At 67.8% G+C, this 111,788-nt stretch carries 105 protein-coding genes (2 of these 105 only partly in view); 61 read left to right on the top strand and 44 right to left on the bottom strand.

Annotated elements, in window-relative coordinates:
• The 10 genes from mexQ to VQ065_RS23635 all read left to right on the top strand — a co-directional run.
• Positions 1–863: the 3' end of a multidrug efflux RND transporter permease subunit MexQ gene (gene mexQ, locus VQ065_RS23680; protein WP_003092062.1), read on the top strand. The gene continues 2,299 nt to the left of window position 1, outside the view; 863 of the gene's 3,162 nt are visible here — the last part of the coding sequence; its start codon lies beyond the left edge, outside the window; its stop codon occupies positions 861–863.
• Positions 860–2,335 carry a multidrug efflux transporter outer membrane subunit OpmE gene (gene opmE / locus VQ065_RS23675; RefSeq protein ID WP_003092061.1) on the top strand — a complete coding sequence of 492 codons (1,476 nt, stop codon included), beginning with the start codon at positions 860–862 and terminating at the stop codon, positions 2,333–2,335. Before mexQ ends, opmE begins: the two co-directional genes overlap by 4 nt.
• 200 nt (positions 2,336–2,535) lie before the next feature.
• Positions 2,536–2,802: a hypothetical protein gene (locus VQ065_RS23670; RefSeq protein WP_031640078.1), complete on the top strand. Its 267-nt coding sequence runs from the start codon at positions 2,536–2,538 to the stop codon at positions 2,800–2,802.
• Between the two features lie 119 nt (positions 2,803–2,921).
• Entirely contained in the window at positions 2,922–3,116 is a 195-nt protein-coding gene (locus tag VQ065_RS23665) for a heavy-metal-associated domain-containing protein (protein ID WP_003092060.1), read from the top strand.
• Positions 3,117–3,344: 228 nt separating this feature from the next.
• Positions 3,345–3,626, top strand: coding sequence for a hypothetical protein (locus VQ065_RS23660; protein ID WP_162140467.1), 282 nt, complete (start codon positions 3,345–3,347; stop codon positions 3,624–3,626).
• A complete protein-coding gene (locus VQ065_RS23655) occupies positions 3,517–4,554 on the top strand; it encodes an HOASN domain-containing protein (protein ID WP_003138125.1) in 1,038 nt (345 codons plus the stop codon). The genes VQ065_RS23660 and VQ065_RS23655 overlap by 110 nt, the downstream gene beginning before the upstream one ends.
• A 32-nt stretch (positions 4,555–4,586) precedes the next feature.
• Entirely contained in the window at positions 4,587–5,573 is a 987-nt protein-coding gene (locus VQ065_RS23650; protein ID WP_003110004.1) for an HOASN domain-containing protein, read from the top strand.
• A 30-nt stretch (positions 5,574–5,603) separates the two neighbouring features.
• The gene (gene purB, locus VQ065_RS23645; protein WP_014603964.1) at positions 5,604–7,037 is read left to right on the top strand and encodes an adenylosuccinate lyase; all 1,434 of its coding nucleotides are present in this window, start codon (positions 5,604–5,606) and stop codon (positions 7,035–7,037) included.
• A complete protein-coding gene (locus VQ065_RS23640; protein ID WP_003092055.1) occupies positions 7,037–8,488 on the top strand; it encodes a class-II fumarase/aspartase family protein in 1,452 nt (483 codons plus the stop codon). Before purB ends, VQ065_RS23640 begins: the two co-directional genes overlap by 1 nt.
• Positions 8,489–8,537: 49 nt before the next feature.
• Complete coding sequence (locus VQ065_RS23635) at positions 8,538–9,611, top strand: class I SAM-dependent methyltransferase (RefSeq protein ID WP_003092054.1); 1,074 nt, start codon at positions 8,538–8,540, stop codon at positions 9,609–9,611.
• A 199-nt stretch (positions 9,612–9,810) separates the two neighbouring features.
• On the opposite strand, the gene VQ065_RS23630 is transcribed toward VQ065_RS23635, so the two are convergent.
• From VQ065_RS23630 to metG, 15 genes are all read right to left on the bottom strand, one after another.
• On the bottom strand, positions 9,811–9,990 hold the full coding sequence (locus VQ065_RS23630) for a PA3496 family putative envelope integrity protein (RefSeq protein WP_003092052.1): 180 nt from the start codon (positions 9,988–9,990) through the stop codon (positions 9,811–9,813).
• 108 nt (positions 9,991–10,098) lie between these two features.
• Positions 10,099–10,737 carry an endonuclease III gene (gene nth, locus VQ065_RS23625; protein ID WP_003092050.1) on the bottom strand — a complete coding sequence of 213 codons (639 nt, stop codon included), beginning with the start codon at positions 10,735–10,737 and terminating at the stop codon, positions 10,099–10,101.
• Positions 10,734–11,450 carry an electron transport complex subunit E gene (locus VQ065_RS23620; RefSeq protein WP_003092049.1) on the bottom strand — a complete coding sequence of 239 codons (717 nt, stop codon included), beginning with the start codon at positions 11,448–11,450 and terminating at the stop codon, positions 10,734–10,736. The genes nth and VQ065_RS23620 overlap by 4 nt, the downstream gene beginning before the upstream one ends.
• Entirely contained in the window at positions 11,443–12,087 is a 645-nt protein-coding gene (gene rsxG, locus VQ065_RS23615; RefSeq protein WP_003092047.1) for an electron transport complex subunit RsxG, read from the bottom strand. The genes VQ065_RS23620 and rsxG overlap by 8 nt, the downstream gene beginning before the upstream one ends.
• Positions 12,087–13,121 (bottom strand): RnfABCDGE type electron transport complex subunit D, encoded by a 1,035-nt coding sequence (locus VQ065_RS23610; protein WP_003092045.1) that lies wholly within the window; start codon positions 13,119–13,121, stop codon positions 12,087–12,089. Before VQ065_RS23610 ends, rsxG begins: the two co-directional genes overlap by 1 nt.
• Before the next feature lie 2 nt (positions 13,122–13,123).
• Positions 13,124–15,448: an electron transport complex subunit RsxC gene (rsxC, locus tag VQ065_RS23605; RefSeq protein WP_014603961.1), complete on the bottom strand. Its 2,325-nt coding sequence runs from the start codon at positions 15,446–15,448 to the stop codon at positions 13,124–13,126.
• Positions 15,445–16,011, bottom strand: coding sequence for an electron transport complex subunit RsxB (gene rsxB, locus VQ065_RS23600; RefSeq protein ID WP_003092043.1), 567 nt, complete (start codon positions 16,009–16,011; stop codon positions 15,445–15,447). Before rsxB ends, rsxC begins: the two co-directional genes overlap by 4 nt.
• The gene (gene rsxA, locus VQ065_RS23595; protein WP_003092041.1) at positions 16,008–16,592 is read right to left on the bottom strand and encodes an electron transport complex subunit RsxA; all 585 of its coding nucleotides are present in this window, start codon (positions 16,590–16,592) and stop codon (positions 16,008–16,010) included. The genes rsxB and rsxA overlap by 4 nt, the downstream gene beginning before the upstream one ends.
• A gap of 177 nt (positions 16,593–16,769) precedes the next feature.
• A complete protein-coding gene (locus tag VQ065_RS23590; protein ID WP_003109999.1) occupies positions 16,770–17,468 on the bottom strand; it encodes a T6SS immunity protein Tli4 family protein in 699 nt (232 codons plus the stop codon).
• 428 nt (positions 17,469–17,896) lie between these two features.
• On the bottom strand, positions 17,897–21,196 hold the full coding sequence (gene pldA, locus VQ065_RS23585) for a phospholipase D (protein WP_003092035.1): 3,300 nt from the start codon (positions 21,194–21,196) through the stop codon (positions 17,897–17,899).
• Between the two features lie 3 nt (positions 21,197–21,199).
• The gene (gene tssI / locus VQ065_RS23580) at positions 21,200–23,626 is read right to left on the bottom strand and encodes a type VI secretion system Vgr family protein (protein WP_023127283.1); all 2,427 of its coding nucleotides are present in this window, start codon (positions 23,624–23,626) and stop codon (positions 21,200–21,202) included.
• Between the two features lie 294 nt (positions 23,627–23,920).
• Positions 23,921–24,358 (bottom strand): T6SS effector muramidase immunity protein Tsi3, encoded by a 438-nt coding sequence (gene tsi3 / locus VQ065_RS23575; protein WP_003092029.1) that lies wholly within the window; start codon positions 24,356–24,358, stop codon positions 23,921–23,923.
• Positions 24,355–25,581, bottom strand: a complete 1,227-nt coding sequence (gene tse3 / locus VQ065_RS23570; RefSeq protein WP_003092026.1) for a type VI secretion system effector muramidase Tse3 — start codon at positions 25,579–25,581, stop codon at positions 24,355–24,357. Before tse3 ends, tsi3 begins: the two co-directional genes overlap by 4 nt.
• An 86-nt stretch (positions 25,582–25,667) precedes the next feature.
• Complete coding sequence (locus VQ065_RS23565; RefSeq protein WP_003092024.1) at positions 25,668–26,468, bottom strand: DUF4349 domain-containing protein; 801 nt, start codon at positions 26,466–26,468, stop codon at positions 25,668–25,670.
• A 33-nt stretch (positions 26,469–26,501) separates the two neighbouring features.
• Positions 26,502–28,538 (bottom strand): methionine--tRNA ligase, encoded by a 2,037-nt coding sequence (gene metG / locus VQ065_RS23560; protein ID WP_003092021.1) that lies wholly within the window; start codon positions 28,536–28,538, stop codon positions 26,502–26,504.
• 130 nt (positions 28,539–28,668) lie between these two features.
• On the opposite strand from metG, the gene apbC reads away from it, so the two are divergent.
• The 9 genes from apbC (at position 28,669) to rarD (ending at position 37,533) form a co-directional block, all read left to right on the top strand.
• A complete protein-coding gene (gene apbC, locus VQ065_RS23555; RefSeq protein ID WP_003092020.1) occupies positions 28,669–29,763 on the top strand; it encodes an iron-sulfur cluster carrier protein ApbC in 1,095 nt (364 codons plus the stop codon).
• Positions 29,764–29,863: 100 nt separating this feature from the next.
• Positions 29,864–30,430: a dCTP deaminase gene (gene dcd, locus VQ065_RS23550; RefSeq protein WP_003092017.1), complete on the top strand. Its 567-nt coding sequence runs from the start codon at positions 29,864–29,866 to the stop codon at positions 30,428–30,430.
• 423 nt (positions 30,431–30,853) lie between these two features.
• The gene (rhlA, locus tag VQ065_RS23545; RefSeq protein WP_003092013.1) at positions 30,854–31,741 is read left to right on the top strand and encodes a 3-(3-hydroxydecanoyloxy)decanoate synthase; all 888 of its coding nucleotides are present in this window, start codon (positions 30,854–30,856) and stop codon (positions 31,739–31,741) included.
• A gap of 65 nt (positions 31,742–31,806) precedes the next feature.
• On the top strand, positions 31,807–33,087 hold the full coding sequence (locus VQ065_RS23540) for a glycosyltransferase (RefSeq protein WP_003092007.1): 1,281 nt from the start codon (positions 31,807–31,809) through the stop codon (positions 33,085–33,087).
• Between the two features lie 124 nt (positions 33,088–33,211).
• Positions 33,212–33,937: a quorum sensing system transcriptional regulator RhlR gene (gene rhlR / locus VQ065_RS23535; RefSeq protein WP_003119559.1), complete on the top strand. Its 726-nt coding sequence runs from the start codon at positions 33,212–33,214 to the stop codon at positions 33,935–33,937.
• A gap of 179 nt (positions 33,938–34,116) precedes the next feature.
• Positions 34,117–34,722: an acyl-homoserine-lactone synthase RhlI gene (rhlI, locus tag VQ065_RS23530; RefSeq protein WP_003092004.1), complete on the top strand. Its 606-nt coding sequence runs from the start codon at positions 34,117–34,119 to the stop codon at positions 34,720–34,722.
• Between the two features lie 154 nt (positions 34,723–34,876).
• Entirely contained in the window at positions 34,877–35,683 is an 807-nt protein-coding gene (pheC, locus tag VQ065_RS23525; RefSeq protein WP_003092003.1) for a cyclohexadienyl dehydratase, read from the top strand.
• 93 nt (positions 35,684–35,776) lie between these two features.
• Positions 35,777–36,637 carry a carboxylate/amino acid/amine transporter gene (locus VQ065_RS23520; protein WP_003092000.1) on the top strand — a complete coding sequence of 287 codons (861 nt, stop codon included), beginning with the start codon at positions 35,777–35,779 and terminating at the stop codon, positions 36,635–36,637.
• Positions 36,634–37,533 carry an EamA family transporter RarD gene (gene rarD, locus VQ065_RS23515; protein WP_003091995.1) on the top strand — a complete coding sequence of 300 codons (900 nt, stop codon included), beginning with the start codon at positions 36,634–36,636 and terminating at the stop codon, positions 37,531–37,533. Before VQ065_RS23520 ends, rarD begins: the two co-directional genes overlap by 4 nt.
• A gap of 20 nt (positions 37,534–37,553) precedes the next feature.
• Here the strand turns inward: rarD and VQ065_RS23510 are convergent, their stop codons facing one another.
• A complete protein-coding gene (locus VQ065_RS23510; RefSeq protein WP_003103763.1) occupies positions 37,554–38,150 on the bottom strand; it encodes a C40 family peptidase in 597 nt (198 codons plus the stop codon).
• A gap of 456 nt (positions 38,151–38,606) precedes the next feature.
• Here VQ065_RS23510 and VQ065_RS23505 point away from each other — a divergent pair, with 456 nt between their 5' ends.
• The gene (locus VQ065_RS23505) at positions 38,607–40,301 is read left to right on the top strand and encodes an NAD-dependent malic enzyme (RefSeq protein ID WP_003091987.1); all 1,695 of its coding nucleotides are present in this window, start codon (positions 38,607–38,609) and stop codon (positions 40,299–40,301) included.
• A 121-nt stretch (positions 40,302–40,422) separates the two neighbouring features.
• Here VQ065_RS23505 and VQ065_RS23500 read toward each other — a convergent pair whose 3' ends face one another.
• The 4 genes from VQ065_RS23500 to VQ065_RS23485 form a co-directional block, all read right to left on the bottom strand.
• Positions 40,423–40,881, bottom strand: coding sequence for an NUDIX hydrolase (locus VQ065_RS23500; RefSeq protein ID WP_003091985.1), 459 nt, complete (start codon positions 40,879–40,881; stop codon positions 40,423–40,425).
• The gene (locus tag VQ065_RS23495) at positions 40,878–41,420 is read right to left on the bottom strand and encodes a dihydrofolate reductase family protein (RefSeq protein WP_003091983.1); all 543 of its coding nucleotides are present in this window, start codon (positions 41,418–41,420) and stop codon (positions 40,878–40,880) included. The genes VQ065_RS23500 and VQ065_RS23495 overlap by 4 nt, the downstream gene beginning before the upstream one ends.
• Before the next feature lie 17 nt (positions 41,421–41,437).
• Positions 41,438–42,766 carry a mechanosensitive ion channel family protein gene (locus VQ065_RS23490; RefSeq protein WP_003091979.1) on the bottom strand — a complete coding sequence of 443 codons (1,329 nt, stop codon included), beginning with the start codon at positions 42,764–42,766 and terminating at the stop codon, positions 41,438–41,440.
• 166 nt (positions 42,767–42,932) lie between these two features.
• Positions 42,933–44,300, bottom strand: a complete 1,368-nt coding sequence (locus VQ065_RS23485; RefSeq protein WP_003091973.1) for an MFS transporter — start codon at positions 44,298–44,300, stop codon at positions 42,933–42,935.
• A gap of 185 nt (positions 44,301–44,485) precedes the next feature.
• Here VQ065_RS23485 and VQ065_RS23480 point away from each other — a divergent pair, with 185 nt between their 5' ends.
• Positions 44,486–45,826 carry a DEAD/DEAH box helicase gene (locus tag VQ065_RS23480; RefSeq protein ID WP_023098467.1) on the top strand — a complete coding sequence of 447 codons (1,341 nt, stop codon included), beginning with the start codon at positions 44,486–44,488 and terminating at the stop codon, positions 45,824–45,826.
• A gap of 70 nt (positions 45,827–45,896) precedes the next feature.
• Here VQ065_RS23480 and VQ065_RS23475 read toward each other — a convergent pair whose 3' ends face one another.
• Complete coding sequence (locus VQ065_RS23475) at positions 45,897–47,612, bottom strand: MFS transporter (RefSeq protein ID WP_003091965.1); 1,716 nt, start codon at positions 47,610–47,612, stop codon at positions 45,897–45,899.
• A 216-nt stretch (positions 47,613–47,828) separates the two neighbouring features.
• On the opposite strand from VQ065_RS23475, the gene VQ065_RS23470 reads away from it, so the two are divergent.
• Positions 47,829–49,154, top strand: a complete 1,326-nt coding sequence (locus VQ065_RS23470) for a phospholipase (RefSeq protein ID WP_003091964.1) — start codon at positions 47,829–47,831, stop codon at positions 49,152–49,154.
• Between the two features lie 117 nt (positions 49,155–49,271).
• Here VQ065_RS23470 and VQ065_RS23465 read toward each other — a convergent pair whose 3' ends face one another.
• The 5 genes from VQ065_RS23465 to VQ065_RS23445 form a co-directional block, all read right to left on the bottom strand.
• Entirely contained in the window at positions 49,272–49,502 is a 231-nt protein-coding gene (locus VQ065_RS23465; protein ID WP_003091959.1) for a YheU family protein, read from the bottom strand.
• 50 nt (positions 49,503–49,552) lie between these two features.
• Positions 49,553–52,309 (bottom strand): hybrid sensor histidine kinase/response regulator, encoded by a 2,757-nt coding sequence (locus tag VQ065_RS23460; RefSeq protein ID WP_003091954.1) that lies wholly within the window; start codon positions 52,307–52,309, stop codon positions 49,553–49,555.
• Positions 52,310–52,445: 136 nt separating this feature from the next.
• Complete coding sequence (locus tag VQ065_RS23455) at positions 52,446–53,642, bottom strand: osmoprotectant NAGGN system M42 family peptidase (RefSeq protein WP_003091951.1); 1,197 nt, start codon at positions 53,640–53,642, stop codon at positions 52,446–52,448.
• Positions 53,639–55,396, bottom strand: a complete 1,758-nt coding sequence (gene ngg / locus VQ065_RS23450) for an N-acetylglutaminylglutamine synthetase (RefSeq protein WP_003091949.1) — start codon at positions 55,394–55,396, stop codon at positions 53,639–53,641. The genes VQ065_RS23455 and ngg overlap by 4 nt, the downstream gene beginning before the upstream one ends.
• A gap of 40 nt (positions 55,397–55,436) precedes the next feature.
• A complete protein-coding gene (locus tag VQ065_RS23445) occupies positions 55,437–57,206 on the bottom strand; it encodes an N-acetylglutaminylglutamine amidotransferase (protein WP_003091946.1) in 1,770 nt (589 codons plus the stop codon).
• Positions 57,207–57,348: 142 nt separating this feature from the next.
• Between VQ065_RS23445 and VQ065_RS23440 the strand changes: the two genes are divergently transcribed.
• On the top strand, positions 57,349–57,822 hold the full coding sequence (locus tag VQ065_RS23440) for a MarR family winged helix-turn-helix transcriptional regulator (protein WP_003091943.1): 474 nt from the start codon (positions 57,349–57,351) through the stop codon (positions 57,820–57,822).
• Positions 57,823–58,064: 242 nt separating this feature from the next.
• On the opposite strand, the gene VQ065_RS23435 is transcribed toward VQ065_RS23440, so the two are convergent.
• Positions 58,065–58,817, bottom strand: a complete 753-nt coding sequence (locus VQ065_RS23435) for a sulfite exporter TauE/SafE family protein (RefSeq protein WP_003117537.1) — start codon at positions 58,815–58,817, stop codon at positions 58,065–58,067.
• 100 nt (positions 58,818–58,917) lie between these two features.
• Positions 58,918–60,882 (bottom strand): bifunctional tRNA (5-methylaminomethyl-2-thiouridine)(34)-methyltransferase MnmD/FAD-dependent 5-carboxymethylaminomethyl-2-thiouridine(34) oxidoreductase MnmC, encoded by a 1,965-nt coding sequence (gene mnmC, locus VQ065_RS23430; RefSeq protein WP_009877540.1) that lies wholly within the window; start codon positions 60,880–60,882, stop codon positions 58,918–58,920.
• Here mnmC and VQ065_RS23425 point away from each other — a divergent pair.
• The 4 genes from VQ065_RS23425 (at position 60,881) to VQ065_RS23410 (ending at position 64,647) form a co-directional block, all read left to right on the top strand.
• The gene (locus VQ065_RS23425; RefSeq protein WP_003091936.1) at positions 60,881–61,000 is read left to right on the top strand and encodes a hypothetical protein; all 120 of its coding nucleotides are present in this window, start codon (positions 60,881–60,883) and stop codon (positions 60,998–61,000) included. The genes mnmC and VQ065_RS23425 overlap by 2 nt on opposite strands.
• Before the next feature lie 25 nt (positions 61,001–61,025).
• Entirely contained in the window at positions 61,026–62,516 is a 1,491-nt protein-coding gene (gene pap / locus VQ065_RS23420; protein ID WP_003091935.1) for a polyphosphate:AMP phosphotransferase, read from the top strand.
• 152 nt (positions 62,517–62,668) lie between these two features.
• Positions 62,669–63,853 (top strand): thiolase family protein, encoded by a 1,185-nt coding sequence (locus VQ065_RS23415; RefSeq protein ID WP_003091933.1) that lies wholly within the window; start codon positions 62,669–62,671, stop codon positions 63,851–63,853.
• 128 nt (positions 63,854–63,981) lie between these two features.
• On the top strand, positions 63,982–64,647 hold the full coding sequence (locus VQ065_RS23410; protein WP_003091932.1) for a YceH family protein: 666 nt from the start codon (positions 63,982–63,984) through the stop codon (positions 64,645–64,647).
• 223 nt (positions 64,648–64,870) lie between these two features.
• On the opposite strand, the gene VQ065_RS23405 is transcribed toward VQ065_RS23410, so the two are convergent.
• Positions 64,871–66,442, bottom strand: coding sequence for a malate:quinone oxidoreductase (locus tag VQ065_RS23405; protein WP_003091930.1), 1,572 nt, complete (start codon positions 66,440–66,442; stop codon positions 64,871–64,873).
• Between the two features lie 202 nt (positions 66,443–66,644).
• Positions 66,645–66,854, bottom strand: coding sequence for a DUF6316 family protein (locus VQ065_RS23400; RefSeq protein WP_003091929.1), 210 nt, complete (start codon positions 66,852–66,854; stop codon positions 66,645–66,647).
• Between the two features lie 205 nt (positions 66,855–67,059).
• Here VQ065_RS23400 and VQ065_RS23395 point away from each other — a divergent pair, with 205 nt between their 5' ends.
• The 10 genes from VQ065_RS23395 (at position 67,060) to VQ065_RS23350 (ending at position 75,476) form a co-directional block, all read left to right on the top strand.
• Positions 67,060–67,698: a peroxiredoxin gene (locus VQ065_RS23395; protein ID WP_003091927.1), complete on the top strand. Its 639-nt coding sequence runs from the start codon at positions 67,060–67,062 to the stop codon at positions 67,696–67,698.
• A 250-nt stretch (positions 67,699–67,948) separates the two neighbouring features.
• Entirely contained in the window at positions 67,949–68,953 is a 1,005-nt protein-coding gene (locus VQ065_RS23390) for an aliphatic sulfonate ABC transporter substrate-binding protein (RefSeq protein ID WP_003091926.1), read from the top strand.
• Between the two features lie 3 nt (positions 68,954–68,956).
• Positions 68,957–69,781, top strand: coding sequence for an ABC transporter permease (locus tag VQ065_RS23385; protein WP_003091924.1), 825 nt, complete (start codon positions 68,957–68,959; stop codon positions 69,779–69,781).
• Positions 69,778–70,527, top strand: a complete 750-nt coding sequence (locus VQ065_RS23380) for an ABC transporter ATP-binding protein (protein WP_003091922.1) — start codon at positions 69,778–69,780, stop codon at positions 70,525–70,527. Before VQ065_RS23385 ends, VQ065_RS23380 begins: the two co-directional genes overlap by 4 nt.
• 153 nt (positions 70,528–70,680) lie before the next feature.
• Positions 70,681–71,274: an NADPH-dependent FMN reductase gene (ssuE, locus tag VQ065_RS23375; RefSeq protein ID WP_003091915.1), complete on the top strand. Its 594-nt coding sequence runs from the start codon at positions 70,681–70,683 to the stop codon at positions 71,272–71,274.
• A 118-nt stretch (positions 71,275–71,392) separates the two neighbouring features.
• Positions 71,393–72,364 (top strand): sulfonate ABC transporter substrate-binding protein, encoded by a 972-nt coding sequence (locus VQ065_RS23370; RefSeq protein WP_003091913.1) that lies wholly within the window; start codon positions 71,393–71,395, stop codon positions 72,362–72,364.
• Positions 72,365–72,441: 77 nt separating this feature from the next.
• Positions 72,442–73,590, top strand: a complete 1,149-nt coding sequence (gene ssuD / locus VQ065_RS23365; protein WP_003091910.1) for an FMNH2-dependent alkanesulfonate monooxygenase — start codon at positions 72,442–72,444, stop codon at positions 73,588–73,590.
• Between the two features lie 20 nt (positions 73,591–73,610).
• Complete coding sequence (gene ssuC, locus VQ065_RS23360; RefSeq protein WP_003091909.1) at positions 73,611–74,399, top strand: aliphatic sulfonate ABC transporter permease SsuC; 789 nt, start codon at positions 73,611–73,613, stop codon at positions 74,397–74,399.
• Positions 74,396–75,220, top strand: coding sequence for an aliphatic sulfonates ABC transporter ATP-binding protein (gene ssuB, locus VQ065_RS23355; protein WP_003119579.1), 825 nt, complete (start codon positions 74,396–74,398; stop codon positions 75,218–75,220). Before ssuC ends, ssuB begins: the two co-directional genes overlap by 4 nt.
• 40 nt (positions 75,221–75,260) lie before the next feature.
• Positions 75,261–75,476: a TOBE domain-containing protein gene (locus VQ065_RS23350; protein WP_003091900.1), complete on the top strand. Its 216-nt coding sequence runs from the start codon at positions 75,261–75,263 to the stop codon at positions 75,474–75,476.
• Between the two features lie 179 nt (positions 75,477–75,655).
• Here VQ065_RS23350 and VQ065_RS23345 read toward each other — a convergent pair whose 3' ends face one another.
• From VQ065_RS23345 to VQ065_RS23320, 6 genes are all read right to left on the bottom strand, one after another.
• The gene (locus tag VQ065_RS23345) at positions 75,656–75,994 is read right to left on the bottom strand and encodes a HopJ type III effector protein (protein WP_003091899.1); all 339 of its coding nucleotides are present in this window, start codon (positions 75,992–75,994) and stop codon (positions 75,656–75,658) included.
• Positions 75,995–76,045: 51 nt separating this feature from the next.
• Positions 76,046–76,357, bottom strand: coding sequence for a DUF1244 domain-containing protein (locus VQ065_RS23340; protein ID WP_003091898.1), 312 nt, complete (start codon positions 76,355–76,357; stop codon positions 76,046–76,048).
• 128 nt (positions 76,358–76,485) lie between these two features.
• A complete protein-coding gene (folX, locus tag VQ065_RS23335; protein ID WP_003091897.1) occupies positions 76,486–76,857 on the bottom strand; it encodes a dihydroneopterin triphosphate 2'-epimerase in 372 nt (123 codons plus the stop codon).
• A 1-nt stretch (position 76,858) separates the two neighbouring features.
• Positions 76,859–77,419, bottom strand: a complete 561-nt coding sequence (gene folE, locus VQ065_RS23330; protein WP_003091896.1) for a GTP cyclohydrolase I FolE — start codon at positions 77,417–77,419, stop codon at positions 76,859–76,861.
• A gap of 17 nt (positions 77,420–77,436) precedes the next feature.
• Positions 77,437–78,141 (bottom strand): dihydromonapterin reductase, encoded by a 705-nt coding sequence (gene folM, locus VQ065_RS23325; protein WP_003091895.1) that lies wholly within the window; start codon positions 78,139–78,141, stop codon positions 77,437–77,439.
• 110 nt (positions 78,142–78,251) lie between these two features.
• Positions 78,252–78,809: an antibiotic biosynthesis monooxygenase gene (locus tag VQ065_RS23320; protein ID WP_003091893.1), complete on the bottom strand. Its 558-nt coding sequence runs from the start codon at positions 78,807–78,809 to the stop codon at positions 78,252–78,254.
• 279 nt (positions 78,810–79,088) lie between these two features.
• Here VQ065_RS23320 and VQ065_RS23315 point away from each other — a divergent pair, with 279 nt between their 5' ends.
• The gene (locus VQ065_RS23315; RefSeq protein WP_003091890.1) at positions 79,089–79,541 is read left to right on the top strand and encodes a flavodoxin; all 453 of its coding nucleotides are present in this window, start codon (positions 79,089–79,091) and stop codon (positions 79,539–79,541) included.
• Positions 79,542–79,780: 239 nt separating this feature from the next.
• Here the strand turns inward: VQ065_RS23315 and VQ065_RS23310 are convergent, their stop codons facing one another.
• Positions 79,781–80,674, bottom strand: a complete 894-nt coding sequence (locus VQ065_RS23310; RefSeq protein WP_003091888.1) for a LysR family transcriptional regulator — start codon at positions 80,672–80,674, stop codon at positions 79,781–79,783.
• A gap of 95 nt (positions 80,675–80,769) precedes the next feature.
• On the opposite strand from VQ065_RS23310, the gene VQ065_RS23305 reads away from it, so the two are divergent.
• The 7 genes from VQ065_RS23305 (at position 80,770) to VQ065_RS23275 (ending at position 85,939) form a co-directional block, all read left to right on the top strand.
• Positions 80,770–81,159, top strand: a complete 390-nt coding sequence (locus tag VQ065_RS23305; RefSeq protein ID WP_003091885.1) for a CidA/LrgA family protein — start codon at positions 80,770–80,772, stop codon at positions 81,157–81,159.
• Complete coding sequence (locus VQ065_RS23300; RefSeq protein WP_003091883.1) at positions 81,146–81,832, top strand: LrgB family protein; 687 nt, start codon at positions 81,146–81,148, stop codon at positions 81,830–81,832. The genes VQ065_RS23305 and VQ065_RS23300 overlap by 14 nt, the downstream gene beginning before the upstream one ends.
• 128 nt (positions 81,833–81,960) lie before the next feature.
• Positions 81,961–82,740 (top strand): class II aldolase/adducin family protein, encoded by a 780-nt coding sequence (locus tag VQ065_RS23295; RefSeq protein ID WP_003091880.1) that lies wholly within the window; start codon positions 81,961–81,963, stop codon positions 82,738–82,740.
• Positions 82,737–83,633 (top strand): alpha/beta fold hydrolase, encoded by an 897-nt coding sequence (locus VQ065_RS23290; protein WP_003091877.1) that lies wholly within the window; start codon positions 82,737–82,739, stop codon positions 83,631–83,633. The genes VQ065_RS23295 and VQ065_RS23290 overlap by 4 nt, the downstream gene beginning before the upstream one ends.
• A 98-nt stretch (positions 83,634–83,731) precedes the next feature.
• The gene (locus VQ065_RS23285; protein WP_003091876.1) at positions 83,732–84,025 is read left to right on the top strand and encodes a hypothetical protein; all 294 of its coding nucleotides are present in this window, start codon (positions 83,732–83,734) and stop codon (positions 84,023–84,025) included.
• Positions 84,026–84,140: 115 nt separating this feature from the next.
• Positions 84,141–85,052: an SDR family oxidoreductase gene (locus VQ065_RS23280; protein ID WP_003091875.1), complete on the top strand. Its 912-nt coding sequence runs from the start codon at positions 84,141–84,143 to the stop codon at positions 85,050–85,052.
• 116 nt (positions 85,053–85,168) lie between these two features.
• Positions 85,169–85,939 carry a crotonase/enoyl-CoA hydratase family protein gene (locus tag VQ065_RS23275; protein ID WP_003091874.1) on the top strand — a complete coding sequence of 257 codons (771 nt, stop codon included), beginning with the start codon at positions 85,169–85,171 and terminating at the stop codon, positions 85,937–85,939.
• 19 nt (positions 85,940–85,958) lie between these two features.
• On the opposite strand, the gene VQ065_RS23270 is transcribed toward VQ065_RS23275, so the two are convergent.
• From VQ065_RS23270 to VQ065_RS23260, 3 genes are all read right to left on the bottom strand, one after another.
• On the bottom strand, positions 85,959–86,303 hold the full coding sequence (locus VQ065_RS23270; RefSeq protein ID WP_003091873.1) for a cupin domain-containing protein: 345 nt from the start codon (positions 86,301–86,303) through the stop codon (positions 85,959–85,961).
• A gap of 34 nt (positions 86,304–86,337) precedes the next feature.
• Positions 86,338–87,744, bottom strand: a complete 1,407-nt coding sequence (locus VQ065_RS23265) for an NAD(P)/FAD-dependent oxidoreductase (RefSeq protein WP_003091865.1) — start codon at positions 87,742–87,744, stop codon at positions 86,338–86,340.
• Between the two features lie 90 nt (positions 87,745–87,834).
• On the bottom strand, positions 87,835–88,578 hold the full coding sequence (locus tag VQ065_RS23260; RefSeq protein ID WP_003119583.1) for an AraC family transcriptional regulator: 744 nt from the start codon (positions 88,576–88,578) through the stop codon (positions 87,835–87,837).
• A gap of 284 nt (positions 88,579–88,862) precedes the next feature.
• On the opposite strand from VQ065_RS23260, the gene VQ065_RS23255 reads away from it, so the two are divergent.
• The 3 genes from VQ065_RS23255 to VQ065_RS23245 all read left to right on the top strand — a co-directional run bounded on the left by VQ065_RS23255 (position 88,863) and on the right by VQ065_RS23245 (position 94,680).
• Positions 88,863–90,620 (top strand): DUF1302 domain-containing protein, encoded by a 1,758-nt coding sequence (locus VQ065_RS23255; protein ID WP_003091863.1) that lies wholly within the window; start codon positions 88,863–88,865, stop codon positions 90,618–90,620.
• Positions 90,621–90,676: 56 nt separating this feature from the next.
• The gene (locus tag VQ065_RS23250) at positions 90,677–92,047 is read left to right on the top strand and encodes a DUF1329 domain-containing protein (RefSeq protein ID WP_003091862.1); all 1,371 of its coding nucleotides are present in this window, start codon (positions 90,677–90,679) and stop codon (positions 92,045–92,047) included.
• A gap of 149 nt (positions 92,048–92,196) precedes the next feature.
• Positions 92,197–94,680 carry a LuxR C-terminal-related transcriptional regulator gene (locus tag VQ065_RS23245; RefSeq protein WP_014603958.1) on the top strand — a complete coding sequence of 828 codons (2,484 nt, stop codon included), beginning with the start codon at positions 92,197–92,199 and terminating at the stop codon, positions 94,678–94,680.
• A gap of 6 nt (positions 94,681–94,686) precedes the next feature.
• Here VQ065_RS23245 and VQ065_RS23240 read toward each other — a convergent pair whose 3' ends face one another.
• The gene (locus VQ065_RS23240; protein WP_340080472.1) at positions 94,687–95,499 is read right to left on the bottom strand and encodes a SirB1 family protein; all 813 of its coding nucleotides are present in this window, start codon (positions 95,497–95,499) and stop codon (positions 94,687–94,689) included.
• A gap of 245 nt (positions 95,500–95,744) precedes the next feature.
• Here VQ065_RS23240 and VQ065_RS23235 point away from each other — a divergent pair, with 245 nt between their 5' ends.
• From VQ065_RS23235 to VQ065_RS23220, 4 genes are all read left to right on the top strand, one after another.
• Positions 95,745–96,770, top strand: coding sequence for a Leu/Phe/Val dehydrogenase (locus VQ065_RS23235; protein WP_003091859.1), 1,026 nt, complete (start codon positions 95,745–95,747; stop codon positions 96,768–96,770).
• 141 nt (positions 96,771–96,911) lie between these two features.
• On the top strand, positions 96,912–98,009 hold the full coding sequence (gene pdhA, locus VQ065_RS23230; protein WP_003091858.1) for a pyruvate dehydrogenase (acetyl-transferring) E1 component subunit alpha: 1,098 nt from the start codon (positions 96,912–96,914) through the stop codon (positions 98,007–98,009).
• Positions 98,002–99,003 (top strand): alpha-ketoacid dehydrogenase subunit beta, encoded by a 1,002-nt coding sequence (locus VQ065_RS23225; protein ID WP_003091856.1) that lies wholly within the window; start codon positions 98,002–98,004, stop codon positions 99,001–99,003. Before pdhA ends, VQ065_RS23225 begins: the two co-directional genes overlap by 8 nt.
• Positions 99,004–99,020: 17 nt before the next feature.
• The gene (locus VQ065_RS23220; protein WP_014603957.1) at positions 99,021–100,133 is read left to right on the top strand and encodes a dihydrolipoamide acetyltransferase family protein; all 1,113 of its coding nucleotides are present in this window, start codon (positions 99,021–99,023) and stop codon (positions 100,131–100,133) included.
• Here VQ065_RS23220 and VQ065_RS23215 read toward each other — a convergent pair whose 3' ends face one another.
• The 3 genes from VQ065_RS23215 to VQ065_RS23205 form a co-directional block, all read right to left on the bottom strand.
• Positions 100,134–100,532, bottom strand: a complete 399-nt coding sequence (locus VQ065_RS23215; RefSeq protein WP_003107529.1) for a DUF2809 domain-containing protein — start codon at positions 100,530–100,532, stop codon at positions 100,134–100,136.
• A gap of 91 nt (positions 100,533–100,623) precedes the next feature.
• The gene (locus tag VQ065_RS23210) at positions 100,624–101,208 is read right to left on the bottom strand and encodes a hypothetical protein (protein WP_014603956.1); all 585 of its coding nucleotides are present in this window, start codon (positions 101,206–101,208) and stop codon (positions 100,624–100,626) included.
• Positions 101,209–101,243: 35 nt separating this feature from the next.
• The gene (locus VQ065_RS23205) at positions 101,244–101,510 is read right to left on the bottom strand and encodes a YebG family protein (protein ID WP_003091854.1); all 267 of its coding nucleotides are present in this window, start codon (positions 101,508–101,510) and stop codon (positions 101,244–101,246) included.
• Between the two features lie 209 nt (positions 101,511–101,719).
• Between VQ065_RS23205 and VQ065_RS23200 the strand changes: the two genes are divergently transcribed.
• The 9 genes from VQ065_RS23200 to VQ065_RS23160 form a co-directional block, all read left to right on the top strand.
• On the top strand, positions 101,720–101,989 hold the full coding sequence (locus tag VQ065_RS23200) for a DUF2790 domain-containing protein (protein ID WP_003091850.1): 270 nt from the start codon (positions 101,720–101,722) through the stop codon (positions 101,987–101,989).
• Between the two features lie 119 nt (positions 101,990–102,108).
• On the top strand, positions 102,109–102,327 hold the full coding sequence (locus tag VQ065_RS23195; protein ID WP_003091846.1) for a hypothetical protein: 219 nt from the start codon (positions 102,109–102,111) through the stop codon (positions 102,325–102,327).
• Positions 102,328–102,404: 77 nt separating this feature from the next.
• A complete protein-coding gene (locus VQ065_RS23190; RefSeq protein ID WP_003091845.1) occupies positions 102,405–102,920 on the top strand; it encodes an RNA polymerase sigma factor in 516 nt (171 codons plus the stop codon).
• Between the two features lie 64 nt (positions 102,921–102,984).
• Entirely contained in the window at positions 102,985–103,971 is a 987-nt protein-coding gene (locus tag VQ065_RS23185; protein ID WP_003138216.1) for a FecR family protein, read from the top strand.
• Positions 103,972–104,180: 209 nt separating this feature from the next.
• Complete coding sequence (gene hasR, locus VQ065_RS23180) at positions 104,181–106,856, top strand: heme uptake receptor HasR (protein WP_020750987.1); 2,676 nt, start codon at positions 104,181–104,183, stop codon at positions 106,854–106,856.
• Between the two features lie 85 nt (positions 106,857–106,941).
• On the top strand, positions 106,942–107,559 hold the full coding sequence (gene hasA / locus VQ065_RS23175) for a heme acquisition protein HasA (protein ID WP_003091842.1): 618 nt from the start codon (positions 106,942–106,944) through the stop codon (positions 107,557–107,559).
• Positions 107,560–107,776: 217 nt separating this feature from the next.
• Positions 107,777–109,567 (top strand): type I secretion system permease/ATPase, encoded by a 1,791-nt coding sequence (locus VQ065_RS23170; protein ID WP_023098468.1) that lies wholly within the window; start codon positions 107,777–107,779, stop codon positions 109,565–109,567.
• Positions 109,564–110,895, top strand: a complete 1,332-nt coding sequence (locus tag VQ065_RS23165) for an HlyD family type I secretion periplasmic adaptor subunit (RefSeq protein ID WP_003091841.1) — start codon at positions 109,564–109,566, stop codon at positions 110,893–110,895. Before VQ065_RS23170 ends, VQ065_RS23165 begins: the two co-directional genes overlap by 4 nt.
• Positions 110,892–111,788, top strand: partial view of a TolC family outer membrane protein gene (locus tag VQ065_RS23160; RefSeq protein WP_003091840.1) — the 5' portion only. It continues 459 nt past the right edge of the window; the window shows 897 of its 1,356 coding nt (coding positions 1–897); its start codon is at positions 110,892–110,894; the stop codon falls past the right edge of the window. Before VQ065_RS23165 ends, VQ065_RS23160 begins: the two co-directional genes overlap by 4 nt.

Below are 111,788 nucleotides of genomic sequence, written 5' to 3'. Positions count from 1 at the left end.
GGCGCACCTACAAGGTCACTGCCCAGGCCGATGCGCCGCACCGCATGCAGGCCGAAGCCATCGGGCGCCTGCAGGTACGCAATGCCGCCGGGGCGATGTTGCCGCTGTCCTCGTTCGTCACCGTGACGCCCAGCTCCGGTCCCGACCGGGTGATCCACTACAACGGCTATCCGTCGGCCGATATCAGCGGCGGCGCGCTTCCCGGCGTCAGTTCGGGACAGGCGGTGGCGTTGATGGAGCGCCTGGCCGGCGAAGTGCTGCCCGAGGGCATGACCTTCGAATGGACCGACCTGACCTACCAGCAGAAGCTGGCCGGTAACAGCGCGCTGTTCATCTTCCCGCTGTGCGTGCTGCTGGCCTACCTGATCCTCGCCGCGCAGTACAACAGCTGGCTGTTGCCGCTGGCGGTCCTGCTGATCGTGCCGATGTGCCTGCTCAGCGCGATCGCCGGGGTGTGGCTGGTGGGCGGCGACAACAACGTGTTCGTCCAGATCGGGCTGGTGGTGCTGGTCGGCCTGGCGGCGAAGAACGCGATCCTGATCGTCGAGTTCGCCCGCACGCTGGAGGCCGAGGGCGCCCGTGCGCTGGAGGCGGTGGTCGAGGCTTGCCGCCTGCGCCTGCGGCCGATCCTGATGACCTCGCTGGCGTTCATCGCCGGCGTGGTGCCGTTGGTCATGGCCAGCGGCGCCGGAGCGGAAATGCGCCAGGCCATGGGCGTCGCGGTATTCGCCGGGATGCTCGGGGTGACGCTGTTCGGCCTGTTCCTCACGCCAGTGTTCTACGTACTGGTACGGGCACTGGCGGCGCGCCTGGAGCGACGCGCCGGCGGCAGCCTGGCGCATCTGGAGGGAGGCCGTCCATGAAGCCATACCTGCGGTCTTCGTTGAGCGCGCTGATCCTGCTGGGCGGCTGTGCCGCGGTGGGGCCCGACTATGCGCCGCCGAGCGCGTCCGCACCGGCCAGCTTCGGCGCGATGCCGGCGGGTATCGATGGCAGTGGCGTGGAGATCGAGTGGTGGCGCGGGTTCGACGAGCCAGCCCTGGAGTCTCTGATCCAGCGGGCGCTCGCGGCGAACCTCGACATCGCCCTTGCCGGCGCGCGCCTGGACGAAGCGAAGGCGCTGCTGCGCGAGAACCGCGAGGAGTTCCTGCCGCGCGGCGGGCCGGCGTTCGATTACCAGGCCCGGCGGCGCGGCGAGGTGGAAACACCGGCCGGCCAGCAGCGCGACATCGAGACCTATCGCGGCGCGCTGGATGCTTCCTGGGAAATCGACCTGTTCGGCCGGGTGCGGCGCTCGGTGGAGGCCGCCGAGGCGCAGGCGGGTTCGCGCGAGGCCCTGCTGCGCAACGTGCAGGCGAGCGTCGCGGCTACGGTTGCCATGACCTGGTTCCAGCTACAGGGCATCGAGGCCGAACTTGCGGTGGTCCATGACATCGCCGGCAACCAGCGCGACAGCCTGGAGATGGTCGAGCGCCTGGTCAGCGCCGGCTCCGCCCACGAGTTCGACCGGTTGCGCGCCGAAGCGTTATTGCACAACGTCGAGGCGGCCGTGCCCGACCTCGAACGGCGCCGCGCCGCCACCCGCAATGCGCTGGCCGTTCTCCTCGCGGAAGCCCCGCAGGCCTTCAGCCCGCCGGTCGCCCGCGCCTCCGGGGAAAGGCTGACGCTCCGCACCCTCGGGGTCGGCGACCCGGCGGGACTGCTGGCGCGTCGCGCCGACATCGCCGCGGCCGAACGCAACCTGGCGGCCGCGACCGCACGTATCGGCGTCGAGACCGCGGGGCTGTATCCGCAGGTCGAGGTACGCGGCTCGATCGGCCTGGTCGCCGGCAATCTCGATGCTTTGGACGAGAGTGGTACGTCCTTCAACGTCCTGAACCCGGTGATTCGCTGGGCGTTACTCGACCGCGGTCGCGTGCGGGCGCGGATCACCGCCAGCGAAGCCCGTGCGCAGGAGGCATTGATCCTCTACGACCGGACGGTACTGCGCGCCCTGCAGGAGACCGATGATGCCTTCAACGGCTATGGCGCTGCCGCTGACAGGCTCCGCCTGCGCCTGCTCGAGGCGACGGCCAATCGCGAGGCGGCGCGCCTGGCCCGGGAGCGCTTCGTCCAGGGGGACGGCGAGTACCTGGACGTGCTCGAGGCGGAACGCTCGGACTACCTCAGCCGGCGCGCATTGAGCATCGCGCGCACCGAGCAGCGCCTTGCCGTCGTGGGTATCTACAAGGCGCTGGGTGGTGGCTGGGAAGCCTGTGCGGGGGCGCGGCGCTGTGGCGTGGCTACCGACGATACCTCTCCAGGCGTGGCACGGCAGCGCGACAGTCGCTCCTGATCAGCCGTCGGCGGCTTCCGGCCGCCGGCCTTCGCTCGACTGCCTGGGTCGAGGGCCGTGCGGCGCGTCCTCCGGTTATTTGGCGAACCCCGGGAGTACGGATTGCCTGGCGCGGATCGCTCGTCCCTGTCCGCCTTATCGATAAGTCGGTTCCGAACTCTTTTCGGTAGTTCATTCAGATGGATGAGTGAAGAGGGCAGATGAAAAGTATCTGCTCGGGACTTCAATGTTCAGAAGAGTGGGGAAGCATTACTTTCTCACTGTTCTTCAGGTACGTTACGGCTGCCCGCCGTTTCTTATTGGATGAAGTCACTCCTGTGCCTCTGCGCTCGCGCCGCACGGAGAATATCGTCGAGAGGTTCCTCAATGGTGAGTGGAGCTGGCTGACGCGGTATCTCGGTTGTCGGGCGGAGTTTTTCTATATGTTCGAACTTGGCTTTGCTCGTTGTTTTAAGTTTGCGGAATAACCTCTGGAACTATTCATATGAATTTTTGAAAGTTTGGTTTACCTGAGAGATTTATGAGTTGACCTTGTCACGATGGCAGGACTCATGGTTCGCAGGAGTCAACAAACCAGGAGGTTGCGATGTTTTCTTTCCATATTCCGAACATGACCTGCGGCGGTTGTGCCAAGACTGTCACCCGTATCCTGCACGGCGTTGATCCCCAGGCGCGCGTAGAGACCGATCCTCCTCGGCGCGAGGCCAGGGTCGAGAGCACTCTGGACAAGCACGCATTCCTCGAGGCGTTGAGCGAGGCCGGTTATCCGGAGGGCCGTTGAGTGCATGGGCATGACGCAGGCGTAGGGTCAGATAGTAGCGTTTCGCCCAGTGCCGGCAATAGGAAAATGATTTTCATTGAAGTCCGCGTTCCATATGCCATCAATGGCGCTTGGCTATTGTGGAAAGAACTCTTTGGAATTTGTAAATCAATATTTCAGTCGGCCGCGAGGTGACAGTTATGTGAACGGCAAGAGGCGCTGACAGGAAACCCTAAAAGTTATTCTCCGATGGATTCGCAGGCCTTTAGCTCGGGGTTTTTCGCAGCGCATCCAGTGTTATCGAAGAGCACCTTTCGGCGAACTCCGTTGTCCGCCGACAAGGCCGCTGCATTGCTTGACCTTGCCACCGTGGCAAGCTTTACGGTCGCCCCGCACAACAACAAAAACAAGGGTGATCCAAATGACTTCAAATCCGTTACAGCAATGCTGCAATTCTTCCTCCGATATGAATATCCGCCCCCAGCGGACAATGTCGGAACCTGCCCGAAATGCATCGGTTCTCCTGGCTGAAGCCTTGAAACCGGGTGCCTCCCTGGACCAGATCACGCTCGCGCTCGAGGCGATTCTCGCGGTCACGGCCAAAGGCCTGGGCGGTGATGCTTCGGCTTACGCGCAGTACCAGGCGTTGCTCCTGGAACTGCACGTAGGCAGCGATCCGCATACGGAGCCGACCCGCCGCTGGATGGCGAGCCAGGTCTACCTGGTCGAGGATCGTTTCGCTCCCGAGCCGGCCGGTTTCAGCGCCGTCCCGGTGGAGGAGTTCCGCAAGAAGGTCGACGCCGAGATCGAGGCGCGCAGCCGGGTGCGCCATCCCATGTCGGTCCACCTGTTCCAGGGCACGCCGCCGGTCGAGGACGTGCGCTTCTTCCTGGAACACCATTGGGTCCGTTCCTACAACTTCTACAGCCTCCTGGCGGAGCTGGCCTTCCGCTTCGAAAACATCGAGGACGCCTCGGTGTTCTACCGCAACCTCTACGGCGAGGCCGGGGCGGAGACGCCGGAGCGCTCGCACCCCGCGTTGCTGTCCCACCTGATGACCTACTTCGACATTCCGCTGCGCATCGATTTCCCGGCGCTGCATCCGCTGGAGAAGGCCTACCTCAACAACCGTATCCGTTGCGTGCGGCACACCGATGTCGCCTGGGGCCTTGCGCTCCTGTACGCGGTCGAGTCGGTGAGCTGCGTCAACCACCGGCGCATCTACGAACTCCTGCAGCGCCTGGGCGTGCCCGAGCAACCCAGCGAGTTCCATCGCCTGCACGGCACCCAGGACGAGATCGATACCGAGGAGATGTGGGCGCTGATCGCCAAGTTCGCGCCGAGCGAAGACTTCCAGCGCAAGTTCATGCAGTCGCTGGCGCGCCACTTCGAAATCAACCGGGCCTACTTCGACCTGCTCTGGGAGCAGATGCAGGCGAATTCCCTGGCCATGGCCTGATGCCTATCCAGAACAAGAACAAGGAGTACAGGATGAATACCCGCAATTTTTCCCTGCCGCAGTTGCAGAACCTGCCCATCGATGAAGCACGCATCGTTGCCGATGCGCTGGCCGTCCACGCTACTTCCCGCCAGATCGATAGCGCCGCGAGCAAGCTGGCCGCGCTGGCCGAGGCAGGGCTCAAGGGTGACCGCCAGGCCTATGCCGCGTACCAGCAGTTGCTCTACGTCCTTTCGTTGAGCGACGACGTGGCGACCGCCCAGACCCGGCGTTGGCTGGCCCGGGCGATCTATCGCGTCGAAGAGCGTTTCATGCCCGCCGCCGATCTTTCCAGGGCGCTGTCCGAGGAGGATTTCCAGAAGCGTCTCGAACAGGAAATCGCCGCGCAGTCCCGCGAGCGGCACCCGATGTCGCAGTACGTGTTCTCCGGCTCGGCCTCCCGCGCGCAGCTCCAGGTGTTCCTCCGTCACCAGTGGTTCCGCACCTTCCGCCTGTACCGCGATGCGGCCGACCTGTTGGTCAACCTGACCGATGTGGACGAGGCCGCGGCGCTTGCGCGCTACCTCTATGGCGAGTTGGGCGAGGAAGACGAAAAGGGTTCGCATCCGCGCCTGCTGGCCAAGCTGCTCGAGGCCATCGGCCTGGAGGCTGACTTCCAGGCCGTCTCGACGATGCCCGAGGAAATCGCCTACCTGAACAATCGCGCCCGTGCCTTCCGGCATGCCGAGGTCGGTTGGGGGCTGGCGGTGTTCTACATCACCGAACTGGTCGTGCCGGGGAACCACGAAAAGCTCTATCGGGCCCTGCTCCAGGCCGGCCTGAGCGAGGACCAGGCGGAGTACTACAAGGTCCACATCAGCCTCGTACCGCCGCGGGCCAAGCGCGAATGGCAACTCATCGCGCGGCGGATTCCGGACGTGCAGTTCCAGAATGCGTTCCTGACCTCGCTATCGCAGCACTTCCGTGTGGAAAGGGCCTATTACGACGCGATCTGGGAAGAGATGCAGAGCGTCAAGTGACTTCCACCGGGACAAAGCGAGCACTCGAAAATGCCAAGTCACATTACGGAATCCCGTATACACGGGGGCGCCTACTCGTCCCCGGCATTCGCCGCGATCTTTTCCGATACCAACCAGGTGCGGAGGTGGCTGGATGTCGAGCGAGCCTTGGCGGCGACCCAGGCCGAGATGGGCATCATCCCCCACGAGGCGGCGCGGGAGATCGACCGCGCCGCCCAGGTGGAGCGCTTCGACCTCACCCAACTGGGCCGCGAAAGCCTGGAGACAGGGCACCTGCTGGTGCCTACCATCCGCGCCCTGGCGAGATCGTGCGAGGGTAGCTGGGGGGAGTACGTGCACTATGGCGTGACCACCCAGGACATCCTCGACACCGGGCTGATGCTGCAGGTCAAGGAAGCCTGGGGCCCTGCGCTAGGGCTCCTGCACTCGATCCGTGGCCATCTGCTGGCGCTTGCCCTGCGCCACCAGCACACGCCGATGGTTGCACGCACCCACGGGCAGCAGGCGCTGCCCACGACCTTCGGCTACAAGGTCGCCGTCTGGGTGGATGAAATCGACCGTCACCTGGCGCGCTTCGACGAAGCGCGCGAACGCGTCCTGGTCGGCAACCTGACCGGTGCCGTGGGAACCCTGGCGTCGTTCGGCGCCCAGGGCTTCGAGCTACAGCGGCGAACCCTGGCCAGGCTTGGCCTCGGCGCGCCGTCGACCAGTTGGCACAGCGCCCGGGACCGGGTGCTGGAGGTTGCCGGGTTGCTGGTCCAGGTGTCGGTGACGCTGGGCCGGGTGGCGAACGAGATCTACCACCTGCAGCGCAGCGAAATCGACGAGGTACGCGAGGGCAGCCGGCCGGGACAGGTGGGCAGCAGCACCATGCCGCACAAGCGGAACCCATCGTCGGTCGACCTGGTCAGCGCGCTGTCGCGGCTGGTGCGGGCGCAGATGGTGGCGCTCACCGATGCCGCGTTCCAGTTGCACGAGCGCGACGGCACCGCCTGGCGCATCGAGTGGGCGGCGTTGCCGGAGCTGTTCGTCTACGCCGGCGCCTTGCTGACCCGCATGGAGGCGGTGCTGGCCGAGGGGCTCGAGGTGCGCGAGGAACGCATGCGCACCAACCTCGACCTCCTGGGTGGGCTGATCCTGTCGGAGCGGGTCATGCTCGCGCTGGCGGGGCAGTTCGGCAAGCAGACCGCCCACGAACTGCTCCATGAGATAACCCAGGCCTCCCAGCGGCAGGGCGTTCCGTTCCGCGAGGCGCTGCTCGGGCAGCCAAGGTTGCGCGGCTGTTTCAGCGCCGAGGCGCTCGAAGAACTCCTCGACCCCGTCGGCTACGTCGGCCTCGCCGCGGAGATGGTCGACCTGGTCGCCGGCAAACCACGAACCGGCGCGTCGGGCGACAGGCCCGAAGGCGCCGCCTCTTCCCAAGGAAATACCGGTCAGTCCCAGTACGTGATGGAGGATAGGTGATGGATGCTGAATCGCTGGAAATGCTTGCCCGTTCCTCGTGCACCGCGCATCCGCAGAGCTTCGGCGGCGCACCGGCCGAGTCGTCCTGCAAGCACGAACACAGTCACATCGTTGACTCTAAAACCCATGGCGGAGGCTACGCCGGTCCGGTGAGCCGACGGATCTTCTGTAGCCACTGCCGCCTGCAACGCTGGCTCGACGTGGAGGCGGCGCTGGCGCTGGCGCAGGCCGATGTCGGCGTCATTCCGCCCGAGGCCGCGCTGGAGATCGCGAAGGCCGCCAGGCTTTCGGCCGTCGACCTGCAGCAGATCGCCGACGGCGTGGCCAGCACCGGGCACTCGCTGATGCCCCTGCTGGGTGCGCTGCAACGGAACTGCAGCCCCAGCGCGCGCGAGTACGTGCATTTCGGCGCGACCACGCAGGATATCCAGGACACCGCGCAGTCCCTGGAAATGCGCGATGTGCTGGATGAAACGGAGCGGGCGCTGGACATCCTCCTGGACCGGCTCTCGGTGCTGGCGAGCGGGACCCGCAATGCGCTGATGGTCGCCAGGACCCACTCGATCCCGGCGTTGCCAACCACCTTCGGGCTGAAGGTGGCCGGCTGGATCGACGAGTTGCTGCGTCACCGCGAACGCCTGGGCGAGGCGCGCAAGCGGATCCTGGTGGTGCAACTGTTCGGCGGCGTGGGCACGATGGCCGCCTTCGGCGACGAGGCCATGCTCCTGCTCGAAAGCTTCGCGCGGCGGCTGTCGCTGGACGTGCCGCTGGCGGGTTGGCACGTGTCCCGCGACCGGGTTACCGAGTTCGTCAGCACCCTGGCCATGGTCACCGCGTCCCTGGCGCGGATCGCCGACGAGATCCGCACCCTGAACCGCTGGGAGATCGGCGAGCTGGAGGTGGGCTGGACGCAGCAGCAGATCGGTAGCAGCACCATGCCCCACAAGCGCAATCCGGAAGGCTGCGAGCAGGTCGTGGTGCTGGCCCGGCTGGCCAAGGCCCAGGTCCTGCTCGCGCTGGACGCCATGATCCTCGAGCACGAGCGGGACTACCGCGGCACGCGCCTGGAGTGGTGTGCGGTGGCGGACGTTTCCCACTATGCGCTGATGGCGCTGTCGCTGCTGACCGACACCATCGACGGGCTCACGGTCCACGACGAGACCATGGCGCGGACGGCGAATGCATACAGCGATGCGATCTGTACCGAGGCGTTCGTCTTCGAGATGGCCAAGCAACTGGGCAAGAGCAGCGCTTACGAAATCATCTTCGAGATCACCCAGGCCTGCCAGCGCAAGCGGATTCCGATGCGCCAGGCGCTCGAGTCGGATCCGCGGGTGGGCGCCGTCATGCCGAAGGAAACCCTGGCCAGGCTGTTCGAGCCGCGGACCCATCTCGGCATGGCCGGGACCATCGTCGACAAGGTGTTGGACAAGGTCGCCAGCCACCACTGAATCACCCGCCGCCAGAGGCGGCGGTACTGCACATCAACGGAGAACAAGAATGACAAAGGCTAACGAGATCGAAACCGCGAAGGTCAAGCAGTTTTCAGCGCGGATCATGGAGGACTACGGCAATACCCTGCGCGGCGCGATGCTCTACATCGGCGACCGCCTGGGGCTGTTCAAGGCGCTCGCCCATGGCCAATGGGTGACCCTGGAGGAGCTGGCGCAGCAGACCGGCTACACCACCCGCTACCTGCGCGAATGGCTGGGCAGCATGGTCACCGGCAACTACCTGGCCTACGATCCGCAGAGCAGGAGCTATCGGTTGCCGGCCGAGTTCGTCCCGGTGCTCGCCGACGAGGACTCGCCTTATTTCGCCGGCGGGATCATCCAGTTGAGCGTGCCCTTCGTGAGCATGGCGCCGAAGATCATCGAGGCCTTCCGCTGCGGCGGCGGTTGCCCCGAGGAATCCTTCCCGCTGGAAACCTGGGAAGGCATGGAGCGCATGACCATGCCCTGGTACAAGCACTTCCTCGTGCAGCACTGGATTCCTTCGCTGGATGGCGTCAAGGAAAAGCTCCAGGCGGGTGGCAGCGTGCTCGATTTCGGCTGCGGCAGCGGGCTGGCCGCGATCATGATGGCCAAGGCGTTCCCCGAAGCCCAGGTCTATGGCTGTGACTTCCACGCGCCGTCCATCGAACGCGCGCGGGCGAACGCCGAGGCTGCGGGGGTCGGCGACCGGGTGCGCTTCGAGGTCAGCGATTCCGATGCGCTGGCGGGCAAGAAGTTCGACTTCGTCACGACCTTCGTGGTCATCCACGACGCGACCGACCCGCAGCAGATGATGAAGGACCTGCGCGAGTCGACCGCCGACGATGGGACCTACCTGATGGTGGAACTCAACCTGTCGCAGGAACTGCACGAGAACATGAACCTGTTCGGTCGCGTGATGTACCCGCAGAGCACGCTGTATTGCATGACCTGTTCGCTGTCCCACGGCGGCGAGGGTCTCGGCGCCTTCATGGGCGAGGACCGCGCGCGGCAGATGGCCGAGGCCGCCGGCTTCAGTCGCTTCCGCAAGGTGCCTTCGGAGTGGCCGCCGCTGCCGGCGCTGTTCGAACTGCGACCCTGAGGGCGTTATCTGGGACGGCCGGGACGGCAACCGTTGGATAGCGGTTGCCGTGGCCGCCGCCCGGCGCGTGCCGGCTGGGCATGGCGGTCTCGGCTCGATCGCACTGGTGTTCAGGCCCGCTTCGGCGGGCTTTTCATGGCCGCCGGAAAAACGAAGCCCCGCCAATTGCGGGGCTTGCTTGCGGTGTGGACGGCGCTGCTCACAGGTCGAAGTCGTAGTCCGACAACTGGCGCTGCAGGCGGCGTTCTTCCAGCAGGTTGTCGATGATGCGACGCTTGGTCAGGTTGGTCTTGGCCACCTCGACGCTGGTTTCCTCGCCGTCATCCTCTTCAACGCCGGCTTCGTCGTCGATCTCGAGTTCTTCTTTGGCTTTTGCCATGACATTCACTCCAACTTATGGGGTGGTAATGGCGCACCTTATAGCGACAAAGCCGTGGCTGGTAAAAAAGATTTTTTCAATCGTAAAGATAGGATTTCGAATAGTTGATCAATCGTCTGAAGTCTTGTGCTTGTATTCGCACAGGTCCTCGATCCGACAGCTTCCGCATTGCGGCTTGCGCGCCTTGCAGACGTAGCGGCCATGCAGGATCAGCCAGTGGTGGGCATCGAGCAGGTACTCGCGCGGCACGAACTTCAGCAGTTTCTTCTCCACTTCCAGAACGTTCTTTCCCGGTGCTATGCCGGTGCGGTTGGCGACGCGGAAGATATGCGTGTCCACCGCCATGGCCAGTTGCCGGAAGGCGGTATTGAGCACCACGTTGGCGGTCTTGCGGCCAACCCCGGGCAGGGCTTCGAGGTCCTCGCGGTTGTCGGGAACCTGGCCGCCGTGCTTTTCGATGAGGATGCGGCAGGTTTCGATGACGTTCTTCGCCTTGCTGTTGTAGAGGCCGATGGTCTTGATGTACTCCGACAGCCCCTCGACGCCGAGGGCGTGGATCGCCTCGGGGGTGTTGGCCACCGGATAGAGGCGGGCGGTGGCCTTGTTCACCCCGACGTCGGTGGCCTGGGCGGAGAGGATCACCGCGATGAGCAGTTCGAAGGGGGTGGTGTAGGCCAGTTCGGTCCTTGGCTCGGGGTTGTCTTCGTGCAGTCGGCGGAAGATCTCCGCGCGCTTGGCGGCATTCATTCAATCACTCCGGTGACGCGGACGCGCTGGCGCTGGGTGGCGGGTACGTCGCCCGCCTGCACCTTGGCGCGTTCCGCCAGGCTTTCATCGATACGGTTCTTCAGGGCGATCAGCAGGCCGAGCATGATGAACGCGCCCGGCGGCAGGATCGCCAGCAGGAAGCCCTGGTACTGCGGGAACGGCTGGATCTTCCAGTCCGCCGCCGCCGGGCCGAACAGCAAGTGCATGTCGGCCAGCAGGGTACCCTGGCCGAGCAGCTCGCGCAGGCCGCCGAGGACCAGCAGGACCAGGGCGAAGCCGAGGCCCATCAGCAGTCCGTCGAAGCTGGCGCGCAGCACGCCGTTCTTCGCCGCGAAGGCCTCGGCGCGGCCGAGGATCACGCAGTTGGTGGTGATCAGCGGGATGAAGATGCCGAGGACCTGGTACAGCTCGTAGGTCCAGGCCTGCATCAGCAGTTCGATGCAGGTGGTCAGCGCGGCGATGATCATGACGAACGCCGGCAGCCGGATCGCCTCGCTCACCGCGCCGCGCACCAACGATACCGCGGCATTGGAGCAGGCCAGCACGAGCATGGTGGCCAGGCCCAGGCCGAGGGCGTTGACCGTCGAGTTGCTGGTGCCCAGCAGCGGGCACAGGCCGAGCAACTGGACCAGACCCGGGTTGTTGCGCCACAGGCCGTTGCGGGCGATCTCGCGGAAATCTTGTTCACTCATGTCCGGCAGCCTCTTCGGGGGCGAGCAGGCGTTCGCGGTTGGCGTCGAAGTAGCGCAGCGCCTTGTGCACGGCGCGGACCACGGCGCGCGGGGTGACGGTGGCGCCGGCGAACTGGTCGAACGTACCGCCGTCCTTCTTCACCGCCCAGCCGGCGTCCGCCGGATCGCCCAGGCTCTTGCCGTCGAAACCGTGCACCCAGGGACTCTTGGCCAGTTCGATGCGGTCGCCGAGGCCGGGGGTTTCCTTGTGCGCGACGACCCGTACGCCGAGCAGCCGGCCCTGGGCGGTGACCCCGACCAGTAGCTGGATGGCGCCGCTGTAGCCATCCGGCGCGCTGGCCTGGAGGATCACTGCGCTGGCCTGGCCGTGCAGGCGGGCGACATAGGCCGGACGCGGCGCATCCAGGCCGAGCAGCTTCGGCGCGAAGGTTGGCACCTGGCTGTCCAGCGGATGGTTGTCGTAGCTGCCCGGCGGCAGCAGTTCCAGCAGGGCGCGGCCGCGCGCCTCGCGCTGGGCTTCGGCGATGCGCGCTTCGGTGAATTGCTGCACCAGTGCTACCAGGCCCACTCCGACCAGGGCGAAGAGCCCGAGCAGGAGGGCATTGCGCAGCATCGAACGGCGAGTCGCGGCGTCCATCAGTCGCCTGCCTTGAAGCCGCGCTCGGCCTTGCGATGGCCGTAGGTGCGCGGCCGGGTGTAGTAGTCGATGGTCGGCGCCGCCAGGTTCATCAGCAGCACGGCGAACGCCACGCCATCGGGATAGCCGCCCCAGGCGCGGATGACGTAGGTGAGGACGCCGACGCCGAGGCCGAAGACCAGCCGCCCGCGATTGCTGGTGGCGCCGGACACCGGGTCGGTGACGATGAAGAAGGCGCCGAGCATGGTCGCCCCGCTGAACAGATGGAACAGTGGCGAGCCATGGGAATCGGAGCCGGAACCATTCCAGAACAGCAGGCTCATGGCGAACAGGCCGGCGAGCATGCCCAGCGGCGCGTGCCAGGTGAACAGCCGGCGCCAGAGCAGGAACAGGCCGCCGAGGAGGAACGCCAGGTTGACCCACTCGCTGCCGGCGCTACCGAGGTGGCCGAAGGCCGGGTTGCCGGCGAACAGCTCGTCGACGGTCAGGCTGCGGTCGGTCTTCAGCACGTCGAGGGCGGTGGCGTGGGCCCAGGCGTCCGGCCGGGTAGCGAGGCCGAGGAATTCGCGGAGGCTGTCGGGCAGGCCGAGGGCGCTGTCCGGCGAGGGCCAGCGGGTCATTTCCAGGGGAAACGAGACCAGCGCCACGACGTAGCCGAGCATCGCCGGGTTGAACGGGTTCTGTCCGAGGCCGCCGTACAGGTGCTTGCCGAATACCAGGGCGAAGAAGGTCGCCACCAGGGTCAGCCACCAGGGGGCGTAGGGCGGCAGGGCGACTGCCAGCAACAGGGCGGTGACCAGCGCGCTGCCGTCCTTGAGGAACACCCCCGGCGGACGTTTGCGCAGGGCCAGCATGGCGGCTTCGCAGGCCAGCGCGACGAGGCTGGCCCAGGCCAGGTTGAGCAGGGTGCCCGGGCCGTACAGCCAGGTCAGCGTCAGCAGGCCGGGGACGCAGGCGCCGAGCACCAGGCGCATGATCGCCGGGGTACGGTTGGAGCCGCGGGCGTGGGGCGAGGTGGGGCGGGGCAGGGCCATGGTCACTCCGTACCGTGTTCGGTCAGGGCGCGCTCGGCGGCGCTCAGGCGCGCGCGGGCGGCGGCGAGTGCGGCGGGGTCGGCGTTCGCCAGGCGTTCGAGCTTCTTCAGGGCGGCGCGGGCGTAGGCCAGCTCGGTCTTCAGCTCGCGGGTGCGCGGGTCGACCGGGCGCTTGTCGATCCGCACCAGCTCCGGCGCCGGCTTGCCGCAGGCGTCCTCGGCGGCATGCAGGTCGCGCTCGGCGGCTTGCAGCTCGCCGCGCAGGCGTTCCAGCTCGCTGTCCATCACCCCGGCCTGCTCGGCCTTCTTCAAGGCCGCGCGCTTGCCGACCAGGGCGATCTTCGCCCGCTTCAGCGCCGCCTGGCCGTCGTCGCGGGGCGCCGCGGGCTTCGGCGCGTGACGCTCGAGGCGGGCCAGGGTGGCTTCGCAACGCTCGACCTCGGCGCGCAGTTCGTCGAGGGTCGCCCGCTGTTCGGCGCCGGGCGCTTCGCCGAAGGCCTTTTCCGAGCGCTTGAGCTGGGCGCGGGCCATGGCGGCCTGGGCCTTGGCCTTCTTCAGTTCGGCTTCGTCGTCGAGCGCGGCAGGCGGTGCGCTGGGTAGGTCGCGCGGCAGGCTGGCTTCGGCATCGGCCAGGGCCTTGTCGGCGGCCTCGGCGGCGGCGCGCAGTTCCGCGACCAGGCCATGCTGTTCCGGGGTGTCGTGGCTGAGCAACTGTTTCTCGGCCTTCTTCAGGGCCACCCGCGCCATGCTCGCTTCGATCTTCAGCCGTTTCAGTCGTTCGCTGCCGCTACCGGCCTGCTTGCGCGCCCTGGCCCGCTCGATCGCCGCCTGCACCGGGTCGACCGCCGTGGCGGGGGCGGCTTCCTCGCGCTCGGCCTGGGCGGCGCGCACCAGCGCGGCCTTCTCCGCGCGTTGGGCGCGTTCTGCGGCCCGGCGCTCCTCGTCGCGGCGCAGGCGAGCCTGGCGTTGCTCGAAACGCTCACGGGATTGTTCGGCCTTCAGCAGCTTCTGCCGCTGCTCGCGGATCTCCGCCTTGGACGCGCGGTAGTACTGCACCAGGGGAATGCTCGACGGGCAGACGTAGGCGCAGGCGCCGCATTCGATGCAATCGAACAGGTTGTGGGCGAGCAATTGCTCGTGCTCGTCGCCCAGGGCGAAGAAATGCAGTTGTTGTGGCAGCAGGCTGACGGGGCAGACCTGGGCGCAGTCGCCGCAGCGGATACAGGGCATGGCCGGCACTGGTTCCGGCAGCTCCGTGGCATCGCCGGCGAGCAGGCAGTTGCAGGTCTTGATCAGCGGCACCGAGAGATCGGGCAGGGCGAAGCCCATCATCGGCCCGCCCATCAGCACGCGTTCCAGGCGTCCCTCGGCGAGGCCGGCGAACGCCAGCAACTCGTGTACCGGCGTACCGATCAGCGCCTCGACGTTCATCGGCCGCTCCAGGGCGCCGCCGGCGAGGGTGGTGATCCGCGAGATCAGCGGCCGACCGAGGACGACGGCATCGTGCACGGCGGCCAGGGTGCCGACGTTCTGGCACAGGATGCCGATGTCCGCCGGCAGGCCGTCCGCCGGGACTTCCCTGCCGGTGAGCAACTGGATCAGCTGGCGCTCGCCGCCCGAGGGATAGCGGGTCGGCAGGGCGACGATGCGATAGGGCCGTTCACCGAGGGCGGCGCCGAGGGAGGCGATGGCTTCCGGTTTGTCGTCCTCGATGCCAACCAGCACCTCTTCGGGGCACAGGATCTGCACCAGGATATCGATGCCGCCCAGCACCTGCGTGGCGCGCTCGCGCATGAGCAGGTCGTCGGCGCTGATGTAGGGCTCGCATTCGGCGCCGTTCACCACCAGCGTATGGATCTTGTCCGCCGGGCGCGCGGCGAGCTTGGCGGCGGTGGGGAAGCCGGCGCCGCCGAGACCGCCGATGCCGGCCGCGCGGATACGTTCGAGCAGCGCCAGCGGGCTTTCGGCGCGGAAGTCCGGGCAGGGATGCAGCTCGGTCCAGCGCTCCAGGCCGTCGCTGGCGATGACGATGGCCGGCGCGGGAAGACCGGAGGCATGCGGATAGGGGTGTGCGCCGATCGCCACCACGGTCCCCGAGGTCGGGGCATGCAGCGCGGCGCTGACGGTGCCGTCCGGGAGGGCGATGGTCTGGCCTTTGAGCACGGCCTGGCCGACTTCCACGCAAGGCCGCGCCGGCGCGCCCATGTGCTGGCCGAGCGGCACGATGTAGCGCTGCGCCAGCGGCGCCTGCTGGATCGGCAGGGCGGTGGAGCGCTCCTTGTTGGCCGGCAGGCAGAGGCCACCGGGGAAGGCGTGCAGGGCGCTCATGCCGCTCGCTCCCGGTCGCTGGCGATCAGTCGCGGCGACGGCTGCGGCCATTTCCAGTGGCGCACGTCGTCTGGGGTTTCGCGCATCTCGATGCAGTCCACCGGACAGGGCTCCAGGCACAGGTCGCAACCGGTGCATTCGTCGGCGATCACCGTGTGCATCAGCCGTGCGGCGCCGACGATGGCGTCCACCGGGCAGGCCTGGATGCACTTGGTGCAGCCGATGCATTCGGCCTCGCGGATGTAGGCTACCCGCGGCGGGGTTTCCTCGGCGGCGTCGAGCGGCTCGGGCTCCAGGTCGAGCAGGTCGGCGAGGGCGCGGATGGTCGCTTCGCCGCCCGGCGGGCACTTGTTGATCTTGTCGCCGGCGGCGATCGCCTCGGCGTAGGGCTTGCAGCCGGGGTAGCCACACTGGCCGCACTGGGTCTGCGGCAACAGGGCGTTGACCTGCTCGGCGACCGGGTCGCCCTGGACGCGGAAGCGCACCGCCGCATAGCCGAGCAGCGCACCGCCGGCCAGGCAGATCGGCAGCAGCGCGCCGATCGCCAGGAACACGCCGTTCATGGCCGGACCAACCCGCTGAAGCCCATGAACGCCAGCGACATCAGGCCGGCGGTGATCATGCCGATGGCCGCGCCGCGGAACGGCGCCGGCACGTCGGCGATGGCGATGCGCTCGCGCAGGGCGGCGAACAGCACCAGCACCAGGGAAAAGCCCAGCCCGGCGCCGAAGCCCTGGGTAGTGGCCTGGAGGAAGCCGTATTCAGCCTTGTTGGCGTTGAGCAGGGCGACGCCGAGGACGATGCAATTGGTGGTGATCAGCGGCAGGAAGATGCCGAGCACCCGGTACAGCAGCGGGCTGGTCTTCTTCACCAGCATCTCGGTGAACTGCACCACCACCGCGATCACCAGGATGAAGCCGATGGTGCGCAGGTACTCCAGGTCCAGCGGGCGCAGCACGTAGCGTTGCAGGATATGGCTGCACATCGCCGCCAGGGTCAGGACGAAGGTGGTGGCGAGGGACAGGCCGATGGCCGTCTCGATCTTCCGCGACACGCCCATGAACGGGCACAGGCCGAGGAACTGCACCAGGACAAAGTTGTTGACCAGGATGGCACTGACCAGGATCAGGGCGAGTTCAGTCATACGCGAAGCATTCGTTGCAGGGCCGGGGCCGTCGGGGAAATCCCCTATTATCGGGTGGGATTGCCCTGCAAGGCTAGCGTACCTTCGCAGTTTGGCATGGCAACCCAGTCAGTCGCAGGCGCCGCCAGGACCCATGGTCCATGGCGGAGGCTCGTGCAAGTGCCCGCGATGTGGGTTTCAGCGCGCCAGCCGCTGCTCGATGCTTTGGCTCAGGGCCTTCAGGCGGGGCAGTACTTCTTCGGGGGGCGGGGTGTAGTCGGTGAGGTCGTCGGTGCCTTTCTGGAAGGTCTGCACCTGGATCGCTACCAGCGGATCGAGGGTGCCGCCTGTATGGGCCAGGCCGAACCAGGCGCGTTCCCGTTCGCCGGAGTCGGGGCGCGGGTCGAGGCGCCAGCCTTCGAAGGCGGCCAGGCGCTTGCCGATGTGGAGGCTGTCGAGCAGCGCGCTTTTTTTCCATTTCTGCCGGTCGTAGCCGGGACGGAAGTCGCTGTCGTAGAGGCCGCTGGTGGGACGGGTCTGCCAGGGATCGTTGGCCGAGGCGGTGAGCAGGCTGAAGATCACGTTGGGCGTGCGGGTGAAACGCAGGCTGTTCTTCAGTTCGTAGGCGGTCTTGCCGTCGTCGGCGATAAAGCCGTAGGGGAAGCAGATGCCCGGTTCGTTCGGCACTTCGTAAAGCTCGCGGGTGCGGAAACGGGCGATTAGGTCCTTGATGCGCTGGGCGGAGTTCTCGGTCGGCTTGGAGAAGGTGAAGTAATAGACCCGCTGGTTGCGCCAGAGCAGGACATGGAAGGGGATATTCTTGCTGCCAAGGATATGGGAGTCGGGGATGCCGAGATCGTGTTCGTAGATCTTGGCGAGAGGAATCTTGGCCTCCATTTCTGCGATTCCTTTTTTTATCCGTTCAATACTTTTCTCTTCGCTCTTGTTTTTTTGGAGCGTACTTATTGCTTTCTTATCTAGTTTTATGTTTTCTCTAAGATGGTCTTGGTATATTTCTGCTGTTCCTTTTATGTAGTTTGAGGCGTTATGGAATTCATTTTTATCAACCTTTTCGGAAACGTAAAAAATCATACTGTCGTAGTCATAGCTGCCGTTGTCACCTACGGCGGTCACCTCGGCGGTAAAGTTATGCCCCCCCCCTTTGGATATCTGCCAGACTCGTGAGGCATCATAAGTTGCCCACTCCATCTCCTCCGGTATCTCGAAGGTCATTCGACCCAGACACTCCTGGTATTTACTTGAGGGGGCTTCTGCCCAAGTTATATTCGAGCTGCTCAATAGGATAAGACCCATCAAAACCCTTTTCATGTGCGATGCTTTCCTTGTGCCGAGCTATCTCCATTCATGGCGACCTGGGTGGGAAGCGATCTGCTGTCCTGATGTGCCAGGATGCTTAGATTCAAGCCAGAATCATTGCGCTCACCACGGGTCCAACTGGTTGGTAGAGCCGTGATGAAACCGGAAACCCCGTTGGGTGGTGGGAAGGTTTTCACCGAAGTGAGATTAGATGAGCGCCAGAAGATTTCCTGATATGGCATCGGCTCCATCAGTTGTCCGCCCGCCCTTAACTCGCCAGGTTTTCTGTATGCCCAGGTTGGCCATATGGAGGCGGGAAATCCGTCCTCAAATCCTTTAGGCGGCTCTGGAGTCAGTTGCAGTTGAGTCTGGCTGATATTTTGGGGAATAAAATTGAAAGTCCGTTCATAGGCACGAGTATTCTCCTTGGCTAATGTTTGTATAGCTTCCCAGGCCTCTTGAGCCGCCGGGATGGACAGATAAGCACTCAACTCGCTGGCCGGCTTGACGAAACCGCCTGGCCCCTGGCTCAAGCCAAAATGCTTCTTCCACAAATTCACCCGCAACTGGTGGATGGCCTTGCCGACGATGGCGTCGTTCTTGCCGTCCAGCCTGACCGTCAGCGGCTCGCTGTCGCGCACCATCACCGCCAGCTCGGAGTCGCGCTCGCCTTGCAGGCTGCGGTCGTTGATATTGGCGCTGCCGAGGATGGCCACCCGGTCGTCGGCGATCAGCAGCTTGCTGTGCACGTAGATCTGTTCGGTGACCACCCGCCCGCCGAGCACCGCCCAGGTGCGCAGGTTGAGCAGGGTCAGGTAGCGGCTCCAGTCCTGCTGTTCGTAGACCGGGCGACCGCGAGCGTCCTTGCGCTCGATGATTTCCCGGGCCTGGGCCGGGTCGGACTTGCCTTCCAGGGCCTTGAGCGCCATCTGCCGCTGAATGCGCTTGACCAGGCTCTGTTCGCCGAACACCAGGCTCTGCTGGGTCAGGTGCACCTGGTGCATGATGTTCGGCACGTTCAGCGCGCCCTCCGGGTGCACCGGCAGGACCAGGTAGACGTGGAACGGGTGCTCGCGCTGGATGGCCCGTTCGATGCGCCGCGCCAGGGCTTCGCCGATCTCGTTGAGCAGGCCGTGCTGGGCCTCGCCGAGCTTGTGGGTGAGCCAGCCCTGGGCGTTCACGCCCCACATGGCGAGCATCGACTTGAGGAACTGGCGGGCCTCGGTGCCAGGCTCCTGGGCGATCTTCTCCACTTCGGCCCAGTCCAGCAGCCAGAGGTCGCGCTGCTCCAGGGCTTCCTCCAAGCGTATCCGGACGACGAAGTCGCGTCGCAGGCTGCCAACGTCGCGCAGACTGGCCATGGGGCCTGAAAGGGGCAGATCCTTGAAAACTTCGCCTTCCTTGCCGAACTCGCTCTGGAAGAACTGGTTCTCGATATAGATGAACTGCTGCGCCCCGGAAATCGCCAGGAGCATGGCGTCCTTGCAGTTGCTCTGGACTCCTTCGGTGGAGACGCCGACCTGCAAAGGCAGGTTCACTCCCGCGCCGAGGCGGCCGGCCTGCTCCTGTTCGAGCATGCGCGCCGCGGCGCTGCGCAGTACCTGTACGGTCATGCCGCCGCGGCGCACCTCCGGCTCTTGCGGCAACTGTTCCGGCGCGTTGATCCAGCAGGGCGTGGGTGGGTCCAGTTCGAGCCGGAGGTTGCGCTTCTCGTCCAGGTAGTTCTCCAATCCCGCGGCGGCGGCCAGGCTGTTCAGCCACTTCATCACGGCTTCCAGGGCGCTGCGTACCAGCGCCGTATCCTGTAGCGCCGGCGTCTTGGCCAGGTAGGCCTGCTGGCCGTTCCAGCGGTCGATGAAGTTGCGCGCCAGGTCGTACACCGACGGCCCTTCGATGCGGCAATGCACATCCTGCCAGGGCATGCGCGGCTGGTCGGCGGCCAGCCGGGCGTTGTCCGGCGAGGCCAATGGCTGAGGCGCTTCGTCCAGGTAGCGATAGGGTTGCTGGTGGCCTCCGGCGCGAGCCTGCAACAGCCTGTGGAGTGTCCAGAACAGCGAGCCGGCCAACTCGCCGGCCTTGCCGCTCAGGTTCTGCGGGATATCTTCGAAGCCCTTGCCGCTGATCAGGGTCAGGACCTGGCCCAGTTCGGTTTCGCTCATCCACTGGTTGATCAGGAGCAGGCTCTTGATCCGCAGGGCTTCCGGCAGGTTGAGCGCGGCCGTGCGCAGTTCCTCCAGCCAGGCGCGCAGGCGGCGTTCGAGTTCAGGCTCGATGGGCAGGGCGTCGAGGTTGTCGGCGATCAGGTTGGCAATGGCGCGGATGCTGCTGGCGACCATCTGCCGCCTGAGCGCATCGAGCCGTTCGAAGCCTTCGTCCAGGCCTTCTTTCGAGCTGTTGTAGGCGCGGCCGAGCCATTGCAGGGAGGGCAGCATCGGGCTGCGGAACAGGTCGGAAAGGTAGGCGGCGCCGTTGAGGGCGCGGGCGCGGCTGGGTGCGAGGGGAATGCTCAGCAGCGGTTCGTCGCTGGCGGCGATGTGCGGGAAGGGCGACAGGCGAAGGGTGGGCGCATGCAGCGTCAGGCTGGCGAGCGGCCTGGAAAGGTCGAACAGGGTGGCCATCATCAGGCCCATGGAGCTGACGTGTTCGTCCTCCGCCATCCAGCCAAGATGCGGTAGGCCGGGATTATAGGCGTCGTTGCCCCGGCGCCCGGAGGCGTCGAGGCTGAAATCGTTGTCGTCGCGACGGCCATAGGCAAGGTCGATCCCGCCGACATAGCCGATGCGGTTGTCGATCACCACGGATTTCTGGTGGTGGGAGAAGGCGACGCCCAGTCCCTGCATGTCGCTCTGCTGGATCGCCGGCGTACAGAAGGCGCGCGCGCCGCCCTCGAGTCCGGCGTTGAGCTGGAACACCGCGAGCATGGTTTCGAAGTCATAGGTGCCGAGGCTGCCGGAAGGGCTGAGCCAGGGCATCACGTAGACCTTCAGCGCGGGCGAGCGCTCCAGCGCCTGGCGCAGGCACTGCCAGAGGCTGCGGCGGCCGTCGAGGAGGACGTCGTAGTTGACCTGCCAGCCGGTGATGAAGATGCTCGAACTGGCGCTGTCGAGGGCGCTGGCCAGGTCGCTGAAGTAGTCCCGGCCGGTGGTGAAGAAGCGGACCCGGTTACCGGCCCGCTTTTCGGAAAAGAGGTTGGACCCCTTGATGAAACAGCCCGGTGCGGAAATGGCTACGCAGGGGCTGCCATCCTGCTGGTTGATCTGGTTGAGTTCCTTTTCGTGGAGGCCGTTGTAGGGCTTCTTCTGCAACATGGATCAGTCCTTGGCCAGTAGGTGGGAATAAAGGTCGCCTTCGCAGCAACTGTCGAGCTTGCCGCGCTGGTGTTCGAGCGGGGTGGGCGCGCGCTGGCCGCCCAGGGTGTCATGGAAGTCCAGCGCGCCCAGCGCGTGGCGCGTGGCGTCCCAACCCTCACGCTCCCGATGCGGACGGATGCCTATTCGTTGCCCCGGATACACCAGCCAGACATCGCCAGGCGCACGCTCGCAGGCGTTCGATAGCTGACGCTGTTGAGTGTCGTCCAGCACCAACCGTCCCTTCTCGTCGCTCTCGCCTTCCAATACCAGGTTGTGCTCCTTACCCTGGACGATGCGCCAGGGCGTATGAATCAAGGGGAATCCTTCGTCTCCGGGAATATCCTGCAAACGGATATCGAAGCGGTATTCGCCGTTCTGCTTCGGATCGCTGGCGTGGAGACCGGCGTTGGCGGGTTGTAGCGGGCGTCCTGCGACATCGGCGTCCGCCGCCCCCGGCGTCAACGGCATCTTGATCGCGATCCCCGAGCCGCTTCCCGGTGCGCCGCCTGCATTGATCCGTGCCAGCGGGCCGCTGATGGCGATGCCGCTTGCGTCAAGCCGGATGAAGCTGCCGCCGGCCTTCACCGTCAGTTCGCTGTCGGCCTCGATCACCATCTTCTGCCCGGCCTTCAGGTGGATCTCGCGCCCGGCCCTGGCCAGGTAGGCACGACCGAGCTTCACGTGCTGGCTGTCGCCGACCGTCAGATGGTCATCGGCCTTCAGCTCGACCTTGCGCTCTCCGTGCACGGTGTGATGCTCCTCGGCCTTGAACTCGCTGTAGCTGTTCGCCTCCACGGTGTCGTGGCGTTCGTGGCCGACGCGGATCTTCTGGTCGTGCTCGATGTTCTCGTCCCAGTCGCGCTGGGCATGGACGAAGATCTGTTCCTGGCCCTTGCGATCCTCGATGCGCAGCTCGTTGTAGCCACCGCCGCCAGGGCTGCTGAGGCTCTTGAAGACGCTGCGGGTCTGGTTCGCCGGCAACTCGTAGGGCACCGGGTGGGCGGCGTGGTAGACGCAGCCGCTGACCAGCGGCTGGTCGGGATCGCCTTCGAGGAAGTCCACCAGCACTTCCATGCCGACCCGCGGAATGACGATGCCGCCATAGCCGTTGCCGGCCCAACCGCTGGCTACGCGCAGCCAGCAACTGCTCTTGTCGTCGCCCTGGCCCTCGCGGTCCCAGTGGAACTGCACCCTGACCCGGCCGTAGCGGTCGCAGTGGATTTCCTCGCCTGGCGGGCCGGTCACCACCGCGGTCTGGCTGCCCAGCACGCGCGGCTTCGGGTGCTCCAGCGGCGGGCGGAAGAACACCTCCCAGGGCGTGGCGAGGAAGCGGTTGCGGTAGCCCTGCTGGAAGTCGTCCGTGCTGGCCGACGTGTCGGAGGTAACGTTCTCTTCCAGCACCTGCGGCTGCTTGCCTTCGTGGAAGACTTCGCTGAGCAGCCACAGGTCGTTCCACTCCGCGCGCGGGTGCTCGGCGATCTCCAGGAAATGCCCGCTGACCAGCAGCGGCTGGTCGCTGACCCCTTCGCCCAGGCGCCGGTCGGCGCGGTGCCGCTCCAGGGCGCGCTGGCTGAGCAGCTTGCCGCGCTGGCGATCGACGAAGCGACCGGGGTAGTCGTAGTCCTCCAGGTCCGGCTCGGCCGGGGCGTCGGCAGCGGGGCGATTGCCGGCCTCCAGCAGCAGCCGCGGCTTCTCGAAGTCGTAGTCGCGGCGAGTGGTGCGCGTGGTGCGGCTGGCCAGGCGCAGGCTGAAGCGCTTGATCACCGGTTCGTCGGCGACCAGCCCGCTGTCGTGCACGTAGGCGGTGGGACGGCCCAGGCGGGGGAACACCGTCTGGTCGTCGCCGAACACCAGCAGGTGCGCCTCGGTGCTGTGCCGGAAATGGAAATGGATGCCCTCTTCGGCACAGAGGCGCTGGACGAAATGCAGGTCGCTTTCGTCGTACTGCACGCAGTATTCGCGTTCGGGATACCGGGTGCCGAGCTGGAAGCGGTAGGCGTCGGCGAGGATGCCGTGCTCCTCGAGGATCAGGGCGACGATCTGCGGCACCGTGAGGTGCTGGAAGATCCGCTGGTTGCTGCGCTGCGCGAGGTAGGCCAGTTGCGGCACGAGGGTGAGGCGATAGCGGGTCAGGCGCTTGCCCGCGTCGGCCTGGGCGGCGCCGTAGACCAGCCCGTGGACGCCCTGGCCCTGCGGGGTGAAGGCGAGGAAGGCGGGTCGGTGCATGAGCGCTTCGAGGTCGAGGCCGGCGCGCTCGCTGACCAGTTCGAGTTCGAAGCGGTAGGGCCGGCTGATGCCTTCGTGGCCGCTGAATTCGAGAACCTGCAGGTCGTGACGGAGGCCGTCGAGGCTGAGGCTGAAGTGGGTCTGGTTGGCCGGGTTGAACATCCGCTGTCCCCTGTTTCTCGAAAAACCTGCACGGCTGGCGTCCCTGTTCGCCGTGCTCGATCCGAAGTGCGTGATCGCGCGGATGCTACGTCAAAAAAACTGTGCAAATTGTTGCGCACATCGCCGGAAAACCGCGGCGCGCCTGAGTCTCAGTACTATGAAACAAAATATGTCAGGGAAAATCCGATGGGCGCAGACTGAGCGAAAAAGCGCTACCGCAACCCGAGCAGGATGCTGCTCCGCCCGGATCGACGGAGGTTCCACGGAGCGTCCGGCACTCCGCAGAGAGCGGTTCTATTGCAACCTGGCCCGCTCCAGCAGCGCCCAGGCCAGGGCGAAGGTCGGTTCGCCATCCTCGCTCTGCTCGCTGGCGCTGACCACGATCCACCGCGCGCCCGCCGGCTTGGCTGCCCACAGGCGGTATTCGCTGCCGGCGGAGCCGCCGTCGTCTTCCTCTACCTTGTAGCGCGCCTCGCCGTCGCCCAGGCGCCTGCTCGCCAGGTCGGGCGGGGGCGGCGCGTCCCGGCGCTGGACCTCCAGTTGGCGTGGGTTGCGCAGCTTGCCGCCTTCGTCGAAGCGGAAGCCCTCGGCGCTGCGCCGCGCGTCGAAGCCGACGGGGCGCTCCACCACCAGGCCGTTCGGGTGGGTCAGGGTCTTGTCGAAGTCCACCCCGGACTCCGCGGTGCAGGCCAGCAGGGCGAGGCTGGCGAGAATCAGGGCGACTGTCTTCATGGGAACCTCATTCCAGGGTCGAGGAAGGTGGCGTAGGCATCGTCGACGAACATCGGCCAGCCCGGCGACAGGTTGTCGTCCCAGGGCCGCGAGGTGTATTCCGAGGCCAGCGCGCGGACATTGTCCCGCGGCCAGTTGCGCGGATTGCCGGCGTAGGCGCGGAGATCGATGGAGGGAAATGCGCCGCGGGTCTTCGGCAGCTTGCGCAGGTCCTGTTGCGACGCCAGGTTGGCGACGTAGCGGATGTAACGGGCGGTGGCGAAGATGTTGAATTCGTCGGAAGCCAGCAGGGTGGCGACCGCCTTGCGCGACAGGCCGCGGCGCACCGGCTGGCCGAGCAGGTCGGTGAACAGCTCGTACTTGATCGCGGTGGAGACCACCACCTGGCCGAGGCCGATGGAGGTGTTGGCGCTCTTGATGCTGACTGCCGCCTGATAGTCCTTGGCGTCTTCGTCGCGGGTCTGGTCACGCTGCTCGGCGAGGATGATCGCGCCGATCAGTTGCGGCGTCAGGTCGTACTTGCGCGCAGCCGCGGACATGACCTTGGCCCGCGACGGCGGGTTGCCCGGATAGGCGTCGGGGAACAGCGTGCTGATCGGCTGGCCGACCAGCGTCTGTGCCTGGTTCAGCTTGTCTTGCGGCGACAGTTGGCTCAGGTAGGCGCCCAGGTCGCCGAGCGGGTTGCTGTACTTGGTGACGGTCGCCGGGTCCTTGTTGAGCAGCTTGAGCTGGTCGCCGAAGGCAATGGACGGCAGGTCGGTCGGATTGACGCCGGTGGCGCCGACCCCGCTGAACGGACCCTGGATCGCCTGGCTGGCCACCCCGGTGGCGCCGGCCGCGGCGAAGCCCAGGCGACCGGCGGCGTCGGCGAGGTCGGCGCAGATGTCGAAGAAAGTGATGGTGGGGAAGTAGATCCAGTTGTCGGTCTGGGTGCCCAGGGGATTGTTGATCAGGCTGCGGATCAAGGCATTGCGTGCCTGGTAGCGCTGCATGGTGGTGCGCCCGGCGATGCTGGCGATCAGCGAGCGCGCCAGTTCCGGCGGGCCCACCCGCTGGAACAGCTTGATCAGCGAGCCGCTCTTGTCGAGTGCGGCGATGGTCGCATCGGGCACGTTGTCGTTGCGGATCGCGGCGATCACCCGGCGGGCTTCCTGGCGGGTCACCTGCCAGTCGTCCCAGCTATAGGAAATCAGTGACTCGATCAGGTCGCTGGTGGCGGTCATCGGTCTTCCTCCTTGTGAGTTGCCAGGCCCGTCAGGCGGTCCTGGGCGAAAGAGCGGACCCTCCCGGTCCGCCCGTATGCCTGGGCTCAGCGCGCCTCGTTCTTGCCGGGCCGCCGCAGCCAGCGCCACAGGCCGCGCAGCAACAGGCCCAGCGGCAGCAGCACGACGAGGAACGGCAGGCTGTAGGCGAAGAACTTCATCGCGGCGATGGTGCCATCGACAAGGTCGTCGAGCAGTTGCCCGGCGGCCGTGGCGAGCTGGCCGAGGCGGCTGTCCGGCTGCGCCTCGCTGCTGAAGCTCAGGGTCAGCAGGTTGGTGGCGATGCGCCGCTGCTGTTGGGCGCCGGCCTGGGCGTTGTCGGCCAGTTGGGCTTCCACCGCGGCGATTTCCTTGGCCAGGGCCAGCAGGTCGCCGACGCTCATGTCCTTGCGCCCCTGGTATTGCTGCAGGGTCTGGTACTCGCGTTGCAGGCGCTCGCGTTGCTGGCGGGTGTCGGCGACCGCCTGGGCCAGGTCCTCGGCGCGGGTCTGCCGGCTTTCCAGCGTGCCGCCCTCGGCAGCGGCCGCGACCAGCTTCTCCACGCCGTCCGGGACGATGCGCACGGTGAGTTCGGCGTAATGGCCGATACCGCCGCGTTGTTCGATGGCGAGCACGTCGCACTGGCCGAAGCGCTCGCTGTTGCAGGCGTCGCGGCTGGCGGCGAGTTGCGCGTCGATACGCGCGGCGGAAAGGCGGATGCCGACGCGGTGTTCGTAGGCGAGGGCGGTGCCGGGTTTGCCCGTCTCGCCCTGGAAACCGGCATTGCCGGAGACGCTTTCGGCGTGTTCGGCGGAGCATCCGTAGAGCGCCGCCAGCAGGACGCTGGCGGCAAGCTTCCATGCGTTCATTCTATCGAGCCCTCCATGGCTTCGTGGTCTGCGTTACTTGACGCGCTGGCCCGGCTTGGCTCCGCTGTCCGGACTCAGCAGGTAGATCTCCTCGCCACCTGGGCCGGCGGCCAGGACCATGCCCTCGGACACCCCGAACTTCATCTTGCGCGGCGCCAGGTTGGCCACATAGAGCGTCAGGCGGCCTTCCAGGGCGCTCGGGTCGGGATACGCGCTCTTGATCCCGGAGAACACGTTACGCTTCGCGTCGCCGATGTCCAGCGACAGGCGCAGCAGCTTGTCGGCGCCTTCGACGAATTCGCACTTCTCGATCAGGGCGATGCGCAGGTCGACCGCGGCGAAAGCGTCGAAGTCGATCTCCGCGGCGATGGGTTCCTTGACCAGCTCGCCGTTGCCGGCGGGTTGGGATGCGGCGGCGGCGAGGTCTTCCTTGGAGGCTTCGATCATGGCTTCTACTTTCGCGGGCTCGATACGGGTCATCAGGGGCTGGAACGGGTTCAGTTGGTGGTTGGCCAGCAGGGTCCGGTGGTCGGCCCAGGTCAGCGGGGCGACGTTGAGGAAGGCTTCGGCGGCGGCGGCCAGCTTCGGCAGCACCGGCTTGAGGAAGATCACCAACTGGCGGAACAGGTTGATGCCCAGGCCGCAGACGGCCTGGACCTTGTCCTGCTGGCCTTCCTGCTTGGCCAGCGCCCAGGGCGCCTGTTCGGCGATCCAGGCGTTGGCGCGGTCGGCGAGGGCCATGATCTCGCGCATGGCGCGATTGAAGTCGCGGGCCTCATAGGCCTCGGCGATGCCCGGTGCGGCCTCGCGGAAGGCGGCGAGCAGCTCCGGCGCAGGATCGGCGCCGACCAGCACGCCGGCGTTGCCCTTGTGGATGAAGCCGGCGCAGCGGCTGGCGATGTTGACGACCTTGCCGACCAGGTCGGAGTTGACCTTCTGCACGAAGTCCTCGAGGTTCAGGTCGAGGTCCTCGACGCCGCGGCCGAGCTTGGAGGCGTAGTAGTAGCGCAGGTATTCCGGGTCCAGGTGGTCGAGGTAGGTGCGCGCCTTGACGAAGGTGCCGCGCGACTTGGACATCTTCTGGCCGTTCACGGTCAGGTAGCCGTGCACGTTCAGCGCGGTCGGCTTGCGGTAGCCGGCGCCTTCGAGCATGGCCGGCCAGAACAGCGCGTGGAAGTTGACGATGTCCTTGCCGATGAAGTGGTACAGCTCGGCACTGGAGTCCTTGCCCCAGAACGCGTCGAAGTCCAGCTCGGGACGCCGCGCGCAGAGGTTCTTGAAGCTGGCCATGTAGCCGATCGGCGCGTCCAGCCAGACGTAGAAGTACTTGCCGGGAGCGTCGGGAATCTCGAAGCCGAAGTACGGCGCGTCGCGCGAGATGTCCCACTGCTGGAGGCCGCTGTCCAGCCACTCGGCGAGCTTGTTGGCCACCGACTCCTGAAGGGCGCCGCTGCGGGTCCATTGCTTGAGCATGGCCTCGAAGTCCGGCAGCTTGAAGAAGTAGTGCAGCGATTCCTTGAGCACCGGGGTGGCGCCGGAGATCGCCGATTTCGGGTCCTTCAGTTCGGTCGGGGCGTAGGTCGCGCCGCAGGCCTCGCAGTTGTCGCCGTACTGGTCGGCGGTGCCGCACTTCGGGCAGGTGCCCTTGATGAAGCGGTCGGCGAGGAACATCTGCTTTTCCGGGTCGAAGTACTGGGTCACCGGGCGGGTGTCGATGTGCCCGGCGTCGCGCAGTTTCAGGTAGATCGCGCTGGACAGCTCGCGGTTCTCTTCCGAGTGGGTCGAGTGGTAGTTGTCGAAGTCCACCAGGAAGTCGGCGAAGTCGCCCATGTGCTCGGCGCGCACGGCGTCGATCAGTTGCTCGGAGGTGATGCCCTCGCGCTCGGCGCGGAGCATGATCGCCGAACCGTGGGCGTCGTCGGCGCAGACGTAGACGGCCTGGTTGCCACGCATCTTCTGGAAGCGCACCCACATGTCCGTCTGGATGTACTCCAGCATGTGTCCCAGGTGAATGGAACCGTTGGCGTAGGGGAGGGCGCTGGTAACGAGGATCTTGCGTGGTTCGGACATGGGTTCGGCTTATCGGCTGAGAGCTAAACGGATCGGTCACTATAAAGAAGCGGCGGTTTTTTTTCATCCGCGCGCCACTCGGGTAGGATGACCGGCATCGATTCCCCGCTTAACCCTCAGGAAATCCCCCATGTCCGCTATCACTCGCCAAACGGTGGAAGCCACCCTCCGCCAGTACCAGGACCCCTATCTGAACCAGGACCCCGTCAGCGCCGGCTGCCTGCGCGAGGTGGAGATCCAGGGCGACCGCGTGCGGGTGCGCCTGGAACTGGGGTACGCCGCCGGGCTGTTCAGGAACGGCCTGGCGCAAACCCTGCAAATGGCCCTGGAGGCGCTCGACGGCGTCGCTCGCGCCGAGGTCCGGGTCGACTGCGTGATCCAGCCGCACAAGGCGCAGCCGCAGGTCGAGGTGATGGGCAACGTGAAGAACATCGTCGCGGTGGCTTCCGGCAAGGGCGGCGTCGGCAAGTCCACCACCGCCGCCAACCTGGCCCTGGCCCTGGCCCGCGAGGGTGCGCGGGTGGGCATCCTCGACGCGGACATCTACGGACCCAGCCAGGGCATCATGTTCGGCCTGCCGGAAGGCACCCGGCCGAAGGTCCGTGAGCAGAAGTGGTTCGAGCCCCTGGAGGCGCACGGGGTGCAGGTGATGTCGATGGCCTTCCTCACCGACGACAGCACGCCGGTGGTCTGGCGCGGGCCGATGGTCTCCGGTGCCCTGATCCAACTGATCACCCAGACCGCCTGGGACAACCTCGACTACCTGGTGGTGGACATGCCGCCGGGCACCGGCGACATCCAGCTGACCCTGGCGCAGAAGGTGCCGGTGGCCGGCGCGGTGATCGTCACCACCCCGCAGGACCTGGCGCTGCTCGACGCGAAGAAGGGCGTGGAGATGTTCCGCAAGGTGAACATCCCGGTGCTCGGCGTGGTGGAGAACATGGCGGTGCATATCTGTTCCAACTGCGGCCATGCCGAGCACCTGTTCGGCGAGGGCGGCGGCGAGAAGCTGGCGGCGCAGTTCGGCGTCGAGCTGCTGGCGTCCATGCCGCTGTCGATCGCCATCCGCACCCAGGCCGACAGCGGCCGGCCGACGGTGATCGCCGACCCGGAAAGCCAACTGGCGATGCTCTACCAGGAAATCGCCCGCCATGTCGGCGCGCGCATCGTTCTCAGCGAGCGGGCCAGCGTCGGCCTGCCGAACATCAGCATCAGCGACGACTGAGGCGCTCGGGCAGCCGTCGGCGACGGCTGCCTTTGCCCTGGGGCGGCGGCCCCGGTAAGATTCGCGATCATTTTTCGCAGCTTTCGACAGGACACCCTCCATGACCATCAAATCGGACAAGTGGATTCGCCGCATGGCTCAGGAGCACGGCATGATCGAGCCGTTCGTCGAGCGCCAGGTGCGCGGCGCGGACGACAGCCGGGTGATTTCCTACGGGGTGTCCAGCTACGGCTACGACGTGCGCTGCGCCGCCGAGTTCAAGGTGTTCACCAACATCCATTCGGCGGTGGTCGATCCGAAGAACTTCGACGAGAAAAGCTTCGTCGACATCAACAGCGACGTCTGCATCATCCCGCCGAACTCCTTCGCCCTGGCGCGTACTGTCGAGTACTTCCGCATCCCGCGCGACGTCCTGACCATCTGCCTGGGCAAGAGCACCTACGCGCGTTGCGGCATCATCGTCAACGTCACCCCGCTGGAGCCGGAGTGGGAAGGCCATGTGACCCTCGAGTTCTCCAATACCACCAACCTGCCGGCGAAGATCTACGCCAACGAAGGCGTGGCGCAGATGCTCTTCCTGCAATCCGACGAGGCCTGCGAAGTGTCCTATAAGGACCGTGGCGGCAAATACCAGGGCCAGCGCGGCGTGACCCTGCCAAAAGCCTGACGCCAGAGCGTTTCGACACCGGAAACCGGGCCTGGCGCCCGGTTTTTTCATGCCTTTTCCGCCAACCCCTCGCTGTTCCCCGCCGGCCGCTCTGGCACGCCTTATCGCGGGTGGGCAGGGGCTTATGCGCAGGCGACCGCCCGTCCTGTGAAATCTGGCAGTTACCGTTAGCTTTCGAATTGGCTAAAAAGTGTTCATCGGCTACGCGTGAACACGGACGCCAATCGTTTGCGCAGGCCGATCTGCAAGACCCACACAAGCCCCTCGCCTGAAGGGGTACGCATCCGCCGTGGCTGGTCCGCGCGGATGGCCGCTGAGTTACTTGTCTGCCGTTCGAACAATAAGAACGAACTCTACGTAATGCCGGGATACCCGTGGCAGCGATAGCTGTTTGCCTGTTCGAAAATTTTTGGGAGGTGTGAAATGCGGCGCGAAAGTCTGTTGGTATCGGTTTGCAAGGGCCTGCGGGTACATGTCGAGCGCGTTGGGCAGGATCCCGGGCGCAGCACGGTGATGCTGGTCAACGGCGCGATGGCGACCACCGCCTCGTTCGCCCGGACCTGCAAGTGCCTGGCCGAACATTTCAACGTGGTGCTGTTCGACCTGCCCTTCGCCGGGCAGTCGCGGCAGCACAACCCGCAGCGCGGGTTGATCACCAAGGACGACGAGGTGGAAATCCTCCTGGCGCTGATCGAGCGCTTCGAGGTCAATCACCTGGTCTCCGCGTCCTGGGGCGGTATCTCCACGCTGCTGGCGCTGTCGCGCAATCCGCGCGGTATCCGCAGCTCGGTGGTGATGGCATTCGCCCCTGGACTGAACCAGGCGATGCTCGACTACGTCGGGCGGGCGCAGGCGCTGATCGAGCTGGACGACAAGTCGGCGATCGGCCATCTGCTCAACGAGACCGTCGGCAAATACCTGCCGCCGCGCCTGAAAGCCAGCAACCATCAGCACATGGCTTCGCTGGCCACCGGCGAATACGAGCAGGCGCGCTTTCACATCGACCAGGTGCTGGCGCTCAACGATCGGGGCTACTTGGCTTGCCTGGAGCGGATCCAGAGCCACGTGCATTTCATCAACGGCAGCTGGGACGAATACACCACCGCCGAGGACGCCCGCCAGTTCCGCGACTACCTGCCGCACTGCAGTTTCTCGCGGGTGGAGGGCACCGGGCATTTCCTCGACCTGGAGTCCAAGCTGGCAGCGGTACGCGTGCACCGCGCCCTGCTCGAGCACCTGCTGAAGCAACCGGAGCCGCAGCGGGCGGAACGCGCGGCGGGATTCCACGAGATGGCCATCGGCTACGCCTGAACCCTTGACCTGCGAAGACCCGGCCTGGCCGGGCTTTGCGGTTGCATAACGCACGGAGTAGCCCCATGCACGCCATCCTCATCGCCATCGGCTCGGCCGGCGACGTATTTCCCTTCATCGGCCTGGCCCGGACCCTGAAACTGCGCGGGCACCGCGTGAGCCTCTGCACCATCCCGGTGTTTCGCGACGCGGTGGAGCAGCACGGCATCGCGTTCGTCCCGCTGAGCGACGAACTGACCTACCGCCGGACCATGGGCGATCCGCGCCTGTGGGACCCCAAGACGTCCTTCGGCGTGCTCTGGCAAGCCATCGCCGGGATGATCGAGCCGGTCTACGAGTACGTCTCGGCGCAGCGCCATGACGACATCGTGGTGGTCGGCTCGCTATGGGCGCTGGGCGCACGCATCGCTCACGAGAAGTACGGGATTCCCTACCTGTCCGCGCAGGTCTCGCCATCGACCCTGTTGTCGGCGCACCTGCCGCCGGTACACCCCAAGTTCAACGTGCCCGAGCAGATGCCGCTGGCGATGCGCAAGCTGCTCTGGCGCTGCATCGAGCGCTTCAAGCTGGATCGCACCTGCGCGCCGGAGATCAACGCGGTGCGCCGCAAGGTCGGCCTGGAAACGCCGGTGAAGCGCATCTTCACCCAATGGATGCATTCGCCGCAGGGCGTGGTCTGCCTGTTCCCGGCCTGGTTCGCGCCGCCCCAGCAGGATTGGCCGCAACCCCTGCACATGACCGGCTTCCCGCTGTTCGACGGCAGTATCCCGGGGACCCCGCTCGACGACGAACTGCAACGCTTTCTCGATCAGGGCAGCCGGCCGCTGGTGTTCACCCAGGGCTCGACCGAACACCTGCAGGGCGACTTCTACGCCATGGCCCTGCGCGCGCTGGAACGCCTCGGCGCGCGTGGGATCTTCCTCACCGGCGCCGGCCAGGAACCGCTGCGCGGCTTGCCGAACCACGTGCTGCAGCGCGCCTACGCGCCACTGGGAGCCTTGCTGCCATCGTGCGCCGGGCTGGTCCATCCGGGCGGTATCGGCGCCATGAGCCTGGCCTTGGCGGCGGGGGTGCCGCAGGTGCTGCTGCCCTGTGCCCACGACCAGTTCGACAATGCCGAACGGCTGGTCCGGCTCGGCTGCGGGATGCGCCTGGGCGTGCCGTTGCGCGAGCAGGAGTTGCGCGGGGCGTTGTGGCGCTTGCTCGAGGACCCGGCCATGGCGGCGGCCTGTCGGCGTTTCATGGAATTGTCACAACCGCACAGTATCGCTTGCGGTAAAGCGGCCCAGGTGGTCGAACGTTGTCATAGGGAGGGGGATGCTCGATGGCTGAAGGCTGCGTCCTGAACGGTGCTGGCATAACAGATAGGGTTGCCATGATTTTGCCGTATCGGCAAGGCTGCGCGCTTGACAGCGTCATACCCCGGGCCAATTCTGCTGTGATGCATTTTATCGATCAGGGCTTACTGCAATGAGGAATGACGGAGGCTTTTTGCTGTGGTGGGACGGTTTGCGTAGCGAGATGCAGCCGATCCACGACAGCCAGGGCGTGTTCGCCGTCCTGGAAAAGGAAGTGCGGCGCCTGGGCTTCGATTACTACGCCTATGGCGTGCGCCACACGATTCCCTTCACCCGGCCGAAGACCGAGGTCCATGGCACCTATCCCAAGGCCTGGCTGGAGCGATACCAGATGCAGAACTACGGGGCCGTGGATCCGGCGATCCTCAACGGCCTGCGCTCCTCGGAAATGGTGGTCTGGAGCGACAGCCTGTTCGACCAGAGCCGGATGCTCTGGAACGAGGCTCGCGATTGGGGCCTCTGTGTCGGCGCGACCCTGCCGATCCGCGCGCCGAACAATTTGCTCAGCGTGCTTTCCGTGGCGCGCGACCAGCAGAACATCTCCAGCTTCGAGCGCGAGGAAATCCGCCTGCGGCTGCGTTGCATGATCGAGTTGCTGACCCAGAAGCTGACCGACCTGGAGCATCCGATGCTGATGTCCAACCCGGTCTGCCTGAGCCATCGCGAACGCGAGATCCTGCAATGGACCGCCGACGGCAAGAGTTCCGGGGAAATCGCCATCATCCTGAGCATCTCCGAGAGCACGGTGAACTTCCACCACAAGAACATCCAGAAGAAGTTCGACGCGCCGAACAAGACGCTGGCTGCTGCCTACGCCGCGGCGCTGGGCCTCATCTGAAGCGTAGGGCGCGCCGGCCGGCGCGCCCTACCAGATCTGGCAGGTTGCCTGCCGTTCATCCTCCTTTAGTCTTCCCCCTCATGTGTGTACTGGTATGTCCTCCGACTGAGAGGGCCCAGGAGTATCAGGGTAGGGATGCCGCCTTTTTTTCTCGGCCGGCACGACACGGGGACTTGGTCATGATCGAATTGCTCTCTGAATCGCTGGAAGGGCTTTCCGCCGCCATGATCGCCGAGCTGGGACGCTACCGGCATCAAGTCTTCATCGAGAAGTTGGGCTGGGACGTGGTCTCCACCTCCAGGGTCCGCGACCAGGAATTCGACCAGTTCGACCATCCGCAAACCCGCTACATCGTCGCCATGGGCCGCCAGGGCATCTGCGGTTGTGCCCGCCTGCTGCCGACGACCGACGCCTACCTGCTCAAGGACGTCTTCGCCTACCTGTGCAGCGAAACCCCGCCCAGCGATCCGTCGGTCTGGGAGCTTTCGCGCTACGCCGCCAGCGCGGCGGACGATCCGCAACTGGCGATGAAGATATTCTGGTCCAGCCTGCAATGCGCCTGGTACCTGGGCGCCAGTTCGGTGGTGGCGGTGACCACCACGGCCATGGAGCGCTATTTCGTTCGCAACGGCGTGATCCTCCAGCGCCTCGGCCCGCCACAGAAGGTCAAGGGCGAGACGCTGGTCGCGATCAGCTTCCCGGCCTACCAGGAGCGCGGCCTGGAGATGCTGCTGCGCTACCACCCGGAATGGCTGCAGGGTGTACCGCTGTCGATGGCGGTGTGAGGTCGTCAGCCGTTTCGCGCACTTTTTTCCGCTTCTCCTGCCGCATGCTCGGCCCGCGCCCCGGCGTCATCGGGCGTTCCCCTGCATTCCGGGATTTGGCCGCGGCTGCCGACTTGCGTAGTCTCTCTGCGGTCCGCCATCCCGAGGAGTCGCCATGCCGAAGTCATTCCGCCATCTCGTCCAGGCCCTGGCCTGCCTTGCGCTGCTGGCCAGCGCCAGCCTCCAGGCGCAGGAGAGCCGCCTCGACCGCATCCTCGAAAGCGGCGTGCTGCGCGTCGCCACCACGGGCGACTACAAGCCCTTCAGCTACCGCACGGAAGAGGGCGGTTACGCCGGTTTCGACGTGGACATGGCGCAGCGCCTGGCCGAGAGCCTGGGGGCCAAGCTGGTAGTGGTGCCGACCAGTTGGCCGAACCTGATGCGCGATTTCGCCGACGACCGCTTCGACATCGCCATGAGCGGCATCTCGATCAACCTGGAGCGCCAGCGCCAGGCGTATTTCTCGATTCCCTACCTGCGCGACGGCAAGACGCCGATCACCCTCTGTAGCGAAGAAGCGCGTTTCCAGACCCTGGAGCAGATCGACCAGCCGGGCGTGACGGCCATCGTCAACCCCGGCGGCACCAACGAGAAGTTCGCCCGGGCGAACCTGAAGAAGGCCCGGATCCTGGTGCATCCGGACAACGTGACGATCTTCCAGCAGATCGTCGACGGCAAGGCCGACCTGATGATGACCGACGCCATCGAGGCCCGCCTGCAGTCGCGGTTGCACCCGGAACTCTGCGCCGTGCATCCGCAGCAACCCTTCGACTTCGCCGAGAAGGCCTACCTGCTGCCGCGCGACGAGGCCTTCAAGCGCTACGTCGACCAGTGGCTGCACATCGCTGAGCAGAGCGGCTTGTTGCGCCAGCGCATGGAGCACTGGCTCGAATACCGCTGGCCCACCGCGCACGGCAAGTAGTACAGGGGCGGCGAGGTTGGCCGCGGGCCCGCGCGGCCTTCCTTGGCGGCGGCAAAAACGTTATGGTCGGCGCCCCATCCTGGTGCCTGGTCCATGCGTTATCTACTGTTCGTCACCGTCCTCTGGGCGTTCTCCTTCAACCTGATCGGCGAGTACCTCGCCGGCCAGGTCGACAGCTACTTCGCCGTGCTTACCCGGGTCCTTCTCGCTGGCCTGGTGTTTCTCCCGCTGACCCGCTGGCGCGGCGTCGAACCGCGTTTCGTCGGCGGGGTGATGCTGGTCGGCGCGCTGCAGTTCGGCATCACCTACGTCTGCCTGTACCTGAGCTTCAACGTGCTGACGGTGCCCGAGGTTCTGCTGTTCACCGTGCTGACGCCGGTCCACGTGGCCCTGTTCGACGACCTGCTCAACCGCCGCTTCAACTTCTGGGCCCTGGCCGCCGCGCTGGTGGCGGTGCTGGGCGCGGCGATCATCCGCTACGACGGGATCACCGGCGAGTTCCTCCAGGGCTTCCTGCTGCTGCAACTGGCCAACGCCACCTTCGCCGCCGGCCAGGTGCTGTACAAGCGCCTGGTGCGCAAGTACCCGTCCGAGCTGCCGCAGCGCCAGCGCTTCGGTTATTTCTTCGTTGGCGCGCTGCTGGTGGCGTTGCCTGCCTGGCTGCTGTTCGGCGATCCGCAGCGCCTGCCGGCCGGCGAGCTGCAATGGGGCGTACTGGTATGGATGGGGCTGCTGGCCACCGCCCTCGGCCAGTTCTGGTGGAACAAGGGCGCCACCGAGGTGGACGCCGGTACCCTGGCGGTGATGAACAACCTGCACGTGCCGGTCGGGTTGCTGCTCAACCTGCTGATCTGGAACCAGCACGCCGACCTGCCGCGCCTGGCCCTGGGCGGCGCGGTGATCGTCGCTTCGCTGTGGGTCAACCGGCTCGGCCGGCGCGAGGTGCGTGCATGAGGATTTCCGGACAGGGCGTGCTGCTGTCGCTGGCCGCCTCGGTGCTGTTCGTTACCCTGCCGGGCTACGTCCACCTGCTGGAGCCGCTGGACAGCCTGCAGGTGGTGGCGCATCGGGTGGTCTGGTCGATCCCGATGGTATTCCTGCTGGTCGTCGCCACCCGCCAGTGGCCGACCCTGCGCGCCGCCTGGCGCCGGCTGTTCGCCGAGCCCTGGCTGCTGGCCTGCTTCCCGCTGACCGCGGCGATGATGCTGCTGCAATGGGGCATCTTCATCTGGGCGCCGTTGGCCGGGAAGACCCTTGAACTGTCGCTGGGCTACTTCCTCCTGCCGCTGGCGATGGTGCTGGTGGGGCGGGTGTTCTACGGCGAGCGCCTGACGCCGCTGCAGGCTATCGCCGTGGCCTGCGCGCTGGCCGGGGTGCTCCACGAGTTCTGGCTGACCCGCGCGTTCTCCTGGGTCTCCCTGGTCACCGCGCTGGGCTATCCCCCGTACTTCATGCTGCGGCGCAGGATGGGCGTGGACGCGCTGTCCGGGTTCGTCTTCGAGATGCTCTTCCTGCTGCCGCTGGCGCTGGCCGCGCTGTACTGGCTGGGCGACGAGAGCCAGGCCTTCCGCGAGGCGCCACGCCTGTGGCTGTTGCTGCCGATGCTGGGGCTGATCAGCGCGCTGGCCTTCGGCGCGATGATGGCTTCCAGCCGACTGCTGCCGATGGGGCTGTTCGGGATTCTCAGCTACGTCGAACCGGTGCTGCTGTTCCTGGTGGCGGTACTGTTCCTCGGCGAGGCGTTCCGTCCCGAGCAGCTATGGACCTACGCGCCGATCTGGCTGGCGGTGCTGTTGACCGGCTGGGACAGCGCACGCCTGCTGAGGAAACAGGCGCGGCGGGGCATCTGAGCGAGCCGCAGGCGCCGGAATCAGCGCTTGCGGGTGCTTTCGACCTGGGCGAGGGTGGTCGGCAGGATGCGCTTGCCGGCCAGGTAGTGGCGTTTCCAGTAGCTGCTGTTGAGGTCGGAGACGCGGACCTTCTTGCCGCGCCGCGGCGCGTGCACGAAGCGGTCGTTGCCGACGTAGATGCCGACGTGGTCGACGCTGCGGCTGCGGATCCGGAAGAACACCAGGTCGCCCGGTTGCAGCTTGCCGCGGGAGACCTTGTTGTTGTCCATGTTGTAGATGGCGCGGGCGGTCCGCGGCAGGTCGACGTCATCGACGTCCTGGAACACATAGTTGACCAGGCCGCTGCAATCGAAGCCTTTCTTCGGCGTGGTGCCGCCCCAGCGGTAGGGGGTGCCGATCATGCTGAAGGCGCGGTCGGTGACTTCGGAAGCGGCGGCCGCGACCACCGAGCGGTTGGCGGACTGGCGGGTGCTGACGACCCGGCTGGGCGACAGGGTGGAATTCTTCGACGGCTTGAAGGTGTGGGTGACCTGGTTGGAAGCCAGGCTGGGCGTCGAGAGGGCGGCCAGAAGGGCCGCGAAGCCTACAGACAGGCATGTCAAAAAGGGTGAACGCATTTCGGCATGTCTTCGCGTGCGTGAATAACGGTCCAGGCTTCCGCTGGTTCGTGGTTACTCTCTGTTCATCGGAGTGTCTTCTGGGTGACCGGAACGAGCCCTCCTGACTCTTCCGACCAGGCCGTCAAACGAAACGGCCAACTGCTTCCGGGCCTGGATGCATTCAGGTTGTCCCGGCGATAACGGGCTTCACGAAGGAAAATCGGGGACTCATCGGCGTTCCCAGCGTATTCCCCTACGAAAGCGGCGGCTATTGTGACCTATTTTGACGCCAGCCTTCTGACCATTCGTCGAATGATCGGTTCCGGATGTGACGCGCCGGTTTCGCCGTGCAAGTGGCGATACTTGCGGGTCCGGCAATGACCTGTTGTTCGCCGTGGCCTTGGAAAGCCTCTGCGCCGGGGGTATGTTCGTGGTCCCCGTACCCGAGTGAAGCCCGTAGAAGCGAGTCCAGATATGACCGAAACAGCCAAGCGTCCCTTGTACGTTCCCCATGCCGGCCCATCGCTGCTGGAGATGCCGCTGCTGAACAAAGGCAGCGCGTTCAGTACCCAGGAACGCATCGATTTCAACCTGCAGGGCCTGCTGCCGCACAACATCGAGACCATCGAGGAGCAGACCGAGCGCGCCTACAGCCAGTACAACCTGTGCAACACCGATCTGGACCGCCACATCTTCCTGCGCTCGATCCAGGACAACAACGAGACCCTGTTCTTCCGCCTGCTCGAGGAGCACCTGGAAGAAATGATGCCGATCATCTACACCCCCACGGTCGGCCAGGCCTGCCAGGAGTTCTCGAAGATCTACCGGACCCACCGCGGCCTGTTCATCTCCTACCCGGACCGCGAGCGGATCGACGACATCCTGCGCAGCGCCACCAAGAACAACGTGAAGATCGTGGTGGTCACCGACAGCGAGCGGATCCTCGGCCTCGGCGACCAGGGCATCGGCGGGATGGGCATCCCTATCGGCAAGCTGTCGCTGTACACCGCCTGCGGCGGTATCAGCCCGGCCTACACCCTGCCGGTGGTGCTGGACGTCGGCACCAACAACCCGGACCTGCTCAACGACCCGATGTACATGGGCTGGCGCCACGAGCGGGTGAGCGGGGCGCAGTACGAGGAGTTCGTCGACCTGTTCATCCAGGCGATCAAGCGCCGCTGGCCCAACGTCCTGCTGCAATTCGAGGACTTCGCCCAGACCAATGCCATGCCGTTGCTGGAGCGCTACAAGGACGAGCTGTGCTGCTTCAACGACGACATCCAGGGCACCGCCGCGGTGGCCGTGGGCACCCTGCTGGCGGCTTGCAAGGCCAAGGGCGAGAAGCTCAGCGAGCAGACCGTGACCTTCGTCGGCGCCGGCTCCGCCGGTTGCGGCATCGCCGAACAGATCATCGCCGCCATGCAACTGGAGGGCCTGGACGAGGCCCAGGCGCGTCGGCGCATCTTCATGGTCGACCGCTGGGGCCTGCTCACCGACGACATGAGCAACCTGCTCGACTTCCAGCACCGCCTGGCGCAGAAGCGCGCCGATCTCGGTGCCTGGGGCGGCCAGCAGGGCGACGACCTGGCGTTGCTGGAAGTGATCCGCAATGCCCGGCCGACGGTGCTGATCGGCGTCTCCGGGCAGCGCGGGCTGTTTTCCGAAGAGGTCATCCGCGAGCTGCACAGCCATTGCAAGCAGCCGCTGGTGATGCCGCTGTCCAACCCGACCTCGCGGGTCGAGGCGACTCCGCAGGAAATCCTCAACTGGACCGACGGCCAGGCGCTGGTCGCCACCGGTAGCCCGTTCCAACCGGTGCAGGTGGGCGACAAGCGGATTCCCATCGCCCAGTGCAACAACGCCTATATCTTCCCCGGCATCGGCCTGGGGGTGATCGCCGCGCGGGCCAACCGGGTCACCGAAGGCATGCTGATGGCCGCGGCCAACGCCCTGGCCAACTGCTCGCCGATCGTTACCCGGGGCGAGGGCGCCGTGTTGCCGGCGCTGGGTGACATCCGCGAGGTCAGCAAGCGCATCGCCGTCGCCGTGGCCAAGCAGGCCCAGGCCGAGGGCAAGGCCCTGCATACCAGCGACGAGGTATTGAACGACGCCATCGAGGCGAACTTCTGGTTCCCGCGCTACCGTGCCTACCGCCGGACTTCGTTCTGAGGCTTAGCCGCAGGCTGCGCACAAGGGAGAGGCGTTAACCGCCGATATTCCGCGCGATCGGTGCGAGAACGCGAAAAGGCCACCCCGAGGTGGCCTTTTTCGTTGACGGTAGCGCTAGCGCTCAGCGCACATGATCGGGGCGCGTCCGGTGTTCGGCCTGGGTTTCCGGGTTTTCCGCCGCGCGCCGCGCCAGGGCCGGCAGGACATGATCGCGCAGCAGCGGCGCGAGATTGTCCGGCTGCGCTTGGCCGGGGACCAGCCAGGCCAGTTCCTCCAGCTCCGCCCGCGCACAGACGGCGTGGGGCAGGCGGGCGACGTAGATATCGGCATCGACGCGGGTGTTCGCCTCGTTGGCCGCCGGCGCCTGGAAGCTGCCGAGGTGCTCGAAGGTCGAGGCGCCCATCGGCAGGCGCAGTTCCTCCAGCAGTTCACGCTGTAGCGCGGCGAGGGGCGTTTCGCCCGGCTCGCGCTTGCCGCCCGGGAGCATGAAGGCCTGGGTGCCGCGCTTGCGCACCAGCAGCAGGTTGCCCTGGTCGTCGAACAGGCAGGCGGCGGAAATGCTCAGCAGGTTGTCGGTCATTGCGGGTCGTCCTCGGCGATCACCTGGTAGCGCATCTGTACGATGCCGCTGTTGTAGCCATGTTGTTCCAGCAGTTGCAGGCGCCGCTCGCGGCCGCCGGCGAACAGCGGGATGCCGGCGCCGAGCAGCTGCGGAATGACGCTGACGATCACCTCGTCGAGCAGCCCGGCCGCCAGGCAACTACCGGCGAGGCTGCCGCCGCCGGCCAGCCAGATCCGCCGGCAGCCCTGTTCGCCGAGGCGCGCGAGGCCTTCCTGGGGTGTGACGTGGCGCAACTCGACGCCTTCCGCTGCGCTTTCCTGCGGGTTGCGGGTGAGTACCTGGCAGGGTTTGCCCGAATACGGCCAGTCGCCGAAGCCGCGCACGATATCGTAGGTGCCGCGGCCCATCAGCAGGCCGTCGATGCCCTGGTAGAAGCTCTTGTAGCCGTGGTCGTTGCCGCCCTCGGCGAAACGGTCGAGCCAGTCGACGCTGCCGTCGGGGCGGGCGATGAAACCGTCCAGGCTGGCGGCGACGTAGTAGGTCAGGTGCGGTTTCATGGACGGTTTTCCTCGGTTCAGGCGGTGGCTTCGTCGCTGCGGCTCGGCGCGGCCAGCGCCTCGAACGAGCGGGCCCCGGCGTCACGCCCTTCGAGCATGCCTTGCAGCCCCTGGCGCAGGTCCTGGCCGCTGGGCTGCTGGTAGGCGCCGAGGCCGAACTCCGGCATCACCGCCAGCAGGTAGTCGAACACGTCGCCCTGGATGCGCTCGTAGTCGACCCAGGCGGTGGTGCGGGTGAAGCAGTATATCTCCAGCGGGATGCCCTGGGCGGTCGGCTGCAACTGGCGGACCATGCAGGTCATGTGCGGATGGATGTCCGGATGGTTCTGCAGGTAGGCGAGGGCGTAGGCGCGGAACGTACCGATGTTGGTCAGCCGGCGGCGGTTGGCGGCCAGCGGGGCGACCCCGCCGTTGGCGGCATTCCACTCCTGCAACTCGGTCTGCTTGCGGGCCATGTATTCGGTGAGCAGGCGCACCTGGCTCAGGCGCCGCTCTTCCTTCTCGTCGAGGAAACGCACCTGGCTGGAGTCGACGTAGATTGCCCGCTTGATCCGCCGTCCGCCGGACTGCTGCATGCCGCGCCAGTTCTTGAACGACTCCGACATCAGGCGCCAGGTCGGCACCGAGACGATGGTCTTGTCGAAGTTCTGCACCTTCACGGTGTACAGGGTGATGTCCACCACGTCGCCGTCGGCGCCGACCTGCGGCATCTCGATCCAGTCGCCGACCCGCAGCATGTCGTTGCTGGTGAGCTGCACGCTGGCGACGAAGGACATCAGGGTGTCCTTGTAGACCAGCAGGAGGACCGCCGACATCGCGCCGAGGCCGGACAGCAGCAGGAGCGGCGAGCGGTCGATGATGATCGAGACGATGATGATCGCGCCGAACACGAACACGGCGATCTTCGCCAGTTGCACGTAGCCCTTGATCGAACGGGTGCGGGCGTGCTCGGTACGCGCGTAGATGTCCAGCAGGGCATTCAGCAGCGCGGTGAGGGCGAGGATCAGGAACAGCACGGTGAAGGCCAGTGCCAGGTTGCCGAGGAAGTGCGCGGCCTTGTCCGGCATCTCCGGGATCCACGGCAGGCCGAATTGCACCAGCAGCGAGGGCGTGGTCTGCGCCAGGCGCTGGAACACCTTGTTGCGGATCAGGTCGCCGAGCCAGTGCAGCGCGGGCTGGCGGGCGAGCAGGTTGGCGGCGTAGAGGACGATGTAGCGGGCCACCCGGCCGAGGATCAGGGCGCCCACCAGCAGCAGGCCGAAGGCCAGGCCGGCGTGCAGGATAGGGTGTTGGTCGAGCGCCGACCAGTACCCGGAGAGCTGGTCGAGAAGGGATGTGGAGTCCATGGACAGGCGACTTCCTTTGTTGCGGGCGGGGGGACGGGCCGGCCCCGCGGTTGAACGGAGATCCCGACGCGGGGGCCGGGAACGCACAAAGGAACCAAGAGTGCCCCATCGGGCGCCGGATCGCATCCCCGACGTGTCTACAAAGGTTTTCCGCCGACGCGCGGGCTCAGCCGGCAAGCTCCTCCAGGGTGCGCCCGCGGGTCTCGATGCCGAAGGCCCAGACCACCAGGGCGGCGACGCCGAAACAGAGGGCGCCGAGGGTGAACACCCCGCCCTGGCCGGTGAGCGGCAGGACCAGCCCGGTGACCAGCGGGCCGAGCAGCGAGCCGATCCGCCCGACCGCCGAGGCGAAGCCCGAGCCGGTGGCGCGCGCGGAGGTCGGATAGAGCTCCGGCGTATAGGTGTAGAGCACCGCCCACATGCCGAACAGGAAGAACTGCATGGCCAGGCCGAAGCCGATCAGCAGCGCCAGGCTGCCGCCGAACACCGCGGTCTGGCCGTAGGCGTAGGCCATCGCGCCGCCGCCGAGGAGCATCAGCACGCAGCTCGGCTTGCGGCCCCAGCTTTCCACCAGCCAGGCCGCGCAGAGGAAGCCGGGTATCCCGGCCAGAGAGATCAGCACCGTGTAGTACACCGACTGGGTGACGGCGAAGCCGGATTGCTGGAGCAGCGCGCTGAGCCAGGAGGTCAGGCCGTAGAAACCGAGCAGGGCGAAGAACCACAGGCCCCAGACGGTCAGGGTGCGGCGCCGGTAGGCTGGCGACCAGAGTTCGGCGAAGGCGCTGAAGAAGCCCGGACGGCTGCGTTCCCGCTGCGGCTGGCGCAGCGGCGGCGGCAGCTCGGTCAGGCCCAGCGAACGCATCACCCGTGCTTCTATGTCGCGCAATACCCGGTCCGCCTGTTCGCGCCGGCCGGCCTGCTCCAGCCAGCGCGGCGACTCGGGAATCAGGAAGCGGATGGCGAGGACGAACACCGCCGGCAGCGCCAGCACCAGGAAAATGCTGCGCCAGCCGGTCAGCGGCAGGAGGAAGTAGGACAGGCAGCCGGCGGCGACGAAGCCCAGCGGCCAGAAGCCGTCCATCAGCGCAATGTACTTGCCGCGGCGGCTGGCCGGGATCATCTCCGACAGCAGCGACTGGGCGATGGGAAACTCCATCCCCATGCCGATCCCCAGCAATACCCGGTAGAAGGTCAGGCTGCCGAGGTCGCCGGCGGTGGAGCACAGGTAGCTGGCCAGGCCCCAGAGCACGATGCTGGCCTGGAATACCGGCTTGCGCCCGAAGCGGTCGGCGAGCATGCCCGACAGGGCCGCGCCGATCACCATGCCGAAGAAGCTCGAGCTGGCCAGCAGCCCGGCCTGCGCCGAGTCGAGCCCGAACTCGGCTTTGATCGAGCCGAGCAGGAAGGTCATCATCGCCAGGTCCATCGAGTCGAAGAAGAACGCCAGCGCGATGATCACGAAGATCAGTCGGTGATACGGACTCAGCGGCAGCCGTTCGAGGCGTTCGGCGGCGGATGCGGGCGCGTCGGGCATGATCTGGTTCCTCTGGGCGACGGGCGTCGAACGAGTCTGCGATCGCCGCCCGCGCCGCGCTTGCCTGGCGGCGACCCGGCGTCGAGCCGATTGCGACGCCGGCGCTGGCCGTCGCGCCGCGCGAATAAAGCCTGCGCGCCGGCGCGGCAACCGTTAGGCTATGCACCTGTCCATTTTCACGTGCAATGCCGAGGTCTCCCTTGTTCAGCCAATTTCCCCTCCACGAACGCCTGCTGAAGGCACTGGAAAGCCTGTCCTTCAGCGAGCCGACGCCGGTCCAGGCCGCGGCCATTCCCAAGGCGCTGGAGGGGCACGACCTGCGGGTCACGGCACAGACCGGCAGCGGCAAGACCGCGGCCTTCCTGCTGCCGCTGCTGCACCGCCTGCTGGCCGAGGACAAGCCGCGCTCCCTGGCGCGCGCGCTGATCCTCCTGCCGACCCGCGAGCTGGCCCAGCAGACCCTCAAGGAAGTCGAGCGCTTCGCCCAGTTCACCTTCATCAAGGCCTGCCTGATCACTGGCGGCGAGGACTTCAAGGTGCAGGGCGCGCGCCTGCGCAAGAACCCGGAGATCATCATCGGCACCCCCGGCCGCCTGCTCGAGCAGCGCAACGCCGGCAACCTGCCGTTGCAGGACATCGAGGTGCTGGTGCTGGACGAGGCCGACCGCATGCTCGACATGGGCTTCGCCGACGACGTGCTGGCCCTGGCCAACGCCTGCCCGGCCGAGCGCCAGACCCTGCTGTTCTCCGCCACCCACAGCGGCGCCGGGTTGAACAAGGTGATCGCCGAGGTGCTGCGCGAGCCGCAAGTGCTGCGCCTGAACCAGGTCGGCGAGCTGAACGAGAACGTCCGCCAGCAGGTCATCACCGCCGACGACGTGGCGCACAAGGAACAGTTGCTGCAATGGCTGCTGAGCAACGAGACCTACACCAAGGCCATCGTCTTCACCAACACCCGGGTCTCCGCCGATCGCCTGACCGGGCGGCTGATCGCCAACCAGCACAAGGTCTTCGTCCTGCATGGCGAGAAGGACCAGAAGGACCGCAAGCTGGCCATCGAGCGCCTGAAGCAGGGCGCGGTGAAGATCCTCGTCGCCACCGACGTCGCCGCACGCGGCCTGGACGTCGAAGGCCTGGACCTGGTGATCAACTTCGACATGCCGCGCAGCGGCGACGAGTACGTGCACCGCATCGGCCGCACCGGTCGCGCCGGCGCCGAGGGCCTGGCGATCTCGCTGATCTGCCATGGCGACTGGAACCTGATGTCGAGCGTCGAACGCTACCTCAAGCAGAACTTCGAACGACGCAACATCAAGGAACTGAAGGCCGCCTACCAGGGGCCGAAGAAACTCAAGGCGTCGGGCAAGGCCGCCGGCAGCAAGAAGAAAAAGCAGGACAGGAAGGGCGCCGCCGCCAAGCCCGCGGCCAAGCGCAAGCCCGCCGCGCGGCCGAAGGCCGGGCCGTCGGCGGTGGTCAGCGCCGACGGCATGGCGCCGCTCAAGCGCAAGAAGCCGACGGTGGAGTGATCGCGCCGGCGTTGGATTGCGGATAACGCCGCTGGCGCTGTCCGCCCCGAGGGACTGCCAGGCCCCGTTCTCAACTCCCCGCCGTCGCGCCCGCCTCGTCGTTGGCCGGCGGCGTGGCGCTCTTCACCAGCGGCGTATCGTAGCTGCTGGCCTCGTAGCTCACGCAATGGCGGATCTGCGGCGGACCGTCGCCGGCATGCAGGGCGGTGACGTTGTCGATGACGATCTTGTCGGCCAGGGTCATGCGGTCGAGCATGCGCAGGTGCTGGATCCAGTTGTCCACCAGGAACAGTTCCTGCCAGACCTCCGGGTTGCTCACGTCGCGGAACAGCGACCAGCGCTCCGCGCCGTTGCGCAGGCGCAGGCGGCGCAGCGGCTGGGCGGCGCGAACGAAGTCGCGGGTGCGCTCGGCGGGAATCCGGTATTCGATGGAGACCAGCACCATGCCCCGCCGCGTGTTGAAGACGAAGCTCGGCTGCCCGGGCATGCTCGCCGGCGCGCGGGAAATACTGGCGGCGTCCATTTCCGGCAGGCGCGAGTTGTACAGGAGGATCACCGAGGCCAGCAGCAGGCAGCCGGCGGCCAGCAGCGCACCGTGCACGGTCATGGTCTCGGCGAGATGGCCCCAGAGGAACGAACCCAGCGCCAGGCCACCGTACAGCGCGGTCTGGTACAGCGCCAGGGCGCGCGCCTTGATCCAGTCGGGGACGAGGATCTGCACCGCCGAGTTGTAGGTGGCGAGGGCGCCGATCCAGCAGCCGCCGCCGAGGATCAGCACCGGGAACAGGACCCAGAGGTTGTCTACCAGGCCGAGGGTCAGCAGGATCAGCGCCAGGGTGAAGCCGGCCAGGCTGATCAGCCGGCTGCTGCCGATCCGCTGGCGCAGGCGCGAGACCTGGGTGCTGCCGAGGATCGCGCCGAGGCCGAGGGCGCCGAGCATGTAGCCGTAGATCGCCGCGTCGCCGTCCGGGTTGCGGTGCGCCAGCAGCGGCAGCAGGGCCCAGACCGCGCTGGCGGAGAGGCCGAAGGCGAAGGAGCGCATCATCACCAGGCGGGTGACGGTTGAGTACTGGGTGAAGCGCAGCGCCGCGGTGACGCCTTCGAGGATGCCTTCCGGCGGCAGGCTGCGCTTGGGCACCTCGCGCCGCCACTGCCAGATCGCCCAGATCAGGGCCATGTAGCAGAAGCTGTTGAACAGGAACACCCAGGCCGGTCCCACCGCGCTCAGCAACAGGCCGCCGAGGGCCGGGCCGGCGGCGCGGGCGACGTTGTAGTTGACGCTGTTGAGCAGCACCGCGTCGCTGACCATGCGCGCCGGCACCTGCTCGTTGACCGCCGCCTGCCAGGCCGGGATGGTCACCGAGCCGCCGAGGGAGATCCAGAGGATGGAGATGATCAGCAGCACCGGGTCGAGGTAGCCGAGGAAGGCCAGCAGGGTGGCGAACATCGCTCCGGTCATCTCGAAGCTGAGCCCCCAGAGCATGATCTTGCGCCGGTCGTGGTTGTCGGCGATGACCCCGGAGAGGATCGACAGCAGCACCAGCGGCAGCGCCGCGGCGACCTGGATCATCGCCACCATCAGCGGGCTGGCGTGGGCGTCGGTGACCACCCAGGCGGCGGCCACCGACTGGGCCCAGGTGCCGAGGTTGGCGAACAGGTTGCAGATCCAGATGATGCGGAAGGCCTGGATCGAGAACGGCGCCCAGGTGCCGGTGCGTTCTGGCTTGGCCGCTTGGCCTTCGGGTTTGAGGGGCAGGTCGTGCTTGGGCGAAACGGACTGGAGCATCAGATGGGTGCCTTGTATCAGCGTGCCTGATGTCGGGAAAGTCTAGCCGCCTGGCGCCTGGGCGCCATTGATGGCGGTCATGGGGCCGGCCCGGCGTGGATAGACATTGGTCCGATGGCGCTATCGGAGAGTTCCGATGTCCAGGCAGGACAGTGCCCTGGGTGTCCCGCATTGGTAGGCTTGCCGGCACCGAGTCGAGACAAGAGCGAAAAGCCGATGAAGTTGCTGTTGCGTTGCCTGCTGCTGGGGGCGTGGGTCGTCTCGCCGAGCCTGTGGGCCTGGTCCAACCATACGGTGGGCAGCTACCTGGCATTACGCGAGCTGGCGGCCATCCGCGAGGCGCCGGAAGTCGAGGTGGAGCCGCTGGAGGCGTTCCTCGCCGCCGAGCGCGGCGGACTGGCCGCCCTGCTGGACGAGCAGGAGGCCTACGCCCGTGCGCATATCGGCAACTACCCGGCGCGTCCGGACGCCCTGCGCTTCGCCGCCGACGGCGAGGCCGGCGACTTGCGCCAGGCGTTCCTCGCGGCGCTGCGGGTCAACCCGGAGATCCGCCTGGCGCTGGCGATCCAGCCGCTTCCCGGGCAGGACCAGCCGCAGCGCCCGCACCTCAAGCCACAGGAGGTGCTGGTGTTCCAGAACCTCTCGCCGTGGACCGCCTGGCGTTTCATCCGCCTGGAGCCCGGCGAGCGAGTCGCGCCCCTGGCAGTGCTGGCCACCGCCGCCGACGAACCGGACTACGGCCACGACATCAACCTGTTCAGCGACAACCCCGGCGAGGCCGGCCAGCGCTACGGCTTCGGCACCCAGCCATTCGGCGACCCGCGCTTCGAGTTCAGCTCCCAGGCGCCGTTCCACATGGGCTTCTACCACGAGGCGGCGGTGATCTACAGCGGCGCGCCGTTCCTCGCCCGGGCCTGGCCGGAATGGCGCGCCTACCAGTACTTCGGCCTGTCCCGCTTCGCCTTCGCCAGCGGTCATCCCTACTGGGGCTACCGGTTCCTTGGCTGGGGCATGCACTACATCCAGGACATCACCCAGCCCTACCACTCCACGCCGCTGCCCGGTGCCAGCCTGGCGGCGATGCTACAGATGGAGGGCAAGGCATTGCTCGGCTACCCGGAGGAAAAGCAGGCGGCCATCGAGCGTGTCGCGAACCGCCATACCGCGGTGGAGAAATACCAGTTCGACTGGCTGCGCCAACTGCTCCGCGACGGCCGCCCGCAGCCGATGCTCGACGCCTACGCCGACACCCGCCGCGACGGTGCCTATCCGGCCTATTCGCCGACCTACTTGCGTGAGGTGGTGGCCGCCGAGTCGAACGCCCACGCCGCGGCCTTCGACGCCGCCATCGGCGAATGGCTGGCCGCCCGCCCGGCCTCCGCCGCGCAGGACTTCAGCGAGAGCAACCAGCCACGCCCCGAGGCCCACGACAATGCGGTGCTGAACGCGCAACTGATCGAGCTGATCGGGCATTTCGGCGTGCATAGCCGGAACATCGCTAGGGCGGCGTTGGAGACGGAGGAGGGTGGGGCGAAGGAGTGAGGGGGCGGGCGGATAACCGCGAGCGGTTATTCGCCCTACGGAGCGGGGGCGCTTTCCGGCGTTTCCGGGGTGTGCAGGGCGGCGAACCCGCCCCGCCAGGCGGGTCGATGCCGCGACTCAGTCGCGCAACAGCTCCGCAGGCACCTCGCTGCGCAACATCAACTGGCACTGCTGGCTCTCCGGGTCGAACAGGATCACCGCCTCGCCCCGCCGCAAGGCATGCCGGGCGCGTTCTACACGCACGTCCAGCGGGGTCTCGTCGCCATTGTCGGTGCCTTCGCGGGTGACGAAGTCTTCCAGCAGGTTGTTCAGGGTGTCGGCTTCGAGCAGGTCGTGGGGGATCAGCATGGCGGTACTCCGGTATGGCGGCGAATGCTAGCGCGACGCATCGCGTACTGTCATGCCTGTCGCGAAGGCTGGCCGAGCAGGCGTTCGAGGGTGGCATAGAGTTCCGCCCGGTCCACCGGCTTGCCGAGGTAGGCGTCCATGCCGGCCTCGATTCCGGCCCGGCGGTGTTCGTCGAGGATGTGCGCGGTCAGGGCGACGATCGGGACGCGCGGCCAGCCCTGGGCACGCTCCTCCCGGCGGATCAGGCGGGTCGCCTCGAAGCCGTCCATTTCCGGCATCTCGCCATCCATCAGGATCAACTGGATGCCGTTCGGGTCGCGCAGGTACTCGTCCAGTGCGAGCCGCCCGTTGCCGGCCAGGCGCACCGCGTAGCCGCGCTTGGCGAGGAAGCCGCGCACCACCAGCTGGTTCACCGGGTTGTCCTCGGCGACCAGGATGCATGGGGCGTCCAGGCGTTCGTCCGGGGCCGCCTCGCTGCTCCGCCCTGGCTGTCGGCGCCGCTCCCGGTACAGTTCCAGCAGGGCTTCGCGCAGGGCCTTCACCGCCACCGGCTGGGCCAGGGCCAGCAGGCGCAGGCCTTCGTGCGGCGGCAGGTCCTGGCAGTGCTGCGGCGGGCATAGCAGGAGGATGCGCTGGCCTTGCTCCAGTTGCGCATAGAGGGTGTCCAGCCAGATCGACGGCGGCCCCGGCCAGGGCGCCGCCAGGACCAGCAGGGGCGGTGCGCTGAAGTCCTCCAGGTAGGCGTTCAGCCGTCTCGGCTGCAGGCAGCGTTCGACCCGCAGCCCCCAACGCTCCAGCAATGCCTGCAGGCAGTCCAGGGTCAGGTTGTCCTCGCTGGCCAGCAGGGCCGGACGGTGTTGCAGCAGTTGCGCCAGTTCGTCCGCTTCGCCGGCGTCGAGGGCGGGGCTGAGCGGCAGGTCGACGCTGAACCGGGTGCCCTTGCCCGGCTCGCTGCTCACCTCGATGCGCCCGCCCATCATCTGCACCAGTTCGCGGCTGATCGCCAGGCCCAGGCCGCTGCCGCCGTAGCGGCGGGTGGTGCTGGAGTCGGCCTGGGAGAAGGATTCGAACAGGGTCTTCTGCGCCTGGGCGGATATCCCGATGCCGCTGTCGCTGACGCTGTACAGCAGGCGCTCGCGTCCGCCCTCGTCGAAGCGCCGCTGCACGCGCACGGCGACATGGCCTTCGGCGGTGAACTTGAGGGCATTGCTGAGCAGGTTCATCAGTACCTGGCGCAACCGCGTCGGGTCGCCGTTGAGGCGGCGCGGCACGCCCCTGTCCAGGCCGAGATGCAGGCGCAGGCGTTTTTCCACGGCCTGGGCGCTGAACAGCGCCAGGGTGTCGGAGAGCAGTTCCTCCAGGTCGAAGTCGATGCGCTCCAGGTGCAGCTTGCCGGACTCGATGCGAGCGTAGTCGAGGATATCGTTGATCACCGACATCAGCGCGCTGCCGGAGCTGGCGATGGTCTCCACGTAGGCCGCCTGGCCGCGATCCAGCGGGGTATCGCGGAGCAGTTGCAGCATGCCCAGCACGCCGTTCAGCGGGGTGCGAATCTCATGGCTCATCTTCGCCAGGAAGCGGCTCTTCGCCTCGTTCTCCACCCGCGCCTGCTCGGCCGCCTGGCGCGAGCGGAAGCCTTCCTCCTTGAGCGCATTGATGCGGTCGGCGAGGCCGATGGACAGGGTCACCAGTTCCACGGTCATGCCGATCTTGACCACGCTGCTGCCGAACAGGCCGAACAGTTCGAAGCCCAGCGAGGCGGCGGTGGTGACCAGGAACGACAGCAGCAGCGCGCCCCAGGCCAGGATGTAGTAGAGGCCGTAGCGCAGGCCCTGGCGCCAGACGTGGACGCCGGCCAGCAGCAGGCTGAGGGATACCAGCATCACCGTCAGGCTGGCGAGGACGTTCCAGGCGCGCAGCCCCACCAGCGGCTCGCTGGCCAACAGGACCACGCAGGCCAGCAGCAGGCCGCGGAGGAAGCGGTCGAGGCGCGGGAAGTCGCGGCGGGTGTAGAGGTAGCCGCGGCTGAACTGGATCGACACCAGGCAGCTCAGGTACATCAGCAGGTAGATGCCGGCCGACTCCAGCGCCACGTGTCCGGGCAGCAGCTTGAACAGCAGGCCGTCGAAGCTGGCGGAAAACAGGCCGAGGCTGAGGTTGTACAGCAGGTACCAGGCGTAGGTGGCCTCGCGCAGCGAGACGAAGAGGAACAGGTTGTAGCAGAACAACCCGAACAGCACCCCGTAGAAGGCCCCGTTGAAGCCCATCAGGGTTTCCTGGCTGGCCGCGCTGGCCGCGTAGGTGCTGAAGTACAGCGGCACGTAGACGGTGCTGCTGCTCTGCACGCGCAGCAGCAGGGTGCTCTCGCCGGGCGGCAGTCGCAGCGGGAACCAGAAGTTGCGCACCTGCACCGGGCGCTGGGAGAAGGCGAATAGGTCGCCGCTCTCCTGCTGTTCGATGCGCCCATCGGCGGTCAGCAGGTAGACCTTGAGGTCGTCCAGCAGCGGGTAGTTGACCTCCAGGAAACCGGCCAGGTCGGCGCCGTTGCGGTTGTCCAGGCGCACCCTGAACCACCAGGCTGCGGCGTTCTTGCCGAAGTTCGCGTGGTCGCCGCGCAGGGCGGCGAAGGCCTGCGCCGGCAAGGCGAGGATGTCGCCCAGGCGCGCCTTCCCGCCGGCGTCGCGGTAGTACTCGGCGTACTCGCCCAGGGACAGGCGCAGGTCCTCTCCGTCCAGCGGTGCGGGCGGCTGCGCCCGGGCCGGCAGCGCGCAGCAGAGCAACAGCAGGACCAGGCAGAGTCGAGACATGCAACTACTCCATGGACACGAGTCGGCACGCATGATGCTACGGAGGAAACGAGACAGGCGAGGGAACCTGCCATCAGCCTAGCAGTTGGCTGGAGAGGAGGGCGGCCTCCCCGGAGGCGGGGAGGCCGGCGCGGGTTCAGTCCTTGTCGCTGTTGTTGCTGCTGTCGAGCACTTCGTCCACCGGCGGGACGTGGGTGCAGCTTTCCATGTGCACCGGATGCTCGAGCTGCTTGTTGAAGCGTTCCAGCGAGGTTTCCCGGGGCTTGGCGTCGCTGGCGAAGACCGGCGGGCTGAGGATGTAGGCGGTGAGCAGCCGGCTCAGCGCGGCGAGACTGTCGATGTGCGTGCGCTCGTAGCCGTGGGTGGCGTCGCAGCCGAACGCCAGCAGCGCGGCGCGGGTGTCGTGGCCGGCGGCGATCGCCGACTGCGCGTCGCTGTGGTAGTAGCGGAACAGGTCGCGGCGCAGGGCGATGTCGTGGCGCTCGCCGAGCCGCAGCAGGTGCCGCGACAGATGGAAGTCGTAGGGCCCGCCGGAGTCCTGCATGGCCACGCTGACGCTGTGCTCGTTGGAATTCTGGCCTTCGGCCACCGGGGCGATGTCGATGCCGACGAACTCGCTGACGTCCCAGGGCAGGGCGCCGGCGGCGCCGGAGCCGACTTCCTCGGTGATGGTGAACAGCGGGTGGCAGTCGATCGGCGGCTCCTGGCCGCTTTCCTTGACCGCCTTCAGCGCCGCCAGCAGCGCCGCGACCCCGGCCTTGTCGTCCAGGTGGCGGGCGCTGATATGGCCGCTCTCGGTGAACTCCGGCAGCGGATCGAAGGCCACGTAGTCACCCACCGAGATGCCCAGGCTCTCGCTGTCGGCGCGACTGGCGGTATAGGCGTCGAGACGCAGCTCGATGTTGTCCCAACTGATCTTCAGGTTGTCCACCTCGGTATTGAAGGCGTGGCCCGAGGCCAGCAGCGGCAGCACGCTGCCACGGAACACGCCCTGTTCGGTGAACACCGTGACCCGGCTACCCTCGGCGAAGCGGCTCGACCAGCAGCCTACCGGGGCCAGGCCGAGGCGGCCGTTGGGCTTGATCTCGCGGACCAGCGCGCCGATCGTGTCGAGGTGCGCGGAAACCGCCCGGTCGGGGGTATTCAGGCGGCCCTGGAGGGTCGCCCGGATGGTTCCCCGGCGAGTCATCTCGAAGGGCACGCCAAGTTCGTCGAGCTGCTCGGCGACATAGCGCACGATGGTATCGGTGAAGCCGGTGGGGCTGGGGATGGCGAGCATCTCCAGCAGCACCCGTTGCAGGTAGTTGAGGTCCGGTTGTGGCAGAGGGGTCATGAAGGCACCTCGCGGCTGAGGGGGAAGAGAAGATCGACGAAGCGTTCGGCGGTCGGCTGCGGCTCGTGGTTGGCCAGGCCGGCGCGCTCGTTGGCTTCGATGATCACGTAGTCGGGCTGGTCGGCAGCCTCGACCAGGAAGTCCAGGCCCACCACCGGTATTTCCAGGGCCCGCGCGGCCTGGATCGCGGCCTCGCGGAGGGCCGGATGGAGGGCGTCGGTGACGTCCTCGAGGATGCCGCCGGTGTGCAGGTTGGCGGTGCGCCGCACGGCCAGGTGTTCGCCGCTGGGCAACACGTCGTCGTAGCCATAGCCGGCGGCCCGCAGGGTGCGCTCGGTCTCGTGGTCGAGCGGGATGCGGCTTTCCCCGCCGGTGGCGGCCTGGCGCCGGCGGCTCTGCGCCTCGATCAGCTCGCGGATGCTGTGCCGGCCGTCGCCGATCACCGCGGCGGGACGACGGATGGCGGCGGCCACCACCTCGTAGCCAATCACCAGCACGCGCAGGTCGTGGCCGGCGTGGTAGCTCTCCAGCAGCACGCGCGAATCGAAATGGCGGGCGGCCTCGATGGCCTCCTCGACCTCGTCCGCGGTGCGCAGGTCCACCGCCACGCCCTGGCCCTGCTCGCCGTCCACCGGCTTGACCACCAGCGAACCGTGCTCGGCGAGGAACGCGGCGTTTTCCTCCGCGCTGCCGGCCAGGCGCTGCTGTGGCTGGCGCAGGCCGGCGTGCTGCAGGGCGCGGTGGGTGAGGACCTTGTCCTGGCAGAGGGTCATGCTTACCGCCGTGGTCAGGTCGGAGAGCGATTCACGGCAGCGGATCTGCCGGCCGCCCTGGGTCAGGGTGAACAGGCCGCCCTCGGCGTCGTCGACGCGCACCTCGATGCCGCGCCGGTGGGCTTCGTCGACGATGATCCGGGCGTAGGGGTTGAGGTCTTCCTCCGGGCCGGGGCCGAGGAACAGCGACTGGTTGATGCCGTTCTTGCGCTTGATGGTGAAGGTCGCCAGTTCGCGGAAGCCGAGCTTGCGGTAGAGCGCCTTGGCCTGCTGGTTGTTGTGCAGCACCGAGAGGTCGAGGTAAGCCAGTTCGCGGCTCATGAAGTGCTCGACCAGGTGCCGTACCAGCGCCTCGCCGACGCCCGGCCGGCTGCATTGCGGGTCCACCGCCAGGCACCAGAGGCTGGAGCCCCCCTCCGGATCCTGGAACGCCTTGGCGTGGTTGAGGCCCATCACCGTGCCTACCGCGACGCCAGTGTCGGCGTCCTCGGCCAGCCAGTAGATCGGCCCGCCCTGGTGGCGCGGGCTGAGGCGCTCGGTCTGCACCGGAAGCATGCCGCGCGCCAGGTACAGGCGGTTGATCGCCGCCCAGTCCTCCTCGGTATGCACCCGGCGGATGCGGAAACCGCGTGGCGGACGACGCGCCGGGCGGTAGTCGGTGAACCACAGGCGCAGGGTATCCGAGGGATCGAGGAAGAGCTGCTGCGGGGCGTGGGCCAGGACCTGCTGCGGCGCCGCCACGTAGAGCGCGATGTCGCGTTCGCCGGGGGCTTCCTGCAACAGGTCGCGGGCCAGTTCCTCGGCGTCCGGGTAGGTCTGCCCGATCAGCAGGCGGCCCCAGCCGCAGTGGATGCTCAGCGGTTTCTCGGTGGGCTCGCTGTGATCTTCGGCGAGACGCGCCTGCAGGCGTTCGTAGGTGGGCGCCTGGATACGTTGCAGGCGCTGGTTGTGCGGGTGAGGCAGATGCAAGTGGCCTTTCATGATCGCTCCTGGTTCGGGCCCCTGCGTTGGGGGCCCATTTTCAAAGTCCCTGTTCGCTGAGCCAGAGGTTGAGGGCGGCCAGCTGCCACAGCTTGGAGCCGCGCAGCGGTGTGAGGTCACCGTCCGGATCGCTCAGCAGGCGATCGAATATCGCCGGCTGGAACAGGCCGCGGTCCTGGCTCGGGTCGAGCAGCAGTTCGCGTACCCATTCGCGGGTGCGGCCCTGCAGGTGCTTGAGGCCGGGCACCGGGAAGTAGCCCTTGGGCCGGTCGATGACTTCGCTGGGAATCACCTTGCGCGCGGCGCCCTTGAGCACCTGCTTGCCGCCGTCGCCGAGCTTGAAGCGGGCGGGAATGCGCGCCGACAGCTCGGCCAGGCGGTAGTCGAGGAACGGCACGCGGGCTTCCAGGCCCCAGGCCATGGTCATGTTGTCGACCCGCTTGACCGGGTCGTCGACCAGCATGATCGTGCTGTCCAGGCGCAGCGCCTTGTCCACCGCGGCCTCGGCGCCGGGGCTGGCGAAGTGGTCGCGGACGAAACGCCCGGCGACGTCCTCGACGCGGAAGCGCTCGCCGACGGTGGCCAGGTATTCCTCGTGGTCGCGGTCGAAGAACGCCGCGCGGTACGCGGCGAAGGCGTCGTCGGCGCCATCCACCTTCGGATACCAGTGGTAGCCGGCGAACAGCTCGTCGGCGCCCTGGCCGCTCTGCACCACCTTGCAGTGCTTCGAGACTTCCCGCGCGAGCAGGTAGAAGGCGATGCAGTCGTGGCTGACCATCGGCTCGCTCATGGCGCGGAAGGCCGCCGGCAACTGCTCGATCACTTCGTGCTCGCCGATGCGCAGGCGATGGTGGCGGGTGTGATAGCGCTCGGCGATCAGGTCGGAATACTGGAACTCGTCGCCGCGCTCGCCGCCGGCATCCTCGAAGCCGATGGAGAAGGTCAGCAGGTTGTCCACCCCGGCCTCGTGCAGCAGGCCCACCAGCAGGCTCGAATCGACCCCGCCGGAGAGCAGCACGCCGACCTCGCGGGCGGCGCGCTGGCGGATCGCCACCGCTTCGCGGAGGCCGTCGAGGACGCGCTCCTGCCAGTCGTCGAGCTTCAGCTCGCGCTCGTCCGGGCGCGGGCCGTAGTCCAGCGTCCACCAAGTGCGCTGCTCGCAGCTGCCGTCGAGGTCGACGCTCATCCAGGTCGCCGGCGGCAGCTTCTTCACGCCCTCCAGCAAGGTGTGCGGGGCGGGAACCACGGCGTGGAAGTTGAGGTAGAAATTCAGCGCCTGCGGATCGAGGTCGCTGGCGATGTCGCCGCCCTTGAGCAGGGCCGGCAGGCTCGAGGCGAAGCGCAGGCGCGAGCGGTCGAGGCTGTAGTAGAGCGGCTTGATGCCGAGGCGGTCACGGGCCAGGAACAGCCGCTGGCGATCGCGCTCCCAGACGGCGAAGGCGAACATCCCATTGAGCCGGGGCAATAAATCGGCGCCCCAGGCATGGTACCCCTTCAAGAGAACTTCGGTGTCGCCGCCGGAGAAGAACCGATAGCCAAGGCTTTCCAGTTCGCCACGCAGTTCGGGGTAGTTGTAGATGGCGCCATTGAACACCATGGCCAGGCCGAGATCGGGATCGATCATCGGTTGGCCGGAAGCTTCCGCCAGGTCCATGATCTTCAGCCGTCGATGTCCGAGGGCGATCGGGCCCTGGGCATGGAAACCCCAGGCGTCGGGGCCTCGAGGGGCCAGGTGGTGGGTGATGCGTTCGACCGCTGCGAGGTCGGCTGCCTGGTTGTCGAAACGAAACTCTCCTGATATGCCGCACATATTCCTTACCGGTTCTCCGTTGGGGAAGTGGGTTACGTACTCCTTCCGGGTACATGACTTACCTAACAGAGGACCGTTACAGTTGGAAGGAGTTCTATACGAATTTTCCGGGCCTATCAGGACCCTTAACGAAGAATTTATTATGGTTGAAAGTAATAAGACCGCTGCCGATACCTATTCGCTCGCTATTTTCCGCGCCATCCGCCGCCTCCAGCAGGCCGCTGAAATCCACTCCAAGCGTCTCAGCCGATACGGCGGCCTGACCCCGCTGCAATTGCTGATCCTGCATGTCCTGGCGGTGGAGGGAGAACTGACCGCGACGCAACTGGCCAAGCTGGTCAGCCTGTCCCAGGCATCGCTCTCCGGCGTGCTCGACCGCCTCGAAGGACGCGGCCTGCTCTATCGTCGGCGCGACGAACAGGACCGGCGCAAGTCCTGGCTGCACCTCGACCCGGCCGGCCACGAAGCCCTGGCGGAGGCGCCGCCGCTATTGCCGGAGTACGTGATCGAGCGCTTCGCCGCGTTGCCCGAGTGGGAGCGCCACGGCCTGCTGGCCGCGCTGCTGCGCGCGGCCGACCTGTTCGGCCTGCCGGAAGAGGACGTCGAAGAAGAGTGAGGGCGCCAGGTTCGCTACGAAAGACAGTCGCGTCGGCGGTCTTTACCTGGCGAACCTGCCGATGCCTTGCCGGTGCAGGCTGGTGGACAAGCGCGTTGTACGCCATGGCGTGACCTCCGCGTAGGGCGGATAACGCCGTCGGCGTTATCCGCCGACCCAGCGATATCCGCCCGACGACATGGCATGACCGTCGAGCAGGGCGCATAACGCCGCTTCCCCGGTGCCCCGGCCGCCGAGGAAAGCTACCCGCCGTAGAGCTTCTGCGCCGCCAGGGAGAAGCTCACCGCCACCAGCATCAGCGCGAACAGGCGTTGCAGGGTCGGGCCGCCGAGGCGCTGCGCCAGCAGGTTGCCGCCGAGCACGCCGACCGCGCCGCCGGCGGCGAGGCCGCCGAGCAGCGGCAGCGGCGGGTGGGCGCCGGTCAGGTAGATCAGGAAGCCGCCGCCGGAGACCAGCGCGATCACCGCCATCGAGGTGGCGGTGGCGGCCATCATCGACAGCGGGGTGAACCAGAGCAGCCCCGGCACCACCAGGAAACCGCCGCCCACGCCCATCAATCCCGACAGCAAGCCGACCGCCAGGCCGATGCCGAGCAGCGGCAGGCTCCGTGCCTGGTCGCTGGCCTCGCGTTTCATCCCGGCGCCGCGCCACATGCGCCAGGCCGACCAGAGCACCAGCAGGCAGAAGGCGACGATCAGCACGCCTTCCGGGACGAAGCGGCCGAGCCATTGGCCGACGGCGTTGCTCGGCAGGCCGGCCAGCGCCAGGACCAGCACCGGCCGCCAGGCCACCTGGCCCTGGCGCGCGCGCGGGATGGCGCCGATCAGCGCCGACAGGGCGACCGCGCCGAGGCTCACGCCGATGGCGTCGCGCAGCGGCAGGTGCAGGCTGAGCAGCAGGGGCAGGGCGACCAGCGAGCCGCCGGCGCCGGTGAGGCCGAGCAGCAGGCCGAGAACGGCGCCGATGCCCAGGGATTCGAAGAGCAGTACATCCATCGTCGATCAACTGTTTCCGCGGGTGAGCCAGCCGGTGGTCCGGTATGGCCTGCGCGTGCGGCAGGCTCGAAGGGTAGCGCAAATCGGTGCGCCCGGGGCTTCAGCCGCGCTGCCCACGCACCAGGTCGCGCAGCAGGAAGCGGTTCGGGTGGCAGGCCTCGGCCACCGCGCGCGGCAGCGGCAGCGGCTCGCCGCAGATCCACGCCGCCAGCAGTTCGCCGGACAGCGGCGCGCTGATCAGCCCGCGCGAGCCGTGGCCGCTGTTCAGGTACAGGCCTGGCAGCCAGGGGCAGGCCCGCTCCGGCACCTGGCGGGCGTCGCGGGCGAGCACCGCGTAGGCCTCGTCGAAGGCCGCGCGCTCGGCCAACGGGCCTACCAGGGGCAGGTAGTCGGGGCTGGTGCAGCGGAACGCCGCGCGGCCTTCCAGGCGCTCCAGCGGCAGGTCGTCGGCGCCCAGGCGCTGCAACAGGTCGGGGGATATCTCCCGCAGCAGTTCGAGGTTGCCCTGGTGTTCGGCGAGGGTCGGCGCCAGGTCTTCGCTCTTGAAGTCGAAGCTGGCGCCGAGGGTGTGTTCGTCGCCACGCGGCGGTGCGACGTAGCCCTCGGCGCAGACCACGGTGCGCAGCGCCCGGCTTTGCGGGGTGGCCGGCAGGCGGGTGACCTGCCCGCGAATGCGCTTCAGCGGCAGCTCGGCGGCGGGCGGGAAGTCGCGGATGTCGGCGGCGGTGGCGAGGATCGCGAGTGGCGCGCGGGCCAGGCATTCGTCGCCGGCGTAGGCGCACCAGTCGTCGCCCTCGCGGCGCAAGCGTACAGCCCGGCCGCTCAGCAGGGTGATCCCGGGGGTGGCGGCCAGGGCCTGGCACAGCGCGGGCGGATGGACCCAGCCGGCTTCGGGATAGAACAGGCCGCCGGCGGGCAGGGCGACGCCGGCGAGGCGCTCGGCCTGCTCGCGGTCCAGGCCGTGCAGCAGGTCGGCGGGGAAGGCTGCGGCCAGTTGCGCCTGGCGTTGCGCTTCCTTGGCGTCGAAGGCCAGTTGCAGTACGCCGCAGGCGTCCCAGTCGTGGCCGCGCCGCAGGCGTTCGAGCAGCCGGCGGGTATGGCCGAAGCCGCTGAGCACCAGGCGCGACAGCGGCGTGCCGTGGGCCGAGAGTTTCAGGTAGAGCACGCCTTGGGGGTTGCCCGAGGCTTCCCGGGCGAGGCCGGGATGGCGTTCGATCAGGGTCACCTGCCAGCCGCGCGCGGCGAGGCTGGCGGCGCTGGCGCAGCCGGCCAGGCCGCCGCCGACCACCAGTGCCGCGCGGCGCCCGGCGTGGGGCGCGGGGCGTGCGTACCAGGGCTTGCCGGCGTTCGCCGGCGGCCCCTGGTAGGTGCCGCTGAGCATCTCGCGCTTCTGTCCGTAGCCCGGTACCCGTTGCATGGCGAAACCGGCCTCGATCAGCCCTCGGCGAACGAAACCGGCGCTGGTGAAAGTGCCCAGGGTCGCCTGCGGCGCCGACAGTCGCGCCAGTTCGGCGAACAGTACGGGCGACCACATGTCCGGGTTCTTCGCCGGGGCGAAGCCATCGAGGAACCAGGCGTCGACCCGCGCGTCGAGCTGCGGCAGGCACTCCAGGGCATCGCCCAGCAGCAGGGTCAGGCCGACCCTTCCGCCCGCGAACGCCAGGCGCTGGAAGCCCGGGTGCACGGCAAGGTACTGGCCCAGCAAGGCCTCGCTCCAGGGCGCCAGTTCCGGCCATAGCGCCAGGGCGCGGCGCAGGTCGGCGGCGGCGAGGGGGAATTTCTCCACGCTGACGAACTCCAGGCGCGCGCCGGCCGGCGCGACCCGCTCGAACAGCTGCCAGGCGCAGAGGAAGTTCAGTCCGGTGCCGAAGCCGGTCTCACCGATACACAGCACCTCGCCGTCGCCCAGCGCGGCGAAGCGCTCGGCCAGGCGGTTGGTGGCGAGGAACACATGGCGCGTCTCGTTGAGCCCGGAATGCCGGGAAAAATATACGTCGCCGAAGGCGCGGGATAGCGGCTGGCCGTTTTCGTCCCAGTCGAGCTGGGCATGCTGGAAGTCGGACATGGCAGAACCTGAAAAAGCGGATGGCGCATTTTACGGGGCTTTGCCGGCCAGCGGCGAGGCGCTGCGCGAACATGCCGCGGCGCCGCGCAGACAGCCGCACGCCGATCCGCTACCTTGAAGGACTCAGGTTAAGGGAGACCTCCATGTTCGAATCCGCGGAAGTTGGCCACAGCATCGACAAGGACACCTACGAGAAGGCCGTCATCGAGTTGCGCGAAGCGCTGCTCGAGGCGCAGTTCGAGCTCAAGCAGCAGGCGCGCTTCCCGGTGATCATCCTGATCAACGGCATCGAGGGCGCCGGCAAGGGCGAGACGGTCAAGCTCCTCAACGAGTGGATGGACCCGCGCCTGATCGAGGTGCAGAGCTTCCTCCGTCCCTCCGACGAGGAACTGGAGCGGCCGCCGCAGTGGCGCTTCTGGCGGCGCCTGCCGCCCAAGGGGCGGACCGGTATCTTCTTCGGCAACTGGTACAGCCAGATGCTCTACGCGCGGGTCGAGGGGCATATCAAGGAGGCCAAGCTGGACCAGGCCATCGATGCCGCCGAACGCTTCGAGCGCATGCTCTGCGACGAAGGCGCGCTGCTCTTCAAGTTCTGGTTCCATCTCTCCAAGAAACAGTTGAAGGAGCGTCTCAAGGCGCTGGAGAAGGATCCGCAGCACAGCTGGAAGCTCAGTCCGCTGGACTGGAAGCAGAGCGAGGTCTACGACCGCTTCGTGCATTACGGCGAGCGCGTGCTGCGCCGCACCAGCCGGGACTACGCGCCCTGGTACGTGGTGGAAGGCGCGGACGAGCGCTACCGCGCCCTGACCGTCGGCCGCATCCTCCTCGAAGGGTTGCAGGCCGCGCTGGCCACCAAGGAGCGCGCCAAGCGCCAGCCGCACGCCGCACCGCTGGTGTCGAGCCTGGACAACCGTGGCCTGCTGGACTCCCTGGACCTGGGCCAGTACCTGGACAAGGACGCCTACAAGGAGCAGCTCGCCGCCGAGCAGGCGCGCCTGGCCGGGCTGATCCGCGACAAGCGCTTCCGCCAGCATTCGCTGGTCGCGGTGTTCGAGGGCAACGACGCGGCCGGCAAGGGCGGCGCCATCCGCCGTGTCACCGACGCGCTGGACCCGCGCCAGTACCATATCGTGCCGATCGCCGCGCCGACCGAAGAGGAGCGCGCGCAGCCCTATCTCTGGCGCTTCTGGCGGCACATCCCGGCGCGCCGCCAGTTCACCATCTTCGACCGTTCCTGGTACGGCCGCGTGCTGGTGGAACGCATCGAGGGCTTCTGCGCTCCGGCCGACTGGCTGCGCGCCTATGGCGAGATCAACGACTTCGAGGAGCAGCTCAGCGAGTACGGGATCATCGTGGTGAAGTTCTGGCTGGCGATCGACAAGCAGACCCAGATGGAGCGCTTCAAGGAGCGCGAGAAAACCCCCTACAAGCGCTACAAGATCACCGAGGAAGACTGGCGCAACCGCGACAAGTGGGACCAGTACGTGGACGCGGTGGGCGACATGGTCGACCGTACCAGCACCGAGATCGCGCCCTGGACCCTGGTCGAAGCCAACGACAAGCGCTTCGCCCGGGTCAAGGTGCTGCGCACCATCAACGACGCCATCGAGGCGGCGTACAAGAAGGACAAGTGAGGCCTGCCGGAATGCGGCGCCGTCCTCTCCAGGGGATGGCGACGCATACGCCGGATGAATGATCGGTGCCTCGCGCGATTGCCTCGCCTTATCCTCGCTCGATCCGGCCGCTGCCCCGGCGGCCGCCCGACAATAACAGCGAGGGTTCCCCCATGCGTGAAGTGGTGATCGTCGACAGCGTCCGGACCGGCCTGGCCAAGTCCTTCCGCGGCAAGTTCAACCTGACCCGGCCGGACGACATGGCCGCCCACTGTGTCGACGCGCTGCTGGCGCGCAACGACCTCGACCCGCTGCTGGTGGATGACTGCATCGTCGGCGCCGGCTCCAACGAAGGCGCCCAGGGCCACAACATCGGGCGCAACGTGGCGGTGCTCTCCGGCCTCGGCATCCAGGTGCCGGGGATGACCCTCAACCGCTACTGTTCCTCCGGCCTGCAGGCGATCGCCATCGCCGCCAACCAGATCGCTTCCGGTTGCAGCGAGGTGATCGTCGCCGGCGGCGTCGAGTCGATCACCCTGACCCTGAAGAGCGTCAACACCGACCACCTGGTGAACCCGCTGCTGCAAAGGGAGGTGCCGGGCATCTACTACCCCATGGGGCAGACCGCCGAGATCGTCGCCCGTCGCTACGGCATCACCCGCGAGGCCCAGGATGCCTACGCCCTGCAGAGCCAGCAGCGGATGGCGCGAGCCCAGGCGGACGGGCTGTTCGCCGACGAGATCGTGCCGATGACCACCCGCTACGCGGTGGAGGACAAGGCCAGCGGCGAGAAGCAGGTGCTCGACGGAGTGGTCGACCGCGACGACTGCAACCGCCCGGACACCACCCTCGAAGGCCTGGCCTCGCTGAAGCCGGCGTTCGCCGAGGACGGTTCGGTCACCGCCGGCAACGCCTCGCAACTCTCCGACGGCGCCTCGATGACCCTGCTGATGAGCCTGGAGAAAGCGCTGGCGCTGGGCCTGGAGCCGAAGGCCTTTTTCCGTGGCTTCACCGTGGCCGGCTGCGAGCCGGACGAAATGGGCATCGGTCCGGTGTTCTCGGTGCCGAAGCTGCTCAAGGCGAAGGGGCTGAAGATCGGCGACATCGATCTCTGGGAACTCAACGAAGCCTTCGCCTCGCAGTGCCTGTACTGCCGCGACCGGCTGGAGATCGACAACGAGAAGTACAACGTCAACGGCGGCTCCATCGCCATCGGCCACCCGTTCGGCATGACCGGCTCGCGCCAGGTCGGTCATCTGGTCCGCGAACTGCGCCGGCGCAACCTGCGCTACGGCGTGGTGACCATGTGCGTCGGCGGCGGCATGGGCGCCAGCGGGCTGTTCGAAGCCGTACGCTGAGCCCGTGCGCGACGGCGGGCCCCGCAGGCCGGGGTTCGCCTCATGGGTTTTATTTACATGACGCTCCGTGCCATCCCCGGCGACTCGCGCTAGGCTAGGCGCCTTTTTCCTTGCATAGGGATGTAGCGATGTCCACCGAGCCCAACTCGCCGTTCGTCGACGACCCGCTGAGCGCCGTCGATGCACGGATTCTCGGCAGCCTCGTCGAGAAGCAGGCGACCACTCCGGAAACCTATCCGCTGACCCTCAATGCCCTGGTCCTGGCCTGCAACCAGAAGACCAGCCGCGATCCGGTGATGAACCTCACGCCCGGCCAGGTCGGCCAGAGCCTGCGCCAGCTCGAGGGGCGCGGCCTGGTCAGGCTGGTGATGGGCAGCCGCGCCGACCGCTGGGAGCACACCCTGGGCAAGGGCCTGGAATTGGTGGCGCCACAGGTGGCGCTGCTCGGCCTGCTGTTCCTGCGTGGTCCGCAGACCCTCAACGAACTGCTCACCCGCAGCAACCGCCTGCACGATTTCGACGACGTCGAGCAGATCCGCCACCACCTGGAACGCCTCGCCGGCCGTGGCCTGGCCGTGCACCTGGAGCGTCGCGCCGGGCAGCGCGAGGAGCGCTACATGCACCTGCTCGGCAGCCAGGCCGACCTCGAGGCCGCCGTGGAGGCGATGGGCAGCGACCCAGAACGCGCCGCGCCGGCCGCTCTGTCGGCCGATGCGGAAGCGCGGATCGCCGAGCTGGAGACGCGCCTGGCGGCGCTGGAGGAGCGCCTGGCCAGGCTCGAAGGAGGGGCGTGATATCGCGGGTGGGCGCAATCGGTGACATGCAGGTTCCGGCGGATAACCGCGAGCGGTTATCCGCCCTACGGCCCGCAGTGACTTTGTGGGCGGCGCTGCCTGTCGGGTAGGGCGAATAACGCCAGCGGCGTTATCCGCCGATGCGCCGCCCCGCAAGGCGAACGCCAACCCAAAAAAGCCCGGCTATTGCCGGGCTTTTTCATGCGCGCGCGTCGGTGGCCGATCAGGCCTCCGGCTGTACCGGCACGTGGATCAGTTGCAGGCGCTCGCTGCTCCAGGCACGGGTGCTGTTGGTCAGCTCGATGTCGTTGTTCAGCTTGCGCCCGTAAGACGGCACGATTTCCTTCAGGCGTGCCTGCCACTCGGGGGTGGCGACCTTGTCCTTGAAGGCCTTCTCCAGCACCGACAGCATGATCGGTGCGGCGGTCGAGGCGCCCGGCGAGGCGCCGAGCAGGGCGGCGACGGAGCCGTCGGCGGCGGTCACCACTTCGGTGCCGAATTGCAGTACGCCGCCTTTCTCGGCGTCCTTCTTGATGATCTGCACGCGCTGGCCGGCCTGCACCAGCTTCCAGTCCTCGTCGCGGGCTTCCGGGAAGTACTCGCGCAGCGAGGCCATGCGGTCGTCCTGGCTGAGCATCAGCTGGCCGATCAGGTACTGGCTGAGATCGAAGTTGTCGATGCCGGCGTTGAACATCGGGCCGATGTTGCTGCTGGTCACCGAGCCCGGCAGGTCCCACAGCGAGCCGTTCTTCAGGAACTTGGTGGAGAAGGTGGCGAACGGACCGAACAGCAGAACCGGCTTGCCGTCGATCATGCGGGTGTCGAGGTGCGGCACCGACATCGGCGGCGAGCCCACCGAAGCCTTGCCGTAGACCTTGGCCAGATGGCGCTTGACCACGTCCGGGTTGGTGGTGGCGAGGAACGAACCGCCCACCGGGAAGCCGGCATAGCCTTCGGCCTCGGGGATACCGGACATCTGCAGCAGCTTCAGCGCGCCGCCACCGGCGCCGATGAAGACGAACCTGGCCTTGACGCTGGTTTCCTTGTCGCCGTTGGCCAGGTCGGCCATGGTCACGGTCCAGGTGTTGTCGTCGTTGCGCTTGAGGTCGCGGACCTCATGTTGCAGGCGCAGCTTGAAGGTGTCCTTGGCCGACAGCGAGCCCACCAGCTGGCGGGTGATCTCGCCGAAGTTGACGTCGGTGCCGATCGACATGCGCGTGGCGGCGATCTTCTGCCCCGGCTCGCGGCCTTCCATCACCAGCGGCACCCACTGCTTGATCTGCTCGGGGTCTTCCGAGTACTCCATGCCGCGGAACAGCGAGCTGTGCTGCAGGGCGGCGTGGCGCTTCTTGAGGAAGGCGACGTTGTCGTCGCCCCAGACGAAGCTCATGTGCGGGACGTTGTTGATGAACGACTTCGGATCGTTCAGCACCTTGCGGTCGACCTGGTAGGCCCAGAACTGCTTGGAGATCTCGAAGTTCTCGTTGATCGCCACCGCCTTGCTGATATCCATCGAGCCGTCCGCGGCCTCGCTGGTGTAGTTCAGTTCGCAGAACGCCGAGTGACCGGTGCCCGCGTTGTTCCAGCCGTTGGAGCTTTCCTCGGCGACCTTGTCCAGGCGCTCGACCATCTCGATGGTCCAGCCCGGTTCCAGTTCGTTCAGATAGGTACCCAGGGTGGCGCTCATGATGCCGCCACCGATCAGGAGCACGTCGACCGGTTTTTCCGATTCGACGCTGTTTTTGGAGCAACCCAGCACGCTGACGCACAAAAGCATCAATAAGATTTTTTTCATGGATTTACCGCTAGAAAACGTGGAGAAGCGTGGATACGCACGACGTGGCAGGTATTCACCGGGTGAATGATACTGGAACTCACCCCCGATGTGAGTGCGTTCACATGCGGTGACATTTGCCTCGGCGTTCCGCCGAGAATACCTGCCTTCCCTTTCTTGAACGTTTCAGCCGCCGGGAAATAAATTCCGCGCCTGTATCGTTTCAGTGGGAACCCGGCGCCTGGATTTCCGCCGATTGGCGCATCCTGCGGATATACGCGTCGATTTCCCGCTCCGCGTCGAAACGGGTGAAGTAGGGACCTTCCAGGGTCCCTTCGCGGGTGGAGAAGAAGTACTGGCCATTCACCGAACTTATGCGATCGCTGCGGAAGCGGGTGGCCGGGACGGGATCGGTGGAACGTTTCCCCAACATGGCGGCGACTCCTGGATGGCGGGCCAAGGTGATTTCAGTGTAGGCGGGGGGTGGTCGGGCGGCAGGCCGGCGGACGAAAGGGGACGGATTTCCAGGCGAAGGGTTGGGTATTCTATTTTTGGTTATAAGAAAATCTTAATTTATTCTTTTTAACGTCGAACGGCCTTGGGCATAGTGGGTTCCAACACGAACAAGGAGTGACCCCATGAGCCTCAGACTCGGCGACATCGCCCCCGATTTCGAACAGGATTCCAGCGAAGGGCGCATCCGCCTCCACGAATGGCTGGGCGACAGCTGGGGCGTGCTGTTCTCCCACCCGGCCGACTTCACCCCGGTGTGCACCACCGAGCTGGGCTTCACCGCCAAGCTCAAGGACCAGTTCGCCCAGCGCGGGGTCAAGGTCCTGGCGCTGTCGGTGGACCCGGTGGACTCGCACCTGAAGTGGATCGACGATATCAACGAGACCCAGGACACCCGGGTCAACTTCCCGATCATCGCCGACGCCGATCGCAAGGTCTCCGAACTCTACGACCTGATCCACCCGAACGCCAACGACACGCTGACCGTGCGTTCGCTGTTCATCATCGACCCGAACAAGAAGGTGCGCCTGATCATCACCTACCCGGCGAGCACCGGGCGCAACTTCAACGAGATCCTCCGGGTGATCGATTCGCTGCAACTGACCGACGAGCACAAGGTCGCCACGCCGGCCAACTGGGAGGACGGCGACGAGGTGGTGATCGTGCCTTCGCTGAAGGACGAGGAAGAGATCAAGCGGCGTTTCCCCAAAGGCTACCGCGCGGTGAAGCCCTACCTGCGCCTGACGCCCCAGCCCAACCGCTGAGGCCGGATTCGTCCCGCCTGCATGGGCAGGCACGGCAGGCGGGACCTTTTATTCGACGGTGCGTGCCGTCATGCAACGCTGTTTAGCCACGAGCAGGGTTTTTGGCCGGTTTCGACCGGCCCTCTTTTTTATGTGCGCCAGCGCGTCGCCGCGACGCTTTTTATCCGCCATCCATTTCCGAAACCGGCTCTGACTTGCCCGCCAGACGGGGAGAAGGCTCGCTCATCCACCTCCTTCCAGGAGCAGACGCATGATCGCCGCTCTCCGTCGCTGCCGGGCCTGGCTGGCCCTGCTCGCCGTTCTTGCCGTGTTTCCCGCGGCCGAAGCCGCCGACGCCCCCGCTGAAATCCGTCTCGACTATGCCTACTACGCCCCCACCAGCCTGGCGCTCAGGAAGTTCGGCTGGCTGGAGAAAAGCCTGGACGGCAGCGGCACCCGGGTGCGCTGGGTGTTCAGCCAGGGCAGCAACCGTTCCCTGGAGTACCTCAACGCCGGCAGCGTCGATTTCGCCTCGACCGCCGGCCTCGCCGCGGTACTCGCGCGGGCCAACGGCAGCCCGGTACGTACCGTATACGTCGCCAGCCGCCCGGAGTGGACCGCGCTGCTGGTGCGCAAGGATTCGCCGATCCGCAGCCTCGCCGAACTCAAGGGGCGCAAGGTGGCTGCCACCAAGGGCACCGATCCCTACCTGTTCCTGCTCCGCAGCCTGCACAGCGTGGGCCTGGACAAGAACGACCTGCGTATCGTCCACCTGCAGCATCCCGACGGCCGGGTAGCCCTGGAGAAGGGCCAGGTCGACGCCTGGGCCGGGCTCGATCCGCACATGGCGGCCAGCGAGTTGCAGGCCGGCTCGCGGCTGCTCTACCGCAACCTCGGATTCAACAGCTACGGCGTGCTCAACGTCCGCGAGGATTTCGCCGAACGCCATCCGCAACTGATCCGCCAGGTGCTGGCGGCCTACGAGCAGGCGCGCCACTGGGTGATCGGGCACCCCGACGAGGCCGCGCAACTGCTTGCCGAGGAAGCCGGCCTGCCGCTGGAAGTGGCTCGCCTGCAACTGTCGCGCACCGATTTCAGCCAGCCGCTGCCGGGCGCCGAACAGGTCGCCGCGCTCAAGGCCGCGGCGCCGATCCTGGCGGACGAGCGCCTGGTGCGGCCGGGCGTGGACGTGCAGAAGGTGGTCGAAGAACTGATCGCGCCGCAGTGGGCCGCCGAGGTCATCGGCGGTGCCCCGTTGGCGCGCACGGAGCCCTGAGCCATGGTCAGCCAGAGCCTGCGACTGGCCCGGCGAGTCTCGCGCCGGGCGTGGCGACTGCGCGTGCCGGGCGCCTGGCGGGCCTGGGCCTTGCCGCTGCTGGCGCTATCGTCGTGGGAAGCGCTGGTGCGCCTGGGCTGGCTGCCGGCCTACCAGATGCCAGCGCCGAGCGGCATCCTGCTGACCCTGGTGGAACTGGCTCGCGGCGAGCTGTGGGGGCATGTCGGCGCGAGCCTGGCGCGGGTCGCCGCCGGTTTCGCGATCGGCAGCGGCCTGGCCCTGGCGGTCGGAACCTGGGTCGGCCTCAGTCGTCGCGCCGAAGCCTACCTCGAGCCGAGCTTCCAGGCCCTGCGGGCGATCCCCAGCCTGGCCTGGGTGCCCTTGCTGCTGCTCTGGTTCGGCATCGACGAGACGCCGAAGATCGTCCTCATCGCCCTCGGCGCCTTCTTCCCGGTCTACCTCGCGCTGGTCGCCGGGGTACGCGGGGTTGATCGCAAGTGGGTGGAACTGGGGCGGCTCTACCGTTTGTCGCGCTTCGCCCTGGTCCGCCGCATCCTCCTTCCGGCGGCGCTGCCGAACCTGTTCACCGGCCTGCGCGGGGCGCTCAGCCTGAGCTGGATGTTCCTCGTCGCGGCGGAGCTGATCGCCGCCACCCAGGGCCTCGGCTATCTGCTCAGCGACGGTCGGGAAACCTCGCGTCCGGACCTGGTGATCGCCGCGATCCTGGTCCTGGCGGCCCTCGGCAAGCTCAGCGATGGCCTGCTCCGCTCGCTGGAGCGCCGGGCCCTGCGCTGGCGCGACAGCTTCGACGGGGAGGGCGGCGCATGAGCGGCCTGCTCGACCTGCTGGAGATTCGCAAGGCCTATGGCGATACGCGGGTGCTGGAGGGCGTGGCGCTGTCGCTGGCGCCCGGCGAGGTGGTCAGCCTGCTCGGCCCCAGCGGTTGCGGCAAGAGCACCCTGCTGCGGATCGCCGCCGGACTGGATGACGACTTCCAGGGCACTGTCGAACGCAACCCGATCCTCGGCTTCGGCCCGGACGGCGAGAACGGCCGCAGCGGCGGCATCGGCGTGGTGTTCCAGGAGCCGCGCCTGTTGCCCTGGCTGACGGTGGCGCAGAACGTCGGTTTCGCCGACGGCTGGCTGGAGGACGAGCACTGGGTCGAGCGCCTGCTCGCCGATGTCGGACTGGCCGGCTGCGGAGGATTGCTGCCCAAGCAACTGTCCGGCGGCATGGCGCAGCGCGCGGCGATCGCTCGCGGTCTCTACGGACGGCCGCAGGTGCTGTTGCTCGACGAGCCGTTCAGCGCGGTCGACGCCTTCACCCGCATGCGCCTCCAGGACCTGCTGCAGGACGTGGTGCAGAACTACGAGATCAGCGTCCTGCTGGTCACCCACGATCTCGACGAGGCGTTCTATCTCGCCGACCGCGTGCTGCTGATGGGCGGCCGTCCCGGACACATCCGCCGCGAGTTCCACGTACCGCTGGCGCGTCCCCGCGATCGCCGGGCGGTGGAGCTGGCCTACTTGCGCGGCGAGGCCCTGACCGAAATGCAGCGGGCACACGTGCTCTGAGGCAAGACCCCGAATCGGGTTCTTATATGCTTTATGGAATAAATAAATGAATAAAAAACATTTATTGGAATATGAGGCCGCCTGTTAAGGTCTATGCAACTTGGTTAGCAAGCCAAACGAATATTCTGTTTTCCGGTTATAAGGAATCCCCCCATGCTCGTCGTTTCCATCGCCGGAAGTCCCAGCGTACGCTCCCGCTCCGGGGTGTTGCTGGAGCGTGCCAGGGACTGGCTGAGCCGTCGCGGCGTCGAGGTGGCCAGCCACCAGGTGCTGGATTTTCCCGCCGAGGACCTGCTGCGTGCCCGCCTCGACAGTCCGCCGGTACTGGCGCTGGCCGAGCAGATCGGCCGCGCCGACGGCCTGCTGGTCGCCACCCCGGTGTACAAGGCCTCGTTTTCCGGCGCGCTGAAGGTCCTGCTCGACCTGTTGCCCGAGCGCGCCCTGGAGCACAAGGTGGTGCTGCCGTTCGCCACCGGCGGCAGCAGCGCGCACATGCTGGCCGTGGACTACGCATTGAAGCCGGTACTGGCCGCGCTCAAGGCCCAGGAGGTGCTGCACGGCGTATTCGCCGTGGACAAGCAGATCGCCTACGCCACCGAGAGCGACCCGGCGCGCCTGGAGCCGGTCCTCGAGCAGCGCCTGGAAAACGCCCTGGAAACCTTCCACCTGGCCCTCTCGCGACGGCCGCAGCCGATCGACCCGCAGTTGCTCAACGAGCGCCTGGTGAACGCCCGCTGGAGCATCTGATCCGTCCGCCGCCAGCGCACGCGCGCCGCGGCCCGATTGCACAACGCACACACGACGACCTCACTGTTCCGTCAACGGCGCGGCAGGTTCGGCACCCACAACGACAAAGGAGAGCGCCATGCGCACCATCGCTTTGCGTCGTGGACTGGCGGCCCTGCTGGTGGCGGCCCTGTCCTACGGCGTCCAGGCCGACGAGAAGTCGGCCAACACCCTGCGGATCGGTTATCAGAAATACGGCACCCTGGTCCTGCTCAAGGCCCGCGGCACCCTGGAGAAACGTCTCGCCGAAGACGGCGTGAAGGTGCAATGGACCGAGTTTCCCGGCGGCCCGCAATTGCTCGAGGGACTCAATGTCGGCAGCATCGACTTCGGCGTGACCGGGGAAACCCCGCCGGTATTCGCCCAGGCCGCCGGCGCCGACCTGCTCTACGTGGCCTACGAACCGCCGGCGCCGACCAGCGAGGCGATCCTCCTGCCGAAGGACTCGCCGATTCGTTCGGTGGCCGAGCTGAAGGGCAGGAAAGTCGCCCTGAACAAGGGCTCCAACGTGCATTACCTGTTGGTCCGCGCCCTCGAGCAGGCCGGCCTGAAGTACAGCGACATCCAACCCGTCTACCTGCCGCCGGCCGACGCCCGCGCCGCCTTCGAGCGTCACAGCGTCGACGCCTGGGTGATCTGGGACCCCTACCAGGCCGCCGCCGAGAAGCAGTTGTCCGCGCGGGTCCTGGTGGATGGTCGCGAGCTGGTCGACAACCACCAGTTCTACCTCGCCACCCGGACTTACGCGCAACGGCATCCGCAGGTGCTCGACAAGCTGGTGGACGAGATCCGCGAGGTCGGTGACTGGTCGCGGGCCAACCCGCAGCAGGTGACCGAGCAGGTCGCGCCGCTGCTCGGGCTGCCCGCCGACATCACCCTTACCGCGGTGAAGCGCCAGGGTTACGGCGCGCAGTTGATCACCCCGGCGGTGGTCGAGGCGCAGCAGAAGATCGCCGACACCTTCACCCAGCTGAAGCTGATTCCCAAACCGCTGAGCATCAAGGACGTGATCTGGACGCCACCGGCCGGCAAGGTCGCCAGCGCACCCTGAGCCCGTACCGCCCACATACCGACACGATCATCGCGCGGCTACGCCACGCCGGCGCGCTCACCCTGGAGTCAATTGCGATGAGCCTCGAGATTTTCTGGTTCCTTCCCACCCACGGCGACGGCCACTACCTGGGCACCACCCAGGGCGCCCGTGCCGTCGACCACGGCTACCTGCAGCAGATCGCCCAGGCCGCCGACCGCCTGGGCTTCGGCGGCGTACTGATCCCCACCGGACGTTCCTGCGAGGACTCCTGGCTGGTCGCCGCCTCGCTGATCCCGGTAACCCAGCGCCTGAAGTTCCTCGTCGCGCTGCGTCCCGGGATCATTTCGCCGACCGTCGCCGCGCGCCAGGCGGCGACCCTGGACCGGCTGTCCAACGGCCGCGCGCTGTTCAACCTGGTCACCGGCGGCGATCCCGACGAACTGGCTGGCGACGGCCTGCACCTGAGCCACGCCGAACGCTACGAGGCGTCGGTCGAATTCACCCGCATCTGGCGTCGTGTGCTGGAGGGCGAGACCGTCGACTACGCCGGCAAGCACATCCAGGTGAAGGGCGCCAAACTGCTCTATCCGCCGTTGCAGCAGCCGCGTCCGCCGCTGTACTTCGGCGGCTCCTCGGAGGCCGCCCAGGACCTCGCCGCCGAGCAGGTCGAGCTGTACCTGACCTGGGGCGAGCCGCCGGCGGCGGTTGCCGAGAAGATCGCCCAGGTACGCGAGAAGGCCGCCCGCCAGGGCCGCCAGGTGCGCTTCGGGATCCGCCTGCACGTGATCGTCCGCGAGACCAGCGAGGAAGCCTGGCAGGCCGCCGATCGACTGATCGCGCACCTCGACGACGACACCATCGCCCGCGCCCAGGCCTCCCTGGCGCGCTTCGACTCGGTCGGCCAGCAACGCATGGCCGCGCTGCACGGCGGTTCGCGCGACAACCTGGAAGTCAGCCCCAATCTCTGGGCCGGCGTCGGCCTGGTGCGCGGCGGCGCCGGCACCGCGCTGGTCGGCGACGGGCCGACGGTGGCGGCGCGGGTCAGGGAGTACGCCGAGCTGGGCATCGATACCTTCATCTTCTCCGGCTATCCGCACCTGGAAGAGTCCTACCGGGTCGCCGAACTGCTGTTCCCGCACCTCGACGTGCAGCGCCCGGCGCAGCCCGAGGGACGCGGCTATGTCAGCCCGTTCGGCGAGATGGTGGCCAACGACATCCTGCCCCGGCAGGCCGCGCAGAGTTGAGAGCGGTCGGAGCGAACGACATGAGCATTTCCAAACGACTGGCCGAGCGCCTGGCGCCCTGGGCCCTGCCGCTGGTCCTGCTGGCGGTATGGCAGGCGGCGGTGGAGTTCGGCTGGCTGTCCAGCCGCATCCTCCCCGCGCCCAGCGCCGTGCTCGAGGCCGGCTGGGCGCTGCTGCGCAGCGGCGAGATCTGGCAGCACCTGGCGATCAGCGGCTGGCGCGCGGCGATCGGCTTTCTCATCGGCGGCACCATCGGCCTGGTGCTGGGCTTCGTCACCGGCCTGTCGAAGTGGGGCGAACGCTTCCTCGACAGTTCGGTGCAGATGATCCGCAACGTGCCGCACCTGGCGCTGATCCCGCTGGTGATCCTGTGGTTCGGCATCGACGAGTCGGCGAAGATCTTCCTGGTCGCCCTCGGCACGCTGTTCCCGATCTACCTGAACACCTACCACGGCATCCGCGGCATCGACCCCGGCTTGCTGGAGATGGCGCGCAGCTATGGGTTGTCCGGCTTCGCCCTGTTCCGCCAGGTGATCCTGCCCGGCGCGCTGCCGTCGATCCTGGTCGGGGTGCGCTTCGCCCTCGGCTTCATGTGGTTGACCCTGATCGTCGCCGAGACCATTTCCGCCAGCTCCGGCATCGGTTACCTGGCGATGAACGCCCGCGAGTTCCTGCAGACCGACGTGGTGGTCCTGGCGATCCTGCTCTATGCCGTCCTCGGCAAGCTCGCCGACCTCGCCGCCCGCGGCTTGGAACGCGTCTGGCTACGCTGGCACCCGGCCTACCAGGTCAAGGGAGGTGGCGCATGAACGCGCACAACGCCGCCCTTGGCGGCACTCCGCAGCGCCTCAAGCGCGGTATCCCGCTGGCCCTGCGCGGAGTGGCGCGGCGCTTCGGCGAGCGCGAGGTGCTCAAGGACATCGACCTGCTGGTTCCGGCCGGGCAGTTCGTCGCCATCGTCGGCCGCAGCGGCTGCGGCAAGAGCACCCTGCTGCGCCTGCTGGCCGGCCTCGACCAGCCCAGCCGCGGCGAGTTGCTGGCCGGCTCGGCGGCGCTGGCCGAGGCCCGCGAGGACACCCGGCTGATGTTCCAGGACTCGCGCCTGCTGCCGTGGAAGCGGGTGATCGACAACGTCGGCCTCGGCCTGCGCGGCGACTGGCGGGCGAAGGCCCTGCAGGCGCTGCGGGCGGTCGGCCTGGCCGAGCGTGCCAACGAGTGGCCGGCGGCCCTGTCCGGCGGGCAGAAGCAGCGCGTCGCGCTGGCTCGCGCGCTGATCCACGAGCCGCGCCTGCTGTTGCTCGACGAGCCGCTCGGCGCGCTCGACGCGCTGACCCGGATCGAGATGCAGCACCTGATCGAAGGACTCTGGCGCGAACACGGTTTCACCGTCCTGCTGGTCACCCACGACGTCAGCGAGGCGGTGGCGGTGGCCGACCGGGTGATCCTCATCGAGGACGGCGAGATCGGCCTCGACCTGCCGGTGGAACTGCCCCGGCCGCGCTCGCGTGGCTCGGCGCGACTGGCCGCGCTGGAAGCCGAAGTGCTCAACCGGGTGCTGGCGCAGCCGGAGCTGCCGCCGCAACCCGAACCCGTTTCACCCCTGCCCACGCAACTGCGCTGGGCGCTCTAACCAACCATGCCTCGTTCCGAATCCCCCCAGGAGAAACGCCATGACCATCAAAGCCATCAACGTTCGTAACCAGTTCAAGGGCACCGTGAAGGAAATCATCGAAGGGCCGGTGCTCTCCGAGATCGACGTGCAGACCGCCGCCGGGATCGTCACTTCGGTGATCACCACGCGTTCGGTGAAGGAACTGGAGCTGGCCATCGGTAGCGAAGTGATCGCCTTCGTCAAGTCCACCGAGGTATCCATCGCCAAGCTGTGACGCTGGCTGCGCCGCGCTTGCGGCGCCGAGAAGGGCGGGGACCCCGAGGGGGCCCCGCCTTTTTTCGTCGCGTATCGGCAAGGCCGGCCGGTGGCGACGGCTGGCGTGGGTCGCTATGGAGCGGTCGATAGGGCGAATAACCGCTCGCAGTCATCCGCCGTGGGGTCGACCGGGACTTCTCAGCCCCGGCGCGACAGGGGCTGGCGCTCGAAATGCACGCCGGCCAGGCCGGTCTGTTGCAGGGCGCGGATGTTGGCGTGGTCGTCGCCTTCCGGGTTATCGCGCACCGCGCGGTAGTGCTCGCCGAAGGCCAGCAGGGTTTCCTCGAGGCTGAGGCCCTCGAGGATGGCGAAGCCCAGGGTCTTGCAGGAACCTTCGTTCTGCCCGGCCGGGTTGCTCACGCTGCCGTTGTCGAAGGCGCTCGGCGTGTAGCTGTAGTGCTCGGCGATGAACGCCAGGGTGTCGGTGAACAGGTGGTGTTCGCTGCGCAGGCGCGCGCGGAAGTCGGTCAGGGTCATCGAAACAGGCTCATGGTGTCTGGGGCAGGGTTGGCAAGGGGCCCGGTGGCCTCAGGCGTTGCCCTGGCTCTTGGCGAAGGCGGCCTGTTGTTCCGGGCTCGCTTCTTTCTGGTACTTGGCTTTCCACTCGGCATAGGGCATGCCGTAGATCTCTTCGCGGGCCTGGTCATTGCTGACTTCCACCCCGAGGTCGTCGGCAGCGGCCTTGTACCACTTGGACAGGCAGTTGCGGCAGAAACCGGCGAGGTTCATCAGGTCGATGTTCTGCACGTCCTTGCGGGTCTGCAAATGATGGACCAGGGTGCGGAAGGCGGCGGCTTCGAGTTCCAGGCGTTGCTGTTCGGTGAGGTTGGCTGCGGTCATGGCGGTGTTTCTCGACGATGGCTCGGGGCAGGGTGAAGGCACAGGGCCAGGTCCGGCGATGATAAGAGTTGGCGCGGCCGGCGGGCAACGCTTGTGCGCGTCTTCGCGCGGTTCGCTCGTCGGCCGCCTCAGCGGTGGCCGGCGAGGGTGATCGAGACCGACTCGGCGAAGCGCAGCGCGTGCGGCTTGTCCACTTCCACCTCGGCGTAGCGCACCGCCGGGTTCTCCATCACCAGGTCGAGGATTTCCTGGGTCATCCGTTCGAGCAGGGCGAAGCGGTTCTCCTCGACGTGGCGGATGATCGCCTTGGTGATGGTGCGGTAGTTCAGCGCGTGCTCGATGTCGTTGACCTCCACGGCGTCCGCGGCCGGGTAGAGGATGGTCAGGTTGATCAGCACGTCCTGCTTGTTGAGGATTTCCTCCTCCTTGATCCCGATGAAGGTGCGCAGGCGCAGGTCCTTGACGCGGATTCGCGCCATTCCCGGTTCCAGTCGCGGCATGTCACTTGCTCCTTCCGATCAATTGCAGAAATTCCTGGCGGGTGGTGTTCGAGTCGCGGAACGCGCCGAGCATCACCGAGGTGAACATCTGCGAGTTCTGCTTCTCCACCCCGCGCATCATCATGCACATGTGCTGGGCCTCGATCACTACCGCCACGCCGGCGGCGCTGGTCACCTGGCGGACCGCCTCGGCGATCTGCCGGGTGAGGTTCTCCTGGATCTGCAGGCGGCGGGCGAACATGTCGACGATCCGCGCCACCTTCGACAGGCCGAGCACCTTGCCGGTGGGAATGTACGCCACATGAGCCTTGCCGATGAAGGGCAGGAGGTGGTGTTCGCACAGGGAGTACAGCTCGATGTCGCGGACGATGACCATTTCATCGTTGTCCGAGGCGAACAGCGCGCCGTTGACGATTTCCTCCAGGGTCTGGCCATAGCCGTGGCAGAGGTACTGCATGGCCTTGGCCGCGCGCTTCGGGGTGTCGAGCAGGCCTTCGCGCTGCGGGTCTTCGCCGAGACCGACGAGGATCTCCCGGTAATGCTGGGAAAGTGCTGGGTTCATAAGGGGTCCTTGGCGCCTCACTTGACGTGGCGGCCGCCGTTCACGGTCAGGGTGGTCCCGGTGACGTAGGGGTTGTCCAACAGGTAGCGAAGGCTCTGGTAGATGACTTCCGGCCCCGGCTCGATGCCGAGCGCGGATTTCGCCAGGGTGCGGGCGCGGTATTCGGCGTCGTCCCCGTCGTTGAACATCACCAGCGCCGGTGAAATGGCGTTGACCTTGATCCTCGGCGCGAAGCGCGCGGCGAACGACAGGGTCAGGTTGTCCAGCCCGGCCTTGCTCGCGCAGTAGGCGATACGCCGGGCGCTGCCCTTGCGCGCCACGTCGTCTGTGAGGTGGACGATGTCGGCAGGCTGCGAGCGTTCCAGCAGCTCGGCGCAGTGCAGGTTGATCAGGTAGGGCGCGAGCATGTGCACGCTGAACAGTTGCTGGAACGCCTCGGCTTCGTGGCCGGGCGTCTCGGCGACCCAGTCCGAGGCGTTGTGGACGATCGCTCGCAGGCTGTCGGTATGCTGCCGGAGGGCCCCGATGAAGGCGAAGATGCCGGCCTCGCTGGCGAAGTCGGCGTGCAGGGTCAGCGCGCCGGCCTGGCGCAGTTCGTCCAGCGCCGGGCGTTCGCTGCGGTAGCTGACGATCACCGACTCGCCGTCGGCCAGCAGGCGGCGGGCGCAATGCAGGCCGACACGCTGGCTGGCGCCGGTGATCAGGATCGGGGCTGTCGCCATGGGACTCTCACAGCAGGCGAAGGGAATCGGATGGATGCAGGGTACCCGACTGAGCCAGTCGGGCAAAGCCTTGCGCTACGGCCCACCCCGCCGGGGTGGGCGGCAAGCCGTCAGTGCGCTTCCGGCAGGCTGGCGGCGCGCTGCGGGCGGCGGTGCAGCCAGGGGGCGAGCAGGCGGCTGGAGAGAGGGATGAACCAGTAGGTCATCAACGGGGTGAGGACCAGGGTGCTGAGCAGCACCCGCGCGGCCAGCGACAGCTCGCCGAGGTAGGGGCCGGCGCCGAGGTTGAAGGCCAGCGAGACCGGGAAGAACGCCAGCCAGATCGCCACGCTCTGCTTCCAGCGCGGCGGTTTGCGGTTGTCGTCGAACCAGGCGGCGAGGCCGTGGGCGCGGTGCTCGCGCGGTTCGTCGAAGAGTCCCTGGCCGCGTTCGAGCCAGGCCTGGCGCGAGGCGGAGTGGACCCAGGCGGCGAGGGTGGCGTCGTCGGCGAAGCGAAAGATCATCTGGAATTCGTCTCCGCCAGCGGGCGGCGCCAGCGCCCCGGAGCCGAGGTAGCCGGGGAAGTCGGCGGCGAGGGCTTCGCCTTCGCGCTGCCAGGCGAGGAAGTCGCGGTAACGGCCGGCGGCGACGCGGCGGGCCACCAGCAGGGTAACGGGAGCGGTAGACATCGTGTATCTCCTGGAACGGTTGAGCGCGCTTCGTGGGCGCCCTCGGACAACGGCGCAGCGCCGGGGGTGGTGGGCTGCGTCGGAGGACAGGCAAGGATCGTTCCCGCCGTGGTGGCGAAGGTTCGCTGCCGTGTCTACGGCAGCGCGATGACATCCCGATGACAGGGCGCGCACCGAAATGGTGCTTTTGTGGCCTGTCTGCATTGATTCGGTGCGTCCCGCTCGGCGAACGCATGCGGCATAATGCCCGGCTTACCCCTGTTGGCTTACGGAGTGTTCATGAAAGTCGCCATTCTCTCCGGCTCGGTCTACGGCACCGCCGAAGAAGTCGCCCGGCACGCCCAGAAATTGCTGTCCGCGGCCGGCTTCGAGGCCTCCCATCTGCCCCGCGCCAGCCTCGACGAACTCAAGGCCTTCGCCCCCGAGGCATTCCTGGTGGTGACCTCGACCACCGGCATGGGCGAACTGCCGGACAACCTGCAACCGCTGTACTACGCGATCCGCGACCAACTGCCGGCCTGGCACGGCCTGCCGGGTGGGGTCATCGGCCTGGGCGATTCGAGCTACGGCGACACGTTCTGCGGTGGCGGCGAGCAGGTTCGCGAACTGTTCGGCGAACTGGGCGTGCGCGAAGTGCTGCCGATGCTGCGCCTGGATGCCAGCGAAACCGTTACCCCCGAGACCGACGCCGAGCCTTGGCTGGCCGAGTTCGCCGCCGCCCTCAAGGGCTGATCCCGGGCGTACCCCGCCGAGGCGGCGGATAACCGCGTGGCGGTTATTCGCCCTACACGGGGAAGGAGCAAGCGGTAGGGCGAATAACGCCCCAGGCGTTATCCGCCGAAACGCCTGCCCAGGCGGCGGATAACCGCGTAGCGGTTATTCGCCCTACACGGGGAGGGGACAAGCGGTAGGGCGAATAACGCCTCCAGGCGTTATTCGCCTAGCTTCTGCCGAGCTGGCGGTTATTCGTCCTACGCCGGGCTTTCCTCCAGCGGCCGCTCGCGCAGCAGCTCCAGCCAGGCCTGCGCCGCCCGCGACAGGTAGCCGCCACGGCGCCAGATGAAGGCGATGTCCCAGCGCAGGTCCGGCTCCCTGAGCAGGACCCGCACCACTCCCGGGCGTTCGATCTCGCGAGCGATCGCCCGCGGTAGCAGCACCACCCCCTGGTTGGCCGCCACCAGCGCGCCGAGGAAGTCGGCCTGGCCGCTGCGGCCGCCTTCGCGCGGGCTGAAGCCGGCCTCCAGGCAGGCGCGCAGCAGGCGGTCGTTGAGGGTGAAGCTCTGCTGGTAGAGCAGGAACGGGCTGTCCGCCAGTTCGCCGAGGGCGACGCTGGCGGCAGCGGCCTTGGGATGCCCGGCCGGCAGCAGCACGTCCAGCGGTTCGTTGCAGAACGGCTGGTAGTCGAAGCCGTCGTCCGCCGGGGTGAGGCTGCCGGCCAGTTCCAGCTCGCCGGCCAGCACCGCCTGCTCCATGGTCTTGCTGCCGCCTTCCACCAGGTGCACGGCGATGTTCGGATAGCGCCGCCGGTATTCGGCGAAGCGTTGGGCGAACAGCGCGTCGGCGCCGAGCAACGGCAGGCCCAGGCGCAGTTCGCCGCGGTTGAGCTGGCTGAGATCGTCCAGTTCGCTGAGCAGGTCGCGGCGCAGCCGCAGCATCTCCTCGGCGCGGCGAAACACCACGGCGCCGGCGTCGGTCAGGCGCACGTGCGGCCCGTTGCGTTCCAATACCTGCACGCCGAGGCTCTGCTCCAGTTGGGCGACCTGCTTGCTGATGGTCGACTGGCTGGCGTGGCGGACCTGAGCCGCCTGGGTGAAGCTGCCCTGGCGGACCACTTCGACGAAGCTGCGGAGTTGACGGAATTCCATTCTGGAATGGCTCTCATGCGGACAATTCGCTTTGGGGATGATAGGCCGGGCCTTATCCTTTCTCCATCCCCGATTTCCCAGCCAAGGCCCTTCCCATGTTGCCCCCGCTCGTCCGCCGTCTGTCCCGCCTTGCCGCCGAACTGGCGGTACTCATCGCCTTCTGGTGGGCCGGCGGCTGGCTGGCGAAGGCCATCGGCCTGCCGCTGCCGGGCGGGGTGGTCGGCCTGGCGGCGCTGTTGCTGCTGTTCGCCAGCGGCCTGCTGCGTCCGGCCTGGCTGCAGGCCGGCGCCGGCCTGTTGCTGGCGGAGATGTTGCTGTTCTTCATCCCGGCGCTGATGAGCCTGCTCGACTACGGCGCGCTGCTACGCAGCGAGGGCTGGCGCATCCTCCTGGTGATCATGCTCAGCACCCTGCTGGTGATGCTGGTCACCGCGGTGTCGGTGGAGTGGATGTGCCGCTGGAGGGCGCGCCATGAGTCTCGATAAGCAAGCCCTGTTCTGGTTGGCGGCGACCGTCGGCGGCTACCTGCTGAGCCGCCAGCTGTACCGCCGGGTGAAGTGGTACTGGCTGTCGCCCATCGTGTTCGTCCCGGTGCTGCTCTATGCCCTGGCGATTCCCACCCATACCCGCTACGCCGACTACGCCCGCGACACCAATTGGCTGGTGGCGCTGCTCGGTCCGGCGACGGTGGCCTTCGCCATCCCGATCTGGCAGCAGCGCGAGCTGCTGATGCGCCACTGGCCGGCGCTGCTGGCCGGGATGTTCGCCGGCACCGCAGTGGCCATCGGCAGCTCCTGGGCGCTGGCCCAGGCCCTGGCGCTGGACGGCCAGGTCACGCTGTCGTTGCTGCCGCGCTCGATCACCACGCCGTTCGCCATGGAGATGTCCCACGACCTGGGCGGCGTGCCGGAACTGACCGCCGCCTTCGTGATGATCACCGGGGTGTTCGGCGCGGTGATCGGCGGCACCCTGCTGCGCGTCCTGCGCTTGCGCACGCCGCTGGCCCGCGGCGCGCTGTTCGGCGTCGGCGCGCACGGCGCCGGCACCAGTCGGGCCTACGAGTTTGGCGACGAGGAAGGTTCGGCGGCCGGTCTGCTGATGGTTCTCACCGGGCTGTTCAACCTGCTGGTCGCGCCCCTGGTCGCCCACTGCCTGTAGCCTGCGCGCATAGGCCGGCTGAATCCTCCGCCATTCAGCCGGCGCGCGAGTGTAAGCCCGGCGACAGTCGCCGGAGGGGGGCGGGGCTAGACTGCGGGCATCCGATAACGACAAAAGAGGATGCCGCCGTGACCGCCGTTCACTCCCTGCCCGCCGATGTGCAAGCCCAGGTCTCCGCCGCCGAATGGCAGACCCGCGTCGATCTCGCTGCCTGCTACCGGCTGGTCGCCCTGCACGGTTGGGACGACCTGATCTTCACCCACATCTCGGCCAAGGTGCCGGGCACCGAGGACTTCCTGATCAACCCGTTCGGCCTGATGTTCCACGAGATCACCGCCTCCAGCCTGGTGAAGGTGGATGCCAGCGGCAAGAAGCTGATGGACAGCCCCTACGAGATCAACCCGGCCGGCTACACCATCCATAGCGCGGTGCACGAGGTCCGCCACGACGTCGAGTGCGTGCTGCACACCCATACCGCCGCGGGGATCGCGGTGTCCTGCCAGAAGCAGGGCCTGTTGCCGCTGTCGCAGCAATCGTTGTTCGTGCTCTCCAGCCTGTCCTACCACGCCTACGAGGGCGTCGCCCTGAACCATGAGGAAAAGGCCCGCCTGCAGGCTGACCTGGGGACCAGCAACTTCCTGATCCTGCCCAACCACGGCCTGCTCACCTGCGGCGGGTCCATCGCCGATACCTTCCTCATGATGTTCACCCTGCAACGCGCCTGCGAGGTACAGGTGATGGCGCAGAGCGGCGGCGCCGAGCTGATCCACATCCCGGGGCAGATCCTCGCCGGCGCGCGCGACATGATCGCCGGGGTGATGCGCAGCAAGACCGGCATGGGCGGCCAGCTCGCCTGGCCGGCGCTGCTGCGCAAGCTCGACCAGCAGAACCCGGGCTACCGCCAGTGACCGCGGCGCTGCCCGGCATTCCCCTGGAGGCCTGGCGGAGGCGCGGCCGCACTCTGGATTTCAAGGGCTTCCCGATCCGCTACTGGGAAGCCGGGCAGGGTCGGCCGTTGCTGCTGATCCACGGTTTTCCCAGCGCCGCCTGGGACTGGCACTACCTCTGGGAGCCGCTGGCGCAGCGCTACCGCGTGCTGGTCTGCGACCTGCTCGGCTTCGGCGATTCGGCCAAGCCGCGCGCCCATCGCTACAGCCTGCTGGAGCAGGCCGACCTGCAACAGGCGCTGCTCGGCTGCCTGGGAATCGACGAGCCGCTGCACGTGCTGGCCCACGACTACGGCGACAGCGTCGCCCAGGAACTGCTCGCCCGCCATCACGAAGGCCGGCTGCGGCTCGCCTCCTGCGTGTTCCTCAATGGTGGACTGTTCCCGGAAACGCACCGCCCGGTGCTCAGCCAGAAGCTGTTGCTGAGCCCGTTGGGCGGGCTGTTCGGCCGGCTGTTCGACCGCCGCGCCCTGGCGCGCAACTTCGCCAAGGTCTTCGGCCCGCGCAGCCAGCCCGGCGAGACCGAGCTGGATGCCTTCTGGAGCCTGATCGAAAGCAACCAGGGGCAGCGGGTGATGCATCGCCTGATCCGCTACATCGTCGACCGCCGCGAGCAGCGTGAGCGCTGGGTGGCGGCGTTGCAGCACGGCGGGGTGCCGTTGCGGGTGATCGACGGAGCCGTCGACCCGATCTCCGGGGCGCACATGGTCGAGCGCTACCGGAAACTGGTCGCCGATGCCGACTGCGTGCTGCTCGATGGCATCGGCCATTATCCGCAGATCGAAGCGCCGGCGGCGGTGCTCGAACATTACCTGGCGTTTCGCGCCCGACTGGATGATTCAGAGTTTTCTTAAGCGAGTTTGAGATTGCAGCAAGTGCCATCGCGCAAGGATCGGGGCTAGGGTGCTGGCGCCTCGCTGGACGAGGCGTTTCGTCACCCATGGAGGTCTCCATGCACGATCCCGTTTCTCCCTTGCGCGTGTTCGACGAGGGCTCCTGGTTGTTCCGCCAGATGGTGCAGGCGCAGCCGTTCATCCGCCAGTCCGGGATGGTCCTCGCCGAACTCGGCCTGCTGCTGGCGCTCGGGCTCGGCTACCTGTGCTGGCAGGAAGGCAGTCGCTGGTACGCCGTCGGCGCCGGCCTCGCGTTGCTCGGCAGCCTGCTGCTGATGGTGGTCCGGCACAACTACGACTGGTGGCTGTTCAAGCTCGGCCCGCGTGGCCGGCTGTACATTCCGTTCGACTGAAGCGGAACATCCCGCTGCCTTATCGGGCGCCATTCATGGCGGCGCGAAGCCTTGTCCCCGCCGGCGGGCTGGCCGACACTCGGGCAATCCTTCCTACTGCCCTGGAGTCCCGAACATGAGCGATGCCCTGCGTTTAGACGACCAAGTCGTGATCGTCACCGGAGCCGGCGGCGGCCTTGGCCGCGCCCATGCCCTGCTGTTCGCGAAGCATGGCGCCAGGGTGGTGGTCAACGACCTCGGCGGCAGCACCCATGGCGAAGGCGCCAGTGCCTCGGCGGCGGACAAGGTGGTGGCGGAGATCCGTGCCGCCGGCGGCACCGCGGTGGCCAACCACGACTCGGTCACGGACGGCGACAGGATCGTGGAGAACGCGCTGGACGCCTTCGGCCGCGTCGACGTGGTGGTCAACAATGCCGGCATCCTGCGTGACAAGACCTTCCACAAGATGGAGGACGCCGACTGGGACCTGGTCTACCAGGTGCATGTCGAAGGCGCCTACAAGGTCACTCGCGCCGCCTGGCCGCACTTGCGCGAGCAGGCCTACGGGCGGGTGGTGTTCACCTCCTCGACCTCGGGCATCTACGGCAACTTCGGCCAGAGCAACTACGGCATGGCCAAGCTCGGCCTCTACGGCCTGACCCGCACCCTGGCCCTGGAAGGGCGCAAGAACAATATCCTGGTCAACGCCATCGCCCCCACCGGCGGTACGCGGATGACCGAGGGGCTGATCCCGCCGCAGGTCTTCGAGCAGCTCAAGCCGGAGCTGGTCAGCCCGCTGGTGGTCTACCTCGGCAGCTCGGCCTGCGAGGATACCTCGGGGCTCTATGAGGTCGGCGGTGGCTGGATCGGCAAGGTGCGCTGGGAGCGCAGCCTGGGCTTCGGCTTCGATCCGAAGGCCGGCTTCGATGCCGAGGACGTGGCCGCGCACTGGCAGCAGATCTGCGACTTCGAGAACGCCGCGCACCCGGCGGACAACGTCGAGGCGCTCCGTGAAATGATGGCCAACCTGCAGAGGCACGCGCTCTGAGACGCCCGGCGGATGCGGCGCGGCCGCGGGAAAAGGACTAAGGTGAAGACCGGCTGACGCCGGTCTTCTGCCATCCGGCCGGTGTCTTTTTTCGCTTTTTCCGCAGGGAGTCTGTCATGAGTGTCATCGTCGAACGCAACGGCCCGGTCACCACCCTGGTCATCGCTCGCCCGGAGCGGCGCAATGCGGTGGACCGGCCGACCGCCCAGGCCCTGGCCGACGCCCTGCGCGAGTTCGAAGCGGACGATACGGCGCGGGTCGCGGTACTCACCGGCAGCGGCGGCAATTTCTGCGCCGGCGCCGACCTGGCGGCGGTAGCCGAGGATGGCGAGCGGCGCAATCGCCTGGAGGCGGAGGGCGACGGACCGATGGGGCCGAGCCGCATGCAGCTCGGCAAGCCGCTGATCGCCGCCATCGAAGGCTATGCGGTGGCCGGCGGGCTGGAGCTGGCGCTGCTCGCCGACCTGCGGGTGATGGCCGAGGACGCCATCTGCGGAGTGTTCTGCCGGCGTTTCGGGGTGCCGCTGATCGATGGCGGCAGCGTGCGCCTGCCGCGGATCGTCGGGCAGGGCCGGGCGCTCGACCTGATCCTCACCGGGCGTCCGGTGAAGGCCGACGAAGCGTTGCAGATCGGCCTGGCCAACCGGGTGGTGCCGAGCGGTTCGGCGCGAGCCGAGGCCGAGGAGCTGGCGGCGGAACTCGCCGCCTTCCCGCAGACCTGCATGCTCGCCGACCGCGCCAGCGTATACGCGCAGTGGGAACTGTCCTTCGACGTGGCCCTGGCCAACGAATTCCAGGGCGGGCTGGCGGTGATCGAGAGCGGCGAGACCCTGGAGGGCGCGCAGCGCTTCAAGGACGGCGAGGGGCGCCACGGGCGCTTCGAGTGACGCCGTCGCGCCGCCCGGGCTAGCGGTGGATGATCACGTAGCTCTTGCGCACGGTTTCCTGCACATCCCACACGCCGAGACTGTTCTCCGGCAGCAGCAGGGCATCGCCGGCCTCGATGCGGATGGTCTCGCCGCCGTCCGGGGTGAAGGTGCAGCGGCCTTGCAGGAAGTGGCAGAACTCCTGCTCGACGATCTGCCGCCGCCAGCGTCCGGGGGTGCATTCCCAGATGCCGGTTTCCACCTGGTCGGTGCGCTCCACGGCGTAGGCGCGGGTCTGCGCGACCGGCTCGCCAAGCGGCACCGCGACCGGGCTGGCGGCGCCAAGATCGGCGCCGGCGGTATTTTTCAGAAGGGTCAGGGCCATGCGGTTTTTCCTCTGTGGGAGGTGGAGGGGATTCTCAGCGCATCAGGCTTTCCATGCCGGCCGCGAGGGTTTGCGCCAGGCTGCGGCGCCAGGGCGCGCTGTGCGGATCGGCAAGGACCCGGTCCTCATGGACGAAACTGCGGATGATCGCGTTGTAGCCGAGCCAGCGGCAGGGTTCCGGTTCCCAGCGGGCCAGGCTGTCCAGCGGACGCTCGCCCAGCACCCAGGGCTGCCGCAGCAGCTCGCTGTCCTCACCGAGGATCAGCGCGGCCAGGGTGCGGCCGCCGAGGTTGCTGGCGCCGACCCCTTCGCCGCCGTAGCCGCCGGAGAGGGCGATGCCACTGGCGCGGTCGAGCAGCATGTGCGGGCGGAAGCGCCGGGCCATGCCTAGGTTGCCGCCCCAGGTGTGGCTGATCCTGGCGTCCTTGAGCAGCGGGAAGAGTTCGCCGAACAGGTAGCGACGCAGGCCGACTTCCTCGTCGTCGAGGCTGAAGTCGTTGCGCAGCTTGCCGCCGAAGCGGTAGCCGCCCCGCGCGCCGAAGGCCAGGCGGTCGTCGGCGGTGCGCTGGCCGTAGGTGACCTGGCGGCTGAATTCGCTGAAGGCCTGGCCGCGCTCCAGGCCGATCTCCGCCCAGACCGACGACGGCAGCGGCTCGGTGGCCACCAGCAGACTCTGCACCGGCAACTGGTAGTGGCCCAGTGGCGGCAGGCTGGCGGCATAGCCTTCCACCGCCGGCACGATCCATTCGGCGCGCAGTTCGCCGCGCTCGGTGCGCAGCAGGCCGCGTTGCCAGTGCAGCACCCGGCTCTTCTCGAACAGCCGCACGCCCAGGCGCTCCACCGCGCGGGCCAGGCCGCGCGCGAGCCTGGCCGGCTGGATGGTGGCGCAGTGCGGCGAATGGATCGCCCCGTAGCTGCCGGGGATGCGCAACTGCTGGTCGAGTTCCTGCGGCGTCAGCCAGCGGTAGTCGCTTTCGTCCAGGCCTTCGGCATAGAGATCATGCAGATAGGCGCGCAGGCGGCGTTCCTGTTCCGGGTAGCGCGCCGCGCAGTAGAGCACGCCGCCCTTGCGGTAGTCGCAGTCGATGCCTTCCTCTTGCAGCACCCGCGCGACCTCGTCGGGAATCCCGTGTAGCAGGTCGTAGCCGGCCCGGCGCCGTTCCGGCGGCAAGCCGGCGAGCAGGCCGTCCTCGCCGAGCAGGTTGCCCATCAGCCAGCCGCCGTTGCGCCCCGAGGCGCCGAAGCCGGCGGTTTCCGCCTCGACGATGGCGACGCGCAACTGCGGCGCCCGGCGCTTCAGGTAATAGGCGGTCCAGAGGCCGGTGTAGCCGGCGCCGACGATGGCCACGTCGACCTCGAGGGATTCTTCCAGGGACGGGCGCGCTTCGAGCGGATCGTCCAGTTGATTCATCCACAGGCTGAGGTGGCGCCAGGCCGACATAGAGGGCTCCATCGCGAGAGGGAAAGGGGAATGCGGCGAGAGTAGGAAGATGCCGTGCGCCTGTCGTGCGCGCGGGTCCGCTGGGAAATCTCAGCGGCGCGACGACAGGCGCTTCAGGTATTCGCGCGGAGACTGGCCGGTGTGCTGGCGGAAGCAGCGGTAGAAGGCCGACAGCGAATTGAAGCCGGCGGCGAAGGCCAGTTCGTCGACCCGTCCGGGCAGCTCGCCGGAAAGCTGGCCGAGCAGGTGTTGCAGGCGGGTCTGGTTGACGTACTGGTAGAAGCTCAGGCCGAGCACCTGGTTGAGCAGGTAGGAAATCTGGTTGCGCGTATAACCGGTGGCGTTGGCCACCTGGGTCAGGTCCAGGTCCGGATCGAGATAGGGCTGGGCCTGCTGGAAGTAGTGCTCCAGGTCGCGCGCCAGCAGGCTCAGCTGCTTGGCCGAAAGCCCCAGGCGGCTGGCCGGCGGCCGGCCGTCGCCGCCGGCCTGGGCTCCGCCGCCGCTTTCGTGGACCAGCGAGGCGTATTCGTTGATGCGCCAGATCAGGCCGTCGCGCACGGTGATCGCCTCGCTGGCGCGGAACGAAGCCAGGCGGCCGCTGAGGGTCACCCGCAGGCGGTACTGGATGAAGGCGGTATCGCCGTCGAAGCGGATACGGTCGGTGTGCTCCAGCGACTCGTCGGGGCCCTTGGGCATGGTCGCCTCGACGTACTCGCGAAGATCGGCCAGGCGCATCCGGCGGTTCTGGAAGAAGTCGTTGTATTCGACCTCGGGATGATAGAGCGCCATCACCGCGTCGATGTCGCGGTGCTTCCAACTGAGGTGGTAGCGCATGACCGTCTCGCGGGTGGCGTCGGCGAGGTCGCGGTCGGCGGGAATGGTCTGTTCGGGCTGCATGCAGCGAAGGATGCCATCGCCGCCGCCGGCGGAACAGTGCCGCGCCGTCATCCATGCACTGGATGACGGCGTATCCATCCTGCATATGGCGTTCGCCGAGGCGCTTTCCAGGGCCCCTGTTCACTCTTTCGGGCGACAGCCGGAATACCTCCTTGGTGCGCTTACCGCCGTTCGGGCCGCTGGGTAGGGTGTAGCCACCTCGACCCTGTCAGGAGAGCCGCATGACAACAACAAAAAGGCGCGGAATCTTCCCTCTGCACGCACTCGCTGCGGCCACAGCCCTGGGTTGCGCCACCCAGGCCTCGGCCGTGTCATTCAACATCGGGGAGATCGAAGGGCAATTCGACTCGTCGCTGTCGGTGGGGGCCAGCTGGTCCATGCGTTCCGCCGACAAGGACTACATCGGCACCCGCAACGGCGGCCACGCCTCGTCGCAGACCTCCGACGACGGCCGGCTCAACTTCAAGAAGGGCGAAACCTTCTCGAAGATCTTCAAGGGCATCCACGATCTCGAACTCAAGTACGGCGACACCGGCGCGTTCTTCCGTGGCAAGTACTGGTACGACTTCGAGCTGAAGGACGAACACCGCCTGCTCTACGACATCGACGACCACAACCGCAAGGAGGGCGCCAAGTCCTCCGGGGCGCAGCTGCTCGATGCCTTCCTCTACCACAACTACAGCATCGGCGACCTGCCCGGCAGCGTGCGGGTCGGCAAGCAGGTGGTGAGCTGGGGCGAGAGCACGTTCATCCAGAACTCGATCAACAGCATCAACCCGATGGACGTCGCCGCGTTCCGCCGGCCCGGCGCGGAGATCAAGGAAGGCCTGATCCCGGTGAACATGCTCTACCTGTCCCAGGGCATCAGCGACGCGCTGACCGTCGAAGGCTTCTACCAACTGGAATGGGACCAGACGGTGATCGACAACTGCGGCACCTTCTTCTCCACCACCGACGTGGTCGCCGATGGCTGCGAGCGGATGGTCTACGCCGGCAGCGACTTCGACCCGAACCCGGCCAACGGCTACCGCTACCTGCCGCGCGCCGGCGATCGCGATGCCCGCGACAGCGGCCAGTGGGGCCTGGCCCTGCGCTGGTACGCGGCGGAGCTGAACGACACCGAGTTCGGCCTGTACGCGATGAACTACCACAGTCGCAACCCGTACTACGGCGTGATCGCCGGCAACGGCCTGGCCACCTCCGACCCGGTCACCGGGCGCTCCACCGGCTATTACTTCATCGACTATCCCGAGGACATCCGCCTCTACGGCCTGAGCTTCCAGACCAACATCGGCAGCACCTCGGTGGCCGGCGAGCTGAGCTACCGGCCGAACATGCCGCTACAAATCAACAGCACCGACATGTCGATCGCCGCGATCTACCCGACCACCCTGTTCGGTAACCCGATCTACGACAGCGGCTTCGCCACCCCGCGCGCCGGCGAGGTGATCAACGGCTACGTGCGCAAGCCGGTGACCCAGGCACAGGTGACCGTCACCCAGTTCTTCGACCGGGTACTGGCGGCCGACCGCCTGACCGTGGTCGGCGAAGTCGGCTACAACCACCTCAGCGGGGTCGACGGCGACGACCTGCGCTACGGCCGCGACGCCATCTACGGCATCGGCGAACTGCCGAACAACGCCTTGTGCACCGGCGCGCTCAACGTGGCCAACCCGCAGGAGTGCAACAGCCACGGTTTCTACACCCGCAACTCGTGGGGCTACCGCCTGCGCGGGATCCTCGAATATCCCAACGTGTTCGCCGGGGTCAACCTGAAGCCGAACCTGGCCTGGTCGCACGACGTCGAGGGCTACGGGCCGAACTTCAGCGAGGGCGCCAAGGCCGTCAGCGTCGGCCTCGATGCCGACTACCAGAACACCTATACCGCCAGCATCAGCTACACCGACTTCTTCGGCGGCAACTACAACCCGATCAACGACCGCGACTTCCTCGCGGTGAGCTTCGGGGTGAACTTCTGAGGTCCGCCGCCCCTCGGGGCGGCCGCTTTCGCGGATACGAACAAGGATAACGACGCATGAAAACAGCACGACTCCTGTCCTCCGGGGCGCTGGCCCTCAGCCTGCTGGCCGGTTCGGTGACGGCGGCGGTTTCGCCCGACGAGGCCGCCAAGCTCGGCAGCAGCCTGACCCCCATCGGCGCGCAGAAGGAAGGCAACGCCGACGGCAGCATCCCGGCCTGGACCGGCGGCCTTGCGGCCAGCGCCGGCAAGGTCGACGGCAAGGGCTTCCTTTCCGATCCCTTTGCCGACGAGAAGCCGCTGTTCACCATCACCGCGCAGAACGTCGAGCAATACAAGGACAAGCTCTCCGACGGCCAGTTGGCGATGTTCAAGCGCTACCCCGAGACCTACCGGATCCCGGTGTACAAGACCCATCGCACGGTGGCCCTGCCGGCCGAGATCGACGAGGCGGTCAAGCAGAGCGCGCTGAACGTGCAGCCGATCAACGACGGCAACGGCCTGTCGAATTTCGAGAAGAGCCGCTACTACGCCTTCCCGATTCCGAAGAACGGCGTCGAAGTGCTCTGGAACCACATCACCCGCTACCGCGGCGGCAACCTCAAGCGCATCATCGTCCAGGCCACCCCGCAGACCAACGGCAGCTTCACGCCGATCCGCTTCGAGGAGTCGGTGGCGTTCCCGCAGAACATGCCCGACCTCGACCAGAGCAAGGCGGCCAACATCCTCACCTTCTTCAAGCAGCAGGTGACCGCGCCGGCGCGCCTGGCGGGCAACGTGCTGCTGGTCCACGAGACCCTCGACCAGGTCAAGGAGCCGCGCCTGGCCTGGGTCTACAACGCCGGCCAGCGCCGCGTGCGGCGCGCCCCGCAGGTGGCCTACGATGGCCCGGGCACCGCCGCCGACGGCCTGCGCACCTCGGATAACTTCGACATGTTCTCCGGCGCCCCGGACCGCTACGACTGGAAGCTGGTCGGCAAGCGCGAGATGTACATCCCCTACAACGCCTACAAGCTCAACGACCCGACCCTGAAGTACGGCGACATCATCAAGGCCGGGCACATCAACCAGGACCTGACCCGCTACGAGCTGCACCGGGTGTGGGAAGTGGTCGGCACGGTGAAGCCGGGTGAGCGGCACATCTACGCCAAGCGCCACATGTACATCGACGAGGACAGCTGGCAGATTGCCCTGGTCGACCACTACGACGGTCGCGGCCAGCTCTGGCGGGTCGGCGAGGGCCACGCGCAGTACCACTACGACCAGAAGGTCGCCGGCTACACCCTGGAGGCGCTCTACGACGTGATCGCCGGTCGCTACCTGGCGCTGGGCATGAACAACGAGGAGAAGCGCGGCTACGAGTTCGGCTTCAAGGCCTCGTCCGCCGACTACACGCCGGCCGCCCTGCGCAACGCCGGGGTACGCTGAGTCCCGGCCAGTCGCGACGAGCGCGTCGGCTTGTGCCGACGCGCTCGTTCGTTATGACGGCCCATCACCCGGCGCAATCATCGTTCAGCAGCGGGGCAGGCGCGGTCTAGGCTCCCGGCAAGGCGCTTCGACAGAACAAGAGCACTGCCATGACCGAGCCGACCGAGCTGCCCGCCGCCTTGCCGCGGCTGCCGCCGCAGCACCTGCCGCGGCCCCGTTTGCACCAGCCGCTGCTGCGCGGCGAATGCCGCCTGCGACTGCTCTGCGCGCCCGCCGGCAGCGGCAAGACCGTCCTCCTCGGAGAATGCGCGCGGCGGGCGCCGCCTGGCGTGCAGGTGGTCTGGCTGGCGCTGGGCGGGGAAGCGCTGGACCCCGCGACCTTCCGCCGCCGCCTGGCCGGCGCCCTCGGCTTGGCCGAGGACAGCGACGAAGCGCAGCTGTGCCGGCGGCTGCGTAACGCTTCCGCGCTGTGGCTGCTGCTCGACGATTACCCACGGCACCCCGACCCCGCCCTCGACGCCTGCCTCGATCGCCTGTTGAGCGCGGCCTCGCCACGGGTGGGCTGGTGGCTGGCGAGCCGGCGGCGGCCGCAGTGCAACCTGGCGCGGTTGCTGCTGGAAGGGGAGTTGCTGGAGGTCGACGGCGGCCTGCTGGCGTTCGATGCCGACGAGGTCGCCGAACTGCTCCGCCTGCACGGCCGCAGCGCCGATGCCGCTGCGGCCGGGGCACTGCTGGAACGCAGCGGCGGTTGGTGCGCCGCGTTGCGCTTGCGCCTGCTGGTCGGCGAAGAGACGGCCGGACCGTTGTTGCAGGAATACCTCCAGCACGAGTTGCTCGACGAGCTGCCGCCGCCGCTGGCCGACGCTGCGCGCGCCCTGGCCTGGCTGCCGCAAGTCGGTCCGGAGCTGTTCCGCCGGCTGTTCGAGGAACTGCCCCACGGGCTGGACGACCTGTTGGCGCGGGGCTTCCCCCTGCTGGCCGATACGAACCAGCGCTACAGCCTGCCGCCGGCGATCCGCGAGGCCTGGCGCGAAGCGCCGCAGCGCCCGCAGCGGGACTTCCACCGGGAAGCCTGCGAATGGTTCGCCGAACACGGCGAGACCCGCGAGGCGGTCGACCAGGCGCTGGCCGCCGACGAACCGGAAACCGCCGCCGGATTGTTGCAGAAGCTCACCGAGGAGCAATTGCTGCACGGCCACAACATCGGCATGGTCCTGGCCCTGCGCGACGAACTGCCGGCGGCGCTGCTGGCCAGCACGCCGCGCCTGGTGATCCTGAATGCCTGGACGCTGCTCTACGCCGGACGCCTGGCCGAAGCCGAGGACTGCATCGGCCAGTTGGCGCGCTTCCTGCCGATGCCCTCGGCGTCCCGCCAGCGGGTGCTGCTGGCGCAATGGCAGGGCTTGTTCGGGATCCTCCTGCACTGCCGCGGCGAGCGCGGCGCCGCCGACTACCTGCGCGAGGCGCTGGAGCAACTGCCGGAGGACGCCTGGTCGCAGGGACTGATCTGCCGCTCGGCGCTGATGCAACTGGCGATGATCGAGGGGCGGATGGACCAGGCGCGGTTGATCGGCCGCGATGCCTTGCGCCTGGCGCGCGAGCACGACAGCCTGATCTTCGAGGCGTTGATCGAACTGGAGCGGGCGCAGTGGCTGGAGCAGCGCGGCGAACTGCTGCGCGCGGAAGGCGTCCTCGATCGCGCCCAACGCTACCTGGAGGACCTCGGCCAGCAGGGCAGCCCGATGCTCGGCCGGATCGCCCTGCGCCGCGCGCGCCTGTGCCTGCAGCAGGGCCGCGAGGTCGAGGCCGGGCACTGGTATCGGCTGGGGCTGGAGCAGGCACGGGAGAATCTCGATCCCTGGGCGCTCTACGGCTACCTGGGACTGGCCTTGCTGGAAGCCGGGCAGGGCGACCTGGACGCGGCGTTCAACCGCCTGCTGGAGGTCGAGCGGCTGATGCAGCAGCGCCATGTCCCCGATCCGCTGTATCGCGGCGCGCTACTGCTGGTCAGCTCCGCCCTGACCCTGCAGCAGGGACGGCCGGCGCAGGCGCGGGAGATCCTGCTGCGGGTCCGCGCCTACTTCCAGCCGGGACGGGCGCGCCTGTCGCCGCCCTCCGAACCGGAGCTGGAAGCGCGGGTAGAGCACCAATTGGCACTGGCCGAACTCTACAGCGGCGAGGCAGCCGCCGCCGAAGCGCGGCTGCGCGGGCTGCTCGCCATTCTCGAGGCGCAGGGGCGGCAGACGCTGCTCTGCGAAGTGCGCATGGGTATCGCCGAGTGCCAGTTCCTCTCCGGACAATTGCCCCAGGCCCAGCAGACCCTGCGCAGCGGCCTGGAGCTGGCGGAGCGGCTAGGCCTGCAACTGCCGCAGCGGCGACTGCGGGATCGCCAGCCGCAACTGTTCGCCGCCCTGCCGGGGGAAGAAGAGGAGGGGCTCAGTCCGCTCAGTTGTCGGGAGCTGGCGGTGCTCGGCCTGATCGCCCAGGGCTGCTCCAACCAGGAGATCGGCGAGCAACTGTTCATTTCCCTGCACACGGTGAAGACCCACGCCCGGCGGATCAACGGCAAGCTCGGGGTGGCCCGCCGGACCCAGGCGGTGGCGCGGGCCAAGGCCCTCGGCCTGCTCGCCTGAGCGGCCTCAGTGCAGGGCGCGGCCGGTCGGCGGGGCGAGTTCGCCCAGGCGCTGGCCGAGGCGCAGTTGCTCGGTGGGATCGTCGCTGAGCAAGAGCGCGCGTTCCAGGTCGTAGCGTTTCGCCTGCGGGCAATCCAGTTGCCGATAGAGGCCGGCGCGGGCCTCGTGGTCGGCGGCGCCCACCGGGCCGAGTTCGATCACCCGCTGGGCATCCTTCAGCGCGGCCAGCGGCTCGCCGGCGGCGCTGTGCAGTTGTCGCAGGTTGCGCGACAGACGCTGGAGGATTTCCCCGGGAGAGGCCTGCTTCAGGTAGGCGGCTTGCAGCTCGCTCTTCGGCCCCTGCAGGCGCAGCAGCAGTTCGCGGCAGTCGGTGGGATAGAGGCGCCGTCCGGTGGCCGGGTCGAGCAGATGGTCGGCCTGCGGCACGCGCAGCAGGAAGCGTCCCGGGAAGTTCACTCCGACCAGCGGAATGTCCAGCCGCCGCGCCAGTTCCATGGCCACCAGCGCCAGCGACAACGGCTGTCCCTGGCGCCGCTGCAGCACCAGCGGAAGCAGGGCCGAGCGCGGTTGCAGGGGGAAGTCGTCGTCCTCGCAGAAACCCTGTTCGCTCATTCGCCGCAGCAACCCCTGGGCGCGCTCGCTGGCCGAGGCGCGGTCGTCCAGGCTCGCGCCGATCTGCCGGACGAGTTCGTCGAGCTCGCGCAGGGCGTGGGCGGGCGAATACGCCGGGAGGTGCTCCGCGGCGATCCACAGGGCTGCCTCGAACAGCGCTGGCGGTTCCTGGGCGAGACAATCGAGGCAGGCTTGACGCGGGTCCATGGCTTTCCTCCTGGTGCGCCTGGATCGCTGCGGACGGGCCGTTCGGAGCACGCCGGGGCCGGTTTCGAGCGGGCGGACCCCAAGGTTGTAACCGTCCGCCGAAGCTTCGTCCAGTACCCGGCTCGGCGAGCGCCGCCGCCTGGTCGTCGGCCTTGCGGGCGTTTCGCCGACGCCTGCCTATACTGAAGGTGCCGGGCGGCAACGGCCCGGCCCGGACAACAAGCAGCAAGCAGGGGAGCCCCAGCATGTTCGACATGATGGACGCGGCCCGGCTCGAGGGTCTCCACCTCGCCCAAGACCCGGCCACGGGACTCAAGGCCATTATCGCCATCCACAGCACGCGACTCGGCCCGGCACTGGGTGGTTGTCGCTACCTGCCTTACCCCAACGACGAAGCCGCCATCGGCGACGCCATCCGCCTGGCCCAGGGCATGAGCTACAAGGCGGCCCTGGCCGGGCTGGAGCAGGGCGGCGGCAAGGCGGTGATCATCCGCCCGCCGCACCTGGACAATCGCGGCGCGCTGTTCGAGGCCTTCGGGCGCTTCATCGAAAGCCTCGGCGGACGCTACATCACCGCGGTGGACAGCGGTACCTCCAGCGCCGACATGGACTGCATCGCCCAGCAGACCCGCCACGTCACCAGCACCACCCAGGCCGGCGACCCCTCGCCGCATACCGCCCTCGGCGTGTTCGCCGGGATTCGCGCCAGCGCCCAGGCGCGCCTCGGCAGCGACGACCTGGAAGGCCTGCGGGTCGCGGTGCAGGGGCTCGGCCACGTCGGCTACGCATTGGCCGAGCAACTGGCGGCGGTCGGCGCCGAGCTGCTGGTCTGCGACCTCGATCCCGGCCGGGTGCAACTGGCCGTCGAGCAGCTCGGTGCCCATCCGCTGGCGCCGGAGGCATTGCTCTCCACCCCTTGCGACATCCTCGCGCCCTGCGGCCTGGGCGGCGTGCTCACCAGCCAGAGCGTCAGCCAGTTGCGCTGCGCGGCGGTGGCCGGGGCGGCGAACAACCAGTTGGAGCGGCCGGAGGTCGCCGACGAGCTGGAGGCGCGCGGCATCCTCTATGCGCCGGACTACGTGATCAACTCCGGCGGCCTGATCTACGTCGCCCTCAAGCACCGCGGCGCCGATCCGCACAGCATCACCGCGCACCTGGCGCGGATTCCCGCGCGGCTCACCGAGATCTATGCCCATGCCCAGGCCGACCACCAGTCGCCGGCGCGGATCGCCGACCGTCTGGCGGAACGGATTCTCTACGGCCCGCAGTGACGGGCCGGCGTTTCCGGCGAGGCCGCCAGCGGGCCTCGCCAGCGGCAGTGCGGGCCACCCCCGCGGTGCCGCGCGTGCACGCCGCCACCCGCGGCGCGACCCTGAGCGGCACGCCTACCCGGCGTGCGGAGGAGGTTTGCGATGGTTCACAACCGGATCGACCCGCCTTTCACCCGCTACCTCGACAGCGACGGTCGGCCCCTCGGCGAGTTGCCCGCCTGGGCCGGCGACAGCGATGCGCTGGTCGGCCTCTACCGGCAGATGCTCCTGACCCGCCTGTTCGACCAGAAGGCGGTGGCCCTCCAGCGTACCGGACGGATCGGCACCTATGCGCCAACCCTCGGCCAGGAAGCCATCGGCGTGGCCATCGGCAGCCAGATGCGCGCCGAAGACGTGCTGGTGCCCTATTACCGCGATACCGCCGTGCAATTGATGCGCGGTGTGCGCATGGAGGACATCCTCCTCTACTGGGGCGGCGACGAGCGCGGCAGCGACTACGCCGAACCGCTGGCGGCGCAGGACTTTCCCATTTGTGTGCCGATCGCCACCCAGGCCCTGCATGCCTGCGGGGTCGCCTCGGCGTTCCGCATCCGCGGCGAGCACCGGGTGGCGGTGACCACCTGCGGCGACGGCGCCACCAGCAAGGGCGATTTCCTCGAGGCGCTGAACGTGGCGGGCGCCTGGCAGTTGCCGGTGCTCTTCGTGGTCAACAACAACCAGTGGGCGATCTCGGTGCCGCGGCGCATCCAGTGCGGCGCGCCGACCCTGGCGGAGAAGGCGGTGGGTGCCGGCTTCCCCGGCGAACAGGTGGACGGCAACGACGTGCTGGCGGTCGCCGAACGCGTCCGCGCGGCCCTGGAGCGCGCGCGCCAGGGCAAGGGGCCGACCCTGCTGGAGTGCATCAGCTATCGCCTGTGCGACCACACCACGGCCGACGACGCCAGCCGCTACCGTTCCGCCGAGGAGGTCAACCAGGCCTGGCGCGAGGAGCCGATCAAGCGCCTGCGCGCCTTCCTCGCCGGCCGCGGCCAGTGGGACGAGGAGCGCGAGCAGGCGCTGGTGGGCGAGTGCCAGGCGCGGGTGCAGGAGGCGGTGGAGCGTTTCGAGACGTTCGCCGCGCAGGCGCCGCAGGCACTGTTCGAGCATGTCTACGCGCGCTGGCCGGCGGCCCTGGAGGAGCAGCGCGAGCAATTGCTGGAACGCGCCGCGCGGCGGCAGGGAGGGGCCGAACATGAATGAGCGCAACGGCGAAGCGAAACGCCTGGCCCTTCTGGAGGCGGTCAACCTGGCGTTGCACCGGGCCATGGCCGAGGACGAGGCGGTGGTGGTGCTGGGCGAAGACGTCGGGGTCAACGGCGGGGTGTTTCGCGCCACCCTCGGCCTGCGCGAGCGCTTCGGCTTCAAGCGGGTGCTGGATACGCCGCTGGCGGAGAACATGATCGCCGGGCTGTCCATCGGCATGGCCGCCCAGGGCCTGAAGCCGGTGATGGAGATCCAGTTCATGGGCTTCATCTACGCCGCCATGGAGCAACTGGTGTCCCATGCCAGCCGCCTGCGCAATCGCACCCGCGGCCGCCTAGCCTGCCCGTTGGTGCTGCGCACGCCGATGGGCGCGGGAATCCGCGCGCCGGAGCACCACAGCGAGGCGACCGAGGCGATGTTCGCGCACATCCCCGGCGTCCGCGTACTGGTGCCGTCGTCGCCGGCGCGGGCCTACGGCCTGCTCCTGGCGGCGATCGACGATCCCGATCCGGTGATCTTCCTCGAACCGACCCGGCTCTACCGGATGAACCCGCAGCCGCTGGCGGACGACGCCCGGCGCCTGCCGCTGGACAGTTGCTTCACCCTCCGCGAAGGCGGCGACCTGACCCTGGTCAGCTGGGGCGCCAGCGTCCACGAGACCCTGCAGGCCGCCGAGCGCCTGGCGCAGCGTGGCATCGAGGCCGAAGTGATCGACGTCGCCTGCCTCAAGCCGCTCGACCTCGACACCCTCGAAGCTTCGGTGCGCAAGACCGGTCGCTGCGTGATCGTCCATGAGGCGCCGAAGAGCGGCGGCCTCGGCGGGGAAATCGCCGCGAGCCTCTACGAGCGCGTCCTGTTCGATCTGCGGGCGCCGATCCAGCGGGTCGCCGCGGCCGATATCCCGCCGCCGCTGTACCGCCTGGAAGCGCTGTACATGCCCGCCGTGGAGGACATCCTGGCGGCCTGCGACACCGTGCTCGGCTACGCCTGAGCCGAGGGGAGACGACCATGAAGCACTTCAAGCTGCCCGACCTGGGCGAGGGCCTGCAGGAAGCGGAAATCGTCGAATGGCACGTCAAAGCCGGCGACAGCGTGTGCGCCGACCAGCGCCTGGTCTCGGTGGAAACCGCCAAGGCGCTGGTGGACATCCCCGCGCCCTACGACGGGGTGGTGGGCAAGCTGTTCGGCGCCGAGGGCGACATTCTCCACGTCGGCGAACCGCTGGTGGGCTTCGAGGGCGAGGAGGCGGACGCCGGTACCGTGGTGGGGCGCCTGGAGGGCGGCGGTAGCGCCCTGGAGGACCGTTTCTTCATCGGCGCCGCACCATCCACCCGCGAGCACCTGGCACCGCGCGCGACCCCGGCGGTGCGCCAGTTCGCCCGCCAGCAGGGCGTCGAGCTGGCCGGCCTGAGCGGCTCCGGCCCGGATGGCCTGATCACCCGCGGCGACGTCGAGGCCGCCGCCCAGGGCGCCCGCGAACGCTTCGGCGGCGAGCGCTTGCGCGGGGTACGGCGGAGCATGGCGCTGAACATGGCGCGCTCGCATGCCGAGGTGGTGCCGGTGACGATCTACGGCGACGCCGACCTGCATCGGTGGAAGACCGCACGCGACCCGTTGATCCGCCTGGCCCAGGCGCTGGCCGAGGCCTGTCGCGCCGAGCCGACCCTCAACGCCTGGTTCGATGGCGCCTCGTTGTCGCTGAAACTGCATGAGCGGCTCGACCTGGGGATCGCCGTGGACACCCCGGACGGCCTGTTCGTGCCGGTGCTGCGCGACGTCGGTGCGCGTTCGGCGGAGGACCTGCGCGCCGGTATGCGGCGCCTGCGCGAAGACGTCCAGGCACGCTCGATCCCGCCGGCGGAAATGCTCGGCGCGACCCTGACCCTATCCAACTTCGGCACCCTGTTCGGCCGCTACGCCAACCCCGTGGTGGTGCCGCCGCAGGTGGCCATCCTCGGCGCCGGCGGCATCCGCGACGAAGTAGTGGCCTGGCGCGGCGAGATGGCGATCCACCCGATCCTGCCGCTCTCGCTGACCTTCGATCACCGCGCCGCCACCGGTGGCGAGGCGGCGCGTTTCCTCAAGGTACTGGTGAACGCCCTGGAGCAGCCCGACGGCTGATCAGCGCCGGCGCTCCAGCCACCATGCCAGCAGCGCGCCGAGGGCATAGGCGAGCAGGTCGAAGCCGTCGGCGGTGCTGCCGAGAACGATGCGCAGCACGGGGCTGGAGAATTGCCAATGCAGTTGCGCCGCCAGGTACTGGCCCAGTTCCAGCAGCGCGCCGACGGCAAAGGCGGCGGATGCCAGCCAGGCGGCCGGCGCCCTGAGCGCGCTGCCCATCAGGTAGTAGAGCCAGACCACCGCCAGCAGGTCGCCGCCGAAGCTGCGTATCCAGCCCCAATGCCGGCCCAGGGTGGCGAGCAGGACCAGCAGGCCGAACAGCAGCAGTGCCAGCAGCAGGCTGCGCCGGTCCAGGCGCCAGCGTCGGGAGCGGACGGGGGAGGCGGGGAGAGCGGGCATGGGGCCTTCCTGGTCGATGGGGCTGCCGGGCGTTGTACGGCAAGCGCCGGTTTCCGGCAAGCCGGGCGCGGGTCGGACAAGCGCCGCGGACTCAGCGGCGTCGCAGGCTGGCGAGCAGTTGTTCGACGAAGGCGTCGCTGCCGGAGCTGTCGAGGTAGTGCACCTGGGGACCGTCGAGCAGGTAGAGCGCGTGGTAGGGCTTGCCGGCCTGGCTGCCGCGCAGGCGATAGACCTCGGTGCCGGCCACGCGGTAGCGGCTGGCGCTGGCGCGCCGGTCGCACAGGCCGAGGGCCTGGCGCTGCGCCTGGAGACGCTCGCGCTCGGCGTCGGGCAGGCCGTCCAGCGGCAGGGCTCCGAAGAGCAGGCGAACCTGTCGCGGAAGGTCGAGCCGTTCGCCCTCGTCCGCGCCCATCTCGTTGCCTTCGAGCAGGCGGTGGGCGAGGTAGTGACCCTCGGCGTAGCGGGCGATCAGCAGGTCGCCGCTGTGCAGCAGGGTGGCGGGGGCCCGTTGCAGGTCGAGTTGCAGCCTGCCGGCGCCGCCCAGGGCCAGGACCTGCGCGGCGCCGGCAGAGACTGCCGGTGTCTCGGCGTCCGTGGCCCGGAACGGGCAGGCGAGGGCAGGGGCGCCGGTGAGGCCGAGGAGGACGCACAGCAGGCCGGCAAGTTGTCGCGGCATGTTTCGGCTCCTTGCGCTTTGCTTGCAGCGGCGGCTCATTCGTCCGCGGCGTTTTCCTCGAACAGTTCGTTGAGGGCGTCCGGCTGGTTCTTGAAGGCGCGGGCGAAGGCGTCGCGGTTCTTCGCCATGAAGATGCCGAGTTCTTCCACCTGTTCCTCCTTCAGCGACGGCACCGCCTTCTGCAGCACCTCGGCCAGCGTTTCCGCCAGCTCCAGCATCTTGTCGTAACGATCGGCTTCAGCCTTGTCCATGAACAAACGCTCCTGATCCCGGCTGCTGCGGTACACCACTTCGACGGCCATTCATCACCTCTGTGCCTTCTGAGTCGCAAGGTTGCTTTGACTGGTTATCCATACAGTATATGGCGTCTTGCCGTCCGTGGATAGCGCCAGGATTGCTGGCGCATTGCCGGGGCGGTCGTCGTCTGACAGAAATGTCACGCCGGGCTCATGAGCCTGACAGTCTCCGCAGCGTAGTTTCAGGCTGAACGTTCTACCAAGGAGACATCCTCATGAGAGTGATCCCGTTGGCACTTGTCGCGCTGCTCGGCCTGGCGCCGCTGGCCCAGGCGCAGCAGCAGCCCTACGGACCCAACCCGGACTCGAAATCGCTCCGCCAGCATTACGTGGAAGGGCGCCTGGACATCGCCCGGGTGATCTACAAGACCGACCTGTGGAGCGCCTGTGGGATCGTCCCGGCGCGCCTGGTCTACGAGGACTCGCAGGGCGAGCGGCATACCGTCGAGTACAAGGCCTGGGGCAGCGGTTGCAGCGGCAATTGAGCGAACCCGGCGCGGCACGGGCCGCGCCGGGTTTTCCTCGGCTCCCGCGCTTCTGCTAAGGTTGCGCGCCTGCCGCCCGTTGCGCGGCGCATACCTTCCGCCCCGCAAGGATGCCCGGCATGCAAGACCTCGGTTTCGCCCTCCTGCTCATCGGCTACGTCTGGTCCGTGGCCAGCGGCGGCCGCCGTTCGATCCCCTGCGCATTGCTCTGCCTGCTGCTGTTTCCGCTGGCGCAACTGGCCTTCGCCATCAACGACGCGCCGATGCGCCCGCCGCTGGCGCTGGCGGCCCTTGGCGCGGGCCTGGCCTACCTCGGCGGCGGCTCGGTGTTCGGCTGAGCCCGGGCATCTCACAAGAATACGATTGAAAATCATTATCATAAAAAATATGCTGCTGTCCTTCTGAAAGGACGTGGGTGGATGCGCCGTTGGCGGAGCAGGATCTCAAGGCACTGTTTCTCAGGCATGCGCGGCAGTTGCAGTCGTATCTGTTGCGCAAGACCCGCGATCCGCACCTGGCGGCGGACCTGGCGCAGGAGAGCTTCCTGCGCCTGGCCGAGCAGCGGCACAAGGAGCCGATCGAGCATGTCGACGCCTATCTCTACCGCACCGCGCACAACCTCACCATCGACCATTACCGGCAGGAACGGCGGCGCCGCACCGAGACCCGCCCCAACGACGACCTCGCCGGGTTCGTCGCCGACCAGCCCGGCCCCGAGGAGTCCGCGGTGGATGCCGATGCGCTTGCCCACCTGCGCGAGATAGTCGCCGAACTGCCGCCGCGCACCCGTGAGATCTTCCGTCTCAACCGTCTGGAGGGGCTGACCCATGCCGAGGTGGCGAGACGCCTGGAAATCTCCGATAGCTCGGTGCAGAAGCACCTGGCCCGCGCCCTGGCCCATGTGATGCAGGCACTCGAGGATTCCCGCTGAATGGATTACCGAGTCTTGCCGGTTCGCGCGTCTGAACCTCTATAACGACCAACGAGAGCCGCACGTGAACAGCCCCCAGGAACAACAGCAGATCCGCCAGCAGGCCGCCGAATGGGCGATCCGCCTGGACGGCGGCGACCTCGACCGGTCCCGGCGCGAAGCGCTGGACGGCTGGCTGGCGGCCGACCCCCGGCACCCGGCCGCGCTGGCGCTGGCGCAACGGACCTGGAAACAGCTGGGATCGCTGGCCGAACCGCGGACGATGGTTCAGACGCCGGTCGCCAGCGCGCCGCGCCGCGCCGGGGGGCGGCGCAAGGGCTGGCGCGGCTGGGCCGCGGCGGCGGCGGTGCTGCTGGCCCTGGGCAGCGCCTGGAACGAACGCGACGCCGGCGTGAGCTGGCTGGCCGACCACGCCACCGGCAAGGGCGAGGTGCGCATCCTGCGGCTGGTGGATGGCAGCGAGGTCGAGCTGGACGCACAGAGCGCCATCGATGTCGCCTACGACAGCCGCGAGCGACGGGTGCGCCTGCTCGAAGGCAGCGCGATCTTCCGCGCCGCCCCACGCGCGGGCCGGGAGACCCGGCCCTTCGTGGTGGAAAGCGCCGGCGGCAGCACTCGCGCGCTGGGCACTCGGTTCCTGGTCAGCCGCAACGACGACGGCAGCGTCCAGGTCGGGGTGCTCGAACACCGCGTCGCGGTGGCCCTGGCGCATCCGCGCACGGGGACCGTCGGGCGCCGCGAGCTGGGCGAGGGCGAGAGCCTGCGCTACAGCGCGGAGGGCGGCGTCGAGGCGCCGCTGGGCGGTCGCCTCGACGACCTGACCAGTTGGCGGCGCGGCCTGCTGGTCTTCGACGAGCAGCCGCTGGGCGAGGTGGTGGCGCGCCTCAATCGCTACCGGCCGGGGCATTTGCTGGTGGCTCCCGGTGCGTTGGCGCAGCGGCGGGTCAGCGGGGTATTCCGGGTCGCCGACCTGGAGGCCTCGTTGCAGTCGATCAGCGATGAGCTGGGCGTGCGCAGCCTGGGCCTGGCGGGAGTGACGCTGCTGTACTGAGCGGCGCGATCGCTTCCGAGAGCCTCGACCACGGGCCGGGCAGTCGCCCCGCGCGCTTGTTCCGGCAGGGGCCGGGAAGCGCATTTTCGAGCCGTGGATCCCGCCGGCGAAAAATTTTCTCGATTTCCGTTACTGACTTTCCCTGCCTCCATCGTTCTCTTAACGAGACTGATTCTTATTACACAAAACGATGGAGTGTAGGCGCTGTCATGAAACATCGTGGATGGAGTGCCGTGCGAGGCGGTCGCAAGGGGGCGCAACTGGCCCTGGGGCTGGGCCTGGTCCTGCTGGGAACGGCCGCGCTACCGCTGCATGCGCAAGACGGGGCGGACTCGGCGAGCCAGCAGCAGACCGCGCTGCGCCGGGTCCGGCTGGACATCCCGGCACAACCGCTGAACCGCGCCCTGCTGCGATTCGCCGAGCAGGCCGGGGTCCAGGTGTTCTTCGACAGCCAGCGTTTCGCCGGTCTCGGCAGCGCGGCGGTGCACGGCGAATACGTGCTGGCCGACGGCCTGAGCCAGATGCTCCAGGGCAGCCCGGTGGAATACCGCTTCTCCGGCAAGGACCAATTGAGCCTGATCCGCGTCAGCCAGGACGACCTGGTGCAGATGTCGCCCTCGGTGATCTCCGCCGCGCGTCCGGACGACTGGGTCTACCAGACGCCGCATTCGGTCAGCGTGATCGGCCGCGAGCAGATCGAGCGCAACCCGCCGCGGCATGCCGCCGACATGCTCGAGGAAACCCCCGGGGTGTACTCCTCGGTGAGCCAGCAGGACCCCGGCCTGTCGGTGAACATCCGTGGCATCCAGGACTACGGGCGGGTCAACATGTCGGTCGACGGCATGCGCCAGAACTACCAGCAGAGCGGCCACCAGCAGCGCAACGGGACGCTCTACGTCGATCCCGAGCTGCTCAGCGAGGTGGTCATCGACAAGGGCGCCAGCTCGGCCATGGGCGGCGCCGGGGTGATCGGCGGGATCGCCAACTTCCGCACCCTGGAGGCCCGCGACCTGGTCAAGCCGGGCAAGCAGGTCGGTGGCCGGGTGCGCCTCACCAGCGGCCTGGGCGGCGACGCCAACGGCACCCACTTCATCGGCAGTGCGGCCTTCGCCATCGGCACCGAGGCCTGGGACATGCTGGTCGCCGCCAGCGAGCGCCACCTGGGCGACTACGATCCGGGGACCAAGGGCAGCATCGGCGAGCTGCGCACCGGCGCCTGGTTCAATCCCGAGGCCGGGCAGCGGGTCAAGCATTCGCCGGTGGCCTACTCCGGCTACGTGATGCGCTCGCGACTGGCCAAGCTTGGCGTCGCCCTGCCGCAGGACCAGCGCCTGCAGTTCAGCTACCTGACCACCCAGGTGTCCTACGACGACGCCAACATGCTCAACACCGAGAACCAGGCGCTCTGGGAAAAGCTCGGCAGCAGCGACGTGCGTGCGCAGAACTTCGCCATCGACTACGGCTACGCGCCGGACAACCCGCTGGTGGACTTCAAGGCCAAGCTCTACTACGTCGACAACCGCAACCGCCAGCAGACCCTGCAACGCGGTATCACCCCCGGCTACTCGATCACCTACCAGACCGACACCTACGGCGCGCAGGCGCAGAACACCTCGACCTTCGCTCTCGACGAGCTCTCCACGCTGCGCGCCAACTATGGCCTGGAGTTCTTCTACGACAAGGTGCGGCCGGACTCCAGCCAGCCGCGGGCGAGCACCTCGGCGGTCGGCTTCCCTGCGGCCGAAGGCATGACCCCCAAGGGCGACCGCGCCCTCGGCAGCCTGTTCGCCCGTCTCGACTACGACTACGACGACTGGCTCAACCTCAACGCCGGGCTGCGTTACGACCGCTACCGCCTGCGCGGCGACACCGGCTTCAACGCGCGCACCTTCATCCTTGGCACCACCCGGCAGACCGACATGCCGCTGCAATACGCCGTCGACCGCGAGGAGGGGCGCTTCTCGCCGACCTTCGGCCTGTCGGTCAAGCCCGGTGTCGACTGGTTGCAGCTGTTCGCCACCTACGGCAAGGGCTGGCGCCCGCCGGCGGTGACCGAGAGTCTGATCACCGGCCGCCCCCACGGCGGCGGCGCGGAAAACATGTACCCCAACCCGTTCCTCAGTCCGGAGCGCTCGAAGGCCTGGGAAGTCGGCTTCAACGTGCTGAAGGAGAACCTCTGGTTCAGCGACGACCGTCTGGGCCTGAAGGTCGCCTACTTCGACACCCGGGTCGACGACTTCATCTTCATGGGCATGGGCATGCAGCCGCCGGGCTACGGCATGGCCGGGATCGGCAACAGCGCCTACGTCAACAACCTCGACAGCACGCGCTTCCGTGGCGTCGAGTACCAGCTCGACTACGATGCCGGGCTGGCCTACGGGCAGCTCTCCTACACGCACATGATCGGCAGCAACGACTTTTGTTCGAAGACCGCTTGGCTCGGCGGCGTCACCCAGACGGTGAAGGGCAGCGGTCGCCGCCCGCCGGTGATCGACATGCGGCCGGACGAGCAGGCCAACGCCGCCACCCATTGCAGCGCGGTGCTCGGCTCCGCCGAACACATGCCGATGGACCGCGGCTCGCTGACCCTGGGCATGCGCTTCTTCGACCGCAGGCTGGACGTCGGCGCCCGTGCCCGCTACAGCGAAGGCTACTCGGTGGCCGGCGGCGCCACGGTGTCGCAGGCCGGCGTGTACCCGGCGGACTGGAAGGAATACACCGTCTACGACCTGTACGGCAGCTACCGGGTGAGCGACGAACTGACCCTGCGCCTGGCCATGGAGAACGTCACCGACCGCGCCTACCTGGTGCCGCTGGGCGACGTGCTGGCCTTCACCCTCGGTCGCGGGCGGACCCTGCAAGGCACCCTCGAATACCAGTTCTGACCCCCGTTTTGCCCAGTGAAGGGCAAAACCGGAGCGGGCATCCGTGCGCTCCGGCATTCACCACTCGTTGAATTGGAGTTTTGGCATGAGCATTTCGATTTCCTACAGCACCACCTACAGCGGCTGGACCGTAGCGGATTACCTGGCGGACTGGTCGGCCTACTTCGGCGACGTCAACCATCGTCCGGGCCAGGTGGTGGACGGCAGCAATACCGGCGGCTTCAACCCCGGTCCGTTCGACGGCAGCCAGTACGCGCTGAAGAGCACCGCCAGCGACGCGGCCTTCATCGCCGGCGGCGACCTCCACTACACCCTGTTCAGCAACCCCAGCCACACCCTGTGGGGCAAGCTGGACAGCATCGCCCTCGGCGACACCCTGACCGGCGGCGCCTCCAGCGGTGGCTACGCCCTGGACAGCCAGGAGGTGAGCTTCAGCAACCTGGGCCTGGATTCGCCGATTGCCCAGGGCCGCGACGGCACCGTGCACAAGGTGGTCTACGGCCTGATGAGCGGTGACAGCAGCGCCCTGCAGGGGCAGATCGACGCGCTGCTGAAAGCGGTCGACCCGAGCCTGTCGATCAACTCCACCTTCGACCAGTTGGCCGCGGCCGGCGTCGCCCATGCCACCCCGGCTGCGGCAGCGGCGGAAATCGGCGTGGTCGGCGTGCAGGAACTGCCGCACGACCTGGCCCTGGCGGCCTGAGCAACTGTCCACGATAGCGTTCGTGGACTGCTTGCGCTAAAGGCCGGAGAGGAGTTGGCGCTCCTCTCCGGCGCACGAACCGCCGTCGCTGCGCCTCGCACCCGTGGCGACGGCGGCCCCCGGATTGTTCCTCCGCCGGCCGTGCCCGGCAAGCGGAGACTGCCGCAATGTCCTCCGGGCCCGCTCGCGGCCCGGACACCCACAGGACCCGACTCCGATGAAGCTCCGGCCGGCCTCGCCGCGCAATGAAATCCTCGCCACCCTCGGCCGCTTCCGCCCGGCGCTGCGCAGCGTCGCGCTGTTCACCGCGGTGATCAACCTGCTGATGCTGGCGCCGTCGCTGTACATGCTGCAGGTCTACGACCGGGTGCTCGGCTCCGGCAACCACATGACCCTGCTGATGCTGACCCTCATGGTGCTCGGCCTCTACCTGCTGCTCGGCGCCCTGGAGTGGGTGCGCAGCCTGGTGGTGATCCGCCTCGGCGGCCAGCTCGACATGCAACTCAACCAGCGCATCTACGACGCCTCCTTCCGCGCCAGCCTGGAGCGCGGCGAGCAGGCCGCCGGACAGGCGCTGAACGACCTGACCAGCCTGCGCCAGTTCCTCACCGGCAACGCCCTGTTCGCCTTCTTCGACGCGCCCTGGTTCCCGCTCTACCTGCTGGTGATCTTCCTCTTCAGTCCCTGGCTCGGCCTGCTCGCCCTGGCCGGGGCGCTGCTGCTGGTGCTGCTCGCCTGGGTCAACGAAAGCCGCTCGCGCGAACCGCTGGCCGAGGCCGGGCAACTGTCGATCCTCGCCACCCAGCAGGCCTCGGCCAACCTGCGCCAGGCGGAAACCCTGGCGGCAATGGGCATGTTGCCGGCCATGCGCGCGCGCTGGTTCGCCCAGCACCAGGCCTTCCTTGCCCGGCAGAACCTCGGCAGCGAGCGCAGTGCGGCGATCGGCGCGACCTCCAAGGGCGTGCGCCTGGCCTTGCAGTCGCTGGTGCTCGGCCTCGGCGCCTGGCTGGCGGTGGAAGGCCTGATCACCCCGGGGATGATGATCGCCGGCTCGATCCTGATGGGCCGCGTGCTCAGCCCCATCGACCAGTTGATCGCGGTCTGGCGCCAGTGGAGCGGCGCGCGGCAGGCCTACCAGCGGCTGGCGCGGCTGCTCGAGGAGAATCCGCCGGCTGCCCTGGGCATGCCGCTGCCGGCGCCGCGCGGCGCGTTGCGCGTCGAGCGGCTCTGCGCGGCCGCGCCGGGACGCGAGCAGGTATTGTTGCAGGACCTCGGTTTCGCCCTGGAGCCTGGCGAAGCGCTCGGCGTGATCGGGCCGTCCGGTTCCGGCAAGTCGACCCTGGCGCGCTTGCTGGTGGGCGCCTGGCAGCCGCTGTCCGGCGCGGTGCGCTTGGACGGCGCCGACCTGCGGCAGTGGAGCGCGGCGGCACTGGGGCCGCACATCGGCTACCTGGCCCAGGACGTGCAACTGTTCGCCGGCAGCATCGCCGAGAACATCGCGCGCTTCGCCGAGGTGGATGCCGAGAAGGTGGTGGCGGCAGCGCGCCTGGCCGGCGTGCACGACCTGGTGCTGCGCCTGCCGCAGGGCTACGACACGCGCCTTGGCGACGGCGGCGCCGGACTCTCCGGCGGCCAGCGCCAGCGCATCGGCCTGGCCCGCGCGCTGTACGGGCGACCGGCGCTGATCGTGCTCGACGAACCCAATGCCAGCCTCGACGAGGCGGGTGAGGCGGCCCTGGCCGAAGCCATCGCGGCGATGCGCCGGCAGGGCAGCAGCCTGGTGCTGGTCACCCACAAGCCGGCGGTGCTGGCGCTGACCGACAAGCTGTTGTTGCTGCATGGCGGGCGCCTGCAGCGTTTCGGCGCGACCGCCGAGGTGCTTGCCAGCGCCTCGCCGCCGGCCGCTGCGGCCCCGGCGCCGGCACGGCCGACGCCGGCGTTCGGTTTCGGCTACCGGCCGGGACCGGGCATGCCGGTCGGCGGTGTGCCGGGAGGAGCGGCGCGATGAGCGGGCAGGCGCGGTTGCGCGAAGTCGGCGACGGCGGCGCGGCGCTGGAACTGGACGAGAAGCGTTTTTCCCGGCTCGGCTGGGGGCTGGTGCTGCTCGGCTTCGTCGGCTTTCTCCTGTGGGCCGGGTTGGCCCCGCTGGACAAGGGCGTCGGGGTCTCCGGCACGGTGATGGTGGCCGGTAGCCGCAAGGCCGTGCAGCACCCTACCGGCGGCCTGGTCAGGCACATCCGCGTGCACGAAGGCGAGCGGGTGGAGGCAGGACAGGTGCTGCTGGAGATGGACGCTACCCAGGCCCGGGCCCAGGCCGATGGCCTGTTCGCCCAGTACCTGGCGGCGCTGGCGAGTCTGGCGCGGCTGAGCGCCGAGCGCGATGAAAAGGCGCGGATCGAGTTTCCCGCCGAGCTGCTGGCGCTGGACGACCCGCGCCTGCCGACCCTGCTGGAACAGCAGCGGCAGTTGCACGACAGCCGTCGGCGGGCGCTGCGCCTGGAACTCGATGGTCTCGCCGAGACGGTCGCCGGCAGCCAGGCGCAACTGGACGGCCTGCAAGCCGCGCTGCGCAGCAAGGAGCAGCAGCGCGCCGCCCTCGAGGAACAGTTGCGCGGCCTGCGCCAACTGGCCAGCGAGGGCTACGTACCGCGCAACCGCCTGCTCGACAGCGAGCGCCTGCTGGCCCAGGTCAACGGCGAGATCGCCGGCGACCTCGGCAGCCTCGGCAGTACCCGCCGGCAGATCCTCGAACTGCGCCTGCGCATGGCCCAGCGGCGGGAGAAGTTCCAGGAAGAGGTGCGCGCCAGCCTGGCCGACGCCCAGGTGCGCGCCGAGGAGTTGCGCAATCGCCTGGCCAGCGCGCGCTTCGACCTGGCCAACAGCGAGGTACGGGCGCCGGTCGCCGGCCTGGTGCTCGGCCAGGAAGTGTTCACCGAGGGCGGCGTGATCGCGCCCGGCCAGCAACTGATGGAAATCCTCCCGGAGCGCCAGCCGCTGCTGGTGGACGCTCGGCTGCCGGTGGGGATGGTCGACAAGGTCCGCGTCGGCCTGCCGGTGGAACTGATGTTCAGCGCCTTCAACCAGAGCACTACGCCGCGGGTGGAGGGCCAAGTGACCCTGGTCTCGGCCGACCGCCTGCTGGACGAGCGCGGCGAGGCGCCGTACTACCGGGTGCGCATCCGCGTAGGCGAGGAGGGCGTACGTCGCCTGGCCGGCCTGGAGATCCGCCCGGGGATGCCGGTGGAGGCCTTCGTTCGCAGCGGCGAGCGCTCGCTGTTGAACTACCTGTTCAAGCCGCTGGCCGACCGTACCCACCTGGCGCTGGGGGAAGAATGAATCGCCTGCGAGCCTGCCTGCTGTCCTCCGTGCTGCTTTCGGCCTCTTCGGCCCAGGCGCTGGGTCTGCTGGACGCCTACCAACTGGCGGTGCGCCACGACCCGACCTTCCAGGCGGCGCTCCACGAGCGCCGCGCCGGCAGCGAAAACCGCGCCATCGGCCGTGCCGGCCTGCTGCCGAGCCTGCGCTACGACTACAACAAGGCGCGCAACGACTCCACCGTCAGCCAGGGCGACGCCCGCGTCGAGCGCGACTATCGCAGCTACGCCTCGACCCTCAGCCTGGAGCAGCCGCTGTTCGACTACGAGGCCTACGCGCGCTACCGCCAGGGCGAGGCCCAGGCGCTGTTCGCCGACGAACAGTTCCGCGGGCGCAGCCAGGAACTGGCGGTGCGCCTGTTCGCCGCCTACAGCGAAACCCTGTTCGCCCGCGAGCAGGTGGTCCTGGCCGAGGCCCAGCGGCGCGCCCTGGAAACCCAGCTGGCGTTCAACCAGCGTGCCTTCGAGGAAGGCGAGGGCACCCGCACCGACCTGTTGGAGACCCGCGCCCGGCTGAGCCTGACCCGCGCCGAGGAGATCGCCGCCGGCGATCGTGCGGCGGCGGCGCGGCGTACGCTGGAAGCGATGCTCGGGCAGGCGCTGGAGAACCGCGAGTTGGCCGCGCCCATCGAGCGTTTCCCGGCGCTGCGTCTGCAGCCGGCGACCTTCGAAGGCTGGCGCCAGGTGGCCCTGCAACGCAGCGCCGAGCTGGGCGCCCAGCGCCATGCGCTGGAGGCGGCGGCCTACGAGGTGGAGCGCAATCGTGCCGGCCACCTGCCCAGGCTCAGCCTCTACGCCAGCAGCAGCAAGACGCACTCGGCTTCGGAAAGCACCTACGAGCAGAAATACGACACC

Source organism: Pseudomonas sp. KBN10P06128, from assembly GCF_037574945.1.
Lineage (GTDB): Bacteria > Pseudomonadota > Gammaproteobacteria > Pseudomonadales > Pseudomonadaceae > Pseudomonas > Pseudomonas aeruginosa.
This window is presented reverse-complemented; position numbering and strand designations above follow the sequence as displayed.

Excerpts from the sequence above, each read along its gene's own strand:
- VQ065_RS23285 (WP_003091876.1), top strand. The coding sequence starts at position 83,732 with ATGCACGATCCCGTTTCTCCCTTGCGCGTGTTCGACGAGGGCTCCTGG.
- VQ065_RS23250 (WP_003091862.1), top strand. The coding sequence starts at position 90,677 with ATGAAAACAGCACGACTCCTGTCCTCCGGGGCGCTGGCCCTCAGCCTG.
- pdhA (WP_003091858.1), top strand. The coding sequence starts at position 96,912 with ATGGTTCACAACCGGATCGACCCGCCTTTCACCCGCTACCTCGACAGC.
- mnmC (WP_009877540.1), bottom strand. The coding sequence starts at position 60,882 with ATGTCCGACTTCCAGCATGCCCAGCTCGACTGGGACGAAAACGGCCAG.
- VQ065_RS23620 (WP_003092049.1), bottom strand. The coding sequence starts at position 11,450 with ATGAGTGAACAAGATTTCCGCGAGATCGCCCGCAACGGCCTGTGGCGC.
- tse3 (WP_003092026.1), bottom strand. The coding sequence starts at position 25,581 with ATGACCGCCACCAGCGACCTGATCGAGTCACTGATTTCCTATAGCTGG.
- folX (WP_003091897.1), bottom strand. The coding sequence starts at position 76,857 with ATGCCGCGACTGGAACCGGGAATGGCGCGAATCCGCGTCAAGGACCTG.
- rsxA (WP_003092041.1), bottom strand. The coding sequence starts at position 16,592 with ATGACTGAACTCGCCCTGATCCTGGTCAGTGCCATCCTGGTCAACAAC.
- VQ065_RS23255 (WP_003091863.1), top strand. The coding sequence starts at position 88,863 with ATGACAACAACAAAAAGGCGCGGAATCTTCCCTCTGCACGCACTCGCT.
- VQ065_RS23405 (WP_003091930.1), bottom strand. The coding sequence starts at position 66,442 with ATGAAAAAAATCTTATTGATGCTTTTGTGCGTCAGCGTGCTGGGTTGC.
- VQ065_RS23165 (WP_003091841.1), top strand. The coding sequence starts at position 109,564 with ATGAGCGGGCAGGCGCGGTTGCGCGAAGTCGGCGACGGCGGCGCGGCG.
- VQ065_RS23235 (WP_003091859.1), top strand. The coding sequence starts at position 95,745 with ATGTTCGACATGATGGACGCGGCCCGGCTCGAGGGTCTCCACCTCGCC.
- VQ065_RS23665 (WP_003092060.1), top strand. The coding sequence starts at position 2,922 with ATGTTTTCTTTCCATATTCCGAACATGACCTGCGGCGGTTGTGCCAAG.
- rsxC (WP_014603961.1), bottom strand. The coding sequence starts at position 15,448 with ATGAGCGCCCTGCACGCCTTCCCCGGTGGCCTCTGCCTGCCGGCCAAC.
- VQ065_RS23320 (WP_003091893.1), bottom strand. The coding sequence starts at position 78,809 with ATGTCTACCGCTCCCGTTACCCTGCTGGTGGCCCGCCGCGTCGCCGCC.
- VQ065_RS23275 (WP_003091874.1), top strand. The coding sequence starts at position 85,169 with ATGAGTGTCATCGTCGAACGCAACGGCCCGGTCACCACCCTGGTCATC.
- VQ065_RS23640 (WP_003092055.1), top strand. The coding sequence starts at position 7,037 with ATGGATGCTGAATCGCTGGAAATGCTTGCCCGTTCCTCGTGCACCGCG.
- VQ065_RS23210 (WP_014603956.1), bottom strand. The coding sequence starts at position 101,208 with ATGCCGCGACAACTTGCCGGCCTGCTGTGCGTCCTCCTCGGCCTCACC.
- opmE (WP_003092061.1), top strand. The coding sequence starts at position 860 with ATGAAGCCATACCTGCGGTCTTCGTTGAGCGCGCTGATCCTGCTGGGC.
- VQ065_RS23660 (WP_162140467.1), top strand. The coding sequence starts at position 3,345 with ATGGATTCGCAGGCCTTTAGCTCGGGGTTTTTCGCAGCGCATCCAGTG.
- pheC (WP_003092003.1), top strand. The coding sequence starts at position 34,877 with ATGCCGAAGTCATTCCGCCATCTCGTCCAGGCCCTGGCCTGCCTTGCG.
- folE (WP_003091896.1), bottom strand. The coding sequence starts at position 77,419 with ATGAACCCAGCACTTTCCCAGCATTACCGGGAGATCCTCGTCGGTCTC.
- VQ065_RS23655 (WP_003138125.1), top strand. The coding sequence starts at position 3,517 with ATGACTTCAAATCCGTTACAGCAATGCTGCAATTCTTCCTCCGATATG.
- ssuD (WP_003091910.1), top strand. The coding sequence starts at position 72,442 with ATGAGCCTCGAGATTTTCTGGTTCCTTCCCACCCACGGCGACGGCCAC.
- tsi3 (WP_003092029.1), bottom strand. The coding sequence starts at position 24,358 with ATGAAGACAGTCGCCCTGATTCTCGCCAGCCTCGCCCTGCTGGCCTGC.
- VQ065_RS23590 (WP_003109999.1), bottom strand. The coding sequence starts at position 17,468 with ATGGAGGCCAAGATTCCTCTCGCCAAGATCTACGAACACGATCTCGGC.
- folM (WP_003091895.1), bottom strand. The coding sequence starts at position 78,141 with ATGGCGACAGCCCCGATCCTGATCACCGGCGCCAGCCAGCGTGTCGGC.
- VQ065_RS23635 (WP_003092054.1), top strand. The coding sequence starts at position 8,538 with ATGACAAAGGCTAACGAGATCGAAACCGCGAAGGTCAAGCAGTTTTCA.
- VQ065_RS23390 (WP_003091926.1), top strand. The coding sequence starts at position 67,949 with ATGATCGCCGCTCTCCGTCGCTGCCGGGCCTGGCTGGCCCTGCTCGCC.
- VQ065_RS23315 (WP_003091890.1), top strand. The coding sequence starts at position 79,089 with ATGAAAGTCGCCATTCTCTCCGGCTCGGTCTACGGCACCGCCGAAGAA.
- pap (WP_003091935.1), top strand. The coding sequence starts at position 61,026 with ATGTTCGAATCCGCGGAAGTTGGCCACAGCATCGACAAGGACACCTAC.
- VQ065_RS23370 (WP_003091913.1), top strand. The coding sequence starts at position 71,393 with ATGCGCACCATCGCTTTGCGTCGTGGACTGGCGGCCCTGCTGGTGGCG.
- VQ065_RS23245 (WP_014603958.1), top strand. The coding sequence starts at position 92,197 with ATGACCGAGCCGACCGAGCTGCCCGCCGCCTTGCCGCGGCTGCCGCCG.
- VQ065_RS23400 (WP_003091929.1), bottom strand. The coding sequence starts at position 66,854 with ATGTTGGGGAAACGTTCCACCGATCCCGTCCCGGCCACCCGCTTCCGC.
- nth (WP_003092050.1), bottom strand. The coding sequence starts at position 10,737 with ATGAATGCCGCCAAGCGCGCGGAGATCTTCCGCCGACTGCACGAAGAC.
- VQ065_RS23520 (WP_003092000.1), top strand. The coding sequence starts at position 35,777 with ATGCGTTATCTACTGTTCGTCACCGTCCTCTGGGCGTTCTCCTTCAAC.
- VQ065_RS23265 (WP_003091865.1), bottom strand. The coding sequence starts at position 87,744 with ATGTCGGCCTGGCGCCACCTCAGCCTGTGGATGAATCAACTGGACGAT.
- pldA (WP_003092035.1), bottom strand. The coding sequence starts at position 21,196 with ATGTTGCAGAAGAAGCCCTACAACGGCCTCCACGAAAAGGAACTCAAC.
- VQ065_RS23485 (WP_003091973.1), bottom strand. The coding sequence starts at position 44,300 with ATGCCCGACGCGCCCGCATCCGCCGCCGAACGCCTCGAACGGCTGCCG.
- VQ065_RS23455 (WP_003091951.1), bottom strand. The coding sequence starts at position 53,642 with ATGACCCCTCTGCCACAACCGGACCTCAACTACCTGCAACGGGTGCTG.
- VQ065_RS23395 (WP_003091927.1), top strand. The coding sequence starts at position 67,060 with ATGAGCCTCAGACTCGGCGACATCGCCCCCGATTTCGAACAGGATTCC.
- apbC (WP_003092020.1), top strand. The coding sequence starts at position 28,669 with ATGTCCGCTATCACTCGCCAAACGGTGGAAGCCACCCTCCGCCAGTAC.
- VQ065_RS23475 (WP_003091965.1), bottom strand. The coding sequence starts at position 47,612 with ATGCTCCAGTCCGTTTCGCCCAAGCACGACCTGCCCCTCAAACCCGAA.
- VQ065_RS23380 (WP_003091922.1), top strand. The coding sequence starts at position 69,778 with ATGAGCGGCCTGCTCGACCTGCTGGAGATTCGCAAGGCCTATGGCGAT.
- VQ065_RS23440 (WP_003091943.1), top strand. The coding sequence starts at position 57,349 with ATGGTTGAAAGTAATAAGACCGCTGCCGATACCTATTCGCTCGCTATT.
- ssuE (WP_003091915.1), top strand. The coding sequence starts at position 70,681 with ATGCTCGTCGTTTCCATCGCCGGAAGTCCCAGCGTACGCTCCCGCTCC.
- VQ065_RS23415 (WP_003091933.1), top strand. The coding sequence starts at position 62,669 with ATGCGTGAAGTGGTGATCGTCGACAGCGTCCGGACCGGCCTGGCCAAG.
- VQ065_RS23435 (WP_003117537.1), bottom strand. The coding sequence starts at position 58,817 with ATGGATGTACTGCTCTTCGAATCCCTGGGCATCGGCGCCGTTCTCGGC.
- VQ065_RS23670 (WP_031640078.1), top strand. The coding sequence starts at position 2,536 with ATGAAAAGTATCTGCTCGGGACTTCAATGTTCAGAAGAGTGGGGAAGC.
- rhlR (WP_003119559.1), top strand. The coding sequence starts at position 33,212 with ATGAGGAATGACGGAGGCTTTTTGCTGTGGTGGGACGGTTTGCGTAGC.
- VQ065_RS23345 (WP_003091899.1), bottom strand. The coding sequence starts at position 75,994 with ATGACCCTGACCGACTTCCGCGCGCGCCTGCGCAGCGAACACCACCTG.
- rsxB (WP_003092043.1), bottom strand. The coding sequence starts at position 16,011 with ATGAACGGCGTGTTCCTGGCGATCGGCGCGCTGCTGCCGATCTGCCTG.
- metG (WP_003092021.1), bottom strand. The coding sequence starts at position 28,538 with ATGTCCGAACCACGCAAGATCCTCGTTACCAGCGCCCTCCCCTACGCC.
- VQ065_RS23305 (WP_003091885.1), top strand. The coding sequence starts at position 80,770 with ATGTTGCCCCCGCTCGTCCGCCGTCTGTCCCGCCTTGCCGCCGAACTG.
- VQ065_RS23240 (WP_340080472.1), bottom strand. The coding sequence starts at position 95,499 with ATGGACCCGCGTCAAGCCTGCCTCGATTGTCTCGCCCAGGAACCGCCA.
- VQ065_RS23225 (WP_003091856.1), top strand. The coding sequence starts at position 98,002 with ATGAATGAGCGCAACGGCGAAGCGAAACGCCTGGCCCTTCTGGAGGCG.
- VQ065_RS23470 (WP_003091964.1), top strand. The coding sequence starts at position 47,829 with ATGAAGTTGCTGTTGCGTTGCCTGCTGCTGGGGGCGTGGGTCGTCTCG.
- VQ065_RS23630 (WP_003092052.1), bottom strand. The coding sequence starts at position 9,990 with ATGGCAAAAGCCAAAGAAGAACTCGAGATCGACGACGAAGCCGGCGTT.
- VQ065_RS23480 (WP_023098467.1), top strand. The coding sequence starts at position 44,486 with ATGCCGAGGTCTCCCTTGTTCAGCCAATTTCCCCTCCACGAACGCCTG.
- VQ065_RS23310 (WP_003091888.1), bottom strand. The coding sequence starts at position 80,674 with ATGGAATTCCGTCAACTCCGCAGCTTCGTCGAAGTGGTCCGCCAGGGC.
- VQ065_RS23465 (WP_003091959.1), bottom strand. The coding sequence starts at position 49,502 with ATGCTGATCCCCCACGACCTGCTCGAAGCCGACACCCTGAACAACCTG.
- VQ065_RS23500 (WP_003091985.1), bottom strand. The coding sequence starts at position 40,881 with ATGACCGACAACCTGCTGAGCATTTCCGCCGCCTGCCTGTTCGACGAC.
- VQ065_RS23540 (WP_003092007.1), top strand. The coding sequence starts at position 31,807 with ATGCACGCCATCCTCATCGCCATCGGCTCGGCCGGCGACGTATTTCCC.
- ssuB (WP_003119579.1), top strand. The coding sequence starts at position 74,396 with ATGAACGCGCACAACGCCGCCCTTGGCGGCACTCCGCAGCGCCTCAAG.
- VQ065_RS23410 (WP_003091932.1), top strand. The coding sequence starts at position 63,982 with ATGTCCACCGAGCCCAACTCGCCGTTCGTCGACGACCCGCTGAGCGCC.
- VQ065_RS23565 (WP_003092024.1), bottom strand. The coding sequence starts at position 26,468 with ATGAACGCATGGAAGCTTGCCGCCAGCGTCCTGCTGGCGGCGCTCTAC.
- VQ065_RS23205 (WP_003091854.1), bottom strand. The coding sequence starts at position 101,510 with ATGGCCGTCGAAGTGGTGTACCGCAGCAGCCGGGATCAGGAGCGTTTG.
- VQ065_RS23215 (WP_003107529.1), bottom strand. The coding sequence starts at position 100,532 with ATGCCCGCTCTCCCCGCCTCCCCCGTCCGCTCCCGACGCTGGCGCCTG.
- rhlI (WP_003092004.1), top strand. The coding sequence starts at position 34,117 with ATGATCGAATTGCTCTCTGAATCGCTGGAAGGGCTTTCCGCCGCCATG.
- ngg (WP_003091949.1), bottom strand. The coding sequence starts at position 55,396 with ATGAAAGGCCACTTGCATCTGCCTCACCCGCACAACCAGCGCCTGCAA.
- VQ065_RS23340 (WP_003091898.1), bottom strand. The coding sequence starts at position 76,357 with ATGACCGCAGCCAACCTCACCGAACAGCAACGCCTGGAACTCGAAGCC.
- rarD (WP_003091995.1), top strand. The coding sequence starts at position 36,634 with ATGAGGATTTCCGGACAGGGCGTGCTGCTGTCGCTGGCCGCCTCGGTG.
- ssuC (WP_003091909.1), top strand. The coding sequence starts at position 73,611 with ATGAGCATTTCCAAACGACTGGCCGAGCGCCTGGCGCCCTGGGCCCTG.
- VQ065_RS23495 (WP_003091983.1), bottom strand. The coding sequence starts at position 41,420 with ATGAAACCGCACCTGACCTACTACGTCGCCGCCAGCCTGGACGGTTTC.
- VQ065_RS23460 (WP_003091954.1), bottom strand. The coding sequence starts at position 52,309 with ATGTCTCGACTCTGCCTGGTCCTGCTGTTGCTCTGCTGCGCGCTGCCG.
- VQ065_RS23200 (WP_003091850.1), top strand. The coding sequence starts at position 101,720 with ATGAGAGTGATCCCGTTGGCACTTGTCGCGCTGCTCGGCCTGGCGCCG.
- VQ065_RS23280 (WP_003091875.1), top strand. The coding sequence starts at position 84,141 with ATGAGCGATGCCCTGCGTTTAGACGACCAAGTCGTGATCGTCACCGGA.
- rhlA (WP_003092013.1), top strand. The coding sequence starts at position 30,854 with ATGCGGCGCGAAAGTCTGTTGGTATCGGTTTGCAAGGGCCTGCGGGTA.
- VQ065_RS23270 (WP_003091873.1), bottom strand. The coding sequence starts at position 86,303 with ATGGCCCTGACCCTTCTGAAAAATACCGCCGGCGCCGATCTTGGCGCC.
- VQ065_RS23350 (WP_003091900.1), top strand. The coding sequence starts at position 75,261 with ATGACCATCAAAGCCATCAACGTTCGTAACCAGTTCAAGGGCACCGTG.
- VQ065_RS23385 (WP_003091924.1), top strand. The coding sequence starts at position 68,957 with ATGGTCAGCCAGAGCCTGCGACTGGCCCGGCGAGTCTCGCGCCGGGCG.
- VQ065_RS23220 (WP_014603957.1), top strand. The coding sequence starts at position 99,021 with ATGAAGCACTTCAAGCTGCCCGACCTGGGCGAGGGCCTGCAGGAAGCG.
- VQ065_RS23260 (WP_003119583.1), bottom strand. The coding sequence starts at position 88,578 with ATGCGCTACCACCTCAGTTGGAAGCACCGCGACATCGACGCGGTGATG.
- VQ065_RS23510 (WP_003103763.1), bottom strand. The coding sequence starts at position 38,150 with ATGCGTTCACCCTTTTTGACATGCCTGTCTGTAGGCTTCGCGGCCCTT.
- VQ065_RS23610 (WP_003092045.1), bottom strand. The coding sequence starts at position 13,121 with ATGGCCCTGCCCCGCCCCACCTCGCCCCACGCCCGCGGCTCCAACCGT.
- VQ065_RS23170 (WP_023098468.1), top strand. The coding sequence starts at position 107,777 with ATGAAGCTCCGGCCGGCCTCGCCGCGCAATGAAATCCTCGCCACCCTC.
- VQ065_RS23505 (WP_003091987.1), top strand. The coding sequence starts at position 38,607 with ATGACCGAAACAGCCAAGCGTCCCTTGTACGTTCCCCATGCCGGCCCA.
- VQ065_RS23445 (WP_003091946.1), bottom strand. The coding sequence starts at position 57,206 with ATGTGCGGCATATCAGGAGAGTTTCGTTTCGACAACCAGGCAGCCGAC.
- purB (WP_014603964.1), top strand. The coding sequence starts at position 5,604 with ATGCCAAGTCACATTACGGAATCCCGTATACACGGGGGCGCCTACTCG.
- tssI (WP_023127283.1), bottom strand. The coding sequence starts at position 23,626 with ATGTTCAACCCGGCCAACCAGACCCACTTCAGCCTCAGCCTCGACGGC.
- rsxG (WP_003092047.1), bottom strand. The coding sequence starts at position 12,087 with ATGGACGCCGCGACTCGCCGTTCGATGCTGCGCAATGCCCTCCTGCTC.
- hasR (WP_020750987.1), top strand. The coding sequence starts at position 104,181 with ATGAAACATCGTGGATGGAGTGCCGTGCGAGGCGGTCGCAAGGGGGCG.
- VQ065_RS23300 (WP_003091883.1), top strand. The coding sequence starts at position 81,146 with ATGAGTCTCGATAAGCAAGCCCTGTTCTGGTTGGCGGCGACCGTCGGC.
- hasA (WP_003091842.1), top strand. The coding sequence starts at position 106,942 with ATGAGCATTTCGATTTCCTACAGCACCACCTACAGCGGCTGGACCGTA.
- VQ065_RS23425 (WP_003091936.1), top strand. The coding sequence starts at position 60,881 with ATGGCAGAACCTGAAAAAGCGGATGGCGCATTTTACGGGGCTTTGCCG.
- VQ065_RS23650 (WP_003110004.1), top strand. The coding sequence starts at position 4,587 with ATGAATACCCGCAATTTTTCCCTGCCGCAGTTGCAGAACCTGCCCATC.
- VQ065_RS23490 (WP_003091979.1), bottom strand. The coding sequence starts at position 42,766 with ATGGACTCCACATCCCTTCTCGACCAGCTCTCCGGGTACTGGTCGGCG.
- dcd (WP_003092017.1), top strand. The coding sequence starts at position 29,864 with ATGACCATCAAATCGGACAAGTGGATTCGCCGCATGGCTCAGGAGCAC.
- VQ065_RS23195 (WP_003091846.1), top strand. The coding sequence starts at position 102,109 with ATGCAAGACCTCGGTTTCGCCCTCCTGCTCATCGGCTACGTCTGGTCC.